The 111,634-nt window shown below is 69.3% G+C and carries 104 protein-coding genes, 5 tRNA genes and 3 rRNA genes (2 of these 112 only partly in view); 51 read left to right on the top strand and 61 right to left on the bottom strand.

Annotated elements, in window-relative coordinates; all coding sequences use genetic code 11:
- The 3 genes from JIN95_RS14245 to JIN95_RS14235 all read right to left on the bottom strand — a co-directional run.
- Positions 1-912, bottom strand: partial view of a Vms1/Ankzf1 family peptidyl-tRNA hydrolase gene (locus JIN95_RS14245; RefSeq protein ID WP_200531893.1) — the 5' portion only. The gene continues 27 nt to the left of window position 1, outside the view; 912 of the gene's 939 nt are visible here — the first part of the coding sequence; it begins with the start codon at positions 910-912; the stop codon falls past the left edge of the window.
- 407 nt (positions 913-1,319) lie between these two features.
- The gene (locus tag JIN95_RS14240) at positions 1,320-1,664 is read right to left on the bottom strand and encodes a DUF5802 family protein (RefSeq protein ID WP_200531892.1); all 345 of its coding nucleotides are present in this window, start codon (positions 1,662-1,664) and stop codon (positions 1,320-1,322) included.
- Between the two features lie 157 nt (positions 1,665-1,821).
- Positions 1,822-2,742, bottom strand: a complete 921-nt coding sequence (locus JIN95_RS14235) for a decarboxylating 6-phosphogluconate dehydrogenase (RefSeq protein ID WP_200531891.1) — start codon at positions 2,740-2,742, stop codon at positions 1,822-1,824.
- A 200-nt stretch (positions 2,743-2,942) separates the two neighbouring features.
- On the opposite strand from JIN95_RS14235, the gene JIN95_RS14230 reads away from it, so the two are divergent.
- Together JIN95_RS14230 and JIN95_RS14225 are read left to right on the top strand one after the other, a co-directional pair.
- On the top strand, positions 2,943-3,419 hold the full coding sequence (locus JIN95_RS14230) for a cupin domain-containing protein (RefSeq protein WP_200531890.1): 477 nt from the start codon (positions 2,943-2,945) through the stop codon (positions 3,417-3,419).
- A 160-nt stretch (positions 3,420-3,579) separates the two neighbouring features.
- Positions 3,580-4,305: a helix-turn-helix domain-containing protein gene (locus tag JIN95_RS14225; protein WP_095637286.1), complete on the top strand. Its 726-nt coding sequence runs from the start codon at positions 3,580-3,582 to the stop codon at positions 4,303-4,305.
- 58 nt (positions 4,306-4,363) lie between these two features.
- Here the strand turns inward: JIN95_RS14225 and gcvPB are convergent, their stop codons facing one another.
- From gcvPB to fen, 4 genes are all read right to left on the bottom strand, one after another.
- A complete protein-coding gene (gcvPB, locus tag JIN95_RS14220) occupies positions 4,364-5,794 on the bottom strand; it encodes an aminomethyl-transferring glycine dehydrogenase subunit GcvPB (protein ID WP_200531889.1) in 1,431 nt (476 codons plus the stop codon).
- A complete protein-coding gene (gcvPA, locus tag JIN95_RS14215; protein ID WP_200531888.1) occupies positions 5,795-7,123 on the bottom strand; it encodes an aminomethyl-transferring glycine dehydrogenase subunit GcvPA in 1,329 nt (442 codons plus the stop codon).
- 151 nt (positions 7,124-7,274) lie between these two features.
- Positions 7,275-7,658 carry a glycine cleavage system protein GcvH gene (gene gcvH / locus JIN95_RS14210; RefSeq protein WP_095637289.1) on the bottom strand — a complete coding sequence of 128 codons (384 nt, stop codon included), beginning with the start codon at positions 7,656-7,658 and terminating at the stop codon, positions 7,275-7,277.
- Positions 7,659-7,840: 182 nt separating this feature from the next.
- On the bottom strand, positions 7,841-8,818 hold the full coding sequence (gene fen, locus JIN95_RS14205) for a flap endonuclease-1 (protein ID WP_200531887.1): 978 nt from the start codon (positions 8,816-8,818) through the stop codon (positions 7,841-7,843).
- A gap of 188 nt (positions 8,819-9,006) precedes the next feature.
- On the opposite strand from fen, the gene JIN95_RS14200 reads away from it, so the two are divergent.
- Together JIN95_RS14200 and fer are read left to right on the top strand one after the other, a co-directional pair.
- Positions 9,007-9,474 (top strand): hypothetical protein, encoded by a 468-nt coding sequence (locus JIN95_RS14200; protein WP_233139122.1) that lies wholly within the window; start codon positions 9,007-9,009, stop codon positions 9,472-9,474.
- A gap of 77 nt (positions 9,475-9,551) precedes the next feature.
- A complete protein-coding gene (gene fer, locus JIN95_RS14195; RefSeq protein WP_095637291.1) occupies positions 9,552-10,208 on the top strand; it encodes a ferredoxin Fer in 657 nt (218 codons plus the stop codon).
- A gap of 39 nt (positions 10,209-10,247) precedes the next feature.
- Here fer and JIN95_RS14190 read toward each other — a convergent pair whose 3' ends face one another.
- Entirely contained in the window at positions 10,248-12,401 is a 2,154-nt protein-coding gene (locus JIN95_RS14190) for an OB-fold nucleic acid binding domain-containing protein (RefSeq protein ID WP_200531886.1), read from the bottom strand.
- Positions 12,402-12,536: 135 nt separating this feature from the next.
- A complete protein-coding gene (locus JIN95_RS14185) occupies positions 12,537-13,151 on the bottom strand; it encodes a YIP1 family protein (protein WP_095637293.1) in 615 nt (204 codons plus the stop codon).
- A 146-nt stretch (positions 13,152-13,297) separates the two neighbouring features.
- Here JIN95_RS14185 and JIN95_RS14180 point away from each other — a divergent pair, with 146 nt between their 5' ends.
- Positions 13,298-13,753: a type IV pilin gene (locus JIN95_RS14180; protein ID WP_095637294.1), complete on the top strand. Its 456-nt coding sequence runs from the start codon at positions 13,298-13,300 to the stop codon at positions 13,751-13,753.
- Positions 13,754-13,767: 14 nt separating this feature from the next.
- On the opposite strand, the gene JIN95_RS14175 is transcribed toward JIN95_RS14180, so the two are convergent.
- Positions 13,768-14,907, bottom strand: a complete 1,140-nt coding sequence (locus JIN95_RS14175) for a Gfo/Idh/MocA family oxidoreductase (RefSeq protein ID WP_095637295.1) — start codon at positions 14,905-14,907, stop codon at positions 13,768-13,770.
- A 111-nt stretch (positions 14,908-15,018) separates the two neighbouring features.
- Between JIN95_RS14175 and JIN95_RS14170 the strand changes: the two genes are divergently transcribed.
- Positions 15,019-15,762, top strand: a complete 744-nt coding sequence (locus JIN95_RS14170; protein WP_200531885.1) for an NAD(P)-binding protein — start codon at positions 15,019-15,021, stop codon at positions 15,760-15,762.
- Between the two features lie 4 nt (positions 15,763-15,766).
- Here the strand turns inward: JIN95_RS14170 and JIN95_RS14165 are convergent, their stop codons facing one another.
- From JIN95_RS14165 to JIN95_RS14140, 6 genes are all read right to left on the bottom strand, one after another.
- A complete protein-coding gene (locus tag JIN95_RS14165) occupies positions 15,767-16,738 on the bottom strand; it encodes a sugar phosphate isomerase/epimerase (protein WP_095637297.1) in 972 nt (323 codons plus the stop codon).
- 80 nt (positions 16,739-16,818) lie between these two features.
- Positions 16,819-18,153, bottom strand: coding sequence for a hypothetical protein (locus JIN95_RS14160; protein ID WP_200531884.1), 1,335 nt, complete (start codon positions 18,151-18,153; stop codon positions 16,819-16,821).
- A gap of 8 nt (positions 18,154-18,161) precedes the next feature.
- Positions 18,162-19,373, bottom strand: a complete 1,212-nt coding sequence (locus JIN95_RS14155; protein ID WP_200531883.1) for a radical SAM protein — start codon at positions 19,371-19,373, stop codon at positions 18,162-18,164.
- A complete protein-coding gene (locus JIN95_RS14150; RefSeq protein WP_200531882.1) occupies positions 19,370-20,542 on the bottom strand; it encodes a hypothetical protein in 1,173 nt (390 codons plus the stop codon). Before JIN95_RS14150 ends, JIN95_RS14155 begins: the two co-directional genes overlap by 4 nt.
- On the bottom strand, positions 20,539-21,681 hold the full coding sequence (locus JIN95_RS14145) for a hypothetical protein (RefSeq protein ID WP_200531881.1): 1,143 nt from the start codon (positions 21,679-21,681) through the stop codon (positions 20,539-20,541). Before JIN95_RS14145 ends, JIN95_RS14150 begins: the two co-directional genes overlap by 4 nt.
- Positions 21,682-21,691: 10 nt before the next feature.
- On the bottom strand, positions 21,692-23,587 hold the full coding sequence (locus JIN95_RS14140; protein ID WP_095637301.1) for a cytochrome D1 domain-containing protein: 1,896 nt from the start codon (positions 23,585-23,587) through the stop codon (positions 21,692-21,694).
- Positions 23,588-23,802: 215 nt separating this feature from the next.
- Here JIN95_RS14140 and JIN95_RS14135 point away from each other — a divergent pair, with 215 nt between their 5' ends.
- Together JIN95_RS14135 and JIN95_RS14130 are read left to right on the top strand one after the other, a co-directional pair.
- On the top strand, positions 23,803-24,252 hold the full coding sequence (locus tag JIN95_RS14135) for a hypothetical protein (RefSeq protein WP_200531880.1): 450 nt from the start codon (positions 23,803-23,805) through the stop codon (positions 24,250-24,252).
- A gap of 141 nt (positions 24,253-24,393) precedes the next feature.
- On the top strand, positions 24,394-25,278 hold the full coding sequence (locus JIN95_RS14130) for a PspA/IM30 family protein (RefSeq protein ID WP_095637303.1): 885 nt from the start codon (positions 24,394-24,396) through the stop codon (positions 25,276-25,278).
- Positions 25,279-25,331: 53 nt separating this feature from the next.
- On the opposite strand, the gene JIN95_RS14125 is transcribed toward JIN95_RS14130, so the two are convergent.
- The 4 genes from JIN95_RS14125 to JIN95_RS14110 all read right to left on the bottom strand — a co-directional run bounded on the left by JIN95_RS14125 (position 25,332) and on the right by JIN95_RS14110 (position 29,339).
- Entirely contained in the window at positions 25,332-26,378 is a 1,047-nt protein-coding gene (locus JIN95_RS14125; protein ID WP_095637304.1) for a dipeptide epimerase, read from the bottom strand.
- Positions 26,375-27,466 carry a DUF1611 domain-containing protein gene (locus JIN95_RS14120; RefSeq protein ID WP_200531879.1) on the bottom strand — a complete coding sequence of 364 codons (1,092 nt, stop codon included), beginning with the start codon at positions 27,464-27,466 and terminating at the stop codon, positions 26,375-26,377. Before JIN95_RS14120 ends, JIN95_RS14125 begins: the two co-directional genes overlap by 4 nt.
- Positions 27,467-27,545: 79 nt before the next feature.
- Positions 27,546-28,439 carry a bifunctional methylenetetrahydrofolate dehydrogenase/methenyltetrahydrofolate cyclohydrolase gene (locus JIN95_RS14115; RefSeq protein ID WP_200531878.1) on the bottom strand — a complete coding sequence of 298 codons (894 nt, stop codon included), beginning with the start codon at positions 28,437-28,439 and terminating at the stop codon, positions 27,546-27,548.
- Positions 28,440-28,562: 123 nt separating this feature from the next.
- Positions 28,563-29,339 carry an aldo/keto reductase gene (locus JIN95_RS14110; RefSeq protein ID WP_200531877.1) on the bottom strand — a complete coding sequence of 259 codons (777 nt, stop codon included), beginning with the start codon at positions 29,337-29,339 and terminating at the stop codon, positions 28,563-28,565.
- 212 nt (positions 29,340-29,551) lie between these two features.
- Here JIN95_RS14110 and JIN95_RS14105 point away from each other — a divergent pair, with 212 nt between their 5' ends.
- On the top strand, positions 29,552-30,160 hold the full coding sequence (locus tag JIN95_RS14105) for a hypothetical protein (protein ID WP_200531876.1): 609 nt from the start codon (positions 29,552-29,554) through the stop codon (positions 30,158-30,160).
- A gap of 1 nt (position 30,161) precedes the next feature.
- Here JIN95_RS14105 and JIN95_RS14100 read toward each other — a convergent pair whose 3' ends face one another.
- Positions 30,162-30,932 (bottom strand): hypothetical protein, encoded by a 771-nt coding sequence (locus JIN95_RS14100; RefSeq protein ID WP_200531875.1) that lies wholly within the window; start codon positions 30,930-30,932, stop codon positions 30,162-30,164.
- An 86-nt stretch (positions 30,933-31,018) separates the two neighbouring features.
- Here JIN95_RS14100 and JIN95_RS14095 point away from each other — a divergent pair, with 86 nt between their 5' ends.
- On the top strand, positions 31,019-31,831 hold the full coding sequence (locus tag JIN95_RS14095) for a hypothetical protein (protein ID WP_200531874.1): 813 nt from the start codon (positions 31,019-31,021) through the stop codon (positions 31,829-31,831).
- Positions 31,832-31,846: 15 nt separating this feature from the next.
- Here the strand turns inward: JIN95_RS14095 and JIN95_RS14090 are convergent, their stop codons facing one another.
- Positions 31,847-32,530: an HAD family hydrolase gene (locus JIN95_RS14090; protein ID WP_200531873.1), complete on the bottom strand. Its 684-nt coding sequence runs from the start codon at positions 32,528-32,530 to the stop codon at positions 31,847-31,849.
- Positions 32,531-32,581: 51 nt separating this feature from the next.
- Positions 32,582-32,722, bottom strand: coding sequence for a hypothetical protein (locus JIN95_RS14085; RefSeq protein ID WP_198951551.1), 141 nt, complete (start codon positions 32,720-32,722; stop codon positions 32,582-32,584).
- 126 nt (positions 32,723-32,848) lie between these two features.
- Here JIN95_RS14085 and JIN95_RS14080 point away from each other — a divergent pair, with 126 nt between their 5' ends.
- On the top strand, positions 32,849-33,988 hold the full coding sequence (locus tag JIN95_RS14080) for a CBS domain-containing protein (protein ID WP_200531872.1): 1,140 nt from the start codon (positions 32,849-32,851) through the stop codon (positions 33,986-33,988).
- A 103-nt stretch (positions 33,989-34,091) separates the two neighbouring features.
- Here JIN95_RS14080 and JIN95_RS14075 read toward each other — a convergent pair whose 3' ends face one another.
- From JIN95_RS14075 to JIN95_RS14065, 3 genes are all read right to left on the bottom strand, one after another.
- Positions 34,092-37,694 carry a S8 family serine peptidase gene (locus tag JIN95_RS14075; RefSeq protein ID WP_321169268.1) on the bottom strand — a complete coding sequence of 1,201 codons (3,603 nt, stop codon included), beginning with the start codon at positions 37,692-37,694 and terminating at the stop codon, positions 34,092-34,094.
- 77 nt (positions 37,695-37,771) lie between these two features.
- Positions 37,772-38,473, bottom strand: a complete 702-nt coding sequence (radB, locus tag JIN95_RS14070) for a DNA repair and recombination protein RadB (protein ID WP_095637313.1) — start codon at positions 38,471-38,473, stop codon at positions 37,772-37,774.
- 218 nt (positions 38,474-38,691) lie between these two features.
- The gene (locus tag JIN95_RS14065; RefSeq protein WP_004595330.1) at positions 38,692-38,898 is read right to left on the bottom strand and encodes a cold shock domain-containing protein; all 207 of its coding nucleotides are present in this window, start codon (positions 38,896-38,898) and stop codon (positions 38,692-38,694) included.
- A gap of 200 nt (positions 38,899-39,098) precedes the next feature.
- Here JIN95_RS14065 and JIN95_RS14060 point away from each other — a divergent pair, with 200 nt between their 5' ends.
- From JIN95_RS14060 to JIN95_RS14045, 4 genes are all read left to right on the top strand, one after another.
- Positions 39,099-39,794, top strand: a complete 696-nt coding sequence (locus tag JIN95_RS14060) for an SCO family protein (protein WP_095637314.1) — start codon at positions 39,099-39,101, stop codon at positions 39,792-39,794.
- The gene (locus JIN95_RS14055; RefSeq protein ID WP_095637315.1) at positions 39,791-40,336 is read left to right on the top strand and encodes a TlpA disulfide reductase family protein; all 546 of its coding nucleotides are present in this window, start codon (positions 39,791-39,793) and stop codon (positions 40,334-40,336) included. Before JIN95_RS14060 ends, JIN95_RS14055 begins: the two co-directional genes overlap by 4 nt.
- 40 nt (positions 40,337-40,376) lie before the next feature.
- Positions 40,377-41,042 carry a cytochrome c biogenesis protein CcdA gene (locus JIN95_RS14050; protein ID WP_200531870.1) on the top strand — a complete coding sequence of 222 codons (666 nt, stop codon included), beginning with the start codon at positions 40,377-40,379 and terminating at the stop codon, positions 41,040-41,042.
- A gap of 123 nt (positions 41,043-41,165) precedes the next feature.
- Positions 41,166-41,822: an AIM24 family protein gene (locus JIN95_RS14045; protein WP_095637380.1), complete on the top strand. Its 657-nt coding sequence runs from the start codon at positions 41,166-41,168 to the stop codon at positions 41,820-41,822.
- A gap of 33 nt (positions 41,823-41,855) precedes the next feature.
- On the opposite strand, the gene JIN95_RS14040 is transcribed toward JIN95_RS14045, so the two are convergent.
- Positions 41,856-43,211 carry a sodium-dependent transporter gene (locus JIN95_RS14040; RefSeq protein WP_095637317.1) on the bottom strand — a complete coding sequence of 452 codons (1,356 nt, stop codon included), beginning with the start codon at positions 43,209-43,211 and terminating at the stop codon, positions 41,856-41,858.
- Between the two features lie 198 nt (positions 43,212-43,409).
- On the opposite strand from JIN95_RS14040, the gene JIN95_RS14035 reads away from it, so the two are divergent.
- On the top strand, positions 43,410-44,798 hold the full coding sequence (locus tag JIN95_RS14035; RefSeq protein WP_095637318.1) for an NAD(P)/FAD-dependent oxidoreductase: 1,389 nt from the start codon (positions 43,410-43,412) through the stop codon (positions 44,796-44,798).
- A 44-nt stretch (positions 44,799-44,842) separates the two neighbouring features.
- On the opposite strand, the gene JIN95_RS14030 is transcribed toward JIN95_RS14035, so the two are convergent.
- Entirely contained in the window at positions 44,843-45,964 is a 1,122-nt protein-coding gene (locus JIN95_RS14030; RefSeq protein WP_200531869.1) for a M24 family metallopeptidase, read from the bottom strand.
- Positions 45,965-46,133: 169 nt separating this feature from the next.
- On the opposite strand from JIN95_RS14030, the gene JIN95_RS14025 reads away from it, so the two are divergent.
- The 3 genes from JIN95_RS14025 to JIN95_RS14015 all read left to right on the top strand — a co-directional run bounded on the left by JIN95_RS14025 (position 46,134) and on the right by JIN95_RS14015 (position 47,226).
- A tRNA-Val gene (locus JIN95_RS14025) sits at positions 46,134-46,208 on the top strand.
- Positions 46,209-46,329: 121 nt separating this feature from the next.
- Complete coding sequence (locus tag JIN95_RS14020) at positions 46,330-46,680, top strand: 4a-hydroxytetrahydrobiopterin dehydratase (RefSeq protein ID WP_200531868.1); 351 nt, start codon at positions 46,330-46,332, stop codon at positions 46,678-46,680.
- 63 nt (positions 46,681-46,743) lie between these two features.
- Positions 46,744-47,226, top strand: a complete 483-nt coding sequence (locus JIN95_RS14015) for a hypothetical protein (RefSeq protein WP_200531867.1) — start codon at positions 46,744-46,746, stop codon at positions 47,224-47,226.
- Positions 47,227-47,280: 54 nt separating this feature from the next.
- Here JIN95_RS14015 and JIN95_RS14010 read toward each other — a convergent pair whose 3' ends face one another.
- The 6 genes from JIN95_RS14010 to JIN95_RS13985 form a co-directional block, all read right to left on the bottom strand.
- Positions 47,281-48,198 (bottom strand): ATPase, encoded by a 918-nt coding sequence (locus JIN95_RS14010; RefSeq protein WP_200531866.1) that lies wholly within the window; start codon positions 48,196-48,198, stop codon positions 47,281-47,283.
- Positions 48,195-48,497, bottom strand: coding sequence for a DUF5827 family protein (locus JIN95_RS14005; RefSeq protein ID WP_095637323.1), 303 nt, complete (start codon positions 48,495-48,497; stop codon positions 48,195-48,197). The genes JIN95_RS14010 and JIN95_RS14005 overlap by 4 nt, the downstream gene beginning before the upstream one ends.
- Positions 48,498-48,646: 149 nt before the next feature.
- The gene (gene sod, locus JIN95_RS14000; protein ID WP_200531865.1) at positions 48,647-49,246 is read right to left on the bottom strand and encodes a superoxide dismutase; all 600 of its coding nucleotides are present in this window, start codon (positions 49,244-49,246) and stop codon (positions 48,647-48,649) included.
- Between the two features lie 950 nt (positions 49,247-50,196).
- Positions 50,197-50,280, bottom strand: a tRNA-Ser gene (locus tag JIN95_RS13995).
- A 64-nt stretch (positions 50,281-50,344) separates the two neighbouring features.
- Positions 50,345-50,941 carry a hypothetical protein gene (locus tag JIN95_RS13990; RefSeq protein WP_095637325.1) on the bottom strand — a complete coding sequence of 199 codons (597 nt, stop codon included), beginning with the start codon at positions 50,939-50,941 and terminating at the stop codon, positions 50,345-50,347.
- A 59-nt stretch (positions 50,942-51,000) separates the two neighbouring features.
- On the bottom strand, positions 51,001-51,525 hold the full coding sequence (locus JIN95_RS13985) for a hypothetical protein (RefSeq protein ID WP_200531864.1): 525 nt from the start codon (positions 51,523-51,525) through the stop codon (positions 51,001-51,003).
- Positions 51,526-51,707: 182 nt separating this feature from the next.
- On the opposite strand from JIN95_RS13985, the gene JIN95_RS13980 reads away from it, so the two are divergent.
- On the top strand, positions 51,708-52,391 hold the full coding sequence (locus JIN95_RS13980) for an undecaprenyl diphosphate synthase family protein (protein ID WP_200531863.1): 684 nt from the start codon (positions 51,708-51,710) through the stop codon (positions 52,389-52,391).
- A gap of 34 nt (positions 52,392-52,425) precedes the next feature.
- Here the strand turns inward: JIN95_RS13980 and JIN95_RS13975 are convergent, their stop codons facing one another.
- Entirely contained in the window at positions 52,426-53,592 is a 1,167-nt protein-coding gene (locus JIN95_RS13975) for an inorganic phosphate transporter (RefSeq protein ID WP_095637327.1), read from the bottom strand.
- A gap of 120 nt (positions 53,593-53,712) precedes the next feature.
- On the opposite strand from JIN95_RS13975, the gene larC reads away from it, so the two are divergent.
- Positions 53,713-55,212: a nickel pincer cofactor biosynthesis protein LarC gene (gene larC / locus JIN95_RS13970; protein ID WP_200531862.1), complete on the top strand. Its 1,500-nt coding sequence runs from the start codon at positions 53,713-53,715 to the stop codon at positions 55,210-55,212.
- A 38-nt stretch (positions 55,213-55,250) separates the two neighbouring features.
- Here larC and JIN95_RS13965 read toward each other — a convergent pair whose 3' ends face one another.
- Positions 55,251-55,562, bottom strand: a complete 312-nt coding sequence (locus JIN95_RS13965) for a hypothetical protein (RefSeq protein ID WP_200531861.1) — start codon at positions 55,560-55,562, stop codon at positions 55,251-55,253.
- 542 nt (positions 55,563-56,104) lie between these two features.
- Between JIN95_RS13965 and aspS the strand changes: the two genes are divergently transcribed.
- From aspS to JIN95_RS13950, 3 genes are all read left to right on the top strand, one after another.
- On the top strand, positions 56,105-57,409 hold the full coding sequence (gene aspS / locus JIN95_RS13960; RefSeq protein ID WP_200531860.1) for an aspartate--tRNA(Asn) ligase: 1,305 nt from the start codon (positions 56,105-56,107) through the stop codon (positions 57,407-57,409).
- Between the two features lie 254 nt (positions 57,410-57,663).
- A complete protein-coding gene (locus tag JIN95_RS13955) occupies positions 57,664-57,963 on the top strand; it encodes a hypothetical protein (protein WP_095637331.1) in 300 nt (99 codons plus the stop codon).
- Between the two features lies 1 nt (position 57,964).
- Positions 57,965-58,699 (top strand): DUF4382 domain-containing protein, encoded by a 735-nt coding sequence (locus tag JIN95_RS13950; RefSeq protein ID WP_095637332.1) that lies wholly within the window; start codon positions 57,965-57,967, stop codon positions 58,697-58,699.
- Positions 58,700-58,983: 284 nt separating this feature from the next.
- Here the strand turns inward: JIN95_RS13950 and JIN95_RS13945 are convergent, their stop codons facing one another.
- From JIN95_RS13945 to JIN95_RS13935, 3 genes are all read right to left on the bottom strand, one after another.
- Positions 58,984-59,661, bottom strand: coding sequence for a VTT domain-containing protein (locus JIN95_RS13945; RefSeq protein WP_200531859.1), 678 nt, complete (start codon positions 59,659-59,661; stop codon positions 58,984-58,986).
- Positions 59,662-59,718: 57 nt separating this feature from the next.
- Positions 59,719-60,246, bottom strand: coding sequence for a hypothetical protein (locus tag JIN95_RS13940; protein ID WP_200531858.1), 528 nt, complete (start codon positions 60,244-60,246; stop codon positions 59,719-59,721).
- Between the two features lie 126 nt (positions 60,247-60,372).
- Positions 60,373-61,200, bottom strand: coding sequence for an NAD(+)/NADH kinase (locus JIN95_RS13935; protein WP_200531857.1), 828 nt, complete (start codon positions 61,198-61,200; stop codon positions 60,373-60,375).
- 121 nt (positions 61,201-61,321) lie between these two features.
- Between JIN95_RS13935 and JIN95_RS13930 the strand changes: the two genes are divergently transcribed.
- A complete protein-coding gene (locus tag JIN95_RS13930) occupies positions 61,322-62,866 on the top strand; it encodes a KaiC domain-containing protein (RefSeq protein ID WP_200531856.1) in 1,545 nt (514 codons plus the stop codon).
- Positions 62,867-63,088: 222 nt separating this feature from the next.
- Here JIN95_RS13930 and JIN95_RS13925 read toward each other — a convergent pair whose 3' ends face one another.
- On the bottom strand, positions 63,089-64,423 hold the full coding sequence (locus JIN95_RS13925) for an IS4-like element ISH30 family transposase (protein ID WP_200530629.1): 1,335 nt from the start codon (positions 64,421-64,423) through the stop codon (positions 63,089-63,091).
- A 169-nt stretch (positions 64,424-64,592) separates the two neighbouring features.
- Between JIN95_RS13925 and JIN95_RS13920 the strand changes: the two genes are divergently transcribed.
- Positions 64,593-65,027 carry a hypothetical protein gene (locus JIN95_RS13920; protein WP_200531855.1) on the top strand — a complete coding sequence of 145 codons (435 nt, stop codon included), beginning with the start codon at positions 64,593-64,595 and terminating at the stop codon, positions 65,025-65,027.
- A gap of 270 nt (positions 65,028-65,297) precedes the next feature.
- On the opposite strand, the gene JIN95_RS13915 is transcribed toward JIN95_RS13920, so the two are convergent.
- Positions 65,298-65,368, bottom strand: a tRNA-Gly gene (locus JIN95_RS13915).
- 91 nt (positions 65,369-65,459) lie between these two features.
- Here JIN95_RS13915 and JIN95_RS13910 point away from each other — a divergent pair.
- Positions 65,460-66,905: a M28 family metallopeptidase gene (locus JIN95_RS13910; protein WP_200531854.1), complete on the top strand. Its 1,446-nt coding sequence runs from the start codon at positions 65,460-65,462 to the stop codon at positions 66,903-66,905.
- Between the two features lies 1 nt (position 66,906).
- Here JIN95_RS13910 and JIN95_RS13905 read toward each other — a convergent pair whose 3' ends face one another.
- On the bottom strand, positions 66,907-67,836 hold the full coding sequence (locus JIN95_RS13905) for an NAD+ synthase (protein ID WP_200531853.1): 930 nt from the start codon (positions 67,834-67,836) through the stop codon (positions 66,907-66,909).
- Positions 67,837-68,329: 493 nt separating this feature from the next.
- Here JIN95_RS13905 and JIN95_RS13900 point away from each other — a divergent pair, with 493 nt between their 5' ends.
- Positions 68,330-68,863 (top strand): Rrf2 family transcriptional regulator, encoded by a 534-nt coding sequence (locus tag JIN95_RS13900; RefSeq protein WP_200531852.1) that lies wholly within the window; start codon positions 68,330-68,332, stop codon positions 68,861-68,863.
- 12 nt (positions 68,864-68,875) lie between these two features.
- Here the strand turns inward: JIN95_RS13900 and truA are convergent, their stop codons facing one another.
- The 3 genes from truA to JIN95_RS13885 all read right to left on the bottom strand — a co-directional run bounded on the left by truA (position 68,876) and on the right by JIN95_RS13885 (position 70,605).
- Entirely contained in the window at positions 68,876-69,808 is a 933-nt protein-coding gene (gene truA / locus JIN95_RS13895) for a tRNA pseudouridine(38-40) synthase TruA (protein WP_200531851.1), read from the bottom strand.
- Positions 69,805-70,296, bottom strand: a complete 492-nt coding sequence (locus JIN95_RS13890; RefSeq protein WP_200531850.1) for a universal stress protein — start codon at positions 70,294-70,296, stop codon at positions 69,805-69,807. Before JIN95_RS13890 ends, truA begins: the two co-directional genes overlap by 4 nt.
- Before the next feature lie 108 nt (positions 70,297-70,404).
- A complete protein-coding gene (locus JIN95_RS13885; RefSeq protein WP_095637343.1) occupies positions 70,405-70,605 on the bottom strand; it encodes a DUF1427 family protein in 201 nt (66 codons plus the stop codon).
- A 134-nt stretch (positions 70,606-70,739) separates the two neighbouring features.
- Here JIN95_RS13885 and JIN95_RS13880 point away from each other — a divergent pair, with 134 nt between their 5' ends.
- A complete protein-coding gene (locus JIN95_RS13880; RefSeq protein WP_095637344.1) occupies positions 70,740-71,306 on the top strand; it encodes a peptidylprolyl isomerase in 567 nt (188 codons plus the stop codon).
- A gap of 87 nt (positions 71,307-71,393) precedes the next feature.
- Positions 71,394-71,759, top strand: coding sequence for a hypothetical protein (locus JIN95_RS13875; protein WP_200531849.1), 366 nt, complete (start codon positions 71,394-71,396; stop codon positions 71,757-71,759).
- A gap of 69 nt (positions 71,760-71,828) precedes the next feature.
- Here JIN95_RS13875 and JIN95_RS13870 read toward each other — a convergent pair whose 3' ends face one another.
- The 3 genes from JIN95_RS13870 to JIN95_RS13860 form a co-directional block, all read right to left on the bottom strand.
- On the bottom strand, positions 71,829-72,776 hold the full coding sequence (locus tag JIN95_RS13870) for a D-2-hydroxyacid dehydrogenase (protein WP_200531848.1): 948 nt from the start codon (positions 72,774-72,776) through the stop codon (positions 71,829-71,831).
- An 84-nt stretch (positions 72,777-72,860) separates the two neighbouring features.
- Entirely contained in the window at positions 72,861-74,096 is a 1,236-nt protein-coding gene (locus JIN95_RS13865; RefSeq protein WP_200531847.1) for a cystathionine gamma-synthase, read from the bottom strand.
- A 122-nt stretch (positions 74,097-74,218) separates the two neighbouring features.
- Positions 74,219-74,329: transfer RNA gene (locus JIN95_RS13860), tRNA-Glu, on the bottom strand.
- Between the two features lie 351 nt (positions 74,330-74,680).
- Here JIN95_RS13860 and JIN95_RS13855 point away from each other — a divergent pair.
- The 6 genes from JIN95_RS13855 to JIN95_RS13830 all read left to right on the top strand — a co-directional run bounded on the left by JIN95_RS13855 (position 74,681) and on the right by JIN95_RS13830 (position 78,186).
- Complete coding sequence (locus JIN95_RS13855; RefSeq protein WP_200531846.1) at positions 74,681-75,679, top strand: phosphate uptake regulator PhoU; 999 nt, start codon at positions 74,681-74,683, stop codon at positions 75,677-75,679.
- 111 nt (positions 75,680-75,790) lie between these two features.
- The gene (locus tag JIN95_RS13850) at positions 75,791-76,174 is read left to right on the top strand and encodes a hypothetical protein (protein ID WP_095637349.1); all 384 of its coding nucleotides are present in this window, start codon (positions 75,791-75,793) and stop codon (positions 76,172-76,174) included.
- A gap of 61 nt (positions 76,175-76,235) precedes the next feature.
- Entirely contained in the window at positions 76,236-76,523 is a 288-nt protein-coding gene (locus JIN95_RS13845; protein ID WP_095637350.1) for a ubiquitin-like small modifier protein 1, read from the top strand.
- The gene (locus tag JIN95_RS13840) at positions 76,520-76,903 is read left to right on the top strand and encodes a hypothetical protein (protein ID WP_200531845.1); all 384 of its coding nucleotides are present in this window, start codon (positions 76,520-76,522) and stop codon (positions 76,901-76,903) included. Before JIN95_RS13845 ends, JIN95_RS13840 begins: the two co-directional genes overlap by 4 nt.
- Positions 76,903-77,412, top strand: coding sequence for a hypothetical protein (locus JIN95_RS13835; RefSeq protein ID WP_233139128.1), 510 nt, complete (start codon positions 76,903-76,905; stop codon positions 77,410-77,412). The genes JIN95_RS13840 and JIN95_RS13835 overlap by 1 nt, the downstream gene beginning before the upstream one ends.
- A 54-nt stretch (positions 77,413-77,466) precedes the next feature.
- A complete protein-coding gene (locus JIN95_RS13830) occupies positions 77,467-78,186 on the top strand; it encodes a fumarylacetoacetate hydrolase family protein (protein ID WP_095637352.1) in 720 nt (239 codons plus the stop codon).
- An 84-nt stretch (positions 78,187-78,270) separates the two neighbouring features.
- Here the strand turns inward: JIN95_RS13830 and JIN95_RS13825 are convergent, their stop codons facing one another.
- The 4 genes from JIN95_RS13825 to JIN95_RS13810 all read right to left on the bottom strand — a co-directional run bounded on the left by JIN95_RS13825 (position 78,271) and on the right by JIN95_RS13810 (position 83,020).
- Positions 78,271-79,491 carry a DUF418 domain-containing protein gene (locus tag JIN95_RS13825; protein ID WP_200531844.1) on the bottom strand — a complete coding sequence of 407 codons (1,221 nt, stop codon included), beginning with the start codon at positions 79,489-79,491 and terminating at the stop codon, positions 78,271-78,273.
- An 84-nt stretch (positions 79,492-79,575) separates the two neighbouring features.
- The gene (locus tag JIN95_RS13820) at positions 79,576-80,646 is read right to left on the bottom strand and encodes a Gfo/Idh/MocA family oxidoreductase (RefSeq protein WP_095637354.1); all 1,071 of its coding nucleotides are present in this window, start codon (positions 80,644-80,646) and stop codon (positions 79,576-79,578) included.
- A gap of 41 nt (positions 80,647-80,687) precedes the next feature.
- Positions 80,688-81,128 (bottom strand): hypothetical protein, encoded by a 441-nt coding sequence (locus JIN95_RS13815; protein ID WP_095637355.1) that lies wholly within the window; start codon positions 81,126-81,128, stop codon positions 80,688-80,690.
- Positions 81,129-81,256: 128 nt separating this feature from the next.
- Complete coding sequence (locus JIN95_RS13810; RefSeq protein ID WP_200531843.1) at positions 81,257-83,020, bottom strand: thiamine pyrophosphate-binding protein; 1,764 nt, start codon at positions 83,018-83,020, stop codon at positions 81,257-81,259.
- Between the two features lie 111 nt (positions 83,021-83,131).
- Here JIN95_RS13810 and JIN95_RS13805 point away from each other — a divergent pair, with 111 nt between their 5' ends.
- Positions 83,132-83,896 (top strand): sugar phosphate isomerase/epimerase, encoded by a 765-nt coding sequence (locus JIN95_RS13805; RefSeq protein WP_200531842.1) that lies wholly within the window; start codon positions 83,132-83,134, stop codon positions 83,894-83,896.
- Positions 83,897-83,914: 18 nt separating this feature from the next.
- On the opposite strand, the gene JIN95_RS13800 is transcribed toward JIN95_RS13805, so the two are convergent.
- The 4 genes from JIN95_RS13800 to JIN95_RS13785 form a co-directional block, all read right to left on the bottom strand.
- Positions 83,915-85,822 carry a DEAD/DEAH box helicase family protein gene (locus JIN95_RS13800; RefSeq protein WP_200531841.1) on the bottom strand — a complete coding sequence of 636 codons (1,908 nt, stop codon included), beginning with the start codon at positions 85,820-85,822 and terminating at the stop codon, positions 83,915-83,917.
- 585 nt (positions 85,823-86,407) lie between these two features.
- Positions 86,408-87,130 carry a hypothetical protein gene (locus JIN95_RS13795; protein ID WP_095637359.1) on the bottom strand — a complete coding sequence of 241 codons (723 nt, stop codon included), beginning with the start codon at positions 87,128-87,130 and terminating at the stop codon, positions 86,408-86,410.
- A 130-nt stretch (positions 87,131-87,260) separates the two neighbouring features.
- Entirely contained in the window at positions 87,261-88,313 is a 1,053-nt protein-coding gene (locus tag JIN95_RS13790; RefSeq protein ID WP_095637360.1) for a TrmB family transcriptional regulator, read from the bottom strand.
- Between the two features lie 73 nt (positions 88,314-88,386).
- The gene (locus tag JIN95_RS13785; RefSeq protein ID WP_095637361.1) at positions 88,387-89,127 is read right to left on the bottom strand and encodes a PAC2 family protein; all 741 of its coding nucleotides are present in this window, start codon (positions 89,125-89,127) and stop codon (positions 88,387-88,389) included.
- Between the two features lie 108 nt (positions 89,128-89,235).
- Here JIN95_RS13785 and JIN95_RS13780 point away from each other — a divergent pair, with 108 nt between their 5' ends.
- Both JIN95_RS13780 and JIN95_RS13775 read left to right on the top strand, forming a co-directional pair.
- Positions 89,236-90,399 carry a mechanosensitive ion channel family protein gene (locus JIN95_RS13780; RefSeq protein WP_200531840.1) on the top strand — a complete coding sequence of 388 codons (1,164 nt, stop codon included), beginning with the start codon at positions 89,236-89,238 and terminating at the stop codon, positions 90,397-90,399.
- 80 nt (positions 90,400-90,479) lie between these two features.
- A complete protein-coding gene (locus tag JIN95_RS13775) occupies positions 90,480-92,168 on the top strand; it encodes an MATE family efflux transporter (RefSeq protein ID WP_200531839.1) in 1,689 nt (562 codons plus the stop codon).
- A 40-nt stretch (positions 92,169-92,208) separates the two neighbouring features.
- On the opposite strand, the gene JIN95_RS13770 is transcribed toward JIN95_RS13775, so the two are convergent.
- Both JIN95_RS13770 and JIN95_RS13765 read right to left on the bottom strand, forming a co-directional pair.
- The gene (locus JIN95_RS13770; protein WP_095637363.1) at positions 92,209-92,436 is read right to left on the bottom strand and encodes a flagella cluster protein; all 228 of its coding nucleotides are present in this window, start codon (positions 92,434-92,436) and stop codon (positions 92,209-92,211) included.
- A gap of 115 nt (positions 92,437-92,551) precedes the next feature.
- Complete coding sequence (locus JIN95_RS13765) at positions 92,552-93,355, bottom strand: hypothetical protein (protein ID WP_200531838.1); 804 nt, start codon at positions 93,353-93,355, stop codon at positions 92,552-92,554.
- A 155-nt stretch (positions 93,356-93,510) separates the two neighbouring features.
- Here JIN95_RS13765 and JIN95_RS13760 point away from each other — a divergent pair, with 155 nt between their 5' ends.
- From JIN95_RS13760 to JIN95_RS13750, 3 genes are all read left to right on the top strand, one after another.
- Positions 93,511-94,650, top strand: a complete 1,140-nt coding sequence (locus JIN95_RS13760; protein WP_200531837.1) for a hypothetical protein — start codon at positions 93,511-93,513, stop codon at positions 94,648-94,650.
- Positions 94,651-94,733: 83 nt separating this feature from the next.
- Complete coding sequence (locus JIN95_RS13755; RefSeq protein WP_095637366.1) at positions 94,734-96,986, top strand: NADP-dependent malic enzyme; 2,253 nt, start codon at positions 94,734-94,736, stop codon at positions 96,984-96,986.
- A gap of 1,086 nt (positions 96,987-98,072) precedes the next feature.
- Positions 98,073-99,275, top strand: coding sequence for an orc1/cdc6 family replication initiation protein (locus JIN95_RS13750; protein ID WP_200531836.1), 1,203 nt, complete (start codon positions 98,073-98,075; stop codon positions 99,273-99,275).
- 119 nt (positions 99,276-99,394) lie between these two features.
- On the opposite strand, the gene JIN95_RS13745 is transcribed toward JIN95_RS13750, so the two are convergent.
- Positions 99,395-99,955: a TATA-box-binding protein gene (locus JIN95_RS13745; protein ID WP_004046033.1), complete on the bottom strand. Its 561-nt coding sequence runs from the start codon at positions 99,953-99,955 to the stop codon at positions 99,395-99,397.
- 736 nt (positions 99,956-100,691) lie between these two features.
- Here JIN95_RS13745 and JIN95_RS13740 point away from each other — a divergent pair.
- From JIN95_RS13740 to JIN95_RS13720, 5 genes are all read left to right on the top strand, one after another.
- Positions 100,692-102,161 (top strand): 16S ribosomal RNA (locus JIN95_RS13740).
- 164 nt (positions 102,162-102,325) lie between these two features.
- Positions 102,326-102,397: transfer RNA gene (locus JIN95_RS13735), tRNA-Ala, on the top strand.
- A 272-nt stretch (positions 102,398-102,669) separates the two neighbouring features.
- Positions 102,670-105,586 (top strand): 23S ribosomal RNA (locus JIN95_RS13730).
- A gap of 148 nt (positions 105,587-105,734) precedes the next feature.
- Positions 105,735-105,856: ribosomal RNA gene (gene rrf, locus JIN95_RS13725) — 5S ribosomal RNA — on the top strand.
- Together the 16S, 23S and 5S rRNA genes with 1 tRNA gene alongside form the textbook arrangement of a ribosomal RNA operon.
- Before the next feature lie 181 nt (positions 105,857-106,037).
- Positions 106,038-106,904, top strand: a complete 867-nt coding sequence (locus JIN95_RS13720; RefSeq protein ID WP_234699212.1) for a hypothetical protein — start codon at positions 106,038-106,040, stop codon at positions 106,902-106,904.
- Positions 106,905-106,919: 15 nt separating this feature from the next.
- Here JIN95_RS13720 and JIN95_RS13715 read toward each other — a convergent pair whose 3' ends face one another.
- Complete coding sequence (locus JIN95_RS13715; protein WP_095635732.1) at positions 106,920-107,216, bottom strand: hypothetical protein; 297 nt, start codon at positions 107,214-107,216, stop codon at positions 106,920-106,922.
- A 115-nt stretch (positions 107,217-107,331) separates the two neighbouring features.
- On the opposite strand from JIN95_RS13715, the gene JIN95_RS13710 reads away from it, so the two are divergent.
- Both JIN95_RS13710 and JIN95_RS13705 read left to right on the top strand, forming a co-directional pair.
- A complete protein-coding gene (locus tag JIN95_RS13710) occupies positions 107,332-108,219 on the top strand; it encodes a DMT family transporter (protein WP_200531835.1) in 888 nt (295 codons plus the stop codon).
- Between the two features lie 94 nt (positions 108,220-108,313).
- Positions 108,314-109,906 (top strand): ATP-binding protein, encoded by a 1,593-nt coding sequence (locus tag JIN95_RS13705; protein ID WP_200531834.1) that lies wholly within the window; start codon positions 108,314-108,316, stop codon positions 109,904-109,906.
- Positions 109,907-109,945: 39 nt separating this feature from the next.
- Here JIN95_RS13705 and JIN95_RS13700 read toward each other — a convergent pair whose 3' ends face one another.
- Complete coding sequence (locus JIN95_RS13700; RefSeq protein WP_095635735.1) at positions 109,946-110,443, bottom strand: SRPBCC family protein; 498 nt, start codon at positions 110,441-110,443, stop codon at positions 109,946-109,948.
- Between the two features lie 117 nt (positions 110,444-110,560).
- On the opposite strand from JIN95_RS13700, the gene JIN95_RS13695 reads away from it, so the two are divergent.
- Both JIN95_RS13695 and JIN95_RS13690 read left to right on the top strand, forming a co-directional pair.
- The gene (locus JIN95_RS13695; protein ID WP_095635736.1) at positions 110,561-111,487 is read left to right on the top strand and encodes a DNA glycosylase; all 927 of its coding nucleotides are present in this window, start codon (positions 110,561-110,563) and stop codon (positions 111,485-111,487) included.
- 137 nt (positions 111,488-111,624) lie between these two features.
- On the top strand, positions 111,625-111,634 hold the beginning of the coding sequence (locus JIN95_RS13690) for a DUF555 domain-containing protein (RefSeq protein ID WP_200531833.1). It continues 440 nt past the right edge of the window; 10 of the gene's 450 nt are visible here — the first part of the coding sequence; it begins with the start codon at positions 111,625-111,627; its stop codon lies off the right edge, out of view.

Raw genomic sequence — 111,634 nt, 5'->3', positions numbered from 1 at the left:
GAAGTCGCGGAAGGCGTCGTCGAGCGCCTCCCGCGGCTTTCCGGTCGCGTCGGAGCGGTCGGTGACGTCGGCGTACTCCCGCATTTCGCCGAGCACGCTGCGCTCGCCGACGACGATCGTCCGGTCGATCGGCGGGTCGGCGGGGGAGTCGTCCCCGTCCGCGTCCCGCTCTCCGAGGTCCGCCAGCGCCGCGGTCGCCTTCTTCAGGTGGTCGTCGATCTGGCCCTCGCGCCGGCGCTCGAACCGGCCCTGCGAGAAGCCCCCCTTCGAGTGGGCCTCCTTCACCTCGGAGGTGAACCCCTCGAAGTCGACCCGCTCGTCGCCCTCGTAGACGCCGAGCGCGAAGGTGTCCGACCGGACGAGCGCGAAGGCGAACCGACCCGTCGGGCGGAACCACGCGTCCTCGAGCCGGAACGCGTCGTCCCACCGGTCGAACGGCTCCGGCTCGATCGGAGGGGAAAGCGCCGCGCTCACCGCGCCGGTGTCGTCGGCGACGACCACCGCGGGCGCGGCCCGGCGGACGAGTCGGGTCCGGTCGCCGAACCACTCCGCGACGCTCGTCGGCACCGCGTCCTCGTCCGGGACGAAGGCGGTGAGGAGCCCCTCGGGGTCGTCGCTTTCGATCGCGCGAAAGCGTCCGAGCGCGTCGGCCACTCGGGGACCTCGGAGGTCGCTGACGCGGCGGAACTCGACCGACTCCTCCTCGCTTTCGGTCCGGTTCAGGCGCTCCTCCAGCGACTCGATCCGGTGTTCGAGTTCGTTGACGCGCTCCTCGGCGCGCTGGCGGTCGGCGACCGCGTCCGACCGACGCTCCTCCTCGGCCTCGGCGCGGCGTTCGAGGTGGCGCTTCTCCTCTTCCAGCTCCTCGATCCGCTCTTTCAGCTCGGCGCGCCCGAGCAGCCTGTCGATCATACCCGAACGGCGACCCCCGACGACCTAAAAGGTGCGTCTATGGGGACTTCCTAACGAAATTCGCTTATAAAAACCAGCGGTGGCGCGTGCCTCCGAGGCCGCCTCGCGGCCGAGGAGCACGCGCGAGGGAGTCGGCGGCGACCAACGGGAGCCGCCGACGAGGCTGGGGAGGTGTGTGGTGCGGTGCCGTGCTGTACGGGGCGGGACTCAAAGGGGCAGCCTTGCGGGCGGCGTAGGTGACGCAAGCACCGCAGGAACGAGCGAAGCGAGTGACGAGGAGCGCAGCGAGCGTACGCCGCCCGCAAGGCTGGGGCTTTGGAGGAGTTCGCCGTTGATCCACGGTCGAACACTTATAAACAACCGATAACGACGACGGAAACACTGGAAACGGGAGCGACCTCGTAGTACTACGCGTTCACGTGCGGCTCCCAGCCCTCCCACCGCAGCAGGGTCTCGGCGCGGTCGGCGTCCGCCAGCAACACGTTCCGCCGGTCGGGGAGCGTCTCGTCGGCGATCTCTTGCGGGATCGCGAGCGTGCCGCTCGGGACGTCGTCGTCGCCGCCGACCGGGATGTGGCCGCCGCCGACCTTCATCACGAGGGGGGCGTCGAGCCGCTCGACCCCCTCGCCGTCCGCGTACAGCTGCTCGTTGACGTGCTCGTGGTCCGCCCGCTGGATGACGGCGCGCTCGCCGTCGTGGGGTTCCACGTACAGTTCCCCCAGGTAGTAACCGCTCGAGAATCGCTCGAACATACTGTGCGTGGTAACCTCTGGCACGCCCAGACATAAGTGTTTCTCGCCCGTGATCGACCGTGATAATCGGGGGTGATCCGCGCCTCTCCCGGCCTTACTCCTCGTCTGACCGCCGCGCGACCTCGTCTGACCGCCGCGCGACCTCGTCTGACCGGCCTTACTCCTCGTCTGACCGCCGCGCGACCTCGTGGCGCCCGAATCCGTACCGCAGGCGGTTCGCGAGCCGCCGCGAGAAGCGTCCCTCGTTCCGGGAGTCGAACCGCTCGGCGAGCGCCTGATAGATGATGGGGACGGGAACCTCCTGTTCGAGCGCCTCCTGCACCGTCCACGTTCCCGTGGATCCGCCGGCGACGTGGTCCGCCACGTCGCCCAGGTCGGACCCCTCCTCGCGGAACGCCTCCTCGCAGAGCTCGAGGAGCCACGACCGGATCACGGCGCCGTTGTTCCACGTGCGCGCCACCGACTCCATGTCGAGGTCGTAGCGGCCGTCGGCGAGCAGTTCGAACCCCTCGCCGTACGCCTGCATCAGCGCGTACTCGACGCCGTTGTGGACCATCTTCACGTAGTGGCCCGACCCCGACTCGCCCATGCGGTCGTGGCCGTCCGGGCCGGTCGCCACCGCGTCGAAGACGGGCACCAATGCCTCGTAGGCCCACTCCGGGCCGCCGACCATCAACGAGAAGCCCGCCTCGGCGCTGGCGGGGCCGCCCGACGTGCCGCAGTCGAGGTACGCGGCGTCCGTCTCCTCGGCGCGCCGCACCGACGCCTGGAACTGCGAGTTCCCGCCGTCGACGACCACGTCGTCGGCGCCGAGGTGCGGCTCTAAGTCCGCGAGGGTGGCGTCGACCGCGTCGCCCGCGGGGACCATGAGCCAGATCCGCTTGCCGTCCCCCTCGCCCGCCCCGTCCAGCCGGTCGCAGAGGTCCGCGACCGAGTCCGCGGCGGTCGCGCCCGCCTCCGCCGCCTCCGCGGTCGCCTCCGCCGAGAGGTCGAACGCGACCACGTCGTGGCCCGCGTCGAGCGAGCGATTCACCACGATCTGCCCCATCCGCCCGAGTCCGATAACGCCGAGTTCCATGCGCGAGGGGTGGCGACCGGCCGCCGTAGTGGTTCCGGTTCGGGAGCCGCTGAAAGGTGCGCCCCGCGGCCCGGCGGCCCGGCGGCCCGGCGGCCCGGCGGCCCGGCGGCCCGGCGGCCCGGCGGCCCCGCGCCCCGCACCCCCGCACCCCGCGGTCCGATCCCCGGAACCGTTTTCGCGGCGCTCCGCGATCACGCCCCATGACACGCGTTAGCGAAGACGACCTCGACTGGACCGACACCGACCGCGGGGAGACGCGGTTCCGCCGGAAGCAGCTCGCGGCGGCCGCCGACGGCGACCGGATCGGGTGTAGCCTCTACGAGCTCCCGCCCGGCGCGAAGTCGTGGCCCTACCACTACCACACTGCCAACGAGGAGGCGATCTACGTGTTGTCCGGAAGCGCCACGCTTCGACACGACGGGAAACGGTTCCGGATCGAGGCCGGCGATTACGTCGCGTTCCCGGCGGGCGAGTCGGGCGCTCACCGCGTCGTCAACGAGGGCGACGAACCGGTCCGATATCTCGCACTGTCGACGATGACGGAGCCGGACGTGACGGTCTATCCCGACTCGGAGACGTTCGGCGTGTACGTCGGTTCCCCGCCCGGCGGCCGCGAAGAACGCTCGCTGTCGGGATACTACGAGATGGACGACGATGTCGACTACTGGGAGATGTAGCCGTCGGTAGGGGGCTCACGAGCCGTCGTCGCCCGCCTCCCGCGCCTCCTGCGCCTCCCGTGCCTGCCGCGCCTCCCGCGCCGGCCGCGCGAACGCCCGCCTTATAACTCGAAACGCATGAAGAGGTACGGAGAGGGGCCGACGGGTGCTATCTACATCCATGACCCGACTGACGCTGCGGCTCGACTTCCCGAGCGGCTCGTGGCTCGGCGACGTCTCCCGGGCCCACCCCGACGCGACGCTCCGCGCGACCGAGACGGTCGCCGCCGCGGAGGGCGAGGTGACCGCGCTCGGCGTCGGCGGAACCGACCGCGCGGCGACTGTGGAGTCGCTTCGCGAGCACGACCGCGTGAACCGGGTCGACGTCGTCGACCGGACCGGGCCGGCGACCCGGCTCCGCGTCGTCGCGCCCGCCCCGCCGCCGCACGTCGCGGCCGCTCGGGAAGTCGGGCTCCCGATCGAGGAGCCGGTCTCGGTGACGGAGGGACGCTCGATCGTCGATCTCGTCGGCGACCGCTCCCGTCTCACCGCCTTCAGCCGCCGGCTCACCGGCGAGGGCGTCACCGTGGGAATCGAGGCGAGCGACGCCGACGGGGAGCCCGTCCTCACCGACACCCAGCGCGGCCTCGTCCTCGACGCCGTCGCCGCCGGCTACTACGACACGCCGCGGGAGTGCACGCTCACGGAGCTCGCCGAGTCGTGCGACCTCGCGAAGTCGACATGCAGCGAGACTCTCCACCGCGCCGAGGGGCGGGTGTTGCGCCGGTTCGTGGACGGCGAGTTCGGCGCGAGGGATACCAGTGGGAATCCGATCGGCGAGAGATCCGATCCGAAGCACGAGGGCGACCCGGCGGAGTCCGCCGGGATCGCCGCCTCGGAATCGTAACGGCGCTCGGTCACCGAATCTGCGCGCGTTTTTGAACCGTCGTTCGGGAGCGAAAGCGCTACTCCCCGTCCAGCGCCTGCCACGAGAGCCGCGGGTTCCGCGCGGCGGCGACCTGGTCGATCCGGCCCGCGGCGGTGCGGTTCGGGGCCGCGTCGAGCGCCTCGTCCGAGTCGGCGTACGCGAGGTTGAACGCCTCCGCGAGGTCGTCGAGCGACGACCGCCCCTCGATCTCGGTCGGCTCGGTCAGCATCGCTTCGGGCACCATCTCCGGCCACTTCGTCGTCGGCGGGTGGACGCCGAAGTCAAGCATGCGCTTTGCCACGTCGGCCGCGTCGCGGTCGCCCGCGGTCGCCGCGAACTCGTGGTGGAAGGGGCCGTACGGCACGTCGAGCTCGAGCCGCTCCGCGAGGTAGTTCGCGTTGAGCACCGCCTTCGCGGCCGCGTCCGAGAGCCCCTCGTCGCCGAGCCGAGCGATGTAGGCGTACGTCTTGACGAGGACGAGCCAGTTGCCTCCGAAGCCGTGGACCTTCCCGATCGTCTCGTCGGGCTCGAAGGTCTCGTAGCCGTTCCCGCCCTCCCGCTCGCGGACCCGCGGAGCGGGGAGGAACTCGGCGAGCTCGTCGACGACGCCGACCGGTCCGGCGCCCGGTCCGCCGCCGCCGTGCGGGGTCGCGAACGTCTTGTGGACGTTGTAGTGCATCACGTCGAACCCCATGTCGCCGGGGCGGCCGCGGCCGAGCAGGGCGTTGAGGTTCGCGCCGTCGTAGTAGAGGAGCCCGCCCGCGTCGTGGACGATGTCGGCGATCTCGGTGATGTCACGCTCGAAGAGCCCGACCGTGTTCGGGTTCGTTAACATCAGGGCGGCGGTGTCGTCGCCGACCGCCGCCTCCAGCGCCTCGACGTCGACCCGCCCGTCCTCGCCGGACGGGAGTTCGACCACGTCGTAGCCCGCCATCGCCGCGGTCGCGAAGTTGGTCCCGTGCGCGGAGGCGGGGATCACGACCTCGGACCGGTCGTTCCCGTGGTGCTCGTGGTACGCCTTGGCGACCGCGATGCCGGTGAACTCGCCGGCGGCGCCCGCCGGCGGCTGGAGCGTGACCGCGTCCATCCCCCCGATCTCGCCGAGGAACTCCTGGAGCCGGTACTGCAGTTCGAGGTTCCCCTGCGCGGACCGCGCCGAGCGGTCCGGGTGGATCGCCGCGTTCGGGTCGGCGGCCACGTCCTCGGTGAACTTCGGGTTGTACTTCATCGTGCAGCTCCCGAGCGGGTACGGCCCCGAGTCGATCGCCCAGTTCATCTGCGAGAGGCGCGTGTAGTGGCGGGCGATCTCCGGCTCCGAGGGCGCGGGGAGGGTGAGCTCGTCGCGCGTCAGGTCGTCGGGAAGCGGGGACTCCTCGCGCACGTCGACGGTCGTCTCGTCCTTCTCGGAGAGCAGCGGCTCGTGGACGTCCTCAGCCTCGCGGGCGTAGTCGGCCTGGTCGTGGATCACTCAGATCACCTCCTCGAAGGCGGCGACGAGCCCGTCGGTCCGCCCTGCGTTCAGATCGGTCACGCACACCTGCAGCAGGTGTTCGCCGATCGCGTGGACCGCGAACCCTTCCGCCTCCAAGTCCTCGACGATCGCCGCCGCGGGCTGGTCGACGCGCACGGCGAACTCCCGGACGTGGTGGCGGTCGTGGACCGGCGCGGCCGCCCCCTTCAGGTCGTCGATACGGTCGGCGAGCGCGGCGGCCTCGCGGACGCAGTCGTTCGCGAGGTCGACGAGCCCGTCGGGGCCGAGCGTCGCGGCGTGGATCGCCGCGCGGAGCGCCACCCACGCCTGGTTCGTGCAGATGTTTGAGGTCGCCCGCTCCTTCCGGATGTGCTGTTCGCGCGTCTGGAGCGTGAGCGTGAACGCGCGGTCGCCCGCGGCGTCCTCGCCGGCGCCCACGAGCCGCCCCGGCACCTGCCGGAGGAAGTCGTCACTGCAGGCGAAGATGCCGAGCCCCATCCCGTAGGCCGTGGGGAGGCCGAGCGCGCCCGCCTCGCCGACGACCACGTCGGCGCCGACGCCCGCGGGCTCTTCGAGCACCGCCAGCGACACCAGGTCGGACCCCAGCGTGAACAGCGCGTCGGCGTCGGCCGCGACGTCGCCGATCGCTGCGAGCCGCTCCTCGATGCAGCCGCGGACGGTCGGGTTCTCGGCGTACACCATGACCACGTCGTCGCCCGCGCGGTCGGCGAGCGCGTCGACGTCGGCGTTCCCGTCGGCCATCGGGTACGACTCGACGGTCAGGTCGGCGCCCGCGCAGTAGTTCTCCAGCACGGCCCGTTTCCCCTCGCGGAGGTGCTCGGGGACGAGGACCGTGTCGCCCGAGGTCGACCGGACGCGGTCGGCCAGCGTCGCCGCCTCGCCGAGCGCGGTCGCGGCGTCGTACATCGAGCAGTTCGCGACCGGGAGCCCCGTCAGCTCCACGAGCATCGACTGGTACTCGAACAGCGCCTGGAGGAACCCCTGTGAGATCTCCGGCTGGTACTGGGTGTAGCTCGTGAGGAACTCCGCGCGGTCCGCGAGGTGGTCGACGACGCTCGGCACGTAGTGCCCGTAGTGGCCCCGCCCGAGGAACTCGGTCAGGTCGTCGTTGCGCGCGAAGATCCGCGAACACTCCGCGCGGATCTCCCGCTCCGAGCGCGGGTCGATCCCGAACTCGCCGTCGAAGGCGACCGGTTCGGGGATGTCGAACAGCGCCTCCTCGTCGTCGACGCCGATCGCCGAGAGCATCTCCGCCGTCTCGCTGTCGGTGTGGGGCGCGTAGGGCGTGCCGCCGGTCCCGCTCATCGGTCGGTTCCGTCCCGTCCGCAGTCGTTCGCTCGTCCGTTCACGGGTCGTCGGTCCAAGGGTGGCGTGGGGTCGAAGCGTGGCGTTGTCATGGTCGTGTGTCCGGTGGTTGTCTCCCCGGCGATTCCGGCTGCGTCGGGCGGTCCGGCGGCTACGCGATCTGGTCGTCGTACTCGTCCGGGTCGAGCAGTCCCTCGGCGTCGCCGCCCTCGGCGGGGGCGACCTCGAGCATCCACCCGTCGCCGTACGGGTCCTCGTTGACGAGCTCCGGGCGGTCGAACAGCTCCTCGTTGACCGCGACGACCTCGCCGGAGACCGGCGCGTACAGGTCCGAGACGGCCTTGATCGATTCGACGACGCCGAACGCCTCGCCGGCGGCGATCTCGTCGCCGACGTCGGGCAGCTCGACGAACACCACGTCGCCGAGCTCGTCCTGCGCGAAGTCCGAGACGCCGATCCGAACGGTGTCGCCGCCGGTCGTCGCCCACTCGTGCGATTCCAGGTACCGCCTGTCGTCGGGTACGTCGAAGCTCATTGGTCAGGGGTCGCCGCGGTCCGCCTCCGCCCCCGGCGCGCGAGCGCGCCGCCAGGACGGGATCCGCCCCGTCGACCGGCTACGGTCGGAATTCGGGGTCGGAACGCGGGCCGCGACACGTGTGCGTCACCCTTCTGACGACGAGGAAATAAAAGGTGTGTTCGCGGCGGTCCTCCGGCGGCTCACGTCCACCGGTCGAGCCCGGTCTGGACCTGCGACTCCGCGATGCGCTCGAACCCGCGCTCGACCTCGTCGGCCGCGACGCCCCACTCGTCAACGACGTACTCGCGTGCGGCGTCCACGTCGGGGTTGACCGCGGTGTCCACCTCCACGTCCGTCGCCGGCGGGTTCATGAACAGTTCGCGGATCGCCTCGGCGTTCGGGATCTCGGCGCCGCGGGCGTCGAGGACCCCCCACAGGTCGCCGTGCTCGCGGACCGCCTTCACCGCCGTCTTCGGGCCGATCCCGCGGACGCCCTCGTTGAAGTCGGTGCCGCAGAGCATCGCGGCGTCGACGAGCGCCTGCCGGTCGAAGCCGAGGTCGTCGAGCGTCACCGCCAGATCCATCAGCTCCGGGTCGCCCTTGCTCGTGAGCTGGCGGAGGGTGGTCGGCGCGCCGAACAGCAGGGTGTCGTAGTCCTCGCTGCCGGCGTGGTCGACCGTCCCGCTCGCCGCCATGTGCGCGCACTGCGCCTCCCCCTCCGCGGGCGCCTCGACGATCGGCACGTCGAGCAGTTCGAGCAGCTCTCGGGTCGTCTCCTGAATCGTGTCGGTGAGGCGCTGGGTGCGGGCCTCCAGCCGCGCGGCCTCGACCGCGTCGCCGCGCTCCTCGGCCGCCGCCCGTCGTTCCTCGGCTCGCTCGCGTTTCTCGCGGCGGTCGGCGACCTCGTCGGCCTTGAGCTCCGTGACCGCCCCGTCGAACACCATCACGGGGATCAGGTCGTGCTCGAAGAACTTCGGAAGTCCCTGGACGACCCCGATCAGGTTGGCGACCTCGACGCCGTCGGCGGTAGTGTACGCCTCGTCGCGCGTCCACTTCACCGTCGTCGTGAGGTACCGGTACAGCCAGTTGTGCGCGTCGACGGCGACGACGCTCCCCTCGATCTCCGCGAAGGCCACGTCGCGGATCGCCGCGAGGTCGCGTAGGTCCGCGTTTCCCATCACCGATCCGTCGTCGCCGCGGCTCTTAAATGATCGATTCGCCGGCGATCGACGGCGCTCAGCGGTGAACCCCGTGGTGAAACCCCGCGCTGAAACCCGTGGTGAAGCGCCGCGGTAAAACTCCACGCAAAAACGCCGCGGTGAAACGTCGGCACGATTCAAGTGCGGTTCCGCCCAACCCCCGATCGATGCCCTCCTCCCCGCTCGACGGCCTTCCGCTCGACCTCGACAGGCTCGACCCCCGGACGATCGACCTCCGCATCGCGGCCGCCCTCGGCGGCGCCCTCTACGCGGTCGCCGTCCTCTCGTGGATGCTCTCAAACGGCGTCCACGTCGACGCCCCAGATCCGCTCTCGACGGCGTTCGCGGTCGGCTACGCCGTCGGCGGGCTCTGGCTGACGGCCGCCGTCCCGCTGTACCTCCTCGGCCGCGCGTCGCTCGTGGCCCCGCTTATCGCGACCGGCTGGCTGCTGGGGAACACGGCGTACCAGTGGGCGTACGGCACCCACCTGCACCCGCTCAGCTCGCACCTGACCGTCTGGCCGCTGCTGTTCGCCGCCGTGCTGGCGGCCGGCGCGACCGAGGCGCTGGTCAGGTTGGGGACCGACCGCGTCGCCGGCGTGGGGGGACTCCGTCGGCTCTGGGGGACCGGCTGAGGCCGGAACGGAGCCGTCCCCCGCCTGCCGGCTTGTGGGGCGTTTATGTGCCTGAGCCGACTACGTTCGGTAACCGAATGGTCTCGCCGTTCGATGTGCTGGACGTCGACGAGGACGCCGACGACGCGGCCATCGAGCGGGCCTACCGGGACCGCGTGAAGGAGGCCCACCCCGACCAGGGCGGGACCGTCGAGGAGTTCCAGCTCGTCAGGCGCGCCTACCGCGAGCTCGACGAGCGGGACCGCAACGGCGGGGCCGGCGACGGGGTCGATCCCGCCGACATCGACCTCACCGACGACGAGGGCGAGGCCGACGCCGTGAGTCCCGTCCGCGTCGAGTTCCTCGACTACGAGGCACTCGCCGACTACGGCTGGTCGCTCGACGACGACGACCTGTTCCGGAAGGCCTCCCACGCCGATCTCGACGAGTCGGAACACGGTCGGCTGCTGGTTCACCCCGACGAGAGCCTGCTGGAGGCGGCCGAGAACCGCGGGTTCGGGTGGCCGTTCTCCTGTCGCGGCGGCGCGTGCGCGAACTGCGCGGTGTACCTCGTCGAGGGCGAGCTCTCGCAGCCGGCCAACCACATCATGCCCGACGAGCTGGCGGAGCGGGGGTTCCGGCTCTCCTGTAACGGCTATCCGGTGAGCGACGAGCTGAAGGTCGTGTTCAACGTGAAACAGCTCGCGGAGCTCGACGACCTCATCCTCCCGCCGGGACCGTTCACTCGGCGGTGACTCCGGGAAAAAGCACTCCAAAAATTTCGTAAGCCGTCCTCAGAACGCCTCGGCGACGGCCGCGACGACCGCGTCCTCGACCGCGTCGCGCTCGCCGGAGAGGAACTCGATCTTCCCCTCGCGGAGGCCGGCGGTGGCGACGTCGGCGCCGGGCGCCAGCTCGGCCGCGCGCTCGGCCACGTCGCGGACCGACACGTCGGCGGTCGTCCGGATGAACAGCTCGTCGGTGCCGATGCCGACGGTCGCGTACGCCTCGCCGTCGGCGTTCCGGCGGTGCAGGTCGTCGAGCAGGAGCGGCGTCGGCGGGAAGTCGTAGCGGTGGGTGTAGCCGTCGGTGTCGAGCACGGCGAACTCGACGCCGTCGACCGCCTCGGTGACGACGTTCGCGGTCGCGGTCTGGACCTCCGTCTCCAGCTTCTCGCGGAACTGCTCGGAGACGTGGGCCGCGAGGTTGCCGCCGTCCTCGAAGAGGAGGTCGGCGACGAGCTCGCGTTTGTCCTGGTACGACTGGTAGTACGCCTCAAGCGCGATCGCCTCGCGGAGCTCCGCGACGCGCTCGGCGTCGTAGCCCGCGTCGCGGGCGAGCTGGGCGTACCGGTCGGGGGTCTCCGTCCAGTAGCTCACCGCCGGCAGGTGCCGGAGGTCGTCGCGGACCTCGTCGTTGACCGCGGAGGCCAGCGAGGCGACGAGCGCGCCGGTCGAGAGGTCGGCGTCGACGCCGTCGATCTCGGGCGAGACGAGGGTGTCGACCGCCTCGCGCGTCTCGGGGTCGGCGACCTCCGCGTCGACGACGACCGCGTCGACGCCGTACACCGACAGCAGGTCGATGCCGTCGGCGGACTCGACCGTCGAACCGGTCCCGACGAGCAGGAACAGGGGGAGCTGCTCGTCGTGGCGGTCGCGGTCCTGGAGCATGCGGGTCGCGTCGTTGGTCGCCGCGTCCATCCCGTACACCGGGTCGTCGAGAGGGCGGCGGGTGAAGTAGTGGTACTCCGCGTCGCTCTTCGCGTGCTCGTCGCGGATCAGCGGGAGCACGGCGCGCTCGACCGCGGCGCCGGCGACGTAGCCGTCGGCGGTCGCCGGGTGGCGCACGACGATCGGGCGCGACTCGAGGACCGCCCGGCGGATCGCCTCCGCGGCGTCGAGCAGGCCGTCGGCGAGCTCCGCGACGGCCTCGTCGCCCGCGAGCGGCTGGAGCCCCTCGGGGCGGGCCTCGGCGGTGAGCGCCTCGGCGAGGCGGCGGCGGACCGACTCGGCCTCCTCGCCCTCCAGTCGGACGAGCGCCTCGGACTCGACCTGTACGTCGCCGCGGTGGCTCTCGACCTCGCCGTCGATCCGCACCGCGTCGCCGACCTCGACCTCCGGGTACGCGCGGACGCCGGGTTCGACGAACGCGGCCACGTCGACGACGCCCGTCTCGTCGCGGACCTCGAAGACGGTCGGCCCGCCCGTCTGTCGGACGCTGACGACTTCGCCGTCGATCCGCACCTCGTCGCCGACGGCGTCGGCGAGGGTGCCGATCCCGACGCGCTCGCGGTCGTCGTCGAGGTCGTCCGTGTCGTCTTCGTCGGCCTCTGCGGCCTCGGCGGCTTCGTCGGTTTCGGTCGTGTCGTCCGCCTCGGCGGGCTCGGAGGCCTCGTCTGTCTCGACCGGCTCGTCGGCTTCGTGCGTCTCGTCGACCTCGTCACTCTCGTCGAAGTCGGAGGTGTCGTCGCTCGTGTCGGATTCGGCCTGTTCCGCGTCGCTCTCCGTGTCCGCCTCCGCGTCGCTCTCCGTGTCCGCCTCCGCGTCGGCCTCCTCGCTGTCCTCCTCGGGGAGGTGCTCGGTGTCGCCGTCCTGCACGAGCACGCCGCGGAACTCGCGGTCGGCCTGCCGGATCGACCACGCGAGGTCGATGTTCCCGTTGTCGCGGACGCCCTTCACCTGCACGAACACCTCATCGCCGGGCTCCCAGTCGAGGCTGTCGAGCCGCCGGTCGAGCTCAGAGCGGTGGAGGAGTCCGGTCACGCCCGGCGCGAGGTCGACGAACACGCCGAACTCGGCGTAGCCGTCGACGACCCCGCGGTAGAACCGGCTCGGAACGAGCTGGTCGGCGGAGTTCCCTCGGAAGTCGAACACGACGTCCTCCTGGTGGGGGCCGCAGATGCGACCGCCACCGCCGACGTCGGCGCCACAGATGATACAGGATCCCATTTGAGTACACCGAGAGCCTCGCGCCTAAAACGGTTGTCGAAAGCCTCGCGGGAGCGAACGGCCGGCTGCGGCCGCGGAGCCGCCGCGTTCAGCGGTGATCCGGGAGGCGCCCCGTCGGGACGGTTCGAGCCGCGGTCACGCGATCAGCGATCGGAACGCGGCGACGGCGCGGTACCCGATCCCGTACCCGAGGAGGGCTGGCGGGACCCCGGCGATCAGCGTCCGAATCGGCCCCGTCCGGTGGACGGTGTGGAACCCGATCAAAAGCAGCACCGCCGCGTAGACGCCGCAAGCGACCCGAAGCGCCGGGATCGGCGGGCCGGCCAGCGCCATCGGCGAGCTGGCGTACGCGACCACCTGCACCGTCTCGCTCACGCCGCCCCGGTCTCGCAGGGCGACCCCGCCGTCGTACTCGACGCTGGCGAGGATCACCGACAGCGTCGCGACCGCCGCGGTCAGGTGGAGCCCGACCGGCGCGGCCAACACGACCACGAGGAGGAACAGGATCGCCGCGGAGACGGGGAGCGAGACGACGATCCCGGGGACGACGCTCGGGTCGGCGAGGATCCAGCCGAGCGCGTAGGCGGCGGCGACGGCGACTGCGAACGTCAGCGCCGGGGCCTGATCGCCGGGCCCCACGCCGTTCGCGAAGAGGCGGCGCGGCCGGATCAGCGCCTCGACCCACGCCCGAGCGAGCGCGCGGGGTCCGCGGGCCCGCCCGCCCTCCGGCTCCTCGATCCACGATGTCACGGTCGTCCTTCGGGCGGGTGGAATAACCGGGTTCCGGTTCGGATCGGAGGCGCGGGAGCGGGCAGCCGGTGACGATCCGCTCGCGTTATCTCGGCTGATAGCCGGCGCGCAAAGCCTTATACGGCCCCTCGCGGAGAGACACGCGAATGAGTGCGTTCCGGAACGACGAACGGGGGTTCACCCCGATAGCCGGCTCGGGGATGCTCGTCGGCATCGTCGTGGTGCTGTTGGCGCTCGTCGGCGCCGCGGTCTTCGGCATGATCGACGGGGTCGCGCCTCCGGACGCGGAGTTCCAGATCGAGAAGGAGGGCGCCGACCTCGTGGTCGTCGCGGTCGGCCCCGAACCGGTTCCGGCCGAGGAGCTGTACGTTCGCGGCGAGGACCCCGACGAGGAGGTGCAGTTCGGCGCGTGGCCCGGCGACGGCGTCGTGCGGCCGGGCGATCGGGTGACCGTGCCCAACGCGACCGGGAACGAGGACATCGAGGTCGTCTGGGAGCCCGTCGCCTTCGACACGTACGAGAAACTCGGCACCTACAACGGCGAGGACTCGGCGATCGAGGGCAGCGCCGGACGGGACCCCCTCGGGGCGACCGGCGTATAAACGCGCTTTCCGAGCTACGCCACCGACACCCACTCGCCGCGCTCGTCGGCGCGCACGATCGCGTCGAGGAGCCGCTGGACCTCGTACCCCTGTTCGAACGACGGCTCGAACGCGCCGCCCTCCGCGACCGCGGAGAGGAACTCGTAGTTCTCGTGCACGAACGTGTGCTCCCACCCGATCACGTGGCCCGGCGGCCACCAGTGGTCGACGTACGGGTCGGTCTCGTCGGTGACCAGCACGGTCTGGTACCCGCGGTCGCCCTCGCGGAGCACCTCCAGCTCGTTGAGCCGCTCTAAAGAGAACTTCAGGCTCCCCTTCGAGCCGTGGACCTCGATCGTGTGGTCGTTCTTGTGGCCCTCGGCGAACCGGGTCGCCTCGAAGCTCCCGATCGCGCCGGACTCGTAGGCGACCTGCGCGGTGTAGGCGTCGTCGACGGTCACGTCGCGGTACTCCTCGACCTCGCCGCCCCCTCCGCCGTCCCCGTCGGCGTACACGGGTCGCTCGTCGACGAACGTCTGCAGGTGGCCCGAGACGCGGTCGACGCCCCCGACCTCGCCGCCGACGAGGAAGTCCGCGAGGTCGAGCGTGTGCGCGCCCAGATCGCCGAGCGCGCCGGAGCCCGCCATGTCGGCGTCCAGCCGCCACGCCCACGGCGCGTCGGGGTCGGCGAGCCAGTCCTGGAGGTACCGCCCGCGGACCTGCCGGATCTCGCCGAGCTCGCCGTCCTCGATCAGCCCCTTGGCGTACCGGATCGCGGGGACGAACCGGTAGTTGAACGCGGTGCCCGCGGGCACGTCGGCGTCCGCCGCGGCGTCGCGCATCGCCTCGGCCTCGTCGAGGGTCGGAGCCAGGGGCTTCTCGCAGAGGACGGGGACGCCGGCGTCGAGGGCCGCTATCGACGGCTCCGCGTGGACGTGGTTCGGCCCGAGGTTGTAGAAGACGTCCACCTCGTCGATCGCCGCCTCCCAGTCGGTCGCGGTGTGCGAGAACCCGAACCGCTCCGCGGCGTCCGCGAGCGCCGACTCGTCGCGCCCGACGAGGGTGTGGCGCTCGACGTCGGGCGCGTCCGGGAAGAACATCGGGAGCCGCGCGAGCGCGTTCGAGTGCGCCTTGCCCATGAACCGATACCCGAGCACGCCGACGTCGAGGGTCATACGTCAACGATCTGCCGGCACCGGTTTAGCTGTTCTCACGCCGACGAATCGTATATGATCATTGTTCACACGCAGCGTGATATTCATGTGTCGTCGCGTCAACGCACACCCGTGTCAGTCACCGGACGCACGCTCGGAGGATCGCTGATTCGGCGAGCGCTCAGGCCGGTTCTCGCCTTCCTGCTGGTCGTCATCGTCGGGGTTTGGGGGTTCGTCTCGCTCGCCGGCGTCGGACCGATCGAAGCGGCGTTCTGGCTGATCGACCCGGCGAGCATCAGCGTCCACTATCAGGCCCGCGCCGGCGACGGTCGACAGGTGAAGGCGTTCGCCACGGTCGTCTTCGGGTCGCTGGTCATCGCGGGAGTCTGGATCGGCGAGACGGTTCTGACGACGGCGTTCGGCGGACAGATGCGAGAGGGAATTGAACGCATGCAGACCAAACGAGCCATCGACGAACTCGACGACCACGTGATCATCTGCGGCTACGGCCTGTTCGGTCGGACCGTCACCAGACGGCTCTGCGAACGGGGGCGACCGGTCGTCGCCATCGAGCGCGACAGGGACACCTTCGGACGCATCGACACGGAGTCGGTGTTCGCCGTTGAGGGCGACGCCAGGAACGAGTCCGTGCTCCGCGAGGCGGCGATCCGCGAGGCCGACGCCGTGGTCGCCGCCATCGACGACTCGAACGCCAACATCCAGATCGCCATCACGGCGAGCGGTATCGCCCCGGACGTACAGCTCGTCGTCCGCGTCGGCGACGACGACTACACGTCGGTCGCGCGTCGGGCCGGCGCCGACGAGGTCGTCATCCCGGAGGTGTCGAGCGGCGAGGACGTGAGCGACTCGCTGTGAGGGGTCACTCCGCCCAGTAGGCGTCGCCCGGCCGCGTCTCGAAAACCGCGCGGTCGAGCACGTCGACCGCCTTCTCTAACCCCTCCCGCGAGGAGGTCAGCGAGTCCTCGTGTTCGATTGAGAGGGCTCCCTCGTAACCGACCATCCGGAGCGCGGAGACCACGTCCTTCCAGTGCGCCTCGTCGTGGCCGTAGCCGATCGAGCGGAACAGCCACGAGCGGTCCGGCTCGTCGGTGTACGGCGCCGTGTCGAGGACGCCCTTCACGCGGGCGTTCGCGTCGTACACTTTGGTGTCCTTGGCGTGGACGTGGTGGATGGCATCGTGCTCGCCCAGGAAGCGGATCGCCTCCGTCACGTCGATCCCCTGCCAGTAGAGGTGCGACGGGTCGAAGTTGGCCCCGATCCGCTCGTTCGTCGCCTCCCGCAGCGCGAGCATCCCGGTCGGCTCGTACACGAGCATGTTCGGGTGCATCTCGATGGCGACGTCGACGCCGTGGTGCGCGGCGTGTTTCGCCAGGTCGCTCCAGTAGGGGACCGCGACCTCGTCCCACTGGTAGTCGAGCGCGTCGGCGTGTTCGGTCGGCCACGGCGCCGTGATCCAGTTCGGAACCTCGTCGTTCGGCCCGCCGCCGGGAAGGCCGGAGAAGCAGGTGACCGTGCCGACGCCCAGCCGATCGGCCAGCTCGATCGCCTCGCGCAGCTCCCGGTCGGCCGCCGACGCGCGCTCCTCGTCGGGGTGAAGCGGGTTGTTGTGGGTCGCGAGCGCGGAAATTCGGAGGTCGTGCTCGTCGAGCAGCTCGCGGAGCGCCGCCCGCGCCGCGTCGTCGTCGAGGAGCGCCTCGCGGTCGACGTGGTCGTCTCCCGGCCAGCCGCCGACGCCGAGCTCGACCGCGTCGACGCCGACGTCGTCGAGATACGCGACCGCGTCCTCGATCGGTTCGCCGCCCAAGGGAACTGTCAGCACTCCGATGTCCATGCGAGCTGATAGAACAACGCCCCGAATAAACCTTCAGGAACCGTCAACGGCGCCGGGGTGGCCTGTACCGATACCGAGACCTACCGGTCGTTCGGTCGGTCGAGGTCGAACAGGCGGTCGGCCGCGTCGATCGTCTCGCCGTCGCCCGCCCGCGCGGCCTCCTTGAGCCGTTCCGTCGGGGTCGCCAACAGCGACGCGGTCAGCGACCGCATCGCGTCCTCCAGCACCGCCTCGGGGTCGGTGTCGCCCGCGTCGAGCCGGGTCCGGGCGCGTTCGAGCTCCGCCTCCCGGACCGCCTTCGCCTCGCGGTGGAGCGCCCGGAGCGTGTCCTCCGCGCGGGCCTCCCGCTCGCGGTCGAGGAAGCGCTCGACGGCGGCCGCGACGCGGCGCTCGACCGCGGGCGCGGCCGCCCGGCGGACCGAGAGCCCGTCGGCGACCCGGGCGCGCACGGCGTCTAAGCCGACGACGCGCGGGTCGTTCTCGCGGACCGCGGGGGCCGCGTCCGGCGGCGTCGCCAAGTCGACCACGGTCGCCGTCCGCGGGAGGGCGGCGGCCGCCTCGTTCCCGAACACCGGATCGCTCGCTCCCGTGGCTGTGACGACGGCATCCGCGTCGGCGACGGCTTCCGGGAGCGCTCCGTGCGACAGCGTCTCGCCGCCGCCGGCGGGCAGGTCGCTCTCCGCGGACCGGCTCACGGCGTCGACGCGGAGGTCCCAGCGGGCCGTGGCGGCCGAGACGACCTCCGCGCCCATCTCGCCGGTGCCGACGACCACGAGGCGGTCGGGCGCCCCCGAGCGGTCGGCGACGACGTCGCAGGCGGCGCTCCCGTAGTCGACGGTCCCCTCGTTGATCCGCGTCTCGTCGCGGACCGACCGCCCCGCGGCGAGCGCGGCGTCGGCCGCGCGGGTGAGGACGCCGCCGGCGAGGTCGGCCTCCCGTGCGGCCTCGAACGCGCGCCGGAGCTGGCCGAGCACGTGGTCCTCGCCGAGGATCGGGCTCTCCAGCCCGCACGCGAGCCGCGTCAGGTGTTCGACGGCGGTCCGCCCGCGCTCCACGCGCGGGTCCGGGACGCCGAGCGCCTCGCGGGCCGCCCGGATCCCCGTCTCGCGGTCCGCGGCCGTGCGCGTGGCGACGAACACCGCGGCCCGCTCGCACGTCTCGACGGCGACCGCCCCCGTCACGCGGTCCGCGTCGGCGACCCGGCGCGCCGTCGCGACCGGGTCGTCGATCGCCCGGCCGACGGCCGCCCCGGATCGGTCCGACCCGGTGATCCGACAGCACACGAGCCGTCGGACGCTCTCGGGGACCGGGTCGTCGCGTCCGGTCGGTTCCGCGTTCGCGTCAGTCGCGTCGGTCGCGTCGGTCGCGTCGGTCGCGTCAGTCGGGCTCTCCCCGTCGCGTTCGAGTGCGGGCATGGTCGGTGTCAGTCGGAGGCGATCGGCGCTTCGACCGGCCCCTCGTCCGGGAGGTCGGCGCACCGCTCCGCGTCGGTGAGGTAACAGCGCGGGTCCTCGGCCCACAGGTCGTCGTGGACCGCCGCGGCCCGAGCGCGGGAGTTCCCGCCGCACACCTCCTTCCACGGGCACTCCCCGCACGCGCCCTTCAGGTGCGCGGACGGCTCCGCGAGCCGGTCCCACAGGTCGCTGTCGGCCAGGATCTCGTCGAGCGAGCGCTCCCGGACGTTCCCGAGCGTGTACTGCGGGAGGAACATGCTCGGATGGACGTTCCCGAGGTGGTCGACGTTGACCACCTTCGGCCCGGCGTCGCCGTTCTTCACGACGCGACCGGGACCGTCGTCGAACAGCAGCCGGCGCGCGCGCTCGGCGCGCTCCGGCGACTCCTCGCGGATGCGGCGGTAGAGGTACACCGCGTCCGCGTAGTTGCCGGCGGTGAGCACCTGCATGTCCGGATGGGTCTCCGCGAGCTCCGTCGTCCGCTCGTAGAGGTAGTCGACGGCCTCGCGCGTCCGGTCGAACGGGAGGTCGGCGTCCGTGATGTCGCCGCCGCGACCGGAGTAGATGAGGTGGAACACGTTGACCCGATCGACGTCCTCCTCGACCGCCAGGTCGATCACGTCGGGCACGTCGTCGACGGTCCCGCGGGTCATCGTCGTGCGGATCCCGACGCTCATCCCGGCGTCGCGGGCGTTGCGGAGCCCCTCGCGGGCGCGCTCAAACGCGCCGTCGACGCCGCGGAACGCGTCGTTGGTCGCCCCGACGCCGTCGAGCGAGACGCCGACGTACCGGAGCCCGGCGTCGGCAAGCTCCCGGGCGCGCTCCTCGGTGAGGAACGTCCCGTTGCTCGACGCGATGGGGCGGATCCCCCGTTCGACGGCGTGTTCGGTCAGCTCCGTCAGATCCTGGCGAACGAACGGCTCGCCGCCGCTGAACACCAGCACGGGGACGTTCAGCTCGGCCAGCGAGTCGATGAACGCCTTCGCCTCCGCGGTCGACAGCTCGCGCTCGTCGCGCTCGTCGCACGCGCCGAAGTAGCAGTGGCGGCACGCGAGGTTACACGCCTCGGTGACGTTCCAGACGACGAGCGGCACGACGGCGTCGCTCGACCGCCGGCCCTCGTACCGGATCTCCTCGGGCCGGTTGTCGAGCCCGCGGATCAGCCGCGTCAGGTCGATCATGCGTCCACCTCCGGGCGGAAGATGCCGCTCGGTTTCTCACCGAGTCCCCCGATGCGGTCGACGACGCGAACGTCCCCGGGGCGGCCCTCGCGGAGCGGCGCGGTATCGAGGACGGCCACCTCTCGCCGCTCCATGTTGCCGACGTAACAGCGGTCGCCCGCCGGCCCGAACACGAGGTGAAGCGGCTCGCCGCCGACCTCGACGCGCCCGACGACCTCGCCTGCGGCCGGGTCGAGGATCGTCACGCGCTCGTCCTCGTAGGCGTCGACGAGCGCGTAGCGCCCCTCCGCGGTCGTCGCGGCGAACCCCGTCGGCGTCCCCACGTCGACGAGGTGCGTCGTCGGGTCGGGGTCGTCCGCGGCGCTCGCGTCGTCCGCGGCGCCGGTTCCCGCCGCGACCGCGTCCAAGTCCACGATCGCCACGCGGTCGTCGTTGCGCGCCGGCACGACCGCGTACCAGCCGTTCGGCCCGTCGCCGACGGCGAACCCGTGCGGGTTCTCTCCGGTCGCCGCGGTCGCGCGGACGGCCTCGGCGGCGGGGTCGACGAACGAGACGCGCGAGGCACCGGCGTTGTTCACCGCGATCAGCCCCGCGTCCGGGAGCGGGTACATATCGTGCGGCTCCGGGCCGACCGGGATCCGGGCGTCGACGTCGAGCGCCGGGTCGGCGGCGAGGGCCGCGACCTCGCCGGCGTCCTTCAGCCCGACGAACAGCCGCCCGTCGGGACCGATCCCCATGCCGGAGCACCGCGAGAGCGCCCGGCTCCCGACGGGGTCGAGCAGCCCCTCGCCGTCGACCGCGAACGCGAGCACGCCCGGGTCGTCGCGGTCGGGGAGGCCCACGCCGGTGCCGACGAAGAACAGCCCCTCGTCGGGCGCGAACGCGCTGCCGACCGGCATCGTCCCCAGGCGGTCGATCCGCTGGCGGGTCTCCAGCCGGTCGAGGTCGACGACTTCGAGGTGGGCGCTGGCGATGTACAGCAGGTACGCCACGCCGGCGTCGCGGTTGAAGACGGCGGTGTGCGGGTACCGGCCGTCGCCGACCTCGTCGATTACCTCCCCGCGGGACAGGTCGAGGACGCTGAAGTGGTCGCTCGCGGCGTTTTTCACTATCGTCGGCGTCGCCGCCGATGCGGTGCCGTCGATCGCTGCGTCGTGTCGTTGTGTCATCGTTTCTCACCTCTGTCCGTTCTGAAACAGCCGGCCGGCGCGACCCCGTCCTCGAACGGGACCGTCGCGATCACGGGGTCCCGGCCGGTCCCGACCGCGGCCGTCTCGACCACGGTCACGCGGTCGCCGTCGACGCTGGGGACGTAACAGACCGCGCCGTCGGCGCCGAACCGCGGGTGGCGCGGCGTCTCCCCGACCGGAACGCGGCCGACGACTGACAGCGTCTCCGGGTTGAGGAAGGCGACCCGGTCGTCCGCGTAGGCGTCGACGGCGACGAGCCGCCCGTCGGGCGTCGCGTCGGTGAACGCGGTCGGAGTGCCGAGCGACACGCGCTCGACCGACGCCGGGCCGGTCTCGCCGTCGCGGAGCGCGGCCGCGTCGATCGCGGTGACGCCGTCGCCCTCCGTGTCGCCGACGATCCACCGGTCGTATGCGGTGAGGACGGTCCCACCGCGCGGGTTCGGTGCCGGCACCGACCCCAGCACCCGGCGGTCGAGCGCGTCGACGACGGTCACGCGGTCGCCGTCGGCGCAGTTCACGCCCAGCAGCTCGTACGCCGGCGAGTACGTCAGGTCCTGCGGCCCGGCGGCGACCGGGAGCCGATCGCGAACCTCGAACGGGGGGCTCCCGTCGATCCGGACCACCTCGTCGGCGTCGGCGGCGACGACCCACACGTCGTCGCGCGCGTCCGCGACGATCCCGGCGGCCTTCCCCACCGGGCGTTCGGCCGCGACGGAGACCTCCGCGCCGTCCGTCCGCAGGACGGTCACCCCCGGAACGTCCCCGGACGGCAGCGGCCCGTAGGTGCTCACGAACAGGTGGCGGCCGCCGCGGGTCGCCGCGGCGCCGACCGGCGCGGTGCCGACGGCCTCGACGCGGTTCGCTACGGTCAGCCGCCGCAGGTCGACGACCTCGAGCTCGTTCGACCCCATGTAGGGGACGTACCCGTATCGGCCGTCCGGCGACCGGACCAGCCCGTGCGGCTGCCGGCCCGAGCCGACCCGGCCGACGACCTCGTGCGCGGTCGCGTCGACGACCGCGAGCCCGGGCGAGCGGAGCCGCTTGACGAACGCGAGCGGTCCCTCCGGTGCCGGCGGCGGACTCGCCTTCTCCGTCGGGTCGGCGTCGGTCCGGGACATGGTCACGCGGTCAGTGGCCCTCGGCCCGGGTCCCGAGGAACTTGCCCGTCGGCGCGAGCAGTCCCTCGATCTGGTCGAGCAGTTCGCCAGTGTTCGGGTCGAACACGAGGATCGACTGGTTTTCGCCCATCCAGCCGCTGATGTACACCTTCTCGCCGTCGCGGCTGAACTCCGGATGGATGGCGGCGGCGACGCCCCACTGGCTGCAGTCGATCTCCTGAGCCACCTCTAAGCTCTCCGGGTCGATCAGGTAGACGTACGCGTCGTCCTCGGTGTCGGTCAGGATCACGTCGGCCCACACGTAGTCGCTGTTCTCGTGTTTGCGGATGAACAGCCCCGACCCGCGGACGTCGATCATCTCCTCGACGTCCCACGTGGACGTGTTCCAGACGCCGACGCTCGGCGCGCCGGCGTGGGTCGTGAACGCGAGGTCCTCGTCGGGGTACAGCGCGCCCGGCCCCGGGTGCGGGACGCCGTCCATCGGGATGGCGGCGACGTGCTCGCGCTCCTGGGTGTCGATCACGTCCATCTGGTTGTCCGTCTGCGAGGCGATCATGAAGTAGCGGCCGTCGTCGGTGAAGAAGCCGTCGTGGAGCGTCCGGCCGCAGTCGATGGTGGCCACCACCGGGAAGTCCTCCTGGGTGTAGTCGATGAGCCACACTTCGCCGCCCTCCTTCAGGCCGGCGAGGAACAGCCCCTCCTCGGGCACGTCGTACAGCGAACACACCCGGCTCCCGACGCTCTGCCCGTCCGGGTCGACGGTGTGGGTCGGGATGCGCTTGACCGGCTCCATCGTCTCGGCGTCGCAGACCACGAGGTGGTTCGGGTTGTAGAAGCCGCCGATCACCCACTCGCCGTCCCGAGAGACGGCGATGTCGCGGGCGTCGGTCCCCGCGTCCGCGACCGCGACGCGCTCGAAGCCGAACAGGTCGATCTTGTACATCTCGCCCTGCCGCGACTGGGTGTAGACGTACGCCCCTTCGCGGCTCTGCTCCGGCAGCTCCGGGTGGAAGTCGTGGACGTGGATCGCCTTCCCCACGTCCTCGACGCGCTCCAGCAGCTCGTCGTTGACGGTGTCGATCATCGCCACCGAGGCGTTGTTGCGCTCGGTGACGACCATGAGGTCGCGGAGGTCGAGGTCGTGTTCCGGCTCGGCCGGCAGCTCGCTCTCCTCCGTGATCACCTCGTGGCGGTCCTTCAGCGTCTGCATGTCGGTGAAGTCGACCTTCTCGATCGACTCCCCCTCGGGGACGACGTACAGCTGGCCGTTCATCTGGGCGTGGCCGTCGCCGCAGTAGACGTTACACTCGAAGTCGAAGGTCCCCTCCTCCTCGGTGACGAACGTCACCGAGTCGATCACGTCGTCGTCCGTGCTCTCCGGGAGCTCGATCGGCCCGATGTCGTACGGCTCCTCGAGGTAGAACGTGTGGACGGTGAAATCCTGGTTCTTCTCGAAAGTGGACTGCGTGAACTCGATCGTGAGCTCGGTGTTCGGCGGGACCCGGATCTCCTGCGGCTGGAACTCGTACTGGTGGGCCTCCAGCTGGACGGTCTCCGACTGCGCGGCGTCGGTCTCGCCGTCGGACGCCGACTCCGATCCGGACTCCGGATCCCCCTCTTCGTCGGTCGATTCCGACGGCTCCGACTCGCCGCTACACCCCGCGAACGCCCCCGCCGCCGCGACCGCGCTCGTGGCGAGGAACCGCCGCCGATCGGGCTTCGGAAGCCCCATCTCGAAGTCGAGCGCGTCGTCGAACTCCAGGTTCGACGCGATCTCGCGCGACGCGCTGAGGTGGCGTTTGATCCGTTCCTCGTGGTCCGCCTTCCGTTCGCGGTGGTCGGTCCGCTCCCGTTCGGACTTCTGGTCTCGGTCCTCCGTCTCTCGGGGCGTCGTGGGCTGTGACATAGTGGTTCCCCTGAGCCGGATTTCGTCCGGTTCCGGCCAAAAGGTCCTGTATGGTTCCATGCGCGTTGGAAAATCGGTGAACATGTTCGCAGGAATATACTTTAGTGGCCGGTCGCCGTCGGTCCACGAACGGCTCGCGTCTCGCGTTCGGGTGCGGTTCCCACGCGCTGGGAGCGAGCGGTAGCGACGTGTACCGTCGGGCCGAACCGCCGGGCATGTCTCGAGAGACCGACGCGGTACCCAGGGGGGACCGGATGACGCCCGCGTTCTTCGAGGACGTGCTCGCGGAGTACCTCGACGCGGACCGGATCGAGGAGGCCGTGGTCCGGCTGGAGCTCGACGACGGGACCACCAGGCGGGTCGTCGTCGCGGAGGACACCGAGTCGCTCGGTCCCGACGAGTACGCGGCCCGCGAGCTCGCGGAGGCCCGCCGGCTGATCGAGGGCCACGCCGACCGGTTCGAGGCCCCCGCCGAACTGACCGTCCCGGTCCGGGACGCCGACCGCGTCCGCGAGGAGATCGCGTCGGACGACGCGGTGACGACGTGGGTCAAGCCCGAGGGGGTCGCGCAGCTCCTCGGCCACTTCGAGGCGCTGACGCGAGCGGGCGAGACCGCGGACCCGGGCGCGTCGGTGGGCCGCTCCGAGGCGTCGGACGATCGCTGACGCGCGGCCGGTCGTTCACGCGCGACCGATCGCTGACGACCGCCTCAGACCGCCACCTCGCGACCGCGAGCCGGCCGATAGCGACGGACGGGAGCCGAGGAACCACATGAGGTTTTAACGGGTGGAGCGTGTATGACCGGTATGGGAATCCTCTCGCGCGCCTCCTACGTCATCCGCTCGAAGCTGAACGCCCTCCTCAACCGGGCGGAGGATCCGACTGAGTCGCTCGACTACTCGTACGAACAGATGCGCGACGAGCTCCAGGACGTGAAGCAGGGGATCGCCGACCTGACGACCCAGAAGAAGCGTCTGGAGATCCAGAAGCGCAAGCTGGAGGAGAACGTCGAGAAGCACAACCGGCAGGCCCGCGAGGCGGTCCAGCAGGACCGCGACGACCTCGCGCGGAAGGCTCTCGAGAAGAAGAAGTCGAAGATGGCCCAGATCGAGGAGCTGGAAGGGCAGATCGCTGACCTGAACGACACCCAAGAGCAGCTCGTCGAGAAGAAGAACAAGCTCCAGAACCGCATCGAGGAGTTCCGCACGAAGAAGGAGACGATGAAGGCCCGCTACGAGGCCGCGGAGGCGTCCTCGCGCGTCTCGGAGGCGATGACGGGCGTCGGCGACGAGATGGAGGACGTGAGCCGGTCCATCGAGCGGGCCGAGGAGCGCACCGAGGAGATGGAGGCGCGCGCGGAGGCGATGGACGAGCTGGAGGACTCCGGCGCCTTCGAGGACGCGCTCTCGGACAAGGACAGCATCGACCGCGAGCTGGAGAGCCTCTCGACGAACAGCGAGGTCGACGCCGAGCTGGAGACGCTGAAGGGCGAGCTCGGGAAGGGCGAGCCGGCGAGCGACGACGGCGAGGCGAGCACCGACGAGGAGATCGACGACGAGCTGGCCGACATCGAATCGGAGATCGACTCGGACGACTTGGAGGCCGACCTCGACGGCGAGGGCGACACGGCGGAGGAACTCGACGTGGAGCTAGAGGAGTCCGAGGCGGACGCCGACGAACAGCGGAACTGACGACGGGGCACGGCGCGGAGCCGGTCCCCGCTCCGGGTTTCTTCTCGCCCCTCTCACTCCGACCGCGGCCGCGCCCCGGTCCCCGCGCGGTCGCGGTCGCCGAGCCGGATCTCGCCGCCGGCGAGGTCGACGCCGTCGTACGGGTCCTCGGCGAGCAGCAGCGAGCCGTCGAGGTCGGCGTAGTCGAGCAGGGGCGCGAGCTGCGCGGCCGCCGCGATCGAGGCGTTCGACTCGATCATGCAGCCGCACATCACCTCCAGCCCGTGAGCGCGCGCGGCGGCGATCAGCCGCCGCGCCTCCAGCAGGCCGCCGGTCTTCATCAGCTTCAGGTTCGCGATGTCGCAGCGGTCGGCCACCGCGGGGACGTCGGCGAGCGTCACGCACGACTCGTCGGCGGCGATGGGGAGCGGGGAGCGCTCGTGGACGAACCGGAGCCCCTCGGGGTTCTCGGCGGGCACCGGCTGCTCGACGAACTCCACGTCGCGGTCGGCGAGCCACTCGCACTTCCGGACCGCCTCCTTCGGCGTCCACGCCTCGTTGGCGTCGACCCGGAGCCGGGCGTCGGGCGCGGCCTCGCGGACCGCGTCGATCAGCTCGCGGTCCCGGTCGGTGCCGAGCTTGATCTTGAGCACGGGGTAGCCGGCCTCCACGGCCGCCTCCGTCTTCTCGCGCACGCGCTCCGTCTCGTCGAGCCCGATCGTGTAGGAGGTCGCGGGCGCCGCCGTCGGGTCGAGCCCCCAGAGCCGGTGGAGGGGGACGCCGAGCCGCTTCGCGGCGAGGTCGTGGACCGCGATCGAGACGGCGGCGCGGGCGGCGGGGTTGTCGTTGACGACGGTCGCCAGCTCGGCCTCGATCTCGTGGAGCGCGTGGGGGTCGCCGACGCGCTCGACCGCGTCGAGCAGGTCCGGGAGCACGGCCGCGACGGTGTCCGCGGTCTCGCCGTAGTGCGACGAGGGGGCCGCGCCGCCGACGCCGGTCATCCCCCCCTCGTCGGTGACCCTCACGATCACGTTCTCGGCCTCGGTCTGCGTCCCGCGCGCGATCGTGAACGGGTTCTCCAAGGGCATCGAGACCCGCTCGAACTCGGTTTCGAGGGTCATCGCTCGGCGACGCCTCCGTCGGCGGCCGCGTCGCCCTCGCCCAGCCCCGCCTCGACGATCCCGTCCACGATCCGGTCGGCGCCGTCGCGGACCGGATCGGCCGACGGGGCGCCGATCTCGTCGCCGAAGTCGTCGACCGCGTCGGCGGCGGCCGCGTCGTCGTCGACGTCTTTCGTGTTGAGCGCGCCGGCGACGACGCGCCCCTCGCTGACGGGGGCCGCGAGCCCCTCGTAGAGGTCGACGTACTCGGCGAGCGGCGGGAGCGAGAAGGACTCGTAGCCGTGGATCGCCTCGCGGCCCGCGGCGTGACAGAGCACGAGCCCGTCGGCCATCGAGCCGTGGAGGATGCCGCAGGTGACCGCCGAGTAGGCGGGGTGGACGATGCTCCCCTGTCCCTCGACGACGAGGAGGTCGTGGTCGTCGCCGACCTCGACGAGCATCTCCTCGACCGCGCCGGCGGTGAAGTCCGAGACGACGCGGTCGATGGGGTTCCCCCACCCGGCGATCATGATCCCCGTCTGGCCGGTCGGGACGAACGCGGCGTCGATCCCGCGCTCGCGTGCGGCCGCGACGATCTCCAGCGAGGCCGTCATCTTCCCGACCGAGCAGTCGGTGCCGACCGTACACACCACGTCGGCGTCGATATCGCCGGAGGCGCCGGTGGCGACCGAGAGATCGTCGTCGGGCTCGCGCACGTCGATCAGGTCGACGCCGTGCTCGGCGGCCAGCGCCGCAAGCTCGTCGTCCTCGTTGAGGAAGTAGTGGAGCCCGCTCACCACGTCGCAGCCGGCCTCGATCGCGGCCTCCACGTCGGTGCGCCACGACTCGTCGAAGCCGCCGCCGATGGGGGCGATCCCGATATATAAGGCGTCGAGGTCGCCGTCGGCGGCCGCGTACGCGTCGTCGAACGACGCGACGATCGGCGCGTCCGAGATGTCCGGGACGTGGTCGTGAACCCGGTCGCCGGCGCGGTCGCGGTCGAGCACGGCGCGCACGTCCTGGTCGCCGTAGCGCATCACGCCGAGTGCGGTCTTCGCGCGGTCGGGGAACTTCTCGTGGGCGAGGATGGCGATCCGGTCGTCGCTCATGGTTGGTCGCTGGCTCCGGGGGGGCTTAAAAGGGTCGAGCCGGAGGCGGATCGCCGAACGGGGAGGTGATACGCCGGGCTCAGTCGAGATCGATCGACACGTCCGACTGCAGGCCGGCCGCCTTCACCGTATTATAAAGGAGCATCGCGCGCGTCATCGGGCCGACGCCGCCGGGGACGGGCGTGATCGCGCCCGCGCGCTCCTTCGCCGACTCGTACGCCACGTCGCCGACGAGCTCGTACCCCCTCTCGGTGTCCGCGTCGACGCGGTTGATCCCCACGTCGATCACGGTCGCGCCCTCCTTGAGCGCCGAGCCGTCGACGAACTCCGGGACGCCGACGGCGGCGATCACGATGTCCGCGGTCGCCAGCTTCCCCTCTAAGTCCTCGGTCCGCGAGTGACAGACCGTCGTGGTCGCGTTGCCGACCGGCCCCTTCTGGAGCAGGAGGTTCGCCATCGGCTTCCCGACGATGTCCGACCGCCCGAGGACGACCGCGTCGGCGCCCTCGGTCTCCACGTCGTAGGCGTCGAGGAGCTTCTGGACGCCGTGGGGCGTGCAGGGTTTAAACCGAGCGTCGCCCGCGACGAGCCGCCCGACGTTCTCCGGGTGGAAGCCGTCAACGTCCTTCTCGGGGGCGATCCGGCGGAGGACCGTCCGCTTGTCGACGTGGTCGGGGACGGGGAGCTGGACCAGGATGCCGTGCACGTCCTCGCGGGCGTTGAGGTCGTCGATGGTCTCGTACAGCTCCTCGGCGGGGGCGTCGGCGTCGATCTCGACGTGCACGCTCTCGATCCCGACCTCCTCGCAGTCCCGCTGTTTCATCGAGACGTACGTCTCGCTCGCGGGGTCGTCGCTCATCAGCACGGTGGCGAGCCCCGGCGTCACGCCCGCGTCCGACAGCGTCTCGACGTGCGCGGCCACCTCGTCGCGCACGTCGGCGGCGACCGCCTCCCCGTCGATGATCTCGGTCATGCCCGACCGTCGTCGTCGTCGACGTAAAAGTGACACGGGATCGTGGTCATCGAGCGCGCTTAATCCTCACTTCGATCCTCATTTATGGATCGATTACGCCGGATCCGACGGATCCGGGAACGCCTACTCCGGAAACAGCTCCTCCTCGCGCTCGACCGCGTCGATGGCGGCGACCTCGGCGTCGGTCAACTCGAGGTCGCCGGCCGCCAGGTTCGCGCGGAGGTGCGCCTCGCTCGACGCCTTCGGGATCGCCACGACCGGCTCCTTCCCGGTCGCCCACGCGATCGCGACCGCCTCGGGCGTCGTCTCGTGGGCCTCGGCGGCCGCGACGACGGGGGCCACCTCGCCCACGCGCCCCCCGGCCAGCGGCGAGTACGCGACCACGGCGTACCCGTGCTCGCGGGCGTGCTCCAGCAGTTCGGGGCGGTAGAACAGGGGATGGAGCTCCGTCTGGTGGGCCGCGAGCGGCGCGTCGAGGACGTCGAGCGCGCGGTCGAGCCCGTCGATCTCGAAGTTCGAGACCCCGACGTTGCGGACGAGCCCCTCGTCGACCAGTCGGTCGAGCGCCGGGAGGGTGGTCTCGGGGTCGTACGCCCCGCGCGGCCGGTGGACGTACAGCAGGTCGAGCGCGTCGACCCCGAGCAGGGCCGCGCTCTCGCGGGCGGTCGGGCCCACGTCGTCGCCCGCGAGGTCGTCGATCCACAGCTTCGTCGCGACCGTCACGTCCTCGCGGGCGACCCCGTCCGCGCCGAGCGCGGCCGCGAGCCCGTCGCCGACGACCGCCTCGTTGCCGTAGATCCGGGCGGTGTCGAGGTGGCGGTAGCCGGCGTCGAGCGCGGTCTCGATCGGGTCCGGATCGTCGATCCCCATGGTTCCGAGGCCGACGGGCGGGAGGTCCATGCGACGAGGTCGACGCGACGCGGACAAAAGTCCCGCGCGTCGGCGGCGGTGTCGCCGGGAGATTTACGTCGCCGGCCGCGGGATCTCCACCCGTCAATGCGCTCGTGCCCTCCACGCCGCGCGGTCGGCGGCCCGCCGACCGAGCCGTCCCCGTCCCGATACCCGCCCCGATCCCCGCCTCGCGACCGCTCCTCCCCCGTCCGCCGGACCGAATGAGACGGTCCGGCGCGTGGTCGTTCGCGACGGTCACCGGAACCGTCGCGGTCGCCCCGGACGAGATACGGATCCGGAGACGGATCCGGACCACCGCCGTTCGGGCCGGTCGGTCCCTCTCGCGGGGGCGGGTCGCCCCCGTCGTCGACGCGGTCGGCTGGTCCGGCGTCGGGGCGGCGTTCACGGTCCTCGGCGCGCTCCCCCGGCTCCTCTCCCTCGGCGACGGGAGCGAGGCCCTCTGGCTGACGGCGCTCGGGGTCCTCACCGTCACCGCGACCCTCGCCGCGACGGCCCTTCAGGGCCGCCGCACGACGATCCCGCTGCGCGCGGTCGAGCGCGTCGAGTTCGACGGCGACGAGGTCGTCGTGGTCCACGAGGAGGCCGACGACGGCTGGTTCGACGATCGGTTCAGCGATTGGTGGGGAAGCGGCGACTCCGACGGCGACGGCGATCCCACGGAGACCCGGATCCGCCCGCTCGACGACGGGGAGCGCAGCGACGCGGCGCTCGCGTTCCGGCTCCGCGGCGTCGACCTCCGCGGCGCCGACGAGGACGAGGCCGTCACCCGGACGGCAATCGACGCGCCGAAGACGGAGCTGCTGGAGTGAGTCACCGGGTCAGCGACACGCTCCGCTCGAGGACCTCGTACCCCTGCGCCGCGAGCGCCTCGGCGTAATACCGCTCGGCGACCCATGCCTGCGGGAGTCGGCGGAGGGCGAACCGGCGGGTCGGTCGTAGTTCGACGTCGACGATCGCCCCGCCGTCTCTGGACTCCCTGACCGTTACCGCGTACGAGCCCCAGGGGCTGTCGCCGACCGCCCCGTCGATCGCGACGGTCGCGACGGCGTCGTCGGGCCCGTCGCGCTCGCCTCCGGCCGACGTCGCGTCCGCCCGCACGTCGGTTTCGAGGTCGATGGCGGCGCTTCGGAGTCCGAACAGGAACGAGAACTCGTAGGCCGCTCGGGTTCCGGTCGGGCGGTCCGCGGCGGTCGCGTCCTCGCCGCCGTCACGCACCTCGTCCGCGACGCCCCACTGGAGCGCGAGGATCGGCGGCCGCGCCGACGCAAACTCTCGGACCACCGCGTCCGGAGGCGCCTCCGTCCGGAGCCGGACCGAGCCACGCCGGCGGTACACCGGAACCCGGAGCGCGATCGCGAGGACGGCGGCGACGGCCACCCCCGGCCAGAACGAGACGGCGGCGACGGCGGCGAGGAAGGCGCCGGCGACGAGCAGCGCGAGCGCCCAACTGGCGGCGCGCTCGACGCGGTGGTAGCGGTCGGCGACCGCGGCGGCCGCGTCGGACCCGCCGGGACCGACGGGCGATTTGGATCCGGATGCTGCGGGACCGGAGGGGGTGGAGGAGGTGGAGGAGTCTGACACGGGCGGACCTCGTCGAGACGAAAAATCAGCATTACGGTCCCTCTCCCGGCGAAACGCCTACAACGCGGCCGCGAGACCCACCGGCCATGCCCCGGCCCTCCACCGGGACCCTCCTCGCCGGGCTCGGCGGCGGAGCGGTCCACCTCGCGCTCGTCGAACTGCTGTTCCGCGCCCTGAACCACGCGCCGCCGGAGCGCTGGCCCCTGGCGGATCCGGGCCGCGCCGCGGGCCTCTTCGCCGCCGGCTCCCTCGTCGCGCTCGCCGTCGCGCACACCCGGCTGCTCTCGCCCGCGGTCGGGCTGGTCGCGGCGCTCGGGTGGGCGGCGCTCCGCGACGCGCTGGCCCCGCCGCCCGAGTGGTCCGAGGTCGGCGGCTTCCTCGTGGTCGACCGGACCGTGTTCCTGTCCGCGTACGCCGGCGGGTGGACCGTCGTCGTCGGCCTGCTCGCCGTCGCCGCCGGCGTCGAGTTCGGGCTGCGCCGCCGACGCGGGATCGGCGACGACCGGCTGCGGAACCTCCCGCCTGCGCCGTCGCGAGTCCGCGACGCCGCCCTCGTCGGCGTCGCTCTCGGCGGGGTCTTCGGCGTCGCCGCGGCCGCGCGGGTCGCCGCGTTCGGCGTCTCTCCGCGGACCGCGGTCCCGGTGATGGTCGCGACGACCACGCTCGCGGCCGCGGTACCGGTCGCCGCGGCGGCCCTGGGGCTCGTCGCCCCGGCGGCCTGTTTCGCGCCGTTCGTTCCGCCGATCGCGCGCGGCGTGATCGCGGGGGGAGAAGGGGGTCCAATCCTCCTGTTATTTCTGGGGCCGGCGGCGGTCGCGTTCGCGGCGGTCGGGCTCGCTGAGCGGTGGCTTCGGCGGCGGCTGGACCGTGGGTCGGCGGAGCCGACGGGGACGGGGTGACCATCGGCCGGGCCGTCAGACCGGATCGCGCTTCTCGACCGGCGTCCGCCCGCAGATGCTCACAAGGTCGTGGAGGTCGTCGATCTCGTAGGTGGGCTGACAGGAGAGTTCGGTCGATCGCCGGTGCGGCCGCCGGACGAACGCGGAGTCGATCCCGGCGTTGTCGGCGGCGCGCACGTCGGACTCGTTGTCGCCGACGAAGATGGCGGTCTCGGCGCCGAGATCCTCGAGTGCGCGCTCGATGTAGTACGGAGACGGCTTCTTGCGCGAGAGGCTGGCGATAGAGGGCTCGCGGCCGTACGCGACCTCGAAGCGCCCGGAGAGTCCGAAGTGGTCGAGCACCGCGTCGACGGTCGCCTGCTGGTTCGAGGAGACGACCCCGAGCGAGGCGTCGAGGTGGCGGAGCGCGTCCACGTCGTCGTAAGGGGTCTTCCGCCCGCTCCGCGCCGCGTCGATCTGCGCTGTCGCCGCGGTCTCGTCGCGGACCCGCCAGAACTCGGCCGGGTCGAGCCCGTAGCGATCGCAGATGTCCGTCAGGGTGGCTGGGTCGACGCCGACCGCGATGTCGTCGACGTGGGCGAGATCGGGGTCCTCGACGCCGAGGCTCACGAAGGCGTCCCAAGCGGCCTCCCTGAGGGTGTCGAACGGGGTCCGACCGACGAGGACCCCGTCTTTGTCCAGGACGACGGCGTCGTACACGACATCCTCTCGGTCGGTAACCGGCAAAAAGCTTTCACCGGCCGGCGCGCCTCACAGGCCGAACAGTCTGAGCGCGAGCCCGGCGAGGAGGAGGACGGTTCCCGCGAGCAGGCCGACGAAGGGGATCGGAACCGGGAGCGGGACCACGATGAGCAGGAGTCCGACGGCGATCAGCGCCGTTGACGGTCGCATACCCCCGTTTCGTCGCCCGAACGGAAAGGAGTTCAGACGCGCGTCGGTCGGGCGCCGAGCGATCCCAGCGACGGGCACGCCTCCCGCACTTTCAATACCCGGCGCGTCCAACCCTCAGATTGGACCATGAATATTGTTGATATCGCGGTGCCGGAGTACGTCGAGGTCGACGTCAGCGAACGACTCGCCAAGGTCCGGTCCATCTTCGAGCGCGAGAATCCGAAGGGGATCGTCGTCACCGAGGACGGCGAGTACGCGGGCGTCGTGGGCGAGAAACAGCTCATGCGCTCCCGAATGGAGGACGACACCAAGGTGTCGGCCGTGATGAAGTCGGCCCCGTCGGTCGACCGCCACGAAGACCTCCGCGAGACCGCCCGGCTCCTCGTCGAGGGCGACGTGAAGATCGCGCCGGTGTACGAGGGCGAGAAGCTCTACGGGATCGTCACCGTCGACCAGATCCTCGAGGCCGTCCTCGACAGCCTCGACGCGATCACCGTCGGCCAGATCGCGACCGAGGACGTGATCGGCATCAACGAGAAGGACACCGTCGGGAGCGCGATCAACCGCCTCCGCGAGAACGGGATCTCACGGCTCCCCGCTCTCGACGAGGACGGTCAGCTCGTCGGCGTCGTCACCACCAACGACATCGTCGAGTTCGTCGTCCGCGACCAGGAGCGGCAGGGCAGCGGCGACCGCGCGGGCGACATCGACCGGATGCTCGACATCCCCGTCTACGACATCATGTCGAGCCCCGTCGTCACCGCGACCGCCGACGAGACCGCGGAGACGGTCGTGCAGCGCATGTTCGACAACAACGTCTCCGGGTTGGTCGTCACGCCGACGGGCGCCGACACCGTCGCCGGCATGGTGACGAAGACCGACGTGTTGCGCGCGCTCACGTTCACCGAGCAGGACTCGATGGACGTGCAGATCACCAACGTCGAGCTGCTTGACACGACCTCCCGCGAGCACATCGTCGAGTCCATCGAGGAGGTCGCGAACAAGTACGCGGACATGCACGTCATCCACGCGCACGTCCGGCTCCACGCCCACAAGGAGAAGCTCCGCGGCACCCCCCTGATCCAGTGTCAGATCCGCCTCCGCACCAACGAGGGGCAGGTCGGCGGCTCCGGCGAGGGGTACGGCGCCGAACACGCCTTCCACGTCGCGCTCGACAAGCTGGAGCGCAACGTCTTGGAGATCAAGGGCGTCAACGCCGACGAGGAGTACCGCGGCCAGCTCCTCCGCAAGCTCGGCCAGCTGTAGCGCGACGCACGCGGTCACCCGCGGCGACGTTCCGACCGACTCCGCCCGCGATTCCCGCTTTTTCGCCCTCCGTCCGCGGACCGCGAGTTCCTTCTCCGAATCGCTACCGATCGGTCTCGTCGAGCCGACGCCCGAGCATCGCGAGCGCGACGAGCGCAAGGACCCCGACGAGGGCGCCGAATCCGGGCGCCTCGTCTTCGGCGCCGTCTTCTCCCGTAGCGCCCTCGCTGCCATCACCGTCGCCAGCGTCAGCGTCGTCCGTGTCGTCGCCGCTCTCGTCGGCTTCGTCGTCCCCCTCTGACGGGTCGTCGACGGGTTCGTCGTCGGTCGGCTCGTCGTCGGTGCCGTTCTCGGGCTCTTCGACCGGCTCCTCGCCGTCGTCGGTCTCGTTTGCAGGTTCGTCTTCGGTCTGCTCGTCGTCGCCTCCTGTCGGGGCGCCGCCGGTTCCACCGCCTCCGCCACCTCCGCCGCCTCCACCGCCGGTACCACCACTCCCTCCACCTCCTCCGCCCCCGCCGTCATCGGTGCTCTCTCCCTCGACCACCTCGAACGAGACGGTCCGCGAACTGTCCGGCGTCGACGCGGTCGCGTCGTACTCCCCGGTCGCGGCGTCGTCGTCGACGGAGACGGTGAAGGTCGCCGACCGGTTCTCCCCCGGCTCGACATCGGTGCGCGTCGCCGACCGTTGGACCCCGGTCGCCGTGTCGGTGAACGTCACCGTCACGTCGCCGGCACCACTGCCGTCGTTCCGGACCGTCGCGGAGAAGTCGCCGCTCGTCCCCCGTTCGATCTCGGCCGGGCCGGAGAGGTCGGTGACGGTGAACTCGGGGAGGAGCACGAAGTCCGCGTCGACGCTCCCGTTGGCCGGCAGCGTGAGCGTTCGGGTCGCGTTCGCGTACCCGTCCGCGGAGGCCATCACGTCGTACTCGCCCCGCGGGACCTGAAGCGAGTAGTTACCGGCGGCGTCGGTCGTGTTCGAGTCCGACCCGGCCGTCACCGTCGCTCCGCCGACGGGGTCGCCGGTCGCGTCCGCGGTGACGGTCCCCGACAGCGTCGCGGGCTGGGGGGCGAGTTCGACGTTCCGCGTCGTCGTCGCGTTCGGGTCGACCTCGACGCCGCTCTCCGTCGCCGGATCGAAGTCCGGTGCGTCCGCCGTGATCTCGTAGGTCCCGGGGCGGAGCTCCGTCTCGTAGGCGCCGTCCGTGCCCGCGTCGATCGTCGCGACCGTGTCATCGGTCGCGTTCGTCACCGTCACGGTCGCGTCGCCGGGGTCGTCGAGCCCGTCGGTCGCGCCCACGACGCCCTCGATCGTTCCGTTCCGGAGCGACAACGAGAAGTCAGCGGTCGCCGTGTCGCCGGAGCCGGTCAGGTTCGCGGTCGCGGTAGCGGGGGCGTACGTCGCGTTGCTCGCTGTGACCGTCAGGTTCGCCGCCGGCACGTCGACCGCGTAGGCACCGTCCGTCCCGGTCGTCGTCTCGCCGACGACCTCTCCGCCGTCCTCGACGAGAATTCCGATATCGGACAGTGCGGCGTCCGTCTCCGCGTCGGTGACGGTGCCGTTTACCGTGCCGACAGCGTCGGCGATCCGGATCGACGCGGTCTCGTCGTCGTCGGGAGTGGCGACCGCGAGGGTCGTCTCTCCGGTTCCGAACTCGCTCGGTACGGTTCCGTTTAGGGGGATAGTCGTCGCGTTTCCGGGACCGATCGAGGCGGTCTCCGCGGTGAGGACGCTGACGTTGCTCTCGTTTCCGGGGTCGGTGAGGCGGAGTTCGACAGTTCGGTTATCGCCCGCCACCTCACCGCTGTTCGTCACATTTGCAGTTGCGTTAAGCGACCCCCCGCGTTCGGCGATTTCCGGGGTGGAAAACACCGTAACTTCGTACGACGGCGGCTCACGAACCGTTATTTTCGACGTCTGGGCCGAATCCTCGGTGTAGATCCCGTGTGTGTATTCGTCCGGATCGGTCTCGTCGGGTACGACGTAGGTGAACGAGACGGTCGTCGCTTCGTCAGGATCGAGAGAGACGGTCGTGTCGTTACCGACGGTTCCGTTAAATCGGTACTCGACAGTACCGGTTCCCGGCCCGTCACCAGTGTTGGTGACCGTTGCAGAGACCTCAACCGTCGCGCCGGGATCCGTTTCTCCCGGACCGTCGAACTCGGTCACGGTGAACTCGGCGCTCGTGACCGAAACGACTGCTTCGTAGCCGTCAACAATTCCGGTACCGTAGCGGTCGTCCGGCTCGGCGGCGTCGTCGGGGTGATTCGCGGTGTCGCGGAGAGTGTCGTAGAGCTCGTCGTCGGAGACATCGCTCGAACTCGCCGAGAGCACCAGCGCGGCGACGCCGGAGACGTGCGGGGCGGCCATGGAGGTACCGTCCGCCTCTCCATATCCGCCGGGGACTGACGAGTACACGTTCACACCCGGCGCCGACACGTCCGGAACCACGTACTCCTCGGGCCAGTCCGCGGGGGCTTCGCTTCCCCATGCGTTTGACGTGTCGATCGTCTCTCCGCTGGAGAAGTCGGCCACTCCTTTTGTGTCGTTGACCGCGCCGACCGCGAGCGAATCGTAGACGTTCCCCGGGGAACTCGACGTTCCGTGACCGCTGTTCCCGGAGGAGACGACGACGATCTTCCCGGCACTCCGAGCGTTCCGAACTGGCTCGATGTAATCCGGAGAATATCCGTCCGCACCGAGGCTCATCTGAAGCACGTCGACGTCGGAGTCTTGCGTCGCGTGTTCCATTCCCGCGGTGACGCGGGCGAACGTCGCGTTGGATCCGTCGTCGTCGAACACCTTGATCCCGTGGAGCGACGCGTTCGGTGCGACGCCGATCGCGGTCCCGCTCGCGTTTCCACCTGTCACGGTGCCGGCGACGTGAGTTCCGTGCCCGTTCCCGTCGGACGCATCTGACACGTCGTCGCTCACCAGATTTCCGTACGCGTCGTACTCCGCCCACCCGCTCACAGTCAGATCCGGATGGTCCGGGTCGACGCCCGTGTCCAACACTGCGACCGTCGCGCCCTCGCCGCGGGTCTCGAACTCCTGCCAGACCTCGGGCGCGCGCACCATGTCGACGCCGTACGTCGTGTCGGTCGAGGTCGTGGAGACGCTCTTCGGCGTGGGGGTCGGCGTCGCACCGTCGAGCGCGCCCGGAGTCGCGGTGTCGGCTCCGCCGGCCGCCGAGTCGAGTTCGACCGCGAAGTTCTCGTGGACGCGCTCGACGCCCCGCACGTCGAGGAGGCGCTCCACCGCGACGCTCTCGGTGTCGACCGTGACGAGCATCGCGTTCGCGAGCCAGAAGCTCCGCTCGACCGTGACGCCGGGCTTTCGCTCGGCGAACGACTCGAAGTCGGACTGCGCGCTCGCGGCGTTCGTCTTGAGATCGCTCGCGGAGAGCGTCGCCGAGTCGCCGGATCCGCCCGCGTCACCGCCTCCGCCGCCGTCGGCTCCGAGGCGCGCGCCGCTCGCGAATCGCACCACGACCTCGACGGTGCCGTTCGCCGAGCGCAGGCCGGGAGCGACCGCGTCGTCGCCTCCGGACGAACCGGTGCCGAGCGCGGCGGAATCGCTCGACTGCGAGTCGACCGCGGCGGAACCGTCCGTCCCGGGAGCGTCCGCGGCGAACCCGCCCGCGACCGCGCCCGGCGCGACGGCGGCCGCGATCAGGCAGGCGGAGAGAAGTACCGCGGCCGCAGTCACACGCGCAGTTGGCGACCGGTCGTTCATTACCGGTTACGTCGGCGCGAGAGTGATAACTCCCTCGCCCCGCGCGACGCTTACGCGTCGGTGCCCTCGGCGAGCCCGTCGGCGACGATCCGGAAGGTCGCGGTGTCGCCCGCGGGCTTCGAGCGATGCTTCTCCAGCGTCGCCCGGCGATTTCCGCCGCGGAACCGGTCGACGCGGAGGATGGCGCCGGTCCAGTGGTTGAGGGTGTTGCCGCCCAGCGCGCGGTCGCGGTCGCTGTCGGGGTCGGTGAACACCTGGTTCGTGATGACGACGGCGATGTCGTGTCTGCGGGCCAGCGACAGGAGGTGCGTCACCTGCTTGGCGACCTTGCGGAGCGACTGGCCGCCCTCGGTGTCGCCGGCGCGCTCCAGCCGGTAGAAACCCGTGGCGGAGTCCAACACGATCAGCTCGACTTCCTCCGCGAGCTCCTCGGCGTCGCGGACGGCCTCGCGCTGGTCGTCGAAGTCGTACGCCTCCGAGATCACCAGCCGCGAGGCGATCTGCTCGACCGTCTCGTCGGCGTCGTCGGCGCGCCCCGCCGCCATCTGCTCGAACCGGTCGATGGAGAGTCCCTCGGTGTCGATGTAGAGGGCGCGGTCGCCGCCGGCTGCGACCTCGACGGCCGCGGCGAGCGCGAGGTTCGTCTTCCCGGCCGCGGGCGGGCCGTACACCTGGGTGACGACCCCGCGCTCGAACCCGCCGCCCAACAGGTCATCGACCGGCCGACAGCCGGTCGGGATCGAATCGCTCACTGTGGACCTGTTCGCTCGCGCTCGTATTTAAACGGTCGATCGCGGAGCGCAGGGGCCCGAGACGCGTCGCTCCCGGGCGAGCAGGCGCGCCGGTCGACGGAAGCGCCGTCGCTCGTCGAAGTAGTATAAGTGTGAAAGAGACGGAGATGGCGTCGATCACGTCGAGCGACGACCGAGATCCGCTGTTGCGTGCGGACGCGCAGTCCGCGACTTGGGGGTTAGTTGCGGACGAGGTTCGTCGCGCGGGGTCCCTTGGGGGACGATTCGATGTCGAATTCCACTTCCTGACCCTCCTCGAGGTCCGGGCCGCCGACGTCTTCCATGTGGAAGAACACGTCTTCGTCGTCGTCGAGGTCGCCGTCGTCAGTCGAGATGAAACCGTAGCCGCCAGTGTCGTTGAAGAAGTCAACCTTACCGTTTGCCATTGCAAACAAACGTACAGCCCGTTCGGGGATAAGGATTGCGAGGGTCACGGTACCACGACCGTCGGATCGGCGAAAGATCCGGGTTTCTGAGCGCCCGGACGCGCGGTAGACGGACGCACCAGCCCGCTTTCGCCCGTGTTCATCGCGTGCCATCAGCCGCGGGGTTCATTTACGCGCGACCACGTAAGTCGGGTAACACCATGGATCGCCGCCGCTTCCTCCGCTCGTTCGCCGCCACCGGCGTCGCCGCCGGCACGACCGCCACGGCCGGCTGTACCGGCGTCTTCGGCGAATCCGGCGCCGAGGGGACCGTCCTCGGTCCGCCGGAGCAGAGCCGTGGCGAGCCGGTCCACCCGATCTACGGCGACGAGATGCCGCACTTCACGGTTCCCGACCCGATCACGGGTGAGGAGATCTCGACGGCGGAGTTCGAGGGCGAGCGCGCGTTCCTGTGGACTTCCTTCTACACGAGCTGCCCGGACGGCGTCTGTCCCGCGCTGATCCTCCGGCTCCGGCGCGCGCAGGAGCACGCCGCCGAGGAGGGGTACGGCGACGAGGCGGCGTTCCTCGCGCAGACGTTCGACCCCGAGCGCGACACGACCGAGATCCTCCGAGAGTACGCCGGCCAGCGCGGCGTCGACCTCGACGCCGGGAACTGGCACTTCCTGCGCCCCGAGACCTACGAGGAGGGGAAAGAACAGATGATGGACGACTTCGGGCTGAAGATCGAGAAGGTGTACGACAACGACGTCGAGAGCCTCGAGTACACCTTCCCGCACTACGGCCTGATCCTGCTGGTGAACGATCGGGGGATCGTCGAGCGGTCGTACCCGCGCGGCCCGGCGACGGAGGTCGAGCGGATCGTGAACGACTTCGAGCGGGTGGTCACCGCGTGAGGCGACGACACCTGTTGGCCGGGCTCGCCAGCGTCGGGGCCCTGGGCGGCGCCGGAGCGGTCGCGACCGGGAACGTCCCCGCCGCGCTGGGCGGCGAGGACGCCCCCGAGCCGGTCGAGCCGGTGACGCTTCAGACGGTCGACGCGCCGGGGAGTCGCGACGGCGAGGTGACGCTTCCCGCGCCCGACCGCCCGACGTTCGTCGACTTCTTCGCGACGTGGTGTAACCCCTGCGTCGAGCAGATGCCGGACCTCGTCGAGGCGCACGACCGGCTCGGCGACGAGGTGCTGTTCGTCTCGGTGACCCCCGAGGACGTCGGCGGGTCGATCAGCGCGGAGGCGGTCGCCGACTGGTGGCGCGAGAACGACGGCGACTGGCTGGTGGCGGCCGACACGACCGCCGAGCTCGCGGCGCGGCTCAACGTGGGCGGCTACCCGAGCGCGCGCGCCATCGACGCGACGGGACGCGTCCGTTGGTCGACCGCCGGGACCCACACGACCGAGGAGTTCGTCGCCGGCATCGAGAGGGCGCTCGACCGATGACCCGACGAGCCGATCGACCGACAGAACGACGGGCCGGCCGATGACCGACGTCTCGCTCGCGACGAACGTCCCGTTCGCCGTGACCGCGGGGGTCGCGACGTTCTTCTCGCCGTGCGCGTACCCGTTGTTGCCGGGGTACGTCGGCTTCTACGTGAACTCCGTCGACGCCGACGAGGCGTCGGTGACCGGGGCCGGGGTCCGGGGGATCGCCGCCGCGCTCGGCGTGCTGGCGACGTTCGCGCTGCTCGCGGGTGCGACGGTCCGCGTGGGGCAGTCGGCGCTGTCGAACATCGCCGTCTTCGAGACACTCGTCGGCGGACTGCTCATCGCCTTCGGGCTGCTCGTCGTCCTCGGACGGGCGCCCTCCGTGTCCGTCTCGCTGCCGAAGCGCCGGTCGAGCGTCCTCGGGTTCGGGCTGTTCGGCGCGGGGTACGCGCTCGCGGGCGCCGGCTGCGTCGCCCCGATCTTCCTCGCGGTGATCGCTCGCGCGATCGCGCTCCCGGGCGACGCCGCGCTCCTCGTGCTCTCGGTGTACGCCGGGGTCGTCGCGGTCCTGATGGCAGCGACCACCGTCGCGACCGGCGTGGGGCTCATCGGCAACGCCAACCGAGTGATGGCTCACGCCGACGCCCTGAAGCGGGTCGCGGGCGCGGTGATGGTCGTCGCGGGCGTCGGCCAGCTGTACCTCTCGCTGGTCGTGTACTGACGCGGGTCGTCGGTGTTTGGCCGCCCGGTCGGGCGTTTCGATGTCCGACGGTGACCCCCATATTCATGTTTGCTGGCGCGGAAGGACCGCCCAGCCGAACTCCCGACGTTCGGTCCCCGTACCATGAATCTCGATCAGTTCACCGCCGAGAACGCACCGACGGACAGCGCGGAGCCCTTCCAGCGCGAGAACAGCTACACCTTGGACGTCGAGGTCGACGGCGCCGTGATGGCGAAGGCCGGGTCGATGGTCGCGTACACGGGCGACGTCTCGTTCACCGGGAAGGCCTCCGCCGAGGGAGGGATCAAGGGGTTCCTCAAGGAGGCGACCACGGGCGAGGGCACGCCCATCATGGCCGTCGAGGGCACCGGTCACGTCTACTTCGCGGACGACGGGAAGAAGGTCCAGGTTGTCGAGCTCGACGCCGGCGAGTCGATCACGGTCAACGGCGAGGACGTACTCGCGTTCGAGGAGTCGCTCTCCTACGAGATCAGCACCATCGACAGCCTCGCCGGCGCGCTCGCCGGCGGGTTCAGCAACGTCTTCCTCGAGGGCCCGGGCTACGTCGCGCTCACCACGCACGGCGATCCGATCGTCTTGGAGCCGCCGGTGGCGACCGATCCCGGCGCGACCGTCGCGTGGGGCGGGACCTCCCCGAACGTGGAGGTCAACCGGAGCCTCTCGGACATGATCGGTCAGGAGTCCGGCGAGCGGTACCAGATGCGGTTCGAGGGACCGGACGGGTTCGTCGTGGTCCAGCCGCGCGAGGAGCACGCCTGACGCGCTCCGGGGCGACCGGGACCGACGGTCCGATTACCGCGCCGCCAGCCAGTCCGCGAAGCCGCCGGTGAGGAAGTCGACGTAGTCGACGACCCCGAGGTACAGCGAGACGATCACGACGATCGCGATCGGAATCCGAACGATCCAGATCCAGGCGGACCCGAGGCCGCCGAGGTCACCGATCCCCTTCGCCAGCTCCTCCCGGGCGACGTCCGGGATCACCCAGCCGACGAACACCGCGAGCAGCAGCGATCCGAGCACGAGCAGGATCCCGTCCGCGAGTCCGTCGTACAGACTGAGGAAGATCAGGTCGATCGTCACCGGGACGCCGAGCACGAAGACGGCGACGCCCAAGGCGACCGAGGCCGGGACCCGAGCGACGCCGACCTCGTCGATCAGGTAGGAGACGAGCACTTCGAGGATGCTGATCGCGGACGACAGCGCCGCGATCCCGACCATCGCGAAGAACACGACCCCGATGAGCCGACCGCCGGGGATGGTGGAGAACGCCGAGGTGAGGCTCACGAAGATCGCGCTGGCGCCGGGGCCGCCGGGCTCGATCCCGGCCGCGAAGAGGAACGGGAAGACGACGAAGCCGACGATCACGGCGATGAGAGTGTCGAGCGCGACGATCACGCCGGCGTCGGACGCGAGGTTCCGGTCCTCACCGAGGTAGGAGGCGTAGGTGATCATCACGCCCATCCCGAGCGAGAGCGTGAAGAAGGCCTGCCCGGCGGCGGCCGGCAGGATGCTCGTCCAGTTCGCGGCGAGGTAGCCGAAGTCCGGCGTGAGGTAGTAGGCGTACGCCGCCCCCGCGGCGTCGAGCGTGAACGCGTATCCCGCGAGCCCGACGAGGAGCACGATGATCGCCGGGACCATCACCTTCACGCCGACCTCGATGCCCTTCCGGACGCCGGCGGCGATGATCCCGATAACGAGCGCCATGAACACGGCGTGGAAGAGGAGCGAGTCGATCCCGGTGGTGACGGTGCCGAACAGCTGCCCGGCCTCTTCTGGCCCAGCGAGCGCGTATCCGTCGGTGACGCCGATCAGCGTGTACCGGAGGAACCAGCCGGCGACGACGCTGTAGTACGAGAGGATGACGAAGCCGATCGCGACGAACAGCCAGCCGAGGTAGTTCCACGCCCCGCCGCCGAGCTCCCGTATCGCGCCGACCGGATTGAGGTTGGTGTACCGCCCGATCACGAACTCGACGAGGATCGCCGGGAAGCCGATCAATCCGACGAAAAGCAGGTAGACGAGGAGGAACGCGCCGCCCCCCTCCTGTCCGGTGATGAAGGGGAACCGCCAGATGTTCCCCAGTCCGACCGCGCTGCCGACCGCGGCGAGGATGAATCCCGCCCGGGTTGCCCATGTCTCGCGTGCCATTTGTGTGCAGGATTGAAACCCCGGACCCCGTAAAAACGTGTCTCTCCGCCGCCCTAACCACTAATAATCAAACATGATCAATCGGTCACCGGGCGGTAGCGGAGCCGATTCGACGTGGCGCGTCGGCGGCGAGCCGGGTCGGGCGGGACTCCCGTCGGGGACCGTGAATTTAATAGCCGGACGGCAACCTCACGGGGTATGGAACGCGTAGACGTCGCGATCGTGGGTGGCGGTCCGGCCGGCTCCTCCGCAGCGCACGCGGCCGCGACCGGCGGCGCCGACGCGCTCGTGCTGGAAAAGGGGGTCCCCCGCGCCGACCGTGACCGGCTCGGTCCCGACTCGACCGACGCCGCGGGCATCCTCGACTACTGGGTCGACATCATGGGGATCCACCCCGACGAGTTCGACGACGGAGTCGTCCAGCGCGAGCTGAACCGCGCCGAGTTCCGCGGCCCGGACGAGTCGGCGACGCTCACGAGCACCGGGATCGACTCCTCGTACGACAAGTTCGGGTACACCTTCCACCGCGCCCGGTTCGACGACTGGCTCCGCGACCGCGCCGAGGACGCCGGCGCCGAGTACCGGGCCGGGGTGTCGGTCCGCGGCGTCGACACCGACGTCTCGGTCTCGCCCGGGAGCGACGAGCCGCGCCACCGCGTCGAACTGGCCTCCGGGGAGACGGTCGGCGCGGACTTCGTGGTGCTCGCCGACGGCCCCCAGCGCACGGTGACGAACAAGGTGCTCGACAAGTACCTCCCCGCGGACGCGGCCGCGTCCGACCGGCTCGCCTCCCGGACGGCGAACCACATCGCGTACCAGGAGTACCGCCGCGTCCCCGAGGAGGTGTACGAGGAGGTGAACGACGCCATCGTCTTCTGGTGGGGCGTGATGCCCGGCGAGACCGCCTACCCGTGGATCTTCCCGAACGCCGACCGGGTCTGTCGGGTCGGGCTCACGATGCCGATCGGGCTCGACATCGACGCGTTCGACCGCGACGCCTACGCGCTGCTCGACGCCGACGACGAGTCGATCCCCCAGGGCGGCGAGTACGTCCGCCGCCTCCTCGAGTGGCAGTACGGCGACGAGTACGACATCGAGGAGGACTTCCCGCTCGTCGAGGACGCGGGCAAGCGGAACGGGACGGAGACGTACCCGATCTCCTCGACCCGCCCCATCGACTCGCCGACCGGGGCGGGGATCGCGGTCGCCGGCGGCGCGATGGGCACCACCTCCGCCTTCCACGAGGGCGGCGACCACGTCGCGGTCCGCACCGGCGCGATCGCGGGCGAACTGGCCGCCGCGGGCGACATGGCTCCCTACAACCGGCGGTGGAAGGAGGCGATCGGCGACGAGGTCGTCCGGAACGTGACGATGGCCGACATGGTCGCGGAGTACGGCCCAGACGACTGGAACCGGGTCATCGGCGCCGCCGACGCGATGCTCGCGGCGGAGGCCGGCGGCGGGCTCCTCTCGCACCCGTACCGCTCGGGCTGGGAGTCGCTGAAGCTCATGGCCGGCTACAAGTGGAACAAGCGCCGCGTGAGGAAGGACTACGTCGGCATCGACGAGAGCGAGTACGTCTACTGACGCGAGCAGACGCTTTCTGTGGTCGCGGTCGGCGACGGTTCTGACTACCGAATGACCGGCGCGGACAGCTCCCGCGATTCGGTCTCGATCCCGTCGATATCGACCGGATCGACCTCGTGTGTCGGCCACTGGCCCGTCTTCGTCAGCGTCTCGGTCCGGTCGGGCGCCACGAGATGCGTGTCCTCGCTTTTCGCTCCCTGCACCGTCGGGTTCCACGCGTAGCCCATCGGCCAGTGGACCGGCTCGTCGCTCTCGGGGGTCGCGATCCACTCGCGGCCGGCGAACCCCGCCGCGCCGCCCTGGTGGTGCTCGCGCCACTCCTCCGCGAAGCCGACGGCGTCGTACGCCTCGCGGATCGCGTCGAACACGTCGCCCGCGGTGTCCGGGCCGTCGGAGCCCGTCAGCTCTCCGGCCGCGGCGGCCTCGGTCGCCGCGAGCGCGGTCGCCTCGACGCGGGCGGCCGCGCGGTGGCGCTCCTCCAGCCAGTCGGGGGCGTCGAACGCGACGGTCCGGGTGAGGGAGGCGTACAGCCCGGCCCGCTCGGCGGTGACCGACACGAGCGCGTAGTCGCCGAGCGTCGCGTCGCTCGGGGTGTAGTGGCGGTATCGCTGCGCGCGCTCCGCGCCGCCGACGAGCACGACCGGGGTGTCGACGTCGCGGGACGAAAGCGAGATGTCGACGCCGGCGGCGACCTCGTACTCAGGGTCTTCCGGTTCGAGGTTGCGACAGACCGTCTCGACCGCGGCGGCGGCCTCCCGGCCGAGCTCGCGGTAGCGCTCGACGTCGTCGTCCGTGAGCGGCTGTCGGAGCCGGCTCCCGTCGACGCGCTCGAAGCCCGGTACGTCGAAGTCGGCGGCCGCGGGGGCCGGGGAGCGCTCCGCGACGGCCTCGGCCAGCGAACTCGCGTGCCACGGGAACGACTCGACGGCGACCGGGTCGGGGAGCTCCTCGTCGGCGAGCCGGTTCGCCTCGATGTCGTCGGTGATCACTCGGAGCTCGCCGTCGTAGCCGGCGGCGGCGACCCCGAGGTCGGCGTCGGCGTCGACGACGTTGTCGCCCCCGGTGAGCCACGCGAACCCGTTCGGTTCGGCGAACCAGACCGCTTCGAGCCCGCGCTCGTCGAGGTACGCGTCGAGCCTCTCGGTGCGGGCGGCGAGATCGACCATATCCGACGACTCTCACCGAGCCAGTAAAACCGGTCGGAACCGCTTCGGTCCGCGGAAACGCGGGGGTGCAGGCGTGCGAATCGACCGACCGCACCCCGGCGCCGGCGACCGAAACGAAAGGTTCAATTACGTCCCCCGGAAACGAAGAGATGCGTCAGTAAGCCCCTGCGGGTTGGTAGTCTAGTCCGGTTATGACACCTCCTTGACATGGAGGAGGCCGGCAGTTCAAATCTGCCCCAACCCACTTCTACTTCAGCTTCAGTCCGGTAGCGACCGGTATTCTCACGGAGCGGAAGGTGGACGGAGCCGTTCTCGCCGAAGCGATCCGCGGAAGGTACAAACCGCTGGTCGCCCAACAGTGTGGTATGTCATCACCGCTCGCGGACGAGCCGGTCGAACCGGCGGACGAGGACGCCGAGCCGCTGACCGACGACGAGTACGCCGAGTACCTCGCCGAGCTCGGCCCGGCGTGGGAGGTCGTCGACGACCACCACCTCGAAGCGAGCTACGAGTTCGACGACTTCGCGGACGCGCTGGCGTTCACGAACGAGATCGGCGAGCTCGCCGAGGCGGAGTGGCACCACCCCGACATCCACCTCTCGTGGGGCGAGGTGGGCGTCGAGATGTGGAGCCACGACGTCGGCGGGCTCCACGAGGCCGACTTCGTGATGGCCGCGCGGATGGACCGGATCTACGACGGAGAGGGCGACGAGTGACGCCCGAGGGCGGCCGACTCGCCAACGAACGGTTTTAAACCCCTCCCGGCGGAAATGGGGGTAATGAGCGCGAACGTCTTCCTGGTCCCGATCGACCCGGAGAACTTCGATCGAACGGTCCGGTCCGCGGTCGACCTCACCGAGTACGACGACCGACCGGCCCCCCTCGCCGACCTCGACGAGGCCCGCCTGTGGGCCGTCGACGACGACAGCGGGAACGGCTCGACGTTCGAGCGGATGGAGGAAGGCGACCTCCTCCTCTTCTATAACGACGGCGAGTACCTCGCCACCGGTCGGGTCGGAACCACCTTCGCGGACGAGGACCGTTGGGTCTCCAGCACCTTCTGGACCGCGTTCCCGACGACGCGCGTGTACACTGTCACCGACTTCACGGCCGTCTCCGCCCCGAAGCGCGCGGTCAACGCCATCTTCGACTACTCCAAGTCGTACACCCCCGGCTTCATGCGCGTCGCCGACAGCCGGGTGAACGCCGAACTCTCCTCAATCGAGTCGGCGATCGACCACTACTCGAAGCGGAACGCCTGACCGCGTCTCGAACCCCTCCGGTTTTCGTCTCGCCGACCGCTCCCGCTTTCCCCGCTAGACCGCTTCCAAGAGCGTCTCGTAGGCGGGGGCGTACCGATCGGCGACGCGGTCCGGATCGCCGCGCTCGTCGCCCGACAGCGCCGGCAGACCGACGGTCGCCAGCGGCTCGATCATCTCCGTGACGGTTCCGGTGTGCTCCTCAATCGTCCCCTCGCGCGGGCTCCCCGAGGCGACCGCGCGCGCCTTCGCGTAGCGGTCGCCGGCGAAGATCCGCGCGCGACCGGGGTCGACGACCGCCACCGCGTCGGGCTCGACCGGCCCGTCCCGCGGGAGCGGTCCGGCGACGTCCGCGTACGATTCGACGACGACGGGCACCGACGCCGCCGCGACCCGCGCCGCGAGGCGGTCGAACGCCGGGAGGTAGTCGGCCGCCATCACGTCGTTGAACGCCGCCACGTCGTCGACGCTGGTCGCCTCGGCGAGCGGGAGTCGCTCGGCGAGGCCGTCAGGGAGGAGTCCCGCGGCCTCGGCCGCCCCGTTGACGACGAACCGGGACCCCTCCTCGGTCGTCACCCGATCGCAGAGGAAGGTCCGGTCGGTGTCCCCCAGCATACCGGTCCGACCGGGCGTCGGGCGCCAGAGGCGATGGACGGGGTTGATCGCCTCGGGCGTGATCGCCTCGGGGCGATTGCGGGGTCGGCTCCGATCGCCGACGGTCGGAAGCGGTCGCGTGCTCGCGGCCGCGAGCCGCCTCGCGTCCTTGCCGTAGAGTCGGCCCGCGTCGCTCGCGATCCGGTAGTCGTCGTGGTCGTACCAGTAGTCGTTGCCGGCCCGGGGCTTGACCCCGACCGCGTCGCCGGCGCGGGCGGCGAGGCGCGCGACCAGCCCGGTCGAGAACGTCGTCTTGCCGGCGTCGACGCGGGCGCCGCCGGCGACCAGGACCACCGGCGCGTCGGAGCGCTCCCGGCTCACGCTCCGTCTTCCGAGTCGGCGTCGTCGATCGCGTGAGGAGCGAGCCCGTAGTAGCCGGGGCCGTCCTCCTCCAGCGGCTCGCCGACGACCATGTCCTCGGCGTGGACCATCACCCACGGCACCGCCCAGTCGACGAGGACGGCCTCGGTGTCGGGGTCGACCTCGGCGTCGGCCTCCAGCCCCTGGAGGAGCCGACCGATCTCGGGGACCGTGTACATCTGATCCGGCTCGAACAGCTCCGCGGGCTCGTAGAAGTCACACGGGTAGGTGGCGTCGAACGCCGACTTCGGTTCGGGCATGGGGGACGATACGGGAGCCCGTCCGTAAACGCTGCCGATACGGGCGGCACCGGGTGGCGCCTCGCCCGGGGAGACGACGCTGACGCTTTCGGGTCAGGGTGCGAAAAAATTCGGGATTTCGACGCGCGGAGCGCGTCAGGTGTGGAGCGTTACTCGAACAGCTCGACGGCCTGCTCGTAGCGGCTCGACGGTTCGTCCCAGTCGACGACCTCGAAGAAGTTGTCGACGAACTCGCCGCGGGCCGGGCCGTAGTCGTGGTAGTAGGAGTGCTCCCACACGTCCAGCGCCAGGATCGGGTGACCGCCCCAGATCGCGCCCTGGTCGTGCTTGTCCACCACGACGTTCCGAAGCTGATTCGAGAACGTGTCGTATACGAGAAGCGCCCAGCCGCCGGCCGCCGAGGCCGCCGCCTCGAACTCGCCCTTCCACGCCTCGTAGGAACCGAAGTCCTCCTCGATCCGAGCCGCGAGGTCGCCCTCAGGCTCGTCGCCGCCCTCAGGCGACATGTTCTGCCAGAACAGATCGTGAAGGATGTGCCCCGACGAGTTGTGCGTCACGTTGCGGATGGCTCCGCCCGACGACGAGAAGTCGTGGTTCTCACGGTTCTCCTCGAGCGTCTCCTCGGCCGAATTCCACCCGTTTACGTACCCCTGATGATGGGTGTCGTGGTGCCATTCGAGCACCTGCTCGGAAATGTGCGGTTCCAGCGCGTCGTAATCGTACGGTAACGGATCGAGTTCGTAGCTCATCGTTGTATCACCTGTCTGCAACATGGCTCGGAAACCTGTTAAAGATAATGCGGTACACGCTATCACACGTCACTGGACGCGGCAGACCTCGATATCCGCAGATCGAGAACGCTGGGGTCGCGGTTCAGACTGCTGTGAGATAGTGGACCCGCGTTAGTCGGCACTCCGTCGATTCGGAGACGTAACTGAAAGTAGTTCCTCGGTGTCCTCCGAAACGCGCGCGGCGGGCTCTGTTGAAACCCTATTCTTCAAGCATAATGTCGGCTGAAACTGCCGATCGGTGAGGACTGCTTCTTGATCGAGAGCGGAAGTAGGTATTGCAGATCGAGGAGAGCGATATCGTATTTAAACGGGCCGTGAGCGGCGGCGACGATCGCTTATAAACCGATTGTGGTGGCGCGTGCCTCCGAGCGCCCTTTTAAGGGCGCGAGGAGCACGCGCGAGGGACGCCGCGAGCGTAGCGAGCGGCGAGGCTGGGGAGGCGTGAGGCTGCGGTCTGCGGTCGGGTGGGACTCAAAGGGGCAGTCGCGAGGGCGAAGCACGACGACGCAAGCACTGCAGGGAGCGAACGGAGTGAGCGACCGAAGCGCGTGGTTCGAGAGAGCAAAGCTCTCTCGTCATCGCCAGAAATCACCGATTTCTGGCTAGCAGTCAGAACGCAAAGCGTTCTGACGACATCACGAAAGGCGCTTCGCGCCTTTCGAACGACAGCGAGGCGCGCGAGTCCTCGCGACTGGGGCTTTGCAGGTCTTCACCGTGAGCACATCGATCACTTATAAAAAGCCGACAACAACACCGCAATCCCACTTATAAACGACCGATCAGCCAATTTGCTATACCCATTCCCGCAATCGATCACTGCAGTACCTGTACTGACCGCAGGGGAGACAATATATCAATCTACAAATATTCAAACAGATCCGCTCGACGCGGAGTGCGCCGCGCACTGACGGTGGGACTGGGATTCGAACCCAGGAAGCCGTGAGGCTACCGGTTTTCAAGACCGGCGCAATAGGCCACTCTGCCATCCCACCGCACTCGGACCGTCGGGAGCGTTCGACTAAGTGGTGTCGGTGTCGATCGGCGCGCGACCCCTTGTCACTCGAAGACGGCGACCAACTCGCCGTCGGCGATCGGGTCGGGCGCCTCGTCGACGATCTCGCCGCGCGACGGGTCCCGCGGTTCGTCGAAGACGAGCCGCGCCGCCCCGGTCTCGTCGATCGCGTAGACGACCTGAGTGTATCCCAGGTCGGCCTCCCAGAGCCCGCCGTCGTCGACACCTGACGACGCCCCGCCGGCGTACCGACAGAACACGAGCCACGCGTTTTCGCCGCGGTCGAACGTCTCGGTCCGTTCCGCGGAGAAGGTGACGGCGAGGATCCGCGTCGAGCCGCTCCGGTCGCAGACCGCGTCGTGGGTCACGTACGCCTCCTCGAACGCGACGACGTACTCCCGGACGACACGGTCGCCGAACCCGTCCGGCGGAGCCGGATACGGGATCGTCGCCGCCGTCTCGAACTCGCGGGTCTCCCCGCCCACGTCGACTTCGATCGTCTCGGAATCGACCTCACACTCCGGCCGCGTCGGTCCGCCGTCGAACGCCTCCGCGACCGGATCGAACTCGGGCGGTGCGGTCCGCGAACACCCGGCGAGCGCGAGCGAGCCGACGGTGACGAGTGCAGTTCGACGTCGCATGCCGTACCGTCTTACACACGGCCGGTTATACCCTCGCGAGACACAAACAGGGGCTTGCGTTACGGAGTGTTCGACCCCTCAGACCCCCGGAGCCGGTAGTGGATCGCGAACACGACGAGCGCGGCCAGGACCGGCGGCACGACGCCCGCGATCTGCGGGAGCGCGTAGAGGGCGCCGACGGCGGCCGACTCGGTCGGCTCGCGGAGCTCCGCCGGCGCGGAGATGACCATCCCGACGTACAGCGAACAGAGGAACAGGAACCCGCCGTACGCGAGCTTCCGGTCGTATCCCGGCTTGACGGGGTCGCCGCGGCGGTGTCGGCGCGCGACGAACAGCAGGGGCGCGAGCAGGGGCGCGACCGCGGCGAACCCGGCGATCACGTACAGCGACCGCGAGAACAGGAACGTCCCGCTCTGGACCTCCGCGGTCTCGGCCATCCAGACGACGAGCGCGAGGGTGACGACCGTCGCGATCAGCCCGGCCGCGAGCGCCCCGATCACGCCGTACACGCGCATCGTCCACGACTCCGTCTCGCGGATCGCGTAGGGGATCGCGCCGAACACCCCGCGGTAGCTGTCTGCCATCGACGCCGCTACGGCCGAGGGAGAATTAAACCCCTCGTCGCCGGACGCGAGCGCCGCGGGGAGCGGGGTCGACATCGGGGGGATTCGGGCCGACGCCGGGGAAACGCGGTCGACGCCGCGCCCCCTTCCTCCTCGACGACGGCTGACGTGAGTTTTTATACCCCGCGGCGGGACCTCCTCACGTGGGTCTGTACGACACGTACCTCGCCGTCCGCCACCGCCTCCACGACGGTGATCCCCCCGAGCACGTCGCGCTCGTCATCACCGAGCGCGACCTCCTCGCCGACGGCGCGTTCGAGACCCTCTCGGCGGCGCTCGGGTGGGCCTTCGAGTACGGCGCGGAGCGCGTCACCGTCTCGGTGTCCGTGCTCGACGCCGCGGTCGCCCCCACGCTCGTCCGCGAGCTCCGCCGGGTCGACGCACCGCGGCAGATCGTCGTTCGCGGGCCGGCGGACGCGGCGAGCGACGATGGGATCGCGGTCGACCCCGGGGACGAGGTCGGATCGGATCCGGGCCGCCGTCGGTTCGACGGCCGGCCGGACGACGCGCCGATCCGGGTCACGGTCGGGCTCGGGGGGAAAACCGAGTTCGCGGCCGCGGTCCGGGAGCTCGCGGCCGACGTGGACGCCGGCGATCTCGACCCGGCGTCGATCGACGCGGCGGACATCTCGGACCGGCTGGTGTTCCCCGAGGAGCCCGATCTCGTGATCAAGACGGGCGCGGAGCGGCTCTCGGACTTCGCCATCTGGCAGTCGGTGTACGCCGAGCTCTACTTCACCGACGTGAACTGGCGGGACTTCAGAAAACGGGACTACCTCCGGGCGGTCCTCGACTTCCAGGACCGGCAACGGCGGTTCGGTCGGTAGGCGGGTCAGTAGATGCGTAGAATCCTCAGAACCCTCACCAGACGAACCGGAACAGCAGCGTGAACGTGACGAGCGCCCCGACGGTCGAGAGGATCGGGACGACGTTCTGCATCAGCACGACGCGCGCGCTCGTGGTCGGGTTGAACAGGTCTGACGCCGAGGGGATGTCGGAGGGGTCACCCTCGCCGATCGGTCCCGTCTCGTCGGCTTTCAGCGCGCCGACGGAGACCGTCGGCTCCTTCTCGCCGCTGATCCCCTGTTTGACCGTGACGGTCCGCGTCGCGCGCCCCCACCCGAGGCCGACGATCGACATCGTCGCGATGATGACGAACGACGCCGGGATCCCGACCGCCGAGAGGCTGATGACGATACCGGAGGAGACGCAGGCGACGACGATCGCCGCGGTCAGCGGGAGGTCGGTGATGTCGTTGCCGAGCGTGTCGAGCGTCCGTCGCGCGATCGTGAACGCCCCGACCGCGACGGCGGCGCTCCCGAGGAGGATCATCGGCGTCATCTCGACGTTGTCGAGCGCGACGAGCGGCGCGATCGCGTTCGCGATGTTCGACGTGCCCGACGAAAAGGCCATCAGACAGCCGATCGCGATGACGACGAACCCGCCGACCAGCTCGCGGCGCGTCGTGTTCGGGCCCGGCACCGGCTTCGGAACGAGCCCGGAGCGGTCGAACTCGAACAGCGCACCCTCGGTGCTCTCGATCGCCACCCAGCTGTCGATCGCGGGGTAGAAGTACCGGCCGACGACGCCCGAGACCCAGAACCCGATGATCGGCGCGACGATCCACCAGATGGCGATCTCGCCCATCACGGCCCGGTCGAGCGTGCCAGTCGCCAGCCCGAGGCCGGCGATGGCGCCGACCGCCGTCATCGACGTCGACGCCGGCACGCCGGCGAAGTTGCCGACGAACAGCGCGCCGCCGATAAAAAAGAGGACGACGATGCTCGTCTCCAGCGTGAACACGTTGCCGCCGGTGACCAGGTCCTCGCCGAGCGTCGTCACGACGCGTTGCCCGAGCGTCCCCGCGCCGATGAAGAAGAACACCGACATCAGCGCCGCGGCGCCCGACTTGGATATCACGTCCGCGCCGACCGCCGGTCCGAACGCCGGCCCCGTCGTCGCGCCGCCGATGTTGTACCCGACGAACGCCGCGACCACGAACCCGACGAGAAGTAAGACCTCAACCATATAGTCGCCACAACGACACACGGCGGGTTAAACGAACAGGTTTCCGCATCCCGACAGGAGCGTCGGGACCGCGATCCGCGGACCCGGAGGTATTTGTCCGGCGGCGGCCTCCGGTCGCTCATGCGAACGCTCGTCTTCGACGGTCGGACCGGCGCCGCCGGCGACATGATCTGCGCCGCGCTGATCGCGGCCGGCGCCGATCCCGACGCGCTCTCCCCCGTGACCAATCGGCTCCCGGTCCGGTACGAGATCGGCGAGACGACGAAAAACGGGATCCGGGCGACGACCGTCGATGTGCTCCTCGACGGCGAGGACGACGCGGAGAGCGGCGGCCACTCTCACGACCACGATCACGCTCACGACGACCACGGGCACGATCACGATCACGGCCATGAGCATGACCACGGCCACGAGCACAACCACGAACACGACCATGACCACTCTCACGACCACGGTCACGAACACGACGATTCCGGCCACACCCCCGCTGAGGGCGCCGGCGTCCACCGGAGCTACCCCGAGGTCGTCGCGCTCGTCGAGTCGATGGACCTCCCCGAGCCGGTCGAGTCGGTCGCGCTCGACGCCTTCGAGCGACTCGGGCGCGCGGAGGCGTCGGTCCACGGCACCGACCTCGACGAGACCCATTTCCACGAGGTCGGCGCCGACGACGCGATCGCCGACGTGGTCGGCGCGGCGCTCCTCTTGGACGACCTCGGCCCCGATCGGGTCGTGACCACCCCGGTCGCGACCGGCGGCGGCGAGGTGGAGATGAGCCACGGCGTCTACCCGGTCCCGGCGCCGGCGACGACCGAAATCGCGGCCGGCGCCGACTTCGCGGTGGTCGGCGGGCCGGTCGACCGCGAGCTGCTCACGCCCACGGGCGCCGCGATCCTCGCTGCGGTCGCCGAGGGCACCGACGCGATCCCGGACCTCGCGGTCGAGGCCGCCGGCTACGGCGCGGGCGACGCGACCCTCCCGGACCACCCGAACGTGCTCCGAGCGCTGGTCGGCGAGGGCCGCGAGCCGGCGGCCGACGGCGAGGCTCACGAGCACGACAACGAGGACGCGGCCCACCACGCCGACGATGCGGCCCACCACACCGACCACGACGATGCAACCCACCACACCGACGACCACGGTCACGGCCTCGTCCACGACGACGTGGCCGTGCTCGAAACGAACCTCGACGACGCCGCCCCCGAGGTGCTCGGCGGGCTCCAGGAGACGCTCAAGCGCGCCGGCGCGCGCGACGTGACGATCGTGCCGACCACGATGAAGAAGTCGCGACCGGGGCACCTCGTGAAGGTGATCTGCAAGCCCGGGGACGCCGAGGCGGTCGCGGAGCGGCTCGCCCGCGAGACGGGGACCCTCGGCGTCCGCCAGTCCGGCGCGAGCCACCGGTGGATCGCCGAGCGCGCGTTCGAGACCGCGGTCCTCGCGGTCGACGGTGACGACCACGAGGTGGCGGTGAAGGTCGCGTCGACCGCCGAGGGCGACGTCTACGACGTGAGCGCCGAGTACGACGACGCGGCTGGGGTGGCCGAAGCGACCGGGATCCCGATCCGGGACGTGCTCCGGCGGGCGGAAGCCGACGTGCGCGATCGGCTCGGCGAGGAGTAGCGCGGAATAGCGAGGGTGAGGGACCGGGCTCGCCGCGGTCACCCCGGCGGCTCGACCCGTTCGACGCGCTCGGGTTCGACGCCGAACCCGTCGGCCAACCGGTCGGCGACCCGGTCGGCGACCCGCTCGTCGGGCCGGTCCGCATCCGCGACCGACAGGGTCGCGACCGCCTCGACCGTCGTGTCGTTGAGCCCGGGCTGGAGACCGGCGATCGACAGGTCCTCGACGGCGACGCCGTCGACCCGCTCGATCTGCTCGCGGGCGCCGGCGACGAGGTCGCCGCCGGCGGCCTGCGAGACGCGCACCGTCACGGTCGCTTCCACGGTCTGCGTGTGGATGGCTGCTGCCATAGCCCCTCGCCGCGAGTCGAACGCGGCGCGGACCGGTCCGCGGCCTCGAACGCGGGCCCGGCTTCGGCGGACCCGACGCTCGCGAGGGGAACACGGTCGCGTCCGGCGGTCGGCGATCGGCGGCGCGATCACCGGCGACACAGCGACGGCTGGAGAAGTCGGGATGCGGTCCGTCCCGCGGGGAACTCCCCAGCCGACGCGCGTTACGCGGTCGGGCGGACGGACCGTGTCTCCGGAATCCCGTAGCCGTTCCAGCCGAGGAGCGCGCCGCTGACGAGGGCGGCGGACGCCGAGACGGCGGAACGGAGGCGGGTCATACGTGGACTCCGGCGGCGCGAGGTGCCGTTACCGGTTCGGTATGTCGGGTAGTTATTAAATCTATGGCGGCCGTGTGACTTGGTAACTGTTGGCTTATATTCGGTGAGCGAGCGAATTGCGGCCGCGAATCCCGCGCAGATGACCCAGATCGGCCGGTTCCGGCGACGGCGAGACGACAGGCCTATGACGAACGCCCGACCAGTTGCGCGTAAGCAGCCACCGTCATGATCGAGCGAATCCACACGTCGGACGTCGAACCGGACGCGGACGAGGTCGCCATCGCCGGCCACGTCCACGAGATCCGCGACCTGGGAGGCCTCGTCTTCCTCATCGTGCGCGACCGCGAGGGGCTCATCCAGATCGTCTTCAAGGAGGAGCGCGAGCCGGAGCTGTTCGAGGCCGTCCAAGACGTGGGCGCCGAGGACGTGGTCCGTGTCGTCGGCGAGCCACTGGAGAGCGATCAGGCGCCCGGCGGCGTCGAGATCGCCCCGACCGAGTACGAGGTCATCGACGAGGCGGACTCCCCGCTCCCGCTGGAGATCTCGAAGGACATCGAGGTCGACCTCTCGACCCGGCTCGACAACCGCGCGCTCGACCTCCGCAAGCCGGAGACGCTCGCCGTGTTCACGCTCCGCTCGGAGCTGATGACGGCGATGGAGGAGTGGTTCGACGAGGAGGGGTTCGTCGACATCAAGACGCCGCTCATCTCGAAGGGCGGCGCCGAGGGCGGCGCGGAGCTGTTCCCGATCCTCTACTACAACCAGGACGCGTTCCTGTCGCAGAGCCCCCAGCTGTACAAGCAGATGCTGATGGCGTCGGGCTACGAGGCCGTCTACGAGACGGGCACTGCGTTCCGCGCCGAGGACTTCGCCACCTCCCGACACGTCTCCGAGATCGCGATGTTCGACGTGGAGCTGGCGTACATCGACGACCACGACGACGTGATGGACGTCCAGGAGGAGTCGCTGCGCTACGCGCTCCGCGAGGTCGCCGAGAACGCCGAACGCGAGCTCGACCTGCTCGACGTGGACCTGGATGTCCCGGAGGACGACTTCCCCCGGATCACCTTCGACGAGGCGCTCAACATCCTCGAGACCGAGTTCGGTCACTTCCCGGACGACCCGACTGACCTCGACACGAAGGGCGAGAAGCTGCTCGGCGAGCACTTCGAGGAGCAGGGCCACCCCGCGTTCTTCGTCGTCGGCTACCCCGACGAGAAGTTCTACTACATGCAGGACGTCGAGGGCGACGACATCGCCTCGCGGAAGTTCGACCTCATTTATAAGGGCCAGGAGCTCTCCTCGGGCGGCCAGCGCGAGCACGACGTCGAGCGCATGGTCGAGGTCATGGAGGAGGAGGGCGTCGAGACGGCCAACTTCGAGTTCTACATCGAGGCGCTCAGCTTCGGCACCCCGCCCCACGGCGGCTACGGGCTCGGCATCGACCGGCTCGTCCAGAAGGTCGCCGACCTGGACAACATCAAGGAGGCGATCATGTTCCCGCGCGACCCGAACCGGCTGGAGCCCTGAGGGGAGCGATCGTCTGACACGGTCGAACTCTTGATTCAGACGGACTTCTGATCGCCCTCCGTGAACCCCTGACACGATCCGCGGGCGAACCGTCGCTCGCGGGTCGCTCGCCGCACTGTTTATAAGTACTGGCCGATGTCGCCGAATTCGGACTTTCAAGCCGCCTATCGGTGCTTAAACCGAGTTAAATCGGGCGAAACTCGGCCGAACGGCTTGGGGTGTTAAAGGTGGTAGCGGTCCGAGCGGGAACCGTCATGAACGCGATCCGAACGACGCTGATCGTGGCGCTCGCCACGGTGGTACTGATCGGGACCGGCGCGGCCGCCGGCGCCGTCGCGGCCGCTCCCGGACCGGACAATGGGTCCGGCGACGCGGGACCGCCGAGCGACCTCCCGGATCAGGTACCCGACTTCGTCGGCGACATCCTGAGTAGTGTGAACGACTTCATCGGCGGCGGGCTCGACGACCTCGGCGAGACCGTGAGCGGGATCGCCGGCGACGGCGCCGGTGAGGACGAGAGCGCGGACGGCGAGACCGACGACGGGGGTGCGTAACGTGACGGACCGCACGTCCGACCGTCTCGCGCTCGACCGACGGACGTACCTGCAGGCGACCGGCGCCGCCGCGCTCGGCGCGTCCGGCCTCGCCGGCTGCGTCGGCCGCGCGACCGGGACGCTCGCGACCGCAGTCACCGACCAGCCCGCCGACATCGGCGACTTCGAATCGCTCGTGGTCACCGTCGAGGGGATCTGGCTCGGTCCCGAGGGCGCCGAGAGCGGCGCGGAGGGGAATCAGACGGACGACGGGAGTGCGACCGACGACGGCGATGACGGTGCCGACGGCAACGAGACCGACGACGGAAGCGGGGCGGACGACGAAGACGATGGCGAAGAGGGCGAACCCTCCGGCCGCGAGTACCACGAGTTCGACGAGGCGCAGGAGGCCGACCTCGTCCAGCTACAGAACGGGGAGACGCAGCTGATCGACGAGCGAGAGCTGTCGGTCGGGACGTACCGGTTCCTCCAGCTCGACGTCTCGAACGTCGACGGCACCCTCGAAAGCGGCGACGAGGCCGAAGTCGACCTCCCGGGGAACGCGCCGCTGACGTTCAACGCGGAGTTCGAGGTGCGCGAGAACACCCGGACTGAGTTCACCGCCGACTTCGCCCCGGTCCGACGCGGCACCGGCGGGTACCTCCTGCGGCCGGTTCCGAGCGGGATCGAAGTCGACTACGAGGAGACGGACGGCGACTCCGGCGACGGGGACGGAACCGACGAGGAGTCGGGATAGCCGGCGGCGCGTCGCGTTCCCCTCGGTCCCCCGTTGAAGCCGCGACCGACCGCGGCTTCGGGGTCAGGGCTGGGAGCGGTCCCGGGATTCGGGGACCAGGGGAATGCACGCTCGCGTCGGTCCCCCGTCGGAGGCACACGACCCGTTCGATCGTCCCGCCGCGGTTCGACGCGTCGGGACGGTCGGGTTTCGTTCGACGTGACGCAGCGAGAAGACGCGAGACGACGCGAGATGCTGCGAGCGACCCGAGACGACGCGAGAGACGCACACCGCACTCGCGCCGATCACGCGGTCGGCGACGCGCGATCTCTTATAAACGTCCGATACAGCGGCCCGGCGAGCAACAGCGCTCCGAGGCCGGCCATCGCGACCAACACGGTCGGATCGATCGCGGCGACGCCCCCGGCCGCGAGCCGGGTGACGGAGACGCCGATCGCGACGCCGACGACCGCCCACGGCAACTCGCCGAGGGCCGTGCCGACGAGCAGCGACCGGAGACCGATTCCCGACCCGCCCGCGGCGACCGAGACGGCGTCAGAGGGGACCGGCAGCAGCCGCGTCGCGGTGACGGCCCGGACACCTCCGGTAGCGTCGGCCAGTCGCTCGCCCGCGCCGCAGAGCCGGTCGGCCGTCCGCGAGCCTTCTCGGGCCCGAGTGCGTCCGATCCGCGCGAACCAGTACGGCGGGAGCGCCGTCGCGACCATCGCGGCGACGCCGACGGGGAGCCCGACCCACCCGTACCCGTAGCCGGCGACCACCGCGAGCAGCGTCGTCGGCCAGGCGAGGAACGGCCGGACCGCCGTCAGCGCGACCAGCGCGGCGCCGAACCGGATCGGATCGTCGGCGAGCCACGTCAGCGGCCCGAGCACGGCGTCGGGGGAGACGACCCACGCGGCCGCCGCGAACGCGGCCAACGCGACGCCCGCGAGCGCGTACCCGACGATTCCGGTTCGGCGATTCACGAACGCCCGTGCTCTCTCGGGCGATAAACGCTTTGTGGAGTCGGCCCCGCCCCGGTCTCACTCCTCGAGGAACTCCCGACGGAACGCCGCGGAGAGGTGCTCCCGCTGCCACGCCTCGATCGCGGCCTCGTCGAGGCGGCTCGCCCAGAGCGCGAGCAGGCCGACCGCGAAGACGACCCCGGGGAGGATCAAGACGGCGGCGTCGACGAACAGTCCCGGCCGAAAGAGAAAGCGGGCGATCCGATCACGGAACACGCCCCACGCCGGCCCGAACGCGACCCATCGGAACGCGGTCGGGACGACCGCCACGGTCGCGACCGGGGAGACGAGCGCGTCCGTCACCGGCCCGCCCTTGCCCCGGGCGAACGCGGCGGCGTAGAACCCCCAGCAGGCCAGCGACGCGACCGCCGACGCAACCCGCCGGGGCCCGTCCGGCGCGCCGTGATCGAGAGCGCCGAGTTCGAACAGGAGGGCGGCCGCGCCGACGTAGCCGAGCAGGCACGCGAGCGCGCCCCCGACGAGGACGCCGGCGTGGGCGGTCCGCGACTGGTTCGCGAACGGGGTCAGACCGATCGGAAGCGCCATGGCCGAGGGATGCGGCCGGCCGGCGGTTGAAGGTTGCGAGTCGATCGGGGGATCGAAGTGGGACGCGGGAACTCGGGGACGGGACGCCGAACGGCCTCGCGTGGCCCGTCTCTCGCGTTCTCCGACTCACGACAGCTTCCCGAGCGCCTCGAAGAAGTCGGAGGGAGGCCCCGCGATCCGCATCGGCGGAGTCGTGCGTTCGACGGTCACCTCGGTCGGAGCGGGGAGCGTCGTCGTGTTCCGGCCGTCGCTGGCGACGACGGCCTCCTCGACCCCCTCCACCGCGACGGTCACGGTCGCGTCGGCGTCGACCACGAGCGGGGGCATCCCCTCGTCGGCGACCATCTCGTTGACGACGAGCCCGCTCACGGCGGGATGAACGAGCGGGCCGCCCTCGGAGAGGTTGTACGCGGTCGAGCCGGTCGGCGTCGCGACGAGGACCCCGTCGGCGTGCCCGCCCGCGTACCGGCTCCCGTCCACGCGCACCTCGTAGTCGATCCCGGCGCCCGGACCCCGCCGGCCGCCCTGGATCACGACCTCGTTGGCGGCGGGGACGGAGGTCCACCCGTCGGCCCGGGCGGCGAGCCGCGGGGCCTCCCGCACGTCCATCTCCCCACGGTCGAACGCCTCGACCTCCGAGAGGACGGCCGCCGCGGCGTCTTCCGGCGGAACGGCGTTGAGGAAGCCGACCTCTCCGAGGTTGACGCCCACGATCGGGGTGTCGCCGGCGTTGCGCGCGACGAAGAGGAACGTCCCGTCGCCGCCGACCGCGACCGCGAGGTCGCAGTCGGTGAGCGCGTCGACCGGGCGACCGGCATCCGGCTCGTCGAGGGCGTCGGCGGTCTCCGCGTCGAGCCAGACCGACGCCCCGGCGCCGGCGACCGCGTCGCGCAACTCCTCGGCGACGGCGACCGCGCGCTCGCTCCCCTTCCGCGCCACGATTCCGACCTCCATGCGCCACCGATTCTCGCCGCCCGACAAAAGGATGCGGACATCGGACCGCGGTTCCGGAAAGTTTCAAGCCGCCCGCCCGCCTTGCGGGAACCATGTCGACCCCCCACGGCCGACCGGAACCATGAGCGAGGAGGACGACTGGTTCGAGCGCGCGCTGCGGGACATCGACGCGGACAGCGACGCGGTCGACGACGGGGAGACGGACGATAGCGACGGGGCGAGAGGAGACGCCGAAGCGGGAGACGAGGCACCGGATGGCGAGGCCCCGGACGAAGGGCCGGACAGCGGGGCCTCCGAATCCGAGGGAGCCGGCGAGCGCGACGACGAGCGCGGGAGCGACCCGTTCGGCGGGATCCGCGAGGGCGAGCGGGACCCCGAGCGAGACGCCCCCGGTGACCTCGCCGAGGGTAATTTCGGCGATGAGGGGTTCGGTGATGGCGACTCGGATGGGGGCGATTTCGACGCGGACGATTCCGACGCGGGCGCTTTCGACGGCGACGACTTGGATAGCGACGCGTTCGGCGGCGACGAATCGGAAGGCGATCCGTTCGGCGGCGGCCCGTCCGAAGACGAGCCGCCCGGCGAGGGGTTCGGCGGCGGATCGTTCGGCGAGGACGACCCGTTCGGCGGCGGATCGGCGGCGGGCGAGGCCGCGGAACCGACCGACCTAGGCGGGGGTTTCGGCGGCGGATCGTTCGGCGAGGACGACCCGTTCGGCGGCGGCGGGAGCGCCCCGGGCGGCGGACCGACCGGCGGTGGACCGGGCGGCGGACAGACCGGCGGCGGACCGGGCGGCGGACAGACCGGCGGCGGACCGGCGGGCGGATCGGCGGACCCCTTCGGCGGATATCGGGGGGACGCCCCGGGCGGATCTGGAGGCCCGAACGACGCGGGGTTCGGCGAGTTCGGCGGGGAGGGCGGCGACCCGTCGCCGGAGTTCGACGCCGACCCCGACGACTTCGAGTCGTCCATCGAGCGCACCGACGTCGGGATCGAGGGGCTCGACGAGATGATCCTCGGCGGGGTCCCGCGTCGCTCGCTTTTGTCGGTCATCGGCGGCGCCGGGACCGGGAAGACGACGTTTGCCCTCCAGTTCCTCAACGAGGCGCTCGAATCCGACCGGAAGGGGGTGTACATCACCCTCGAACAGACCCGCGAGTCGATCCTCGCGACGGCCGAGGAGAAGGGGTGGTCGTTCCGCGAGCACGCCGACGAGGACCGGCTCGCGGTGGTCGCCATCGACCCGATCGAGATGGCGAACTCGCTGGCGTCGATCCGGAACGACCTTGTCCGGCTCATCGCCGAGTTCGACGCGGACCGGCTGGTGCTCGACTCCGTCTCCCTCCTCGAGATGATGTACGACCACCCGGCGAAGCGCCGCTCGGAGGTGTTCGGGTTCACCCGGTCGCTGAAGGAGGCGGGCGTCACCACCCTGCTCACCTCCGAGGCGAGCGAGCGGAACCCCTTCGCCTCCAGGCACGGGATCGTCGAGTACCTCACCGACGCGGTGTTCGTACTCCAGTACATCCGCGGCACCGACTTCCGGGAGACGCGCCTCGCCGTCGAGATCCAGAAGATCCGCGACGCGAACCACTCCCGGCAGTCGAAGCCGTACGAGATCACCGACACCGGCATCTCTGTGTACGGGCCATCCGTTGTAGTTTAGCGGCGCGTTGAGGCGGTGTTTGTGCGGATAGTTGACCAAGACGGTGTTGAGTCCAATCGCTGATGAAGTGTGATCGGAGAACTGAACGGATGTTCTTCTGTCTCGGATGATGAGATCTGTGTCACTCTCTGAAGGCGGCGCACTCACTCCGGTGAGTGCGTCGCCGATCCAGAGCTGTCACTACTACCAACGTCTGAGCTGACCGGCTTGTCAGGCGAGTTTCTACCAGAACTCGCCTGACTCAACCTGCTCACGTAATCTTGCTCGATGTGGATTTGGATCCCGTGACGACCACAACAGCAATTCGTCGAGATCTGGCAGTTCATACCCCAGATCTAGCATCAGGTACAGTTGGACCAAGTGTGCGTGACGTTCGAGCGCGTGAGAACACCGACGGCGTGGGAGACGCGTCGACGACGCCGCTGCGTCGTCGTCGCTTCCCTGCCGCTTTGCGTCTAATTTGCGGAGTTCATCCACAATAACGCGGCTCATCAGCAGCGAGAGCGCCGCTACGATGATCAGCGCTTCAATAATGTAGGGATCCGTCGTATTGATCTCATCAAGACCGAAGCGCGATTTGAGTTCCTTGAACAGCAGCTCAATCTCCCAGCGCGCCCGATAGAGCTGTGCGATATCGGGCGCGTGGTAGTTGTCTCTGGCAAGATTCGTTAGGTAGAGATGGTACTCACCGCTGTCCTCGTTGAGCACACCGACGAGTCGGAACGTTCGGGTCGTGCTGACGCCCGACCCTCGCTTGCGGTCGAATGAGAGGGTGATCCGAGCGTCGATCGCCTGTCGCTGCAGGTCGTCGAGGACGTCCTGCAGCGACTCGCCTTCGAGTGGAATACTGTTTCCCCGCCATGTGCGAAGCTCTTCGACGATCTCGAAGTTCGCGTCATCTTTGACCCGTGAGACGAACCAGCCGTCGTTTTGATCGATACGGTCGAACAACCAGAAGTCGTAGAAGCCGAGATCGAGTAAGACGAGTGCGCCAGCTACCCACTCGCCGGTGGGTAGCTGGCTCCGTTCCTGCGTTTTGGCGTCAGTCGTTTGAAACCGCGTAGGAAGTCCGGTTGAGAGTGATTCTGTGAGGTGGAGCTTCACGCCAGCTTGATCTTCGCCAGTCGCTGCGTAGACGTCTGTAGCGTCTTGGTAGAGTGAGACGATAGAGGCGTCAACAATGAGGACGTCTCGAAAGCGTTCGAGACGTCCGCTGAGGTCGGTTTGTCCCGGTTCGAGATTCTCGATGGCGTCATCGAGAATCTCTCGCAGGAGTGCAACGAACGCGGGTGAAAACCAGCCGTGGAAGGTTGGATAAGCGAGTTCGTCACAGTCAGCCATTTCGACGAACCGTTCGAGAAATGCCTGAATAGAGCGATCTGATCCAGCAGCGAAACCCAGTGAGAGGGTGTAGAACAACGCGACAGTGTCGAACTTGCGCTCTCGTTGGATGAGATTCGTTGCGCGAGCGCGCTCGCGCAACTCATCAGAGGGAAACGCTCTTTTGATCCGGTCGACAATCACTGAATCCGGTGGTTCGTAACTCACAGCAGCCACCGGGTTTCTCTGACAAGTAGTTCCAACGGTATTCAGATCAGCAGACGGTGCTGGCACGAGGAGTTAAACTACAACGGATGGTGTACGGGCAGGCGAACATCTTCTGAACCCGCCGACGAACGGGCCCGCGCGGCGGACTTTTAAGAGTCGGACTGAGCAACGAACGCCCGTGTCTCCCGAGAACGCCCCCCTCTCCTCCTCCTCGCTCTTCCCATCTCGTCGAGCAGTCGGGATCGGCCTGCTCGCCGGTCTCGCTCACCTGATCGTCGTCGCTGCGCTCACCGAGTGGTTCGATCTCTCGTTCGGTCGCAACCCGTTCCTCGTCTACGTCGCCGTCGGCGCCCTGTCGCTCGGGGCGCTCCCGGCCGCGCTCTTCGTCGAACACCGGCTCGTCGCCCCGTCGATCGCGGTCGCCCTCGCGCTCGTCGCGTCGACGTACGGGACGTGGTCGGTGTACGTCGCGCCGGAGACGATCCCGACTCCGGTCGGCCCGACGCCGTTCGGGTGGTACCTGATCGGGTGGGTCGCGGTGGTCGGGGTGGCGCTGATCGCTGGCGGCGTGGAGTACGGCATCCGTCGGGCGATGGTCGCGCGAGGCGAGTGAGAGGGTACTACAGTCGGGTGATTTCTCTCACTACGTTCGAGAAATGCACCGTCCGGGAGTCACGCGAGCGAAGCGAGCGTGACAACGGACGGTACACGACCGGAGGGAGTTTGCCGAGCGAAGCGAGGCAAACGTCGACTGACGGAGTCAGTCGGAAGTGCACCGTCCGGGAATTGAACCAAAATCAGACGTGCTCGCTCACTGCGTTCGCTGCGCGTGACTGATAGGGTTCAATTCCGTCCGGTGATTTCTCTCACTACGTTCGAGAAATGCACCGTCCGGGAATTGAACCCGGGCTATTAGCTTGGGAAGCTAATGTCCTACCACTGGACCAACGGTGCTCACTCGGCAGTATCCGACCTTCCCACTTGAACGTAGCGTTTCCGGTGCCGCGAGCCACACGCTTAACCCGCCGCCGGCGGACTCCACCCCATGCACTCACAGCCGAACGAGACGGACGTGTCGGTCGATCCGGCGGCCGTCGAGCGCGTCCGCGAGCGACGCGCCGAGCTCGCGCCGGCGCTCGGCCGGACCTGGACCGACGGCGGACCGCAGCGCTTCCTCACCGACCTCACCGCGATTGGGAGCCGGATGGCCGGCAGCGAGGGGGAACGCCGGGCCGCCGCGATCGTCGCCGACGCATTCGAGCGGGCAGGGCTCTCGGGGATCGAGACGCGACCGTTCGAGATGGACGCGTGGGAGCGCGGGGACGCGACGCTCCGGGTGACGGCGCCCGGACGCGACGGCGCGGCGGCGACCCGCGAGTTCGAGGCGCTCGCGCTCCCGTACTCGCCCGAGGGGAGCGTCGACGGCGCGCTCGTCGACGTGGGATACGGGACGCCCGCCGAGATCGACGAGCGGGACGTCGAGGGCCGGATCGCGGTCGCGTCGACGACGACGCCGGAGGGCGGCCGGTTCGTCCACCGGATGGAGAAGTTCGGCTACGCGATCGACGCGGGCGCGGTCGGCTTCGTCTTCGTCAACCACCTTGACGGCCAGCTCCCGCCCACGGGGTCGCTGACGTTCGGCCGGGAGGCCGACGCGGTCGCCGTCGGCGTCTCGAAGGAGACCGGCGCGTGGCTCCGGGAGTACGCGGTCGGCGGGGGCGGCGGGAACGGGGAGACCGCCGAATCGCGCTCCGTCGCGCAGGCCGAGCTGTCGGTGACGGCGACGACCGAACCGGGCGAGAGCCGGAACGTGATCGGTCGCGCGGGTCCGGACACCGACGAGCGGCTCCTCCTCGTCGCGCACTACGACGCCCACGACATCGCGGAGGGCGCGCTCGACAACGGCTGCGGGATCGCGACCGTCGCGACCGCGGCGGCGATCCTGACCGAGGCGGACCTCCCGATCGGCGTCGACGTGGTCGCGGTCGGCGCGGAGGAGGTCGGGCTCCTCGGCGCGGAGCGGCTGGCCGAGCGGCTCGACCTCGACCGGGTCAAGGGCGTGGTCAACGTCGACGGCGCGGGGCGGTTCCGCGACCTGGTGGCGCTGGCGCACGCCTCCGAGACCGCGGCGTCTGTCGCGGAAGCGGTGTCGACGGCGACGAACCAACCGATCGCGGTCGACGCGGAGCCGCACCCGTTCTCCGACCAGTGGCCGTTCGTCCGGCGCGGGGTGCCCGCCCTCCAGCTCCACAGCGACTCCGGCGACCGCGGGCGGGGATGGGGGCACACCCACGCGGACACCCTCGACAAGGTCGACGACCGAAACGTCCGGGAGCACGCGATGCTCACGGCGCTGCTCGTCGCCGAGTTCGCGGCCCCGGAGCGCGACGCCCCCCGGCTCGACCGCGACGACCTCGTCGCGGCGTTCAGAGAGGCCGACTTCGAGACGGGCATGCGCGCGGCCGACCTCTGGCCGGCCGGGTGGGAGTAGGTCAGTTTCCTCGGCCCGCCGGCATCGGCGGCGTCGTGCGCTTGTGCGCCGTGGCGCGGTGGCGCGCGAGCAGGTCGGCGACGGTCTCCTCCGAGACGTCAACGTCGCCCGTCAGCCGCTCGGCGACCGCCTCGGCGTCGAGCCCGCGGTCGACGCCGAGCCGCAACACGGCGTCGATCGCCTCGTACGAGGCCCCGAGGTCGTCGGCGTCGCGCTGGCCGGGGAGAAAGCCCGCGGTCGGCGGCTTCTCGACGACGAACTCGGGCACGTCGAGCTCCGCGGCGAGCGCGCGGACCTCGGTCTTGTACAGGTGCCCGAGCGGGAGCAGGTCGGCCGCGCCGTCGCCGTGTTTCGTGACGTAGCCGAGGAGGCGCTCGCTCCGGTTGGTCGTCCCGCAGACGAGTCGGTCCGTCGCGTTCGCGGCCAGATACGCCATCGCCATCCGGAGCCGCGCGATCGCGTTCCCGGAGCGGACCGGCTCGTCGTGGAGGTCGAACCGGTCGGGCGCGACCGCGCCGAACTGCGCGAACAGTGGCTGGAGGTGCACCGTGTCGTGGTCGATCCCGAGCGCGTCCGCGAGCGCTTCCGCGTCGCGGGCGTGGGGCGCCCCGATCTTGTTGCAGGGGAGGATCAGCCCGTACACGCGGTCGGCGCCGAGCGCCTCCACCGCCAGCGCCGCCGTGACCGTGGAGTCCAGACCGCCGCTCATGTTGACGACCAGCCCCGCCGCGTTCGCGGCCGCGACCTCGTCGGCGAGAAACGTCCGGATCCGCTCCCGTTCCGCGGCCGGGTCCGGAGCGTCGGACGGGTCGAGGGCGCCGGAGTCGGCGGTCGCGACGCGGTCGGACGAGTCGTCTCCGGTCGACGCCGCGGCCGCGGATCGATCGGGGATCGCTCCCGGCTCGAACGCGCTCGACCGGCGGTCACCCATCGGCCGGCCCTCCGAACGGCGGTTTCTGAACCGATCGGTGTGGCGGCGATCGGTTCGGAGCCGCTCGGCGTGGAGGTGATCCCCGAGAAGCGTGCGGTTCGCGGGGACTGCGGGGACTGCGGAGAGTTCGATCGACCGTCACGGTTCGAACCCGCCGCAAACGCGTGCGGGCGTCGTCTCGAAAGCTCATGTTCGCCTGCCGCTTCCGAACGAACGGGTAAATACTCACGGTAGTGTTTGTTTAAGGTCTTCCCCATATTGCATCCAGAACACCAAGCCTAAACACGATTTGTACATTTACAATCAACATTTTTGGGAAATAGATGTAGAATCTGGCAACATATTCTTGTAAAGATATCGTATGAAACAGACGCATACATATATCTCTAATTGGGACCATATACTGAACTTTAATCGCTATTCTCTGTCTGGATAAACAATATAAGGAGAAAATAACCCAACACTTATACAGACAGATTCACTCGATTTGTCCATGTCGTCGATCCAGCTCACGACGAGTCAGAGACGGGTGCTCACCGCGCTCGTGAACCTCTCCGAGAACGCCGACCGTCCGGTGTCCGGCAGGCGGATCGCCGAGTCGATCGACCGGAACGCCGGTACCGTCCGGAACCGAATGCAGAGCCTGCGCGACATCGGGTTAGTCGAGGGCGTCGCCGGGCCCCACGGCGGGTACGTCCCGACTGACGCGGCCTACGAGACGCTCGACATGGAGCGCATGGACGGCGCCGCCAGCACCCCGGTCGAGCGCGAGGGCGACCCGGTCGAGGGTGTCAACGTCGAGGAGATCGACCTCTCGAGCGTCGCCAATCCCGAGCTGTGTCGGGCGGAGCTCGTGATCCGCGGGCCGGTCGGCACCTTCGACGCCGGCGACCGCGTGACCGTGGGTCCGACCCCCGGCGCGGGGCTCCGACTCTCGGGGGTCGTCGACGCGACCCACGTCGACGGCAACACGCTGTTGGTCCGGGTGGAGGGGATGGAGACTCCGGGCAAAGAGCGGGCGGCGTAGCGCGGTCGGCCGTTATCCGGTCGTATCGGTCCCCGCGATCCGGTCCCGGATCGCGCCCGTCGCCGCGGCGGCGTGTCTGGCGTCGCGGTACCGCTCTCCGAAGGCGACGCGGGCGCTTTCGGCGGCCTCGCCGTCGACCGCGAACGAGACGCCCTCGTAGGCCACGTCCCAGAGCACCAAAGGCTCCGGCGGCGCGGGACCGATCCCGAGTTCGCCGGGGACCGGTTCGGCGTCGAGCAGCCGGTCGATTAAGCAGTGGTCGGCCGTTCCGCGCCCGACCGCGCGGACGGCGGCGACCAGCCGGCGCACGAGCGCCCGCGGGAACCCGTCGGCGCTCACCTCGACGACGAGGAGGTCGCCCGCCCGGGTCGCAGTCGCGGAGAGGTCGCGGACGGTCCCGGTCTCGTCGCTCGTCAGGTTGTGGAAGTCGTGCTCGCCCGAGAGCCGCGCGAGCGCCTCGCGGACGCGGTCGTCGTCGACGGCATGGTCGGGGTCCGCGTCGCGACGGCCGGAGCTATCGCCGCGGCCGGCGCGGTCGCGACTCCCGTCCGCGTCGCGGACGGGCGCGTACAGGTGATAGCGGTAGGTCCGCCGGACCGCGTCGTGGGTCGCGTGGAGCCCGTCCGGCACGTCGGCGGCCGCCCACACGCGCACCGAACCGGGGAGGTGGCCGTTGAACGCGCGCGGCGTGAGCCACTCTGGCGCCGCGAACGCGACCGTCTGCGCGACCGCGGAGACGCCGGCGTCGGTCCGCCCCGCGGCGGCGTACCCCGGCGGCGTCGCGTGCGTCGGGCCGTCGCCGCGGTCGACGATTCCGTGTTCGGCGAGCGCCCGCAGGAGCGTGCCCTCGACGGTCGTCGCGTGCGGCTGGCGCTGGAAGCCGGCGTACTCGCGGCCGTCGTACGCGACCCGGAACGCGCGGGTCGCCGTCGGGCCGTCGGTCACTCCGGGTCGGGGCCGTCGCCCGCGTCCGCGGCCTCTCCGTCCTCCGCTTCTTCCGCATCATCGTCGGCCATCGGCACCGTGACGACCGGGACGGGCGAGACGCGCACCACCTTCTCGGTGACGCTCCCGAGCAGGACCCGCTGGAGGCCGGAGCGCGCGTGGCTCGGCATCACGACGATGTCGGCGCCCACGTCGTCGATCGCGTTCTCGATGACGTCGACGGGCTCGCCGCGGACGACGCTGCCCACCACGTCGACGCCCGCCGACTCCAGCTCCGCCGTCACGGTCTCGACCCGCTCCTCGGCCGCGTCTTCGACGCGCTCCGCGAACGCGCCGGCCTGCGGGCCGCGCAGCGTCTGCGCGACCGTGTCGATCGCGGAGACGACGTGGACGGTCGCGTCGTACCGCTCCGCGAGGCTCTCCGCGTGCGGGATCGCGTCGTTCCCCTTCCCGCCCGGCGCCACGGGGAGGAGGATGTCGTCGTACATACGTGACGGTCCGCCCGCCGGGTGGAAAACGGTACCGGCCGTCGTGTCCGAGAGGACCGTCCGCGGAGGCGGTCGCTCACGGAGGCGGTCGCTCACGGAGGCGGCCCCCTACAGCCCGAGCGCGTCGAGCAGGTCGAAGCCGACGCCGGCGTAGCCGACCAGCTTGAAGCCGAGGTAGATCCCGACGATCGCCACCACGCCGGGGAGTTCGGGCGGGGCGGGGATCGGGACGCGGAGGAAGGCGAACAGCGCGCCGACCGTGAGGCCGACGATCAGGGCCGCGACCGTCAGCACGGGCGTGGAACTCATGTCGGCGGGTCGGCGACGTCGACTCATAAGGCCGACGTTACGGGCCGGTCCGTCGACGTCGAGGTGGACCCCGGCCGCCGGCCGGCACGGCGCGGATGGGCAGGGTTTTCAGACGGGCGCCCCTCCACGGGGACATGGCACGAGAGGTTTCCAACCCCGACAACCCGCAGGTGACGCTCCACACGAACCACGGCGACGTCGTCGTCGAGCTGTTCGCCGACCGCGCGCCGAAGACGGTCGAGAACTTCCTCGGACTCGCGCGTCACGACCCCGCCGCGGACGCCGAGCCGGCCCGCGACACCAACACCTGGGAGGACCCCGAATCCGGCGAGGTCCGCGGCGACTCGCTGTACGAGGGCAACGTCTTCCACCGCGTCATCGAGGGCTTCATGATCCAGGGCGGCGACCCGCAGGAGTCCGGTCGCGGCGGCCCCGGCTACCAGTTCGACGACGAGTTCCACGACGACCTCACTCACGACGGCCCGGGCATCCTCTCGATGGCGAACTCCGGCCCGAACACGAACGGCTCGCAGTTCTTCATCACGCTGGACGCCACGCCCCACCTCGACGGCAAACACGCCGTCTTCGGGCAGGTCATCGACGGGATGGACGTCGTCGAGGAGATCGGCTCCGTTCCGACCGACCGACAGGACGAGCCCCGCGACACGGTCGAGATCGAGCAGGTCACCGTCGACGAGTAGGACGGAGACCCGCGGTCGACGCCCGCGAACGATCCTCCGAGGCGGTGAGCACACTTTTAAGTCCGTGATCGCTGATGTGCGAGTCGGATGCCCTCCAGCAAACGCACCGCCATCGCGGCGGGATTAGTTCTGATCGGTATCGCCGTCTTCCTGTACGCGGTCGTCCTTCAACAGCAACTCCTCCGCGGCGCGGGAATCGGGCTCTCCGCCCTCGTCGTCGCGGCGCTCGTGTACTACGGCGGTACCAATCGGCGGACGCTCGTCCGGGCCACCGTCGTCGTGACGGTCGTCTACGGCGTGTTCACCTTCCAACTGCCGCTCGCCGTCATCGCGGCCTGCGCCGTCTACCTCTCCGCGTGGCTCACGGGCGCGGACGGTCCGTTCGACGCGCCCGACACGACGATATTCCCGATCGAACGGGCGACGGCCGGAGAGACAGAAGATAGCGAGTGACGCCTTTGCGCCACTCCTGTTTATAAGCACCCCCCACGCATTCCGGCCGCCCGCTCACACGACCCGGTTTCACACGACCCGGTTCTCGAGCTCCTCGCCGCCGTCGAGCCGGCCGACGTTCTCCGCGAGGATGTCGGCGACGCGCTCGTAGTAGTGCGGGGTGTGGCCGGCGTTGTGCGGCGTGATCGTGACGCTCCCGAGCCCCCACAGCGGGTGGTCCTCGGGGAGCGGCTCGGGGTCGGTCACGTCGAGCGCGGCCCCGCGGATGCGGCTGTTCCGGAGCGCCGAGACGAGCGCGTCCGTGTCGACGACCGGCCCGCGCGCGATGTTGACGAGCACCGCGTCCGCCCGCATGGTCCGGAGCGCGTCGGCGTCGACGAGCCCACGGGTCGTCTCCGTCAGCGGACACGCGAGCACCACGTACTCGGCGTCCGCGACCGCGTCGTGGAACTCGTCGAACCCGTACACCTCGTCGGTCGGCCCGCCCTTCTCGGGCGAGTAGCGGACCCCGGTGGTGTCGACGTCGAAGGGCTCCAGCCGGTCGACGACGGCCTCGCCGATCGCGCCGAGCCCGACGACGGCGACGGTCGAGCCGTACACCTCGGTCGTCTCGTAGCTCCGCCACTCCCGGCGCTCCTGCTGGCGGTGCGCGCGCGGCCACTGGCGGGCGTGGGTGATCATCGACCCGATGACGTGCTCGGAGATGTTCGGTCGGTGGACCCCCGAGGCGTTCGTCAGGGCGACGCCGTGGTCCGCGAGCACGTCGCGGGGGAGGTGCCCCGTGCCGGCGAACACGCACGCGAACAGCTCCAGGTTTTCGGCGGCGGCCAGCAGCTCCTCGTCGATGTCGAGCCCGACCGCGATCCGCGCGGTCTCGAGCAGCTCGCGCTCCTCGGCCGGCGTCCGCGCCAGCGCGACCGATCGGTCGGGGAGTCGCTCGCGGATCGCCTCGGCCAGCGCCGAGCCGTCCGAGCCGTGGATCGTCTGCCGCAACACGACGATGTCTGGGTCGCTCATGGCGGGGAGACTCGGCGCAACGGATAAAAAGGATGCCCGTCCGGCGACCGGTGCCGGATCCGCTCGTCCGCAGTCGGTCCCGGCCTACTCGAGCGCCGCGTCGAACGCCCGCTGGAGGTCGGCCTTCATGTCGTCGACGTGCTCGATCCCCACCGAGACCCGGATGAGCCCGTCAGTGAGGCCGGCAGCGAGCCGCTCCTCGCGCGGGATCGCGGCATGGGTCATCGCGGCCGGCTGCTCGATCAGGCTCTCGACGCCGCCGAGCGACTCCGCGAGCGTGAACACCTCGGTCTCGCCGACGACCGTCGACGCCTGATCGAGGGTGCCGTCGAACTCGAAGGAGAGCATGCCCCCGAACGCGTCCATCTGCTCGGCCGCGAGCTCGTGGTCCGGGTGGCTCTCTAAGCCCGGGTAGTAGACGCGGCTCACGTCGTCGTGGTCCGCCAGCCACGCCGCCAGCTCCATCGCGTTCTCGCAGTGGCGGTCCATCCGGACGGAGAGCGTCTTCGTCCCGCGCAACACGAGGAAGGAGTCGAACGGGCCGGGCGTCGCGCCGACCGAGTTCTGGTAGAAGCCGAGCCGCTCGTCGAGCTCGGCGTCGTCGACGATCAGCGCGCCGCCGATGGTGTCGGAGTGGCCGCCGAGGTACTTCGTCAGCGACTGGGAGACGATGTCGGCGCCGTGTTCGAGCGGGCGCTGGAGGTACGGGGTCGCGAACGTGTTGTCGACCGCGCAGAGCGCGTCGTTCGCGTGGGCGATGTCGGCGAGCGCGCCGATGTCGTTGACGTTCAACAGGGGGTTCGTCGGCGTCTCGACCCACACGAGCTCCGTCTCCTCGCGCATCGCGTCCCGGACCGCGTCGTGGTCCCTCGTGTCGACGAACGTGGTCTCGAGGTCGTACTGCTCGTACACCTGCGTGAGGATGCGGTGGGTCCCCCCGTACACGTCGTCGCCGGCGACGACGTGGTCGCCCGCCTCCAGCAGGTTCAGGACGGTGTTTATGGCGGCCATCCCGGAGGCGAAACAGCGCGCGTGGCTCCCCGACTCCAGCGAGGCCAGGTTCGATTCGAGGTCGGTCCGCGTCGGGTTCCCCGTCCGGCTGTACTCGTAGCCGCGGTGTTCGCCCGGCCCGTCCTGCTGATACGTGGAGTTCGCGTGGATCGGCGTCATCAGCGCGCCGGTCTCCGGGTCGGGCTCCTGCCCGGCGTGGATCGCGCGGGTCTCGAAGCGTCGGTCGTCGTCGCGGGAATCGTCCCCGTTGCGGGAGCGGTCGCCGTCGCGGGTGTCGTCGTCCTCGCCGGTGGCGGATGGGTCGCTCATACCGGACGGTCGTCGCCGAGGGGAGTGATTCTTTCCCTTCCGAGGTGCGGGAGGAGTGAGGGGAGAGGGGTGAGGGGAGCGAACGACGAGCGCGGCCGCTGGCGGAGCGGGACTGAGAGAAGTGCTCGGTCAGGGATTTGAACCCTGGTCGTCGGCTGTCTTCCAAACCGGCGCGTCGGTGCGCCGCGTCTGCCGAAAGGCCAACATGATTGGCCGGACTACACCAACCGAGCGCAATTTCGGGTTGTGCCGCATCCGATTTAACTCTTCTTAACTCGCGGCACCGTGGGAGGCGTCGGCAGGGTCCTCGTCGTCCGGTTCGGACCGGAGTCGGGCGGCGGCTTCAGCCCTCGCTTCGGTTCCGGCTTCGGCCCTGACTCGCCTCCGAATTCGGGCTCTCGATCGCATTTCGGATATGGTATATAGTGCTATATAAAATATAGACCAATAACAATTAATCTGTATTTCTCGAGGATGTAGATCTGGGTAGTCCTATAAATCCGAGTATATCGGCTCTTAGAGGCATTTATAGGAGAGTATATATTTCAGGTAAATTTAAGGGAGACGGAGGACCACATCGGGATATGGAGACGAGGAAGGTGCAAGTCACCGGCGGTTCGACGTACACGGTCTCGATTCCGAAGACGTGGGCGACCGACAACGACGTCGAGGCGGGAACCGAGATCGAGTTCCACCCCGACGGTGACTCGCTGTTCCTCACGCCGCACTCCGAGGAGGAACGCACCCGCGGGACGCTCGACATCTCGGATCTGACGGGACAGGCGCTCACCCGCGCCGTGACGACGATGTACGTCAGCGGGTTCGACGTGATCGAACTCGAAGGCGCCGAGATCACCACCGAGCAGCGGTCGACGGTGCGCGAGTCGGTCCAGAGCCTCGTCGGGCTGGAGGTGTTAGAGGAGACCCGCGACCGCGTGGTCGTGCAGGACTTGCTCGACTCCTCGGAGCTGTCCATTCACAACGCGGTCACGCGGATGCGGCTGATCTCGCTGTCGATGCTGGAGGACGCCATCGCGGCGCTCTCCGAGCGCGACCACGACCTCGCGCGCGACGTGATCGGGCGGGACGACGACCTCGACCGGCTCTGGCTCGTCGTCTCCCGGATCTTCCGGGCGACGCTCCGGACGCCGAAGGCGGCCGAAGAGCTCGGGCTCCCCCGGGAGGAGTGTTTCGACTACCACTCCAGCGCCCGCCAGCTCGAACGGATCGGCGACCACGCGACGAAGATCGCGCACCTGACGCTGAGCATCGAGGAGCCGCTGCCCGACGACGTGGTCGAGGCGGTCAACGAGCTCTACGGCGACGCGGTCGAGGTGATAGACACCGCGATGGACGCGCTGTTCGCGGACGGCAGCGAGGAGGCGACCGCCCTCGCGAACGAGGCGCGAACCGGCGTCCGGGCGATCGACGAGCGGGTGCGCGCCATCGACGAGCTGCTCCGGGAGCTGGACCCCACTCGCGCGCAGCTCCTCGGGCTGGTGGTTGACTCCGTGCTCCGCTCGGCCGACTACGGCGGCAACGTCGCGGAGACGGCGCTCCAGAAGGCCGCGCCGACGCCGTGACCGCTCGACTCCGAGCCGACACGGTGAACTGACGCGTCCCGATCGCCGAAGACCGTCGGTCGAATCGCCGGGGAAGCGGGTTTTTTGGGCGTCGCCGTCGGACGGATCGGTATGCCAGAGATCGAACTCGGCGTGCCGAGGGGCGTCGTCGAGTCGCTGCCCGAGGAGGACGGCACCGCCGAGCAGGACATGCGGCGCGCGATCGCCGGGATCCAGTCCCGGCTGAACGACGAGATCGCGGACGCGGAGCCCGCGGAGGCGGCCGAGGTCGTGGCCGACGCCGTCGAGCGCATGGAGGCGCAGGCGAGCACGTACCACGAGTTCGTCCCGGAGCTGCGCGCGTGGGGCCAGTCGCCGATCTACGCCATCGCGTGGCGGAACCTCTACGTGGAGCTCATCGGCCAGCTCTACGAACACGAGTGGCTCGGCGGCGAGCTGGACCGCGAGCGGAACTTCCGGCTCGTCGAAGACGGGATCCGGCTGTCGGACTTGTAACCGGTCCGACGGCTCCGCCGCCGGCGCCCGTTTTTAAGCCGCCCCGGCCCGATGCACACGTATGGAACTCGAACTGCGGTTCTTCGCGACGTTCCGCGAGGCCGCCGGAGGAAAGACCGTCATTGCGGAGTTCGCGGACGGATCGACCGTCGGCGACGTGTTGCGAGACCTGGAGGCGGAGTACGAGGGGATGAACGGACGCCTGATCGTCGACGGGGACCTCGCGCCGCAGATCAGCGTCCTGAAGAACGGCCGCGAGGTGCTCCACCTCGACGGGCTCGACACCCCGCTCGACGACGGCGACCGGGTCTCCGTGTTCCCGCCGGTCGCCGGCGGGTGCGAGACATGACTGACGCGGGACGCGAGACTGACGCGGGACGCGAGAGCGACGCCGAGGACGCGAACGACGGAGCGCTCGACGGCGACGTCGATCTCCCGCCAGCCGAAGACGGCTGGGAACGCGAGGAGGTGAAGTACCGGGGCATCTCGCGGCGCCTCGCGGCCCACTACCTCGTCAACCTCGGCGGCGAGCTCGTCGGCACCGACGACCCGGCGGAGGCGACCCGCGTGGACGGCGACGGGTGGCGCGTCGCGCTCAGCGCGGAGAAGGTGCAGGCCACCGGGGCTATCTCGCTCACCGAGGTGACCGCCTCGTTCGCGGGCGACCCCGAGGCGCTCGCGGAGCTGCTCCCCAGATACCGGCAGAAGGCGATGCGCGCCGGCGGGTGATGACGGACGGCGACGCCCCCGCCGACGATCGCTCCGAGGGCGAGGGCTCCGACGGTGCCGACCCCGAGGCCGCCGACGGCCCCGACCCCGACGGCTCCGGATCCCCCGGCCCGTATCCGATCGACGGGACCGCCCTCGTGAAGACGGCGGCGCTCGCGAGCGTTCCCGCCGAGCGTCTCCCCGACCTCCTCGCTCGGGTGCAGGCAGATCTCGGTCCGCGGATCGACGAGTACCGCCGCCGCTACGAGCGGATCGCGGCGGAGCCGGACCGCGAGACGTTCCTCGTCGAGCCCGACCACTGGGAGGGGATCGCCGACCGGCTGGCTCTCTCGGACCGCGAGCGCGACGCGGTCGCCCGGGCCCACGAGGCCGCGGTCGAACGCGCCGGCGACGACGACCGGCGGGCGGAGTTCGAGACGGCACTGGAGATCCGGTCCGGCGTCGTGATCGGGACTCCCGGAGCCCCGGATGGGACCCCCGGAAACCCGGATCGTCGCGACGAGGAGTGACGGCTCGCTTGCGGCCACCGACGCCTTTTCGACGCCGCGCGCAGACGTGCCGGCATGCGACTCGCTCGCCTGCTCACGCCGGACGGACCGGTTTCGGGGCGCTACGAGGACGGGACCGTGATCGCCGAGGACGGCCGGTACGAGGTCGGCTGCGACGGGCGGCTCCTCCCGCCCTGTGACCCGAGCGCGCTCTACTGCGTCGGCCGGAACTACGCGGAGACGCTCGACCAGATGGAGTACGAACGACCTGAGGAGCCCGACTTCTTCATCAAGCCGCCCGCGAGCCTGCTCGCGCACGGCGAGCCGGTCCGGTACCCCGAGTGGACCGACGAGCTGACCTACGCCGGCGAGCTGGTGGCCGTCATCGACGAGCGGTGTCGGAACGTCGACCCAGAAGACGTGCCCGAGGTCGTCCGCGGGTACACCGTCATGAACGACGTGGACGCCTTAGACCAGCAGGGACGGACCGCGCGCAAGGCGTTCGACGGCTCCGCGCCGCTGGGCCCGTGGATCGAGACCGACGTTGACCCGACGAACCTCGACATCTCGACGACCGTCGGCGGGGAGCAGCGACAGGACGCGAACACCGAGCTCATGCTGTTCGGGCCCCACGAGATCGTCTCGTATCTCTCGAAGCGGTTCACCTTCGAGCCGGGCGACTGCATCGCCTTCGGGAGCCCGGCGAACCCGGGGCTCGTCGAGCCCGGCGAACGCGTGGAGATCACCTACGAGGGTGTCGGGACGCTGTCGAACCCGGTCGTCGACGGGGAGTAGCCGAGAGCGGTTTTCAGAAGCCGTGCGGTGGCGCGTGCCGACGAGCAGCCGTCACTGGCACTCTCCGACACCCACGCCAACCGCCTACTCCGGGTTCCGCATCGGCTGTTTCTCCCCGTAGGTGAGCGTCCGCCACACCCACTCGACGGGGCCGAACCGGTAGTACCTGAGCCATGCCACCGACAGAACGATCTGCGCCGCCCAGACGGCGGCGACGAACCCGAGCTGTTCGACGCGGGTGACGGAGCCGAACAGCCCCAGTCCGTGGCCGTAGAAGACGGTGGTGGCGATCACCGTCTGGAGCAGGTAGTTCGTGAACGCGGTCCGACCGACCGCGGCGAGTCCGCGCGTCACTGGCCCGTCCGGGCGCCGGCGGGCGTACAGCATCACGAGCCCGAGGTAGCCGCCGGCGAGGGGGAAGCTGCCGACGTAGATGAACTGCCGCCAGTACAGCGCGGCGTCGGCGCTCCAGTCGTTGGCCTGGATGTAGGCGACGCCGGCGACGGTGATCGCGAGGCCGACGACGCCGAGCGCGACGAGCCGCCGGTAGAAGGACGACGACCGCTCGCCGGTCATCGCGCCCACGCGGTACAGCGCCATCCCGAGGAGCATGGTGCCGCCGACCTGCCAGAAGCTCCCGCTGATGTACCCGCTGGTCTGTCGGCTGATCGACGAGGAGACCCGGTGGTCGAGCTGTCCGATCCACCCCCCGCGGTACGTCGCGACCTGCTCGCGGAGCACGGACTCCGCCGGCGCCCACTGGGACGCGATCGCGTCGCCGCCGAGGCTGACCGCCGCGAGCAGCTCCGTGACGGGGAGGAACAGCAGGAAGACCGCACCGACCCCGGCGAGCTGCCGCGCATCGAGGTCCCGGAACGCGACGACGACCAGCGCGGTCACCCCGTACGCGACGAGGATGTCGCCGTACCACAGCAGGTACGCGTGCATGAGCCCGATCGCGATCAGGATCGCGGTCCGTCGGTAGTGGAGCCGCACCGCGTCTTGGCCCTTCTCCTCTTTGCTCTCGATGAACAGCAGAATGCCCGCGCCGAACAGCGCCGAGAACAGGGTGATGAACTTGTTCTGGGCGAACACGTGGCTGAACGCCCACGCCCAGTAGTTCGCGCCCGCGAACTCGCCGTACACGGCGCCGTCGGCGTAGATGGTGGGGTTCAACAGCGTCTGCTCCGGCATCGAGAACGACCAGACGTTGATCAGGAGGATGCCGAGCAGGGCGACACCCCTGAGCGCGTCGAGGGCGACGATTCGGTCAGAGGGCGGCGTCGGGCCGGCGTCGCGGGTCACGAGTTGGCTCGTAGATGGGAACGCAGGACCGAATAGGTTCGGAATGCGGTCGAAGGTGGTCGTCCGGCAGACCAGACCGGCCCGCTAGTCCAGCCGAACCGCCTCGCCGCGCTCCGAGGACCGGTAGATCGCGTCGATCACGCGCTGGACGGACAGCGCCTCCTCGACCGTGTTGATGTCGGGCGCCTCGCCCGCGGCGACCGCCTCGAGGAACGCCGCCTGCTCGGCGGCGTGGCTGTCGCCCGCCCGCGTCTCGATCTCGGCGTCGGAGAAGTGGTGGTGGTCGCCGTCGAAGGCGGTCGCCTCGTGGAGCGTGAGCTCCTCGCTCCCGCGGTCGTACGTCGCGCCCGCCTCCGTGCCGCGGACCGCGAACCCGTCGTTCGTCGGGCGGTTCGTCGCCCACGCGACCTCCAGCGAGACGGTGGCACCGCCGGCGGTGCGGACGAACGCGGACGCGGAGTCCTCCACGTCGAACCCCTCGGCCCCGGCGTCGTCGCCCCACATGTCGATGTACGCGTAGTCGTCGCGGCCGCCGAACTCCGAGCGCGTCTCGCCGGACACCTCGACCACCTCCGGGTGATCGAGGAAGTAGAGCGCCAGGTCGATCGCGTGGACGCCGATGTCGATGAGCGCGCCGCCGCCGGCGACCTCGCCGGACGTGAACCACGAGCCGCGGCCGGGGACGCCCCGGCGGCGGACGTAGTTGGCCTCGACGTGGGTCGTCTCGCCGAACCGGCCCTCCGCCTGGTACTCCTTCAGCACCTGCACCGGTTCCGCGAACCGGTTATTGAACCCGGCCATGCAGAACCCCTCGGCGTCGCGGGCGGCCTCGGCGATCCGCTCCGCGCTCTCCAGCGAGTGCGCCAGCGGCTTCTCCAAGAGCACGTCGAGGCCGGCCTCGAGCGCGGAGACCGCGTACTCCTCGTGGAACCGGTTCGGCGTCGTGACGAGCACGGCGTCGCAGGCGTCGTAGAGCGCCGATTCCTCCTCGTAGGCGTGCACGTCGAACTCCTCGTGGAACCGGCGGCGCGCGTCCGCGTCGATGTCCATCCCGCCGACGAGGTTCGCGCCTCGGTCGGCGAGCTTTCTCGCGTGGTGGTGACCGATCCCGCCGAGGCCGACGATGCCGACGGCGACGTCGTTCGCGCGTGTCATGGGCCGAGTTCACAACGGTTGTTGTTAAGACTCACGCCCGGTTACGCGAGGGCGACGACAGCGGAGAGCAGCACGTCGAGCAGTTCGATCAGCTGCTCGGTCGACTCCCCGCCGACGCCGAGACCCTCGCCGCCGACCAGGAGCCGTTCGAGTCGCTCCGACTCTCGGGTCCACACGAACCGGCCGAGGACCCATCCGCTCCCGAGGAACGCGACCGTCGCCAGGAGCCGCGAGATGAGGAGCAGCCGCAGGAGGAGGGGAAGCAGGAGCGCCGCGGCCAGCGCGGCGACCACGTACGTGACGACCGTCTCCGCCGACCCGTCGAGCACGGGGTCGACGACCCCGGTCGCCGAGAGGAGGACGAACCCGCCGACTGCGACGGCGAGGGCCGCCCAGACCAGGGTCGCGAGGAGCCCCACGTGCCCATCGTACCCGGTGTCGGCGCCCTCCGGCACGTCGTCGTGGACCCAGGGGTTGCGCATACGCCACGTCGACGTTCCCCCGACATATATCTCGCTTCAGATACCCGAAACGCGACCCGTGAAGGGAACCGAGGCGGACGGGAGGCGGGGACGCGGAGGTCGGGAGCGGCGCGGAGCCGCGACCGAACTCACCGCTCCCGCGTCATCCACTCGCTCGCCTGCGGCTCGTTCGGATCGGTGACGATCTCGATCAGCGCGGGGCCGTCGTGGGCCACCCCGGACGCGACCGCGTCGCCGACCGCCTCCAGTTCGGTCACCCGGTCGGCCCGGACGCCCATCCCTTCCGCGACGGCGACGAGGTCCAGCCCCGCCTCGGCCCACCCGTACGCGCCGGCCGGGAGGTCGTGCGACCGCGACGCAGCCTCGCTGATGATCGCGTAGTCGTCGTTGTTGAACGCGACGACGGTCACGTCGAGCCCCTCCGCGGCCAGCGTGTGCAGCTCGTGAACGCACATCAGGAGCCCGCCGTCGCCGACGAGCGCGACCGCGCCGCGGTCGGAATCCGCGAGCGCCGCGCCGATCGCCGACGGGAGCGCGGTTCCCATCGTCGCCCACGACCCCGGATTCACGTACTCCGAGGGGCCGGCCGCGGGGAACGAGACGAGCGTCCACTGCCGAGAGCCGCCGGCGTCGGCGGTGACGACGGCCGACGCCGGGACCGCCTCGCGGACCTCCCGGAGGACCTCGACCGAGCTGAGGGGAGCGCCGGGGGCGCGTCCGTCGGCGAGCGCGTCGAACCGCTCGCGGTCCGCAGCGCGGACCGCCTCGGCCCGCGCGGCGCCGGTCGACTCGTCGGGGTGGTCCACCGGCGCCTCGGTCGCTCCGGCCTCACTCGCCGACCCGTGCGTCTCGTCGCGGCCCGCCAGCCGGTCACCGAGCGACCGGAGGAACCGGTCGGCGTCCGCGACGACCCCGAGATCGGTCTCGTACCCGAACCCGATGTCGTCGCCGTCGAGCGTGACGTGGACCAGCGACTCCGGCAGCGAGACGGACCACGAGGCGGTCGCGACCGCGTCGAGGTCGGAGCCGACGACGAGCCCGCGGTCCGCGTCGGCGAGGAGCTCGCGGAGTTCGGTGCTCGATCCCCCGCAGAGCACGCCGGCGGAGAGGGGATGGGTCTCGTCGAGCGTCCCTTTCCCCTTGTACGTCGTGACGACCGGAGCGTCGAGGCGCTCAGCGACCGCGCGGAGCGAACCGCTCGCGCCGGAGCGCCTGACGCCGCCGCCCGCGAGGATCACCGGCGCGTCGGCCCCGGCGAGCAGGTCGGCCGCGCGGTCGACCGCGTCCGCCGGTGGTTCAGGCGGTGCGGCCGGCTCGCGCTCGCCGACCGCCGGCTGGGGCGTGCGGCTCGCGAGCACGTCCTTCGGGATCCCCACGCGGACCGGGCCCTGCGGGTGCTCGCGCGCGACCCGGATCGCCTCGGCGACGGCCGGGACCGCGCCGGCGGGCGAGTCGACGAGGACGTTCTCCTTGACGACGGTGTCGTACGTCTCGGGCGGCGTCTCGTGGATCCCGTCGCCGCCGCGGACCTCGCGTTCCGTCTCGACCGCGAGGTGGAGGAGGGGGACGCAGTCGTTTTTGGCGTTCTTGAGGCCGTTCATCGCGTTCATGTCGCCCGGGCCGGGGACGACGATCGACGCCGCCATCTCGCCGGGGTCGCTCGTCTCCGCGTACCCCCAGGCCTGGTGGGTTACGGCGGTCTCGTGGCGGGCGACGACGAACCGCGCGTCGCGGTCGGCGAGCGCCCGGTTCAGCGGGAGGGTCTGCTTGCCGGGGATCCCGAAGGCGACGTCGACCCCGCGGTCGAGCATGCGCTCGACGACCGCCTCGGCGACGGTCGGGGCGTCGGCCGCGCTCGGGTCCGTACCGCTCGGGGACTCGTCCGTGTCCATACTCCGAGGTCGACGGACCGGGTGTTGAAAGCTTCGACGGCGGGAGATCGGCCCCCCCTCTCGCCCCTCGCGAACCAGAACCGATACGGCGCCGGCCGAGAGACGGCGGACATGGTCGACACCGCGGTCCAGCTGTACACGCTGCGCTCGCTCGACGCCCCTGTTCCGGAGCTCCTCGACCGGGTGGGCGCGGCCGGTTTCGACGGAGTGGAGTTCGCCTACCGAGTACGCGAGTCGCCGGTCGAGGAGGTGCTCGCGGCGCTCGACCGTAACGGCCTCGACGCCGCGTCCGCGCACGTCCCGATCGAGTCGCTGGAGGACGCGCCGACCGAGGCGCTGGAAGACGGGTTCGACGAGACCGTCGACCTGTACGACCGGCTCGGCGTCGACACCCTGGTGGTCCCGTGGCTCGACGCGGAGCAGTTCGAGAGCGCGGCCGCCGTCGACGCGGTCGCGACGCGGCTGAACAGCCTCGCGGACGCCCTCGGCGCCGAGGGCGTCCGGCTCGCGTACCACAACCACGACCAGGAGTTCGCCGCGGTCGACGGGGCGCCCGCGATAGAGCGGCTGATCGACCGGACCGACGAGCGCGTCGGGTTCGAGGTGGACGTGGGCTGGACGCTCGTCGGCGGGGCGGACCCCGCCGCGCTCATTGACCGACACGCCGACCGGATCACCCACGTCCACGTGTCCGACACCGACCTCAGACGAGGCGAGTCGGTCGCGCTCGGCGAGGGCGACGTGGACCTCGACGCGGTCGTCGCGAGCGCCCGTGACGCCGACTGCGAGTGGCTCGTCTACGAGCACGACGACCCCGCCGACCCGATCGCGTCGATCGAGCAGGGGGCGCGGGCGCTGCGTGACGCGCTGGTGTGACTCGGCGCGGACCGCCGCTCACTCCGCGACGTTCGTCTCGCGCACCCGGATTCCCTTGCGCGCGAGGTGACGCATCTGCCGTTGCGCGAACTCCTCCTCGCTCGACCCGCGGGTCGCGAGCACGTACACGAGCGCGGAGCCGGTCGGCCGCATGGTGCGACCCGCGCGCTGTGAGCCCTGTCGGCGCGACCCCCCGAGCCCGCTGGCGACGATCGCGAGCTCGGCGTTCGGGAGGTCGATCCCCTCGTCGCCGACGCGGGAGACGACGAGCGTGTCGATCGCGTTCCGGTCGCGGTCTGAATCGGCCGACGACTCCCCGTCGGCGCGGAACCGCCGGAACAGCTCCGCGCGGTCGCGGTGGGGTGTCTCGCCGCTGATGAAGGGAACTCCCAAGGCGTCCGCGATCGCCTCGCCCTGATCGAGGTACTCGACGAACACGAGCGCCTTCTTGTCGCGGTGCGCGGCCAGCAGGTAGCGGATCTCCTCGATCTTCGCGGGGTTCTCGGCCGCGACCCGCGTTCGCTCCCGGCCGTCGGCCGCGGCGTACTCGCTCTGCGCCAGCTCGTCGCGCCACGGGACGTACCGGATCTCCACTTCCGGCTCCTGAACGAAGCCGGCCTCGAAGAGGGCGTCCCAGTCCGCGCCGATCGGCCGCCCGATCAGGGTGTAGATCTCCTCCTCGCTGCCGGTCTCGCGGACCGGGGTGGCCGAGAGGCCGAGGCGGTGTTTGGTCTGAAGCTCGGCGGACCGAGAGAACACCGGAGCCGTGATGTGATGCGCCTCGTCGAAGCAGATCAACCCCCACTTCCGGGAGTCGAACAGCGAGCGATGGCGGTCCATCCCGGCGATCTGGTAGGTGGCGATCGTCACCGGTCGGATCTCCTTTTGACCGCCGTGGTACAGTCCGATGTCCGCGGGGTCGATCGTGGAGTGGTCGAGCAGCTCCTCCCGCCACTGGCCGGCGAGCTCGCGGGAGGGAACCAGGATCAGCGTCTCGCCGCCGACCGCCGCGATGGTCGCAATGGCGGCGACGGTCTTCCCGGAGCCGGGCGGGCCGACGTACACCCCGGAGCGCGCGTCGAGGAACGTCTCGACCCACGTCTCCTGGTAGTCGCGGAGATCGGTCGTCAGGTCGACGTCGACGGGGTCGCCCACGTCGAGGTCGCGGTCGTCCTCGACCGGGTAGCCGGCGTCGTAGAGGGCGCGTTTGACCGCGGCGACGGCGTCCTCGTTGACCCACGCCTCCGTCTCGGAGATGGGCGCCCGGAGGTGGTCGTCGTCGAGGTGCTGGTCCGCGACGTTGCCCATCAGGCTCTCGGAGGCGGCCTGCAGGACGACGTAGCCGTCCTCGTGGGTGTACAGCCGAAAGCGGTGCGCGCGGCGCCACTGGTCGCGGATCCACTCCTCGAGGTGGTCGAACCGTCGGGGGAGCACCGAGCGGAGGCTCGCGATCAGGCCGTCGGCGTCCTCGAAGGGGGCCGCCCACACGTCCTCCTGTCTGATCCGGTAGAGGTACCCGCGCGTCCCGGGCTCGGTGCCGGTGGTGTCGATCAGGTGCGCGAACTGCGAGAGGCGGGCGCGGGTGAACTGCGTCGGCCGGTCGACGACGATCTCGCGTCGGTCCGGGAATGCGACGACGCGCTCGCGGCTCGCGAGCGCGCCCCACTCGCGGGGGTAGAAGACGACGGGGTCGCTCTCGACGTCGAGCCGGTCCACGTCGCCGCGGTCGACGAGCGCGGCGAGGGCGTCGCGCGCGGTCGCCTGCGAGGTCCCGAGCCGGCGCGCGACCTCGCTCGCGGTCGCGACCGGTCGCTCCTCGGCCTCCAACGCCTCGTGAAAGCGGTCGAGCGAGAGTTCCGCTGCGGCGTCGTCGGAATCGGCAGCCTCACCGGCGGCGGACTCGGAATCGCCGGAGTCGTCGGTCATTACCTCCGGTTCGGTCGCGAGGGGGAAATGGATAGCGTCCGCGGCCGACGACGGAGCAGGATGAAGGAGATTCGTTGAAACCTTCCCTTTCAGGGGGATACTCGCCCGAAATGACCGGTCGCTGAGGAGTGGTTCCTGATTGCGGGAGTAAGTCTCGCAGATCGTCGGTGGTGAGACAGTATTTAAACCAGCCGTGAGCGACAGCGACGATCGCTTATAATAACGGTGCGGTGGCGTGTGCCTGTGAGCGGCCGCTCCTAGCGGCCGCGAGCAGCCCGCACGAGGGAGTCGCTGGCGCCTTATAAGGCGCCAGCGACGAGGTTGGGGAGGCGTGAGGTGCGGTGCTGTGCGGGGTGGGACTCAAAGGGGCAGCCGTGCGGGCGGTTTAGGCGATGTAAGCACCGCAACAAGGGAGCGAACAACGTGAGCGACCGAGTGAGGAGCGCAGCGAGCGTAAACCGCCCGCACGGCTGGGGCTTTGGAGGTCATCACCACAGAACCGTCGATCCCTTATATACAGCCGACGGCAACACCACTCGATTCCTTATAAACAACCGATCAACCAACCTGCGATACCCACTCCCGCTACCGACCGGATCGACCGTGACAGCCGCGGCCGGTGATGGCGTCCTTCGACCGGAACCGACAGCCGCAGGCCGTACAGCGGACGAACGGCTCGCCGGGCTCCGTCTCCAGTCGGTGCTCGCCGACCTCGAACGGGCGCGTCACGGTCCGGGGGCGGATCCGGTCGGGGATCGGCGTGGAGGCGGACTCGGAGAGGGCCGTCCGCACGGCGATGGTATCGACGTCGACGGGGTCCCACCGGGGGGCCTCTAAGGCCGCCTCGCGGTCGGCCACCTCGGTCCAGCCGGTGACGACCACCGGGGAGTTCGTCTCCGTGTCGCTCACGACGACGACGAACCGGATCCCGCCGTCGACGAGGGCGAACCGCCAGCCGTCCGTCCGGTTCCAGCGGAGCTGGCCGCGACGGATCGCGTCGCTGACGGTCCGGGTCGAAACGTATCTCCCGGGCTGTTCCAACCGCTCGCGGAAGTGATCGGTGAGGGCGTAGAGCTCGGGGTCGCGAACTGGCGGATCCTCCGCCGTTCGCCCTACCGACGGTCGCTTCCCCGCGTTCGGGGTCCGGCTTCGAGGGGCGTCCGGGTCGGACCCGTGCGGGAGGGAGTCCGATCTCGTCGCCGCCCGCCGGCGAGCCCCCGCCGGCGCGGTCGTGGACGCGGTCCGACGCTCCGTCGATCCGGGACGGGATGACTCGGCGTCTCCCGGCCCGCCCTGTCGGGATGCCACTGGGTATCGATACAGAGTGTGCTCTTAAGTGTGTTACGGCGGCACAGGGGGTCGGCGATCGTCGACTTCGGTGACCGCGACGGCGAAGCGTGGAGGCTCGACGGCGGTTCGTGGCGACCGACTCAGACGGTCACAGCGCCGGCGGCTCGCCGCGACCGATAACGATCTCCTGACCCTCGACGTCTTCGAGGGAGGCGACGCGACCGCCGATGTCGACCCGGCCGGACTCGGTCTCGACGGTGAGCGACGCGACCTCCTCGCTGTCCTCGAACGCGAGGTCGACGACGCGCCCCCGGACGGTCACCGAGTCGCCGGTCTCGATGTCGCGGCCCTCCACGGTCGCGTAGAACTCCTCGCCCTCGAACTCCCGGACGTCCTTGACGGCGCGGCGGATCGAGGCGTAGCGGCGCGGGAACGGGCGGGCGGCACCGTCGGCGGCGAGCGTCTCGGCGGTCGTCCACAGCACGGTGCCGAAGAAGCCGGAGACGAGGAACCCGAGCGCGGAGCGGTTGAAGATGACGCCGTACCGCTCGCGGTCGTCGCGGAGCGCGTCCTGCGTGGCGTACACGGAGTACTCCCCGTCGCCGACGGCTAAGATTGGTGTGGTGATCCCGCGGCGTGCACGGGCGATCGTCGCCACCTCCAGGTAGTCGAACTCCTCGGGGTCCGGCGCGCGGGACGCGGGGGTGACGAGGAGTTCGACGCTGACGCCCGCCTGCACCTTCGCGGCGAGCTCGTCGCGGAAGCGGCGGAGGAGCCCCGGCGTGAGCGACAGCGCCAGCTCGTACTCGGCGCCGGCGATCACCTCTTCGAGGTACCGGAGGATCGTCGACCGCGACTTCACAAGCGACACCGCCTCGGTCTCGCGGGTCGGGGCGGTGTAGCGGGCCGCCAGCTCGTCGACCATCTCCGCGAACGAGGACCGGAGGTCGCCGAACGCGTCTTCCGGGTCGACGGCGACGATCTTCATCGGACGCGACTCGCGGAGCTCGACGAGCCCGCGGTCCGAGAGGCTTCGGACCGTGTCGTACACGCGCGGCTGCGGGATGTCGGTCCGGTCGGCGATGTCGCTCGCGGTCAGTTCCCCGTGTTCCAACACGGCGAGGTACGCGTCGATCTCGTACTCGCCGAGGTTGAAGCGGTCCCCGACGCGGTCGAGCGTGCCGCGGAGATCGTCGGTCATGCACGTGACGTGGCGGCCCTCCGATATAGGTTTTTACTATGAGCCGAGTAGCACGCGTTTTCAGAGGCGGATCCTACATGTACATTCGATCATAGGTTCCGTCCGGCTCGCGGTCCTCGATCCGTTCGGCCAGGTCCTCGTAGTGGCGGCGCACGTCGGCCGCGAACGACATCAGCGGCGCCGAGTCGACGCCCAGGTCGTACGTCTCGTCGATCGCCTCCACGAGCCGCAGGGCGGCGTCGGCGTCCGGCGCCTGCGCGTGGACCGGGGTGATGAACACACCCACGCCGAGCGGCGAGTCGATTCCGCGCTCGAGCAGGGAGGCGTTCGTCCCGTCGAGGAACCCGGACTCCATCGGCGGAACGCGGTCGTCGTCGAGGCGCCGCTCGTGGTAGTCCGCCGTCGCGACGTGGAAGGTGCGGTGCGCGTCCGGGCCGTGCGGGATGGGAACGCCGGACAGCACGGCGATCTCGGAGACGCCCGCCGACTCCGTCCAGTCGAGGACCGCGGCCGCGAGCCGCTCGCCGAGGGCGGGCGGGACGAACTGCTCGGCCACGAGCACGGTGACGTCGACGTCGTCGGCAGAGTACAGTCGGATCGGTCGCCGCGGCCGGCCCTTCTCGAAGGGCGTGATCGACGGGAGGCCCTCGGCCCGGACGTGGCCGGTCTGTTCGAGACCGAGGTTCTCCACCAGGTAGTCGACGGCCGTCAGTCCCGCGAGGCCGAACGACGAGAAGCCGGCGACGAGGGTGCCGCTCGGGGCGGATTCGTGCGTGACGCTGAACGTCGGAGAGTCGCGTGAGGGGTTCGACACAGTCCCCGGTTCGCGGGGGGATGTGTTAGTGGTTATCGAAACGGTGGACCGCGCGTCCCCCGAGCGTCGGGAGAAACGCTTTTTCGGGTGGGCGACGGCGGATTGGCTATGGTACGGCCCGAGGCCTTCGTCGAAAGTGCGGGGCTGCTCGCCCGCTTCGCGGACCTGGTCGGCGGGGCCGCGGACTCCGCTGCGGGCCGGCTGCTGTTCGTGCTCCTCTCGGTCGCGGCCGGCGTTCTCCTCTCGAAGTTCCTCGTTCGGCTCATCGGTCGGCCGGTCGCCCGCCGCGTGTCGAGACAGAGCGTCGCGCAGACGATCGTCAGAGGCGTCCGCGTCGGGACGATCACGCTCTCGCTGTTCGTGGGGCTCTGGGCGGTCGGGTTCCGGTTCGGCGACCTCCTCGTGGGAACCGCCGTCTTCTCCGCCGTGATCGGGATCATCCTCGCGCCGCTCGTCGGGAACTTCATCAACGGCGTGTTCATCCTCGCGGACCAGCCGTTCGAGATCGGCGACATGATCGAGTTGGAGAACGGGACGACGGGGTTCGTCGAGGACATCACGATCCGGTACACGAAGATCTTCACGCTCGACAACACCTTCCTCGTCGTGCCGAACGGGGCCATGCGCGAGCGCGACGTGACCAACTACTCCGCCGAGGACGAGCGGACCCGGCGGACCATCGACGTGCTCGTCACCTACGAGAGCGACGTCTCCGAGGCCCGTCGGCTCATCGAGCGCGCCGCGCGGGACTGCGATGCGGTGATCGACGGCGGCCCCGACATCCGAGTCGGCGTCGCGCGCTACACCGCGAGTCCGGACTGCCGGATCCACGAGTTCGGCGACGACGGCGTCCTCCTTCGCCTCCGGTACTGGGTGAAGAAGCCGTACAAGCTCGCGAAGGTCCAGTCCGACGTGAACATCCGGATCCGCGAGCGACTCACGGACGCCGACGTGGAGATGGCGTACCCGCACCGGCACCTCGTCTTCGACGACACCTCCGGAGTCGCGCGGGTCGGCGGCCCGGAAGACGGTCGTCCCGAGGGCGAACGGGCGGGCGACAAGCCCGACCCGGAGGGCCGGGGTAGCGGCGGGCGTCAGGCGGACGAGACCGGGGCGGGAGAAACCGAATCGGGTGACTCCGGGACGGACAGGGCCGAGGCGGACGGGACCGAGCCGGACGCGACGCCGGCGGACGGCGGCGACTCGGCAGGCGGTTCCCCCTCGGATGGCGTCGACTCTGGGGGCGACGCCGGTCCGGGCCGCGACCGATGACTGATCCCGCGTGAGACACCCTGTGTCGCGCTCCCACGGAACCGGAAGCCTGATAGACCGAGGCGTCCGCTTATAAGTCAGTGAGCGACGAGCCCTCCGAAGACCCGCCGGAGTCGCCTCCGGAGTTCGGCGGTTCCGGCCCCGGTCCCGACGACACCGGCGACGACGATGGTTCGACCGACGAGACGGACGGTAGCGACGCGGCCACCGGCGCATCTGAAGGAACGACGGGCGACGACGCTGCCGACGGCGACCCCTCCGACGATCGCGTGTCCGAGGAGTCGATCACCGAGGGGAGCCTGATCCGGCCGCTGTTCCAGCTCGCGTGGCCGATCGTCGTCATCCAGCTGCTGCAGGTGACGTACAACGTCGTCGACACGCTGTACCTCGGGCGGCTGTCGGCCGAGGCGGTCGGCGCGATCAGCCTCGCGTTCCCGCTGATCTTCCTGCTCATCGCGGTCGCGGGCGGCTTCACGACCGCGGGGGCGATCCTCGTCGCGCAGTACACCGGCGCCGACGGGGACCGGTCCGCGGGGCTGGTCGCCGGCCAGACCATCTTCAGCGTCTCCGTGCTGTCGGTGCTCATCGGGATCGGCGGCTACTTCTACACGCGACCGGCGCTCGAGATCCTGCCGAGCGACCCCGACACGGCGGCGACCGTGATCCCGCTGGCGGCCGACTACATGGAGGTCATCTTCGCCGGCATCCCGCTGATGTTCGGGTTCTTCGTCTTCTCGGCGCTGATGCGCGGGTACGGCGACACGCGGACCCCGATGGCGGTGATGCTCGTCTCGGTCGCCCTGAACGTCCTCCTCGACCCGTTCCTCATCTTCGGGTTCTCGGCGAACCCGCTGTTCGAGTGGCTGGCGGCGGTGCCGCTCGTCGCGGCGCTCGATCCCGTGGGCCTTCAGGAGGCGCTGTTCGCGGCCACCGGGTTCACCGGCTACGGGATCGAGGGGGCCGCGATGGCGACGATCTTCTCCCGGGGGGTCGCCACCGCGATCGGCCTCTGGCTGCTGTTCGCCACCGCGCTGGGGCCGTCGGTCTCGGTGAGTCACCTCCGGCCGGACCTCGGGTTCATCGAGGACATCTTCCGGCTCGGGCTCCCCTCCAGCGTCGAGCAGACGACCAGCGCGCTCGCGATGATCACGCTCACGGCGATGGTGGTCACGTTCTCGCCGCCGGTGGTGGCGGCCTACGGGCTGGGGAACCGGCTCATCTCGCTCGTGTTCCTCCCCGCCATGGGGCTCGGGCGTGCGATCGACACGATGGTCGGCCAGAACCTCGGGGCGAACCGGGCGGACCGCGCGGCGCGCTCGGTGAAGCTCGCGGCGTCGACCGGCGCCGGGGTGATGTTCCTCGTCGCGGTCGTCGCGGTGGCGTTCACGGAGCCGATCGTCGGCGCCTTCCTCGGCGACGTGCCCGACGCGCCCGCGACCGTCGCGTACGCGGTCGAGTACGTGCAGATCCGGTCCGTCGAGTTCGCCTTCATCGGCGTCTCGCAGGTCATCCTCGGCGCGTTCCGCGGGGCCGGCAACACGAAGACCGCGATGGTGATCTCGATCCTCACCCTCTGGGTCGGACGGGTCGCCAGCGTGGGGTACCTCGTCTTCGTCGCCGGCTGGGGCGAGACGGGGATCTGGGTCGGGATGGCGCTCGGAAACGTGCTCGGGGCGATAATCGGCGTCGCGTGGTTCGCGCGCGGGACGTGGACGGAGCGGTACATCGACGACCCGGCGCCGGGCGTGGATCCCGCGGGCGACGACTGAGGGTAGGTGCGGAGCGGGAGGGAGAGAACGCGACGGGGGATCAGTGCCGGAACAGGTGGATCGCGTCCTCGTCGCGGAGGAGACAGAAGCGCGCGCCGTCGTTCTCCGGGAAGGTCGTCCCGGTCTGTCGAGTGGTGAAGAGTCGGTCGAACGGGGCGTCACAGACCGGGCAGGCCACGTCTTTCCGGTTCTCCCAGAGGCTCGTCGCTCCCGTGTCTTTCAGCTGTTTCAGCGCGTGGCGGTGGTCGTGCACGTCGAAACGCGGCATGCGTCGAGATCTGCGGGACGGAAGTTGAACGTGACCCCGCGAGTATCAGCGGTGATTCCGGTTCAGCGTGGAGAAGGGGCGCCGATCACGTCTCGGCGTGGAGAGAGGGCGCCGATCACGTCTCGGCGTCCGAGAGCCGAGCGCGGGCCCGATCGAGCGCGGCCTCATCACCGGTCCTGACGTAGTCGCCCAGCGCGTCCGCGGCGTCGACGAGGGCGTCCGCGTCGCCGGACGGTACGTCTCCCGTGAGCGCCTCCGCGCGCTTCGTGCGGTCGCGGAGGCGTTCGAGGAGCTCTCTGGTGGGGTCGATCCGGGAGCGCGGATCGTCGCCGTCGACGGAAACCGTGGGAGCGGACGCGTCGGCGTCGGCCGCTTCGCCGTCTTCGGTCGCGGAGAGCTCGTCGAGGAACGCGAGGAGGTCGCTCCGGTACTCGTCGACCGCGCGGACCGCGGCCATCCCGCGTGCCTCGCGGAGGGACTCGGGGACCGCCTCGGACGGGGGCCTGTCGCCGTCGTCGGCGCCGGCGAGCAGCGCGAGGAGGTACTCCCGGTCGCGGTCGGTCGGGTCGCGCAGCCGGTCGTACAGGTCCACCGCCTCCAGCAGTTCGCGTGCGGCGAGGTACGTGTCGTCGAGCGGGAGCAGGTCGCCGCCGCGGATGAACCCCCGCTTGCGGGCGTACTCGCGGAGGTCGGCCTTGAGGTCGTCGACGCCTTCCTCGGGGAGCGTCCCGCGGGCCTCTCCGAACCGGACGCGGTGGGGAGTGAGGTCGAGGATCGCCGGCGCATCGGTGTGAGCCGTCCTGTCGTCGACGCCGACGCTCCTGAGAGCGCCGCAGTCGGGGCACTCGACGGAGCCCGTCTCGTAGTACGACCAGCGCGCGCCGCACGATTGGCACTCCCGTTCGCCGCGGACCTTCATGCGAGCCACTTCGTCGCGTTCGGCGTAAAGGGCTGTGGGTCGCGTCCGGGGTGATATCGATTGGAACGGCGAGGCGTCCGACGTAGCGCCGGTCGGGACGGACCAGAGCGTTCGTCGGCCCCGAGTATATATAGGCGCCCGACGAATCGGCGGCCATGGGTTGGCACGCCGTCGACGCGGTGGACGACGCCGTCGAGGCCACTCGTCGATTCCTGTTCCCGTTCAACGCCGTTCGCTGGGCGAAGCTCGCGCTCCTCGTCCTCCTGATGGGCGGCGGCGCGAACGCCGGCGTGTCGGTTCCCACGTCTCCAGACGCCCGAATCGGCGGGGTTTCGGGAGTCGCCGGGGAGTTGGGGACCGGCACGAGGACAGACGCGGCGACACTCGGGAACGCCCTCTCAGACCTCTTCGCCGGTGCGTCCGGCGACTGGCTGATCGTCGCCGCGGCCGTCGCCGCGGTCGTCGTCGTGATCGGGCTCTCGGTGGCCTCGCTATCGCTTCGGCTGGTCTTCTACGACGCGCTCCGGACGAACGAGGTCCGACTGTGGCGGCCGTTTCTCGGTCGTCTCCGACAGGCCGTCGGGCTGTTCGCCGCCTCGGTGGCCCTCTCGGCGGTCGCTACCGTCCCCATCGCGCTGGCGGTGCTCGCGGCCGTCGCGGCCGAGACACCAACCGGATGGGGGCCGATCGACTCGTTCGCGGCGACGGCGGGATCGCTGCCGATCGGCCTCGCGATCGCTGCGGGGCTCGTCGGGAGCGCGCTCGTCCTGCTCGCGACGCTCGCGCTCCGACTCACCTTCGAGTTCGTCGTCCCCGCGATGGTTCTCGAGGATCGCGGTGTGATCGCCGGGTGGCGCCGGGTCCGGCAAGCGATCGCCGGAGAGTGGGCGGAGCTCGGCGCCTACCTCGCGGTGCACTTCTTCGTGGGCGTCGGGATCGCGGTCGTCAGCGGGACCGCGTTCGTGATCGCTGGTTCGGCGGTCGTCGCCGTCGCCGGGAGCGCGCTCCTGCTCGCGGCCGTCCCCCTCGGGGGGCTCGGCGCGCTGGCGAGCACGACCGCCGGAATCGCGGCCGTCGCAGTCGTCGTGACCGTCGCTGTCGCGACGCTGGTGGCGGTGACGCTTCCAGTCAGCGTCGTCACGCGATCGTATCTGATCGCGTACGAGGTCGCCACGCTCGGCGGGATCGATCCGGGACTAACGCTGCTTCACCCGGACCTCGATCCGGATTCGACTGGGGCTGACCGCGATTCGACTGGGGCTGACCGCGATTCGACTGGGCCCGACCGGGACTGAGTCGCATCTGGGATCGTCGAATGTCGAATCAGTATTCGACGGGTTCACGTACCTTTTTACTCCGTTACCGAATTGGAGGAGACATGGGACTGGACGACGACGCGAGGGAGTATCACCGAGAGGAGCCGCCGGGGAAGATCGCGATCGAGACCACCAAGCCGACGAACACGCAGCGAGACCTCTCGCTCGCGTACTCGCCGGGGGTCGCGGCGCCGTGTCGCGACATCGCCGCGGACCCCGAGTCGGTGTTCGAGTACACGGCGAAGGGGAACCTCGTCGCGGTCGTCTCGAACGGGTCCGCCGTGCTCGGCCTCGGCGATATCGGCGCCTCGGCCTCGAAACCCGTCATGGAGGGGAAGGGCGTGCTGTTCAAGCGCTTCGCCGACATCGACGTGTTCGACATCGAGCTCGACATCGACGCGGTCGACCCGTTCTGCGAGGCCGTAAAGGCCATGGAGCCCACTTTCGGCGGCGTGAATCTCGAGGACATCAAGGCCCCCGAGTGCTTCAAGATCGAGGAGCGGCTCCGCGAGGAGATGGACGTGCCCGTGTTCCACGACGACCAGCACGGAACCGCGATCATCTCCGGCGCGGCGCTGATGAACGCGACCGAGATCTCCGGGAAGGACCTCTCCGAGATCGACATCGTCTTCTCGGGCGCGGGCGCGTCCGCGATCGCGACGGCCCGCTTCTACGTCTCCCTCGGCGCGAAGAAGGAGAACATCACGATGTGCGACTCCTCCGGCATCATCACCGAGGAGCGCGTCGCGAACGGCGACGTCAACGAGTACAAGAGCCAGTTCGCCAGCGAGGGCGAGGGCGGCGACCTCGCCGACGCGATGGAGGACGCTGACGTGTTCGTCGGGCTCTCCGTCGGCGGGATCGTCTCGCAGGAGATGGTCCGGTCGATGGCGTCGGACCCGATCATCTTCGCGATGGCGAACCCCGATCCGGAGATCACCTACGAGGACGCGAAGGACGCGCGCGACGACACGGTGATCATGGCGACGGGCCGGTCCGACTACCCGAACATGGTGAACAACGTGCTCGGGTTCCCGTTCCTGTTCCGCGGCGCGCTCGACGTGCGCGCGACGGAGATCAACGAGGAGATGAAGCGGGCGGCCGCCGAGGCGCTCGCGGAGCTGGCTCGCAAGGACGTGCCGGACGCGGTCGTGAAGGCGTACGGCGACGACCCGCTTCAGTTCGGCCCGGACTACGTGATCCCGAAGCCCCTCGACCCGCGCGTGCTCTTCGAGGTCGCCCCGAGCGTCGCGAAGGCGGCGATGGAGTCCGGGTCCGCCCGCACCGAGATCGACTTGGAGCAGTACCGGGAACGGCTGGAGGCGCGCCTCGGAAAGTCCCGCGAGATGATGCGCGTCGTGTTGAACAAAGCGAAGAGCGACCCGAAGCGCATCGCGCTCGCGGAAGGGACCGACGAGAAGATGATCCGCGCGGCCTACCAGCTCTCAGAGCAGGGAATCGCGGACCCGGTGCTGCTCGGTGACGCCGACGAGATCGCCAGGACCGCCGACCAACTCGGACTCTCGTTCCAGCCGGAGATCGTCGATCCCGACGATCGCGACGTGTCCGCGTACGGAGACCAGCTCTACCAGCTCCGAAAGCGGAAGGGTATCACGAGCCGCGAGGCGAACGAGCTGGTCCGGCGAGACACGAACTACCTCGGGAGCGTCATGGTGAAGTCGGGAGACGTCGACGCGATGCTCACCGGGCTGACGCACCACTACCCCTCGGCGCTCCGACCGCCGCTGCAGGTCGTGGGATCCGCGGACAACACCGACACCGTCGCCGGCGTGTACATGCTCACGTTCAAAAATCGGGTCATCTTCTGTGCCGACACCACGGTGAACCAGGACCCCGACGCGGAGACGCTCGCGGAGATCACCCGCCACACCGCCGACCTCGCCCGGCGGTTCAACGTCGAGCCCCGCGCGGCGATGCTCTCGTACTCCAACTTCGGGAGCGTCGACAACGAGGGGACTCAGAAGCCGCGGGAAGCGGTCGAGATTCTCCACGAGGACGACGGCGTCGACTTCCCGGTCGACGGCGAGATGCAGGCCGACACCGCGGTCGTCGACGACATTCTCAACGACACCTACGAGTTCTCAGAGCTCGACGAGGCCGCGAACGTGCTCGTGTTCCCGAACCTCGAGGCCGGGAACATCGGCTACAAACTGCTCCAGCGGCTCGGCGGCGCGGAGGCGATCGGTCCGATGCTGGTCGGGATGGACCAGCCCGTTCACGTGCTCCAGCGCGGCGACGAAGTCAAAGACATCGTCAACCTGGCCAGCGTGGCCGTCGTCGACGCACAGGAATGAGGTAACGAACTCCGGAGACAGAGACTCGCGAGGATTCGCGAGTTTCCCCGGAAACTCGCGTTTTCTCTTCTGACGGTACTGGTGATTCTGACGCTACTGGTGATTCTGACGGCGCTGGTGGTTCTGACGGCGCTAGTGACAACTCGCGTGCTGACGCCGTCGCTGTTACTACCCCTCGACGACGATTCGCTCGTCGATCGTTTGAGAGACACACCGTGTTTCCGGTGAAACGGGGTCGGCTGGGGGTGGGAGGGCCGTCGTGGTCGGTTCGGGCATCAGCGTGCGGTTTCGAATCTTGATCGAGCCGCTTCGAAGTGGCATCTGAGACAGAAAGAATTATAAACAAGTTTTGAGTACAGTTCGCCAAGCCAAGAAGGAGGTACTGTTGAACGCCGAAGGCTTTGAGTTTCATCGGAAACGCGGGGTCCGTCAGAAGTATTTCACCGGAAACGCGGGGTCCGTCAGAAGTATTTCACCGGAAACGCGGGGTCCGTCAGAAGTATTTCACCGGAAACGCGGTCTGCCTGTTCGTTTCCGGTCGCTTGTTTTGTTCGTCGATCCGGAGACGGATCTGCTCATCCGTGGTCCGAGTTGCATGTGGATCGACGCGTGCGTAGACTGACTTGCACAAGGACCGATCCGTACGCAGACCGGCTCGTAGGGCGATCGGACCGTACCTGGGCTTTGGCCGAGCGGTATACGAACTCTGGCTGGCGTCTCTGTTCCGTTAGAAATCCGGTTCCGGTTATCTATCCGACCGGGCTTCTCGTCTCGGCATCTACAGGGATCTCTCTTTAGGCTATTTACGTCGTTTGGACTATTTATACTGCTATCTTTGCACTGCTGTCTCGCTGGCGGGTATGGGTGAGTCAGGGTGAGTTAGATCGAAGTGATGACACCGGGTTTCCGGTGAATCAGGCGACTGGGATTTGACACCTCTTTATATTCCATCACCACTCCCCCTACGGCCCCACCGTCCCCACCCCCAACCGACCCCGTTTCACCGGAAACACGGTGTGTGTCTCAACTACCCTTCCGCCGCGAGCGAAGCGGAACGCATTTCACCGGAAACCCGGTGTCGATCCCATGGACGCAGCGGACGATCTCTTCACGAGGGAGGACCCGATCTTCGCGAACAAGGAACTCCTCGAGATCAGCCATCTCCCCGGTGAGGGTCGGATCGTCGGCCGCGACGACGAGATCGCCGATCTCGCGACGGCGGTCAACCCCGCGATTTTCGGACAGAGTCCGAGCAATGTTCTGATCTACGGGAAGACGGGAACCGGGAAGTCGCTCTGCGCGAAGTACGTCTCCAAACGCCTCGTCTCGACGGCCGGGGAAGAGGGCGTCAACGCGACGTTCGCTTACGTCGACTGCGCCCAGGACACGACCGAGACGCAGGCGGTTCAGACCATCGCCGACGCCGTGAACGACCCGGACGCGACCGGAATCAACGTCCCGGACAAAGGGCTCTCGACGTCGACGTACTACAAGCGACTCTGGCGGATCCTCGACCAGCGCTACGATGTCGTCCTCATCATTCTCGATGAGATCGACAAACTCGACGACGACGCCATCCTGATGCAGCTGTCGCGCGCCGGCGAGGCCGGCAAGATCACCGACTGCAAGCTCGGCGTGGTCGGGATCAGCAACAAGATCCAGTACAAGGACCGCATGGACGAACGGGTCAAATCGAGCCTCTGTGAACGGGAGTTCGTGTTCCCTCCGTACGACGCCAACCAGCTCAGAGAGATCATGCAGGCGCGCGCGGACGCGTTTCACGACGACGTCCTCGAACCGTCGACGATCCCCCGCGCCGCCGCGCTCGCCGCGCGCGAACACGGGGACGCGCGCAAGGCCATCGACATCCTTCGATACGCGGGCGAGATCGCACAGAGCAACGGCGAGCCGACCGTCAGAGAGGAGTTCGTCACGCAGGCACGCGAGCGCGCCGAGACCGATCGCTTCCGTGAACTCATCCGCGGGTCGACGCCGCACTCCCGATACGTCCTCCAGGCGCTCGCGCTGCTGTCGCTTTCGAGCGGCCGTCAAGACGGGTTCCGAACCAGCCGCGTGTACGAGATCTACGAGAACATCTGCCGCCAGGAGGGATCGGACAGCCTCTCGCTTCGCCGGGTCCGTGACCTCCTCAAGGAACACGCCTTCCTCGACATCATCGAGCAGTCCAAACACAGCGGGGGAAGCGCGGAGGGGAGCTACACGAAACACCAGCTGTTGGAGGACCCGAGCGTCGTCAAAGAAGTGTTGACGGAGGACTCCTCACAGTAGTCTGCCTGAAAAACAACGCCCGCGTACACCGGACCAACCAGCCCCGGTCCGGTCGATTCGACCGCCTGTCCCGTCGTCTCTCGTCGACTGCGATCCGATCGCGATCCGAGCGCGTCCCGCTATCCCAGCAGGCCGAGCCCCTCGATCCGCTCGACGATCTCTTCTACGGCCTCTTCCGCGTCGTCGGTCCGCTTCCCGCCGGTGATGACAATCTTCCCGCTCCCGAACAGGAGAATCACGACCTCCGGCTCGTCCATCCGGTAGACGAGACCGGGGAACTGCTCCGGCTCGTACTCGACGTCCTCGAGCCCGAGGCCGATCGCGAGCGCGTTGAGGTTGAGGTTGTGGCCGAGGTCGGCGCTCGACACGATGTTCTGAACGGTGATCTCCGGGTCGTCCTCGACCGGAATCTGTAGCCCGCGAAGCTTCTCGAAGATGATCCCGAGCGCCTCGTGAACGTCGTCGATGCTTTTCGCACCCGTACAAACGATCTTCCCCGACCGGAAGATGAGCGCGGCCGCCTTCGGCTCCTGGGTCCGGTAGACGAGTCCCGGGAAGTTGTCGGGATTAAAATCGGCTCCCGGAAGGTCCTCGGCGAGCGCCTCTAAATCGAGCTCTTGGCCGATCCCCGTCGATGCAACTACGTTCTGGATCTCGATCGAATCTGCAGGGTTCGTCATCGTTCGCTTTTATATGCGTCCCCCTCCCTTATAAACGCCCGTGGTATAAACAACCGCTCGGTCGTCGACGGTTGCGCCCCGTGGGCGTCCCCGCGAGCCCCCGATGACGAACGAGCCGTATCGCTTTGCGGTCGCGATCGCTGACTCGACCTCGATCATTCACGCTTCACACGCGCGATGGGAGACGGCGAACACTATGATAGAGTACTGATAGTTGTCGGTGTCTCCGACCGGTTCGTCGTCCCGTCCGGATCGGCTTCCCACTCGATCCTCACGCCAGTATCTCGCTCTCCTCGTGCGAACCACTCTCAATGAAAACGCATGACGTGGCGGCGATGGTTCGACGGGGTTAAGTATAACCCGGCATTCGTGTTGAATGCGAAGGTCCCCCGGCGCGGGGGACAACGGTCGGCCGCACCGCGGCCGGTCGAAGCGTTCCGACGTGCTTAAGTGTATAAGCCCGTTCGGTTGAAACGCGAAGAACGCACCGCGGACTCGGGACGTTCAATCCGTCCCGGTTTCGCAGAGTCGGTTTGTCCGACTCATCCGAATGAGGATTTCGCCCCCTGCGCTCCGGCGTAAGAGGAAATCTGATGTGAGCCGTGGTAGTTCGGTGTCATCCGGGTCGCCGGGTGAACCGGACACCACATAGACCATGCAATGGTGTTTTGACTTATCGCAAGTCAAAACCCGCCAACACCCCTCCGAGCCGGGAATCAGGCTCTGGAGGTTATACATTCCGGTTGATCCTGCCGGAGGCCATTGCTATTGGGATCCGATTTAGCCATGCTAGTCGCACGAGTTCAGACTCGTGGCGAATAGCTCAGTAACACGTGGCCAAACTACCCTTCGGAGCTCCATACCCTCGGGAAACTGAGGCTAATAGAGCATACCACAATCCAGCTGGAATGAGGATTGTGTCAAACGCTCCGGCGCCGAAGGATGTGGCTGCGGCCGATTAGGTAGACGGTGGGGTAACGGCCCACCGTGCCAATAATCGGTACGGGTCATGAGAGTGAGAACCCGGAGACGGAATCTGAGACAAGATTCCGGGCCCTACGGGGCGCAGCAGGCGCGAAACCTTTACACTGCACGCCAGTGCGATAAGGGGATCCCAAGTGCGCAGGCATAGAGCCTGCGCTTTTGTACACCGTAGGGAGGTGTACGAATAAGGGCTGGGCAAGACCGGTGCCAGCCGCCGCGGTAATACCGGCAGCCCGAGTGATGGCCGATTTTATTGGGCCTAAAGCGTCCGTAGCTGGCCGCGCAAGTCCATCGGAAAATCCACCCGCCCAACGGGTGGGCGTCCGGTGGAAACTGCGTGGCTTGGGACCGGAAGGCGCGACGGGTACGTCCGGGGTAGGAGTGAAATCCCGTAATCCTGGACGGACCGCCGATGGCGAAAGCACGTCGCGAGGACGGATCCGACAGTGAGGGACGAAAGCCAGGGTCTCGAACCGGATTAGATACCCGGGTAGTCCTGGCCGTAAACAATGTCTGTTAGGTGTGGCTCCCACTACGAGTGGGTGCTGTGCCGTAGGGAAGCCGCTAAACAGACCGCCTGGGAAGTACGTCCGCAAGGATGAAACTTAAAGGAATTGGCGGGGGAGCACTACAACCGGAGGAGCCTGCGGTTTAATTGGACTCAACGCCGGACATCTCACCAGCATCGACTGTAGTAATGACGATCAGGTTGATGACCTTATCCGAGCTTCAGAGAGGAGGTGCATGGCCGCCGTCAGCTCGTACCGTGAGGCGTCCTGTTAAGTCAGGCAACGAGCGAGACCCGCATCCTTACTTGCCAGCAGCACTGCGAAGTGGCTGGGGACAGTAGGGAGACCGCCGTGGCCAACACGGAGGAAGGAACGGGCAACGGTAGGTCAGTATGCCCCGAATGTGCTGGGCAACACGCGGGCTACAATGGTCGAGACAAAGGGTTCCAACTCCGAAAGGAGACGGTAATCTCAGAAACTCGATCGTAGTTCGGATTGTGGGCTGCAACTCGCCCACATGAAGCTGGATTCGGTAGTAATCGCGTGTCACAAGCGCGCGGTGAATACGTCCCTGCTCCTTGCACACACCGCCCGTCAAAGCACCCGAGTGAGGTCCGGATGAGGCACGTTCCACGTGTCGAATCTGGGCTTCGCAAGGGGGCTTAAGTCGTAACAAGGTAGCCGTAGGGGAATCTGCGGCTGGATCACCTCCACCGACCCGAGACTCGCCCTCTGGGCGAGCTCACCTTACGACCGTCTCATAGACGGTCACTACTCATTCATGGTCTTATGTGTCCACCCATCCGCCGGCCTGGACACCGACGAACTACCACGGTTCACACACACACGCGTACGATACCTTCCCATGTGGGAAGGTGGGCTCATAGCTCAGCGGTAGAGTGCCTCCCTTGCAAGGAGGATGCCCTGGGTTCGAATCCCAGTGAGTCCATGTCAGCCTCGGTTCGAATCCGTCCCCTTAAGTGGGAGACGGGATTCGGATTGAGTAGACGACGACCGATGCACCATCCCGGGAAACCGCGGATGGGAAGGGTTCGACGGACACGCTCCATGCCTGGACGTGATCCGATGACGACCGTGTATACGTGCGATCCAGACGTCCACTGAACTCATACGAGTTCGTGGAACGTCAGTGAACCATATACAGTCGGGTGACATTTAGTCACTTGACACCGTCAGCGGTTCTGTATAGAACCGACTGACACACTACTGGCTACTGTGCCAGCTGGTGAATGGCTCGGCTCGAGAGCCGATGAAGGACGTGCCAAGCTGCGAAAAGCTCGTGGGACCCGCATGGAGGGAAAGAACACGAGGTTTCCGAATCGGAATCCGTTTACAATTGCCACGCGCAATAGGGAACTCCCTGAATTGAAACATCTCAGTAAGGGAAGGAAAAGAACGCAATAGCGATGTCGTCAGTAACCGCGAGTGACCGCGACACAGCCCAAACCGAAGGTCTTCGGACCAATGTGGTGTTCGGGTTGACAATCAATTCTCGATCCGGTATCTGAAGTCTCCTGGAACGGAGCGTGAAACAGGGTGACAACCCCGTAAGATACCGCAGTACAGAAGGCGTCAATACCAGAGTAGCAGGGGTCGGATATCCTCTGTGAACAACTCAGGCATCCCCTGAGAAGGCTAAACACTCCTCGAGACCGATAGCGAACAAGTAGCGTGAGCGAACGCTGAAAAGCACCCCGAGAAGGGCGGTGCAATAGGGCCTGAAATCAGCTGGCGATCGAGCGACAGGGCGTACAAGGCGATTCTTGAAACGACCGAGGAGCGATCCTCTAGTAGGAAGAGAATCGAGCCGGCGTCGTGTCGTGCGTTTTGAAAAACGACCCAGGGAGTGCACTTGATTGGCGAGTCTAACCCGTGAACCGGGGAAGGCGCAGGGAAACCGATACGGCCGCAGCATTGCGAGGGCCACCGTGTTCAAGCGCGGGGAGTCAATTGGGTGCGACCCGAAACCAGGCGATCTATACGCAGGCAGGGTGAAGCGTGGCGAAAGCCACGTGGAGGCCCGTTAGAGTTGGTATTCTACAATATCCTCTCGTGATCTGCGCATAGGGGTGAAAGGCCCATCGAGCCTGGCAACAGCTGGTTCCAACCGAAACATGTCGAAGCATGACCTCTTCCGAGGTAGCCCGCGGGGTAGAGCTACCGATTGGATGACCCGCCTCCGAGAGGAGTCGGCCATCCTGTCGAACTCCAAACCCGCAGGCGCTGTAGACGAAGGGAGTCCGGTGTGCGGGGTAAGCCTGTGCACCGTGAGGGGAACAACCCAGAGCCGGGTTAAGGTCCCAAAGTGTAGATTAAGTGCGATTCGAAGGTGGTCTCAAGCCCTAAACAGCCGGGAGGTGAGCTTAGAAGCAGCTACCCTCTAAGAAAAGCGTAACAGCTTACCGGCCGAGGTTTGAGGCGCCCAAAATGATCGGGGCTCAAATCTACCACCGAGACCTGGCCGTGCCCTTGACAGGGGCAACCGCGTAGGTTGGCGTTCTGTTCGGATGGAAGCTCGGGCGAGAGCTCGCGTGGACCGTTCAGAAACGACAATCCTGGTCACAGTAGCAGCGATAGTCGGGTGAGAACCTCGACGGCCTGATGAGCAAGGGTTCCTCGGCACTGCCACTCAGCCGAGGGTCAGCCGGTCCTAAGATGCACCGTAACTCGACTGCATCAACGGGAAACTGGTTAAGATTCCAGTGCCATCGTGCAGTGAAAGTCGACGCCGTGTGGAACGCTGAGCCGGGCTTTCGCCCGGTCAAATCGTGGAATCTCGTGGACGCCGTCATGGCACGAAGCGAGAGAAGCGCGAGATAGCGCAAGTCAGCCGTACATAGGGCCCGTGAAAAGACGAGCACGATGTCCGTACCGAGATCCGACACAGGTGCTCTGGCAGCGCAAGCCAAGGCCTGTCGGGAGAACCGACGTTAGGGAATTCGGCAAGTTAGTCCCGTACCTTCGGAAGAAGGGATGCCTGCTCTCGACGGAGCAGGTCGCAGTGACTCGGGCGCTCCGACTGTCTAATAACAACACAGGTGACCGCAAATCCGCAAGGACTCGTACGGTCACTGAATCCTGCCCAGTGCGGGTATCTGAACACCTCGTACAAGAGGACGAAGGACCCGTCAACGGCGGGGGTAACTATGACCCTCTTAAGGTAGCGTAGTACCTTGCCGCTTCAGTAGCGGCTTGCATGAATGGATAAACGAGAGCGCCACTGTCCCAACGTTGGACCCGGTGAACTGTACGTTCCAGTGCGGAGTCTGGAGACCCCCAAGGGGAAGCGAAGACCCTATAGAGCTTTACTGCAGGCTGTCGCTGAGACGTGGTCGCCGATGTGCAGCATAGGTAGGAGCCGTTACACAGGTACCCGCGCCAGCGGGCCACCGAGGCAACATTGAAATACTACCCGTCGGTGACTGCGACTCTCACTCCGGGAGGAGTACACCGGTAGCCGGGCAGTTTGACTGGGGCGGTACGCGCTCGAAAAGATATCGAGCGCGCCCGAAGATCATCTCAGCCGGGTCGGAAATCCGGCGAAGAGCGCAAGAGCACAAGATGGTCTGACAGTGTCATTCCCAACGAGTGACGCTGACGCGAAAGCGTGGTCTAGCGAACCTACGAGGCTCCGGAATGGGGCCCGTAGATGACAGAAAAGCTACCTTAGGGATAACAGAGTCGTCACCCGCAAGAGCACATATCGACCGGGTGGCTTGCTACCTCGATGTCGGTTCCCTCCATCCTGCCCGTGCAGAAGCGGGCAAGGGTGAGGTTGTTCGCCTATTAAAGGAGGTCGTGAGCTGGGTTTAGACCGTCGTGAGACAGGTCGGCTGCTATCTATTGGGGGTGTCAAGGTACTTGACGTGAACGAACGTATAGTACGAGAGGAACTACGTTTGGTCGCCACTGGTGTACCGGTTGTGTGAGAACGCAATGCCGGGTAGCCACGCGACACGGGGTAAGAGCTGAACGCATCTAAGCTCGAAACCCACATGGAAAAGAAGTACCGATGAGGTCACTCGTAGAAGACGAGTTCGATAGACTCGGGATGTACGCACCGAGGCAACGAGGTGTTGAGTCCACGAGCACTAACAGACCGAAGCCACAGTCATACGGCACTGACACCACAGTTCGTATGAGTTCAGGCGGTAACTGGATCGCACATATACACGGTCGGCCGATCGAGAGATCGGAACCACCGACACAGGCGTCTCTTCCACAGATTGTGGAGAGAGTCTCGGTTCGAGTCCGAGAGTCGGCGTAAAGGCGGCCAGAGCGGTGGGGGAACACCCGTACCCATTCCGAACACGGAAGTTAAGCCCACCAGCGTACCGGGAAGTACTGGAGTGAGCGATCCTCTGGGAACCGCGGTTCGCCGCCTGCCCATTCATACGGGAGCATACTCCCATTCACAGCCCACGGACATCGTGTCCGTGGGCTGATTTGCTATTCGGCGAGCGGAAGCGCTGTCCATCACACGCGACCGCGTTTCGATCGCCGTGGCTCTCAATATTGAGACTTGTTCCCATAAGTTTATGCACGTTCTCCGTGAAGCGAAGGTAATCATGGCCGCTCCGACAGACTCCGCTCGCGAGTTTGCGGTGCGCGTGTCCGATCGCGGACGGCCGCCGGTTCGTGACGGGGACGTCGGAGAGCGAGTGATCTCACTGCTGTTCGGAACGGGAATCGAGGAGTGGCGACGCGGGTGGCGCCGAACCGTCGGAACGGTGCCGGACCGGGAGGCGATCGTTTCCGCGAGCGATCACACCCGCGGTGCCGCGACGGCGACGCAGGTCGTCCCGGACCGGGGGCTCGCGTACACCGTGCTCGGTGCGCCGGTCGACGTCGATCGGATCCTCGAGGCGGTCACGGGCCACTTGGCGGATGCTCGCGGCCTCGAGGTCACGGTGATCGTCGACGATATCGAACCTCTCTTGGCCGAGTACGGCCCGGAGACGGTGAGCGAACTCCTCGACGGCTTGCGACTCCGACTCGACGACTGTCGGAGCACCGTCGTGATCGGCTGTTCGTTCACGGAGCGGACGGCGCCGTCGGCCGCGTCCCTGTTCGATCCGGCCGACGACGTCGAACGGATGGACCACGCCCTCGCACCCGCTCTCGACGAACTCCGACGGAACGATCCGACGACGTTCGGGTACGTTCGGCGGCACTGGGCGGAAGCGCGGGCCGGTATCGAACGGTGCGATCGGAACTACCCGCAGGCGAAGCAGGTTCACGCGGCGCTTTCCGAGCCGGAGACGACGCCGCGGACGCTCGGAACGGCGCTGTCGGGACTGGTCACGCTCGGCGTCGTCGACACGTGGAGCGAGACCGTCGGCCCGACGCGGTACGATCTCACCGCGTACAGGCCGACGCGCATGTGGGCGGTCGGGGCGACCCTCGCGGCCGCCGACGGGTCGTTCGACGACTGAGGCCGCGGTCAGTCGTCACCTCTCGGCGTCGCTCTGGTCGCCTCCGGGAATTTCCAGGTCGTGTGAGACCACGGTACCGTCGGGTTCGAGGGTCACCGTACCGAGCGTCGCCGTCTCACCCGTTCGGAAGCGATCGGCGACGGACTCGAGCACGGACTGTCGATCGAGCTGCTCCCAGACCGCGTCGGCGACGAGCGACTGGAACTCCTCCGGATCGGTCCACCCGGAGTCGACGTCGGAGGGGACCCCGACGACGACTCGGAACTCCGCTTCGGTGAGGTGGATCCCGACCCCGAACGTGTCTGCGCACATGCGTCGCCGTTCGGCCCCGCTTTTTAAATCCCCGTCGGACGCGTCGCGCTCGGCGTCCATCGGGGGCGTCCCGAAACCGGTAACCGGGTGCGATGGGAACCCGAGAGTCGAACGGATGTCGACGGATCCCCGCGTCTCGCCGATGCTCGGGCTCGCGGTCGCGGTGGCCGCCGTGAGCGGCGGGGCGATCCTCGTCCGTCTCAGCGACGCCCCGAGTTCGGTCGCCGCGTTCTATCGGGTGCTGTTCACGACGGTGCCGCTGGTCCCGGTCGCGCTCTGGCGATATCGGGCGCAGCTCGCCGAGGTCACCCGCAGCGATCTCGGGTTCGCGACACTCTCTGGGATCGCGCTCGCGTTGCACTTCGCCGCGTGGTTCGAGAGCCTCGCGTGGACGAGCGTCGCCGCGAGCGTCACGCTCGTCCAGGCGCAACCGGTGTTCGTCGCCCTCGGGGCGTGGCTTCTGCTGCGCGAGCGCGTGACCTCGCGGATGGTCGCGGGCATCGTCGTCGCCGTCGCCGGAATGGCGGCGATGTCGCTCGGTGACTTCCTCGGCGGCGTGCTTGTCGGACCCCGGCCGATCTACGGGAACGGGCTGGCCCTGTTCGGGGCCGTCATGGCGGCCGGATACGTGCTCGCCGGTCGGTCGCTCCGCCAGCGGGTCGCGCTCGTCCCCTACGTGGTGATCGTGTACGGAGTCTGTTCGGTCACGCTCCTCGCGATCGTCCTCGCCGAAGGGCACGGGCTGACCGGGTACCCGCCGAGGGAGTGGGCGATCTTCGCCGGGCTCGCGATCGGGCCCGGACTGCTGGGCCACACCGTGATCAACTGGGCGCTCGAGCACCTCGAATCGAGCGTCGTCTCCGTGTCGCTGCTCGGGGAGCCGGTCGGGGCGACGGTCCTCGCGTTCGCGTTCCTCTCGGAGGCGCCGACAGCGTTCACGATCGCGGGCGGTGCCGTCGTGCTCGCCGGAATCGTGCTCACCGCCACCGAGAGCGGGACGTGACCGTCGGGCCGGCGTTTCCCGAACTGCGGTACGACGTTCTCGAAGCCGATATTTGCGGGTTAACCTTCAAATGCGGTTGGTCCGATCCCTCCGTATGCACCGGCGGTCCGTCGTGATGTACGTCGGAGGAGACGATCCGGACGTGCGGACGCGCGTGTCGGACGCGGTGGAGGCCGCGTGGGGCGGTGCGCGGGCTCCGGAGTACCGAGCGACGGCTCCCGACGCGCTGCTGGAGGCGGCGGAAGACGCCGATCTGCAGCCGCTGGCGGACGCCTGCGGGATCGTCACGACGACCGAGGCTGTCGGAGAGCCGTCGGTCGCCGAGCGGCTCGCACAGACGCCGGACACCGTTCCCGTCATCGTCGTTCTCGAGGGCGAGACCGCCGAGGAGTTCCGGCTCGCGCTTCGGGCGGGCGCCGCCGACGTGGTTTCCGGCCCGGCGCCCGCACGATCCGAGTCGGATCCGGCGGCCGACCCCCTCGTCGAGCGACTGCGCGGTGCGGTGGAGCCGCGGCGGGTTCGGTTCGGGGCGGACGACGCGGATCGGCTCCGCGAGGTCCTGCTGGACTCCGGGTCGACGCTGATGAGCACGCGGTCCGACGAGGTCGACACGAAGATCAGCTGGACCATAGAGAGCGTCGGCGAACACGCCGAGCTCGACCGGATCGTCTGTTACCTCCGGGACGGGGAGGCGCTCGATCCCGCGTACGTCTGGTGTCCGGACGGCTGTGACACCGAGCCGCGCGCGCTCGACCAGTTCCCGGAGTCCGACCGCCTCTCGACCTTCGAGAACGTGGTCAGATCGTCGGCTCCGGCGGAGTCGGCGGAGCGGTCGACGGCCGAGCGCGACGCGGCCGGAACGGGGGTCGACTCGCCGGCGACCGTTCACGTTCCGCTCGTGGCCGACTGGGAACTCGTCGGCGTGCTGGCGTTCGAGACCGACGCGCGGCGCACGTGGACCGACGAGGAGGTCGACCTCTATCGGACGTTCGGCGACCTGATCGCGCACACCATCGCGCGCAACGATCGGCGGCTGGAGCTCCGCCGACGGACCGAGCAGCTCGAACAGTTCAGCTCGGTCGTCTCCCACGACCTCCGGAATCCCCTCAACGTCCTGTCGGGGTACTTGGAACTGGTGGAAAGCGAGGTCTCGCCGTCGACGTACGAACCGATGGATCGGGCGGTGACCCGGATGGAGACGCTCATCGACAACCTCCTGATGCTGGCGAAGCGCGGGGAGACGATCGGCGAGACCGAGTCGATCTCGGTGACGGGGATCGCCGAGGAGGCCTGGCAGACGGTCCGTGCCCCCGACGCGACGCTGACGATCGCCGACGAGATCGGGCAGGTGCGCGCGGATCCGAACCGGCTCAGACAGGTGTTCGAGAACCTCTTCCGGAACGCCGTCGACCACGGCGGTCCGAGCGTCGCGATCGAGATCGGTCCCCGAACCGACGGCGCCGGCGGCGCGGGGATGTACGTCGCCGACGACGGGCCGGGCGTCCCCGCCGACGTGAGCGACTCCCTTTTCGACTCCGGATTCTCGACCGCGGACAGCTCGGGTATCGGGCTCGCCATCGTCGACCGGATCGTCGACGCTCACGGGTGGGATGTCGACGTCCACAACGACGACGGCGCAGTGTTCGAGCTCTCCTTCGACGCGGGAACGCCGGTGACCCCGGCCTGAGCGTTCGGACCTCTCTCGGCCGGGATCGAAAGCCGGGAGCTACGGCTCGAACCGCGCGACCGTCCGCCGGTGGCGGTCGCGGAACATCCCTTCGAACCCGACCTTCGCGAACGGCCCCGCCGCGTCCCCGAGGGGGCCGAACGGCAGCCGGTACGAGACGGTGTCCACGAGCAGGGTCTCGTCCCCGTCGGCGTAGAACGCGTGCGTGTGTTCCCATTTCCGGAACGGACCGCCGGACATCTCGTCGACGAAGTGGGCGCGGTCGCCGGGATCCTCCCCGTCGCCGGGCTCGCGCTCGGTGATCCGCGAGGTCCACCGCTGTCGCGGGCCGACGCCGAAGGGCCGTATCGACATCCCTATCTCCGACCCCTCGACGAGCACGTCCGGATCCGGCGCTCCGTCCGGCCCGGTGACGCCGGTGATTCGGAGATGCATCCACTCGGGCGTGAGTTCGCGGAGCCCGTCGATCGTGGAGTGAAACGCCCACACCTCGTCGATGGGAGCCGGCACGCGGGTCGTCCGTCGGTACGTCGGCATACGACCGTTACGGGACGAACGGGCAAAAACCCGTCTTCGGCGGCGGTTCGCGGGGTCGGTCCGTTCGCAACTGACCGACCGAAACCCGCATACGGCCGCGGCGCCATCCGATCGGTAATGGAGCGAGGCGCGATCGACGTCGCCGATCTGGCCGGCCCGTTCGATCTCCAAGCGACGGTCGAGAGCGGACAGAGCTACCTCTGGAACCGCGCCGACGGCGGGACCTACGAGGACCTCCACGCGCACGGCGGCGACGCGTGGTACGAGACGGTCGTCGACCCGATACCCGGCGTCGTCGACGAGCGGGTCCCCGTTCGGGTGCGACAGGAGGGCGGGGTCCGCGACGGAACCCTTCACTGGGAGTCGTCGACCGACGCGGTCCCGCTCTTGGAACACCTGTTCCGGCTCGACGACGACCTCGACGCCATTCTCGACGCGACTCCCGATCTCCCGCTCCTCGAACGCGCGTACGACGCCTACGAGGGGATGCGGCTCACGCGCGACCCCGTCTTCCCGTGTCTGATCTCCTTCATCTGCTCGGCGCAGATGCGCGTCGCGCGGATCCACGGGATGCAGCGTCGCCTCCGCGAGACGTACGGCGATATCGTCGAACTCGACGGGGAGGCGTATCACGCGTTCCCGACGCCGGACCAGCTCGCGGCGCGGACCGAGCAGGAGCTCCGCGACCTCTCTCTGGGCTACCGCGCCCCCTACGTCCAGCGGACCGCGGAGATGGTCGCGACCGGCGAGGCGCACCCCCGGGAGGCGTCAGACCTCCCCTACGAGGAGGCGCGTGAGTCGATGACGCGCTTCGTCGGCGTCGGCGACAAGGTCGCTGACTGCGTCCTGCTGTTCTCGCTCGGCTTCCTCGAGGCGGTCCCGCTCGACACCTGGATCCGGACGACGATCGAGGAGTACTACCCGGACTGCGAGCGCGGGAACTACGCCGACACGTCGCGCGCGATCCGGGAGCGGTTCGGCGGGGAGTTCGCGGGCTACGCGCAGACGTACGTCTTCTATCACCTCCGCGCGGGCGGCGAGTAGCCCGATTCGATTCGACGCGGCTCCACGTGGCTCGACGCGACCCAACCCGGCGCGACGCGGACCGCTCCGGCGTCGTTTCGCCTCGGAGACCTGTCGGCCGAACTTTCATGCCGGTTCGCGTGGTACTGCTCCCCGTGATGGACTGCC

Source organism: Halorubrum sp. LN27 (genome assembly GCF_016635065.1).
In the GTDB taxonomy this organism is placed as follows: Archaea; Halobacteriota; Halobacteria; order Halobacteriales; family Haloferacaceae; genus Halorubrum; species Halorubrum salipaludis.
Note: the sequence above shows the minus strand (reverse complement) of the source record. Positions and strands in the feature narration are given on the sequence as shown.

What these genes read in the sequence shown, in the direction of transcription:
- JIN95_RS14060 (WP_095637314.1), top strand. Translation starts at nt 39,099, where the DNA reads ATGGATCGCCGCCGCTTCCTCCGCTCGTTCGCCGCCACCGGCGTCGCC.
- JIN95_RS13800 (WP_200531841.1), bottom strand. Translation starts at nt 85,822, where the DNA reads ATGACCGACGACTCCGGCGATTCCGAGTCCGCCGCCGGTGAGGCTGCC.
- JIN95_RS13700 (WP_095635735.1), bottom strand. Translation starts at nt 110,443, where the DNA reads ATGCCGACGTACCGACGGACGACCCGCGTGCCGGCTCCCATCGACGAG.
- fer (WP_095637291.1), top strand. Translation starts at nt 9,552, where the DNA reads ATGGTCTCGCCGTTCGATGTGCTGGACGTCGACGAGGACGCCGACGAC.
- JIN95_RS13955 (WP_095637331.1), top strand. Translation starts at nt 57,664, where the DNA reads ATGAACGCGATCCGAACGACGCTGATCGTGGCGCTCGCCACGGTGGTA.
- JIN95_RS13830 (WP_095637352.1), top strand. Translation starts at nt 77,467, where the DNA reads ATGCGACTCGCTCGCCTGCTCACGCCGGACGGACCGGTTTCGGGGCGC.
- JIN95_RS14045 (WP_095637380.1), top strand. Translation starts at nt 41,166, where the DNA reads ATGAATCTCGATCAGTTCACCGCCGAGAACGCACCGACGGACAGCGCG.
- JIN95_RS14240 (WP_200531892.1), bottom strand. Translation starts at nt 1,664, where the DNA reads ATGTTCGAGCGATTCTCGAGCGGTTACTACCTGGGGGAACTGTACGTG.
- aspS (WP_200531860.1), top strand. Translation starts at nt 56,105, where the DNA reads ATGATCGAGCGAATCCACACGTCGGACGTCGAACCGGACGCGGACGAG.
- JIN95_RS14160 (WP_200531884.1), bottom strand. Translation starts at nt 18,153, where the DNA reads ATGCCCGCACTCGAACGCGACGGGGAGAGCCCGACTGACGCGACCGAC.
- JIN95_RS13805 (WP_200531842.1), top strand. Translation starts at nt 83,132, where the DNA reads ATGGTCGACACCGCGGTCCAGCTGTACACGCTGCGCTCGCTCGACGCC.
- JIN95_RS14105 (WP_200531876.1), top strand. Translation starts at nt 29,552, where the DNA reads ATGAGACGGTCCGGCGCGTGGTCGTTCGCGACGGTCACCGGAACCGTC.
- JIN95_RS14040 (WP_095637317.1), bottom strand. Translation starts at nt 43,211, where the DNA reads ATGGCACGCGAGACATGGGCAACCCGGGCGGGATTCATCCTCGCCGCG.
- gcvPA (WP_200531888.1), bottom strand. Translation starts at nt 7,123, where the DNA reads ATGAGCGGGACCGGCGGCACGCCCTACGCGCCCCACACCGACAGCGAG.
- JIN95_RS14200 (WP_233139122.1), top strand. Translation starts at nt 9,007, where the DNA reads ATGCCCTCCTCCCCGCTCGACGGCCTTCCGCTCGACCTCGACAGGCTC.
- JIN95_RS13790 (WP_095637360.1), bottom strand. Translation starts at nt 88,313, where the DNA reads ATGACCGACGATCTCCGCGGCACGCTCGACCGCGTCGGGGACCGCTTC.
- JIN95_RS13885 (WP_095637343.1), bottom strand. Translation starts at nt 70,605, where the DNA reads ATGAGTTCCACGCCCGTGCTGACGGTCGCGGCCCTGATCGTCGGCCTC.
- JIN95_RS14080 (WP_200531872.1), top strand. Translation starts at nt 32,849, where the DNA reads ATGAATATTGTTGATATCGCGGTGCCGGAGTACGTCGAGGTCGACGTC.
- JIN95_RS14165 (WP_095637297.1), bottom strand. Translation starts at nt 16,738, where the DNA reads ATGGACATCGGAGTGCTGACAGTTCCCTTGGGCGGCGAACCGATCGAG.
- JIN95_RS13695 (WP_095635736.1), top strand. Translation starts at nt 110,561, where the DNA reads ATGGAGCGAGGCGCGATCGACGTCGCCGATCTGGCCGGCCCGTTCGAT.
- JIN95_RS13710 (WP_200531835.1), top strand. Translation starts at nt 107,332, where the DNA reads ATGTCGACGGATCCCCGCGTCTCGCCGATGCTCGGGCTCGCGGTCGCG.
- JIN95_RS14120 (WP_200531879.1), bottom strand. Translation starts at nt 27,466, where the DNA reads ATGAGCGACGACCGGATCGCCATCCTCGCCCACGAGAAGTTCCCCGAC.
- fen (WP_200531887.1), bottom strand. Translation starts at nt 8,818, where the DNA reads ATGGGAAACGCGGACCTACGCGACCTCGCGGCGATCCGCGACGTGGCC.
- JIN95_RS13770 (WP_095637363.1), bottom strand. Translation starts at nt 92,436, where the DNA reads ATGCCGCGTTTCGACGTGCACGACCACCGCCACGCGCTGAAACAGCTG.
- JIN95_RS13880 (WP_095637344.1), top strand. Translation starts at nt 70,740, where the DNA reads ATGGCACGAGAGGTTTCCAACCCCGACAACCCGCAGGTGACGCTCCAC.
- JIN95_RS13780 (WP_200531840.1), top strand. Translation starts at nt 89,236, where the DNA reads ATGGTACGGCCCGAGGCCTTCGTCGAAAGTGCGGGGCTGCTCGCCCGC.
- JIN95_RS14110 (WP_200531877.1), bottom strand. Translation starts at nt 29,339, where the DNA reads ATGGACCTCCCGCCCGTCGGCCTCGGAACCATGGGGATCGACGATCCG.
- JIN95_RS14005 (WP_095637323.1), bottom strand. Translation starts at nt 48,497, where the DNA reads ATGCCCGAACCGAAGTCGGCGTTCGACGCCACCTACCCGTGTGACTTC.
- JIN95_RS13935 (WP_200531857.1), bottom strand. Translation starts at nt 61,200, where the DNA reads ATGGAGGTCGGAATCGTGGCGCGGAAGGGGAGCGAGCGCGCGGTCGCC.
- JIN95_RS13765 (WP_200531838.1), bottom strand. Translation starts at nt 93,355, where the DNA reads ATGAAGGTCCGCGGCGAACGGGAGTGCCAATCGTGCGGCGCGCGCTGG.
- JIN95_RS13870 (WP_200531848.1), bottom strand. Translation starts at nt 72,776, where the DNA reads ATGAGCGACCCAGACATCGTCGTGTTGCGGCAGACGATCCACGGCTCG.
- JIN95_RS14035 (WP_095637318.1), top strand. Translation starts at nt 43,410, where the DNA reads ATGGAACGCGTAGACGTCGCGATCGTGGGTGGCGGTCCGGCCGGCTCC.
- JIN95_RS14020 (WP_200531868.1), top strand. Translation starts at nt 46,330, where the DNA reads ATGTCATCACCGCTCGCGGACGAGCCGGTCGAACCGGCGGACGAGGAC.
- JIN95_RS13975 (WP_095637327.1), bottom strand. Translation starts at nt 53,592, where the DNA reads ATGGTTGAGGTCTTACTTCTCGTCGGGTTCGTGGTCGCGGCGTTCGTC.
- JIN95_RS13985 (WP_200531864.1), bottom strand. Translation starts at nt 51,525, where the DNA reads ATGGCAGACAGCTACCGCGGGGTGTTCGGCGCGATCCCCTACGCGATC.
- JIN95_RS13705 (WP_200531834.1), top strand. Translation starts at nt 108,314, where the DNA reads ATGCACCGGCGGTCCGTCGTGATGTACGTCGGAGGAGACGATCCGGAC.
- JIN95_RS14145 (WP_200531881.1), bottom strand. Translation starts at nt 21,681, where the DNA reads ATGTCCCGGACCGACGCCGACCCGACGGAGAAGGCGAGTCCGCCGCCG.
- JIN95_RS13810 (WP_200531843.1), bottom strand. Translation starts at nt 83,020, where the DNA reads ATGGACACGGACGAGTCCCCGAGCGGTACGGACCCGAGCGCGGCCGAC.
- larC (WP_200531862.1), top strand. Translation starts at nt 53,713, where the DNA reads ATGCGAACGCTCGTCTTCGACGGTCGGACCGGCGCCGCCGGCGACATG.
- JIN95_RS13965 (WP_200531861.1), bottom strand. Translation starts at nt 55,562, where the DNA reads ATGGCAGCAGCCATCCACACGCAGACCGTGGAAGCGACCGTGACGGTG.
- JIN95_RS14225 (WP_095637286.1), top strand. Translation starts at nt 3,580, where the DNA reads ATGACCCGACTGACGCTGCGGCTCGACTTCCCGAGCGGCTCGTGGCTC.
- JIN95_RS14135 (WP_200531880.1), top strand. Translation starts at nt 23,803, where the DNA reads ATGTCTCGAGAGACCGACGCGGTACCCAGGGGGGACCGGATGACGCCC.
- JIN95_RS14050 (WP_200531870.1), top strand. Translation starts at nt 40,377, where the DNA reads ATGACCGACGTCTCGCTCGCGACGAACGTCCCGTTCGCCGTGACCGCG.
- JIN95_RS14065 (WP_004595330.1), bottom strand. Translation starts at nt 38,898, where the DNA reads ATGGCAAACGGTAAGGTTGACTTCTTCAACGACACTGGCGGCTACGGT.
- JIN95_RS13930 (WP_200531856.1), top strand. Translation starts at nt 61,322, where the DNA reads ATGAGCGAGGAGGACGACTGGTTCGAGCGCGCGCTGCGGGACATCGAC.
- JIN95_RS13715 (WP_095635732.1), bottom strand. Translation starts at nt 107,216, where the DNA reads ATGTGCGCAGACACGTTCGGGGTCGGGATCCACCTCACCGAAGCGGAG.
- JIN95_RS13755 (WP_095637366.1), top strand. Translation starts at nt 94,734, where the DNA reads ATGGGACTGGACGACGACGCGAGGGAGTATCACCGAGAGGAGCCGCCG.
- JIN95_RS13855 (WP_200531846.1), top strand. Translation starts at nt 74,681, where the DNA reads ATGGAGACGAGGAAGGTGCAAGTCACCGGCGGTTCGACGTACACGGTC.
- JIN95_RS14150 (WP_200531882.1), bottom strand. Translation starts at nt 20,542, where the DNA reads ATGACACAACGACACGACGCAGCGATCGACGGCACCGCATCGGCGGCG.
- JIN95_RS14015 (WP_200531867.1), top strand. Translation starts at nt 46,744, where the DNA reads ATGAGCGCGAACGTCTTCCTGGTCCCGATCGACCCGGAGAACTTCGAT.
- JIN95_RS13890 (WP_200531850.1), bottom strand. Translation starts at nt 70,296, where the DNA reads ATGTACGACGACATCCTCCTCCCCGTGGCGCCGGGCGGGAAGGGGAAC.
- JIN95_RS13745 (WP_004046033.1), bottom strand. Translation starts at nt 99,955, where the DNA reads ATGACGAACCCTGCAGATTCGATCGAGATCCAGAACGTAGTTGCATCG.
- JIN95_RS13720 (WP_234699212.1), top strand. Translation starts at nt 106,038, where the DNA reads ATGGCCGCTCCGACAGACTCCGCTCGCGAGTTTGCGGTGCGCGTGTCC.
- JIN95_RS14190 (WP_200531886.1), bottom strand. Translation starts at nt 12,401, where the DNA reads ATGGGATCCTGTATCATCTGTGGCGCCGACGTCGGCGGTGGCGGTCGC.
- JIN95_RS13845 (WP_095637350.1), top strand. Translation starts at nt 76,236, where the DNA reads ATGGAACTCGAACTGCGGTTCTTCGCGACGTTCCGCGAGGCCGCCGGA.
- JIN95_RS13835 (WP_233139128.1), top strand. Translation starts at nt 76,903, where the DNA reads ATGACGGACGGCGACGCCCCCGCCGACGATCGCTCCGAGGGCGAGGGC.
- JIN95_RS14175 (WP_095637295.1), bottom strand. Translation starts at nt 14,907, where the DNA reads ATGACCCTCGACGTCGGCGTGCTCGGGTATCGGTTCATGGGCAAGGCG.
- JIN95_RS13990 (WP_095637325.1), bottom strand. Translation starts at nt 50,941, where the DNA reads ATGCGACGTCGAACTGCACTCGTCACCGTCGGCTCGCTCGCGCTCGCC.
- JIN95_RS13750 (WP_200531836.1), top strand. Translation starts at nt 98,073, where the DNA reads ATGGACGCAGCGGACGATCTCTTCACGAGGGAGGACCCGATCTTCGCG.
- JIN95_RS13850 (WP_095637349.1), top strand. Translation starts at nt 75,791, where the DNA reads ATGCCAGAGATCGAACTCGGCGTGCCGAGGGGCGTCGTCGAGTCGCTG.
- JIN95_RS14085 (WP_198951551.1), bottom strand. Translation starts at nt 32,722, where the DNA reads ATGCGACCGTCAACGGCGCTGATCGCCGTCGGACTCCTGCTCATCGTG.
- JIN95_RS13760 (WP_200531837.1), top strand. Translation starts at nt 93,511, where the DNA reads ATGGGTTGGCACGCCGTCGACGCGGTGGACGACGCCGTCGAGGCCACT.
- JIN95_RS14140 (WP_095637301.1), bottom strand. Translation starts at nt 23,587, where the DNA reads ATGTCACAGCCCACGACGCCCCGAGAGACGGAGGACCGAGACCAGAAG.
- JIN95_RS14095 (WP_200531874.1), top strand. Translation starts at nt 31,019, where the DNA reads ATGCCCCGGCCCTCCACCGGGACCCTCCTCGCCGGGCTCGGCGGCGGA.
- JIN95_RS14125 (WP_095637304.1), bottom strand. Translation starts at nt 26,378, where the DNA reads ATGACCCTCGAAACCGAGTTCGAGCGGGTCTCGATGCCCTTGGAGAAC.
- JIN95_RS13905 (WP_200531853.1), bottom strand. Translation starts at nt 67,836, where the DNA reads ATGGGTGACCGCCGGTCGAGCGCGTTCGAGCCGGGAGCGATCCCCGAT.
- JIN95_RS13900 (WP_200531852.1), top strand. Translation starts at nt 68,330, where the DNA reads ATGTCGTCGATCCAGCTCACGACGAGTCAGAGACGGGTGCTCACCGCG.
- JIN95_RS14155 (WP_200531883.1), bottom strand. Translation starts at nt 19,373, where the DNA reads ATGATCGACCTGACGCGGCTGATCCGCGGGCTCGACAACCGGCCCGAG.
- JIN95_RS14115 (WP_200531878.1), bottom strand. Translation starts at nt 28,439, where the DNA reads ATGACCGAGATCATCGACGGGGAGGCGGTCGCCGCCGACGTGCGCGAC.
- JIN95_RS13815 (WP_095637355.1), bottom strand. Translation starts at nt 81,128, where the DNA reads ATGCGCAACCCCTGGGTCCACGACGACGTGCCGGAGGGCGCCGACACC.
- JIN95_RS14180 (WP_095637294.1), top strand. Translation starts at nt 13,298, where the DNA reads ATGAGTGCGTTCCGGAACGACGAACGGGGGTTCACCCCGATAGCCGGC.
- JIN95_RS13865 (WP_200531847.1), bottom strand. Translation starts at nt 74,096, where the DNA reads ATGAGCGACCCATCCGCCACCGGCGAGGACGACGACACCCGCGACGGC.
- JIN95_RS13840 (WP_200531845.1), top strand. Translation starts at nt 76,520, where the DNA reads ATGACTGACGCGGGACGCGAGACTGACGCGGGACGCGAGAGCGACGCC.
- sod (WP_200531865.1), bottom strand. Translation starts at nt 49,246, where the DNA reads ATGAGCTACGAACTCGATCCGTTACCGTACGATTACGACGCGCTGGAA.
- JIN95_RS13875 (WP_200531849.1), top strand. Translation starts at nt 71,394, where the DNA reads ATGCCCTCCAGCAAACGCACCGCCATCGCGGCGGGATTAGTTCTGATC.
- JIN95_RS13940 (WP_200531858.1), bottom strand. Translation starts at nt 60,246, where the DNA reads ATGGCGCTTCCGATCGGTCTGACCCCGTTCGCGAACCAGTCGCGGACC.
- JIN95_RS14235 (WP_200531891.1), bottom strand. Translation starts at nt 2,742, where the DNA reads ATGGAACTCGGCGTTATCGGACTCGGGCGGATGGGGCAGATCGTGGTG.
- JIN95_RS13910 (WP_200531854.1), top strand. Translation starts at nt 65,460, where the DNA reads ATGCACTCACAGCCGAACGAGACGGACGTGTCGGTCGATCCGGCGGCC.
- JIN95_RS14030 (WP_200531869.1), bottom strand. Translation starts at nt 45,964, where the DNA reads ATGGTCGATCTCGCCGCCCGCACCGAGAGGCTCGACGCGTACCTCGAC.
- JIN95_RS14230 (WP_200531890.1), top strand. Translation starts at nt 2,943, where the DNA reads ATGACACGCGTTAGCGAAGACGACCTCGACTGGACCGACACCGACCGC.
- JIN95_RS14130 (WP_095637303.1), top strand. Translation starts at nt 24,394, where the DNA reads ATGGGAATCCTCTCGCGCGCCTCCTACGTCATCCGCTCGAAGCTGAAC.
- JIN95_RS13820 (WP_095637354.1), bottom strand. Translation starts at nt 80,646, where the DNA reads ATGACACGCGCGAACGACGTCGCCGTCGGCATCGTCGGCCTCGGCGGG.
- gcvH (WP_095637289.1), bottom strand. Translation starts at nt 7,658, where the DNA reads ATGAGCTTCGACGTACCCGACGACAGGCGGTACCTGGAATCGCACGAG.